A 112,904-nucleotide genomic window follows, 5' to 3' on the forward strand; every position below is an offset into this window, starting at 1 on the left:
AATATGCCAATTCAGGAGCCACAGGAAGCCGTCACCTTAATTGAGGAGGGTCTTTACCCCACTGCTGCCCAGGATATGGATAACGCATTCGGTGTTGGTATGACAGCTGGTCATGAACGCCAGAGTAATTTAATCAGGGTGCTGTCCGTTGGTGCTTTCGGCGACGCTGAGCGGATAAGGGGGCTCCATGAAGTGGTACTAAACGAGCTCCTGGAGGTCCATAAGGACGTGCAGCGGGATTATATGGATAAGCTGAGCAATGCATTATCCGCCGCCGGAGAGGAGCTAGAGCTGATTAGGCAGGATGGTCGACAGGTCAATGGATCGAAGGCCCAGATCCACCGGGAGAGAATGGAACTCCAAAAGCAGATGGCCAAGATCCAGGAGAGTGAGCTGGTGTCACTGGCCAGCCGGCAACGGCTGACATCGGAGTGGCGTTGGTTGATCAATATATTCATTGGTGTCATCGCTGGGATCTTTCTGGGGCTTTTCCTGGTTTATGCTTCAGAGTTGTGGGCGTATACAAAAAAGCAGCTCAGGGATTTCGGTTGATTGATGTGGCTGCATTTTGTGGTATTCGTTCGTTAGTTTGTTTATGCAACATTCATGTTCGAGGAAGCTTTGCTGAATGAGTCCTGATCCTCGAAGTGCCCTTGTTTATCTGAGGCTTGCCCGGCTGCCTTTGTTTTTGGCTATGTGCCTGGGGGTGATTGCCCTGTTCGCGCGTGTTCCCGGTGGTATTTGGGTTCTTGTACCATCCGTGGTTTTATTCTGTTTATTATTCTCCACGCGCGAATACTCGGTTACAGAGTGGGTTCTGGTGTGCTCACTGGCATTGCTTTCAGGATTCCGGATGGCTTCAGTCGCCTTGTATCAAGGAACGTTACTCGATGCTTTAACGCCATTGGTTATGTTGGCCGTCGCGGTTGCTGTGATATCGTCTCCATTAAGGCTGCGTAAAGCTCTCAGCGCCTCAGTGCTGGTCGGTTTTTTGTTGGTTATCTGCTTGGGTGTGTGGGAGGTCCTGGTCGGTCAGTCTTTGGCCATAACCAGGTATGGCCTCTCTGGCGTGTCGCCGCTGCTTCTTCAGGACCGGTTTGTTGTTTCGGCTCTTTTCCCAAACTATAACGATTACAGTGTCGTTCTTTTCTTTGTCTCGTCTTTTTTTCTACTTAAACTCTTTGACCGTCGTTCGTCACCACGAATTAAGTCTCTCTGTGTGGTTCTTCTGGTGCTTCTGATTACCCATGGTCTGTATATGGGGTCAAGAGGTTTTCAGTTGGCGATTGGTGTTGCGCTATTTATGATTATCCTGGCAAAGTCCAGTGGTGTATGGAGGCTACTTTTCCCGACGACCGTTTCTTTATCTGTGGTGACTTTCGTGCTGGTTTTCAGTGCGGAATTCCATCAATACTTTTTTGATGTGAGTACAGCAATAAGGTTAAGAACTATCGCTGTCTTTGGTGAGGTGTTAGTCGATAATCCGAGTGCCCTTTTCTTTGGTTTTCCTTCGCTTTCTGTTTATACGAAGGAAATGGCCATTTATTGTGATCTTTGTTTGGTTGATCCACATAATCTCATACTGGAAGTTCTGGCCCTGCATGGCGTGTTTGGGGTTGTTTTTCTGTTTGTTTTGCTGATTTCTGCGTTACGGTTCGTTTTTCTTGATAACAACTCGAAAGGTGGGATTCTGGCCCGGTATTTTTCCTTGCTTGTTGTTACATCGCCATTTTGGGGTGTGATATCTTCCTCATCTTTAAAATATTTCTATATCTATTTTTTCGCAATATTCTTTGTCGGGCTGGTGGCAATTGGTCGCCACAACCCTCAGGGAGCCGCTGCAGAACCTCACTACCACGGGGTGGTCAGCACGGAGTGACCTGGTTCGACAGGTGTAATGGCCCGCAGCCAACTTTGGCATGACTGACTTGAGCTTGATGTATGCATGTTCTCGTAATTCCATCCTGGTATCCCGATACTCCGGATGACGTAAAAGGCGTGTTTTTCCGAGACCAGGCGATGGCGTTATCGGGTCTTGGCCATAAGGTTGGTGTGGTCGCCCTGAGCTTGATGTCAGTGCGTACCCTGTTTCGCTCTCGGAAGGCCAGGAACCGTGCTTCGGTTTCCTATGAGGCCGATAATGGAGTAGCAACTTATCGAAAGTCGATTTTTGCCACTCTCCCAAGGATTCCCTACGGCAATTTCTGGCTATACCGGCACCAGCTCAGCAGGCTATTAGAGCAGTATGTAAAAGAGCACGGTCGGCCGGATGTCATTCACGCTCATTCAGCCCTGTATGCCGGCGCTGCGAGTGTATCCTTAGGCGCGGAGCTTGACATACCCGTAGTGGTGACGGAGCACAGTTCGGTCTACGCGAGAGGATACTATGCAGGTTGGCAATTGAGACTGGCCGAAACCGCGTTCAGCCACGCCTCTGGCTGCATATGTGTCAGTCCCGCCCTGGGGGCGCTGTTAGAGAATTTGATCCCGGTAACATCCGGTCGCTGGCGCTGGATTCCGAACGTGGTTGCAGAACGCTTTTGCAACATGGAAAGCCAAGCTGGCGCTGCCTCTTCCAGGATCACGTTTCTTAATCTCGCCATGATGACTGAGAATAAGGGGCAGTCGGACCTGATTGCCGCCTTTCACGATTTTCAGGCCCTGGTTCCGGAGTCTGAGTTGCTGCTTGGAGGGGATGGGCCTGCTCGTTCAGTCCTGGAAGGGCAGGTTCATGATATGGGGCTCTCTGGAAAAGTCCGTTTTCTTGGTGTGGTCCCCCCCGATGAGGTGCCCGGGCTCTTGGCTCGTGTCGATGTGATGGTGATCGCGAGTCACTATGAAACCTTCGGGGTGGTAGCCGCCGAGTCGTTGATGGCCGGTGTGCCTGTCATTGCCACCCGGTGTGGTGGGCCGGAGAGCATCGTGCTTGAAGGTGATGGGGAACTCGTGTCGGCAGGCGCACCCGATGAGTTGATGTCAGCCATGCACAAGGTGACAAGGGAGCTTGGACATTATGATCGCCATGGAATTGCTTCCAGAGCCCACAGCCGTTTCTCCGGTGTTTCTGTGGCTAACAGGCTAATCCAGGAGTATGAACGGGTGCTGACTGATTACGCAGCAGGGAAAGGGGCCTCGTGAGGGGCTTTTTGCTGCGGCTTCGTGAACAAGGCACATCCACTGTCTTGCGTCGCAACATTGGCATGACCCTTGGGCGCCAGGTATTTGCCGCCGTTGTCCAGCTTATTGTCGTGGTGTTGATTGCTCGTGAGCTGGGTCCGGAAGGCAACGGCTTTTATGCCATGTCCGTACTGGTGCCGACTTTGCTGACGGGGTTTCTGAATTTCGGTGTTGGTCCTGCAACGGTGTATTACCTGAGCCGGGGTGGCGTTTCCGCAGCCTGGGCGGTCAAGGGCAATATCCTGATTGCCCTCGCTGTTACTGGTTTGGGGCTCATTACGGCCGCACCGGTCGTATATCTCTGGGGCGAGGTGATTTTTCCAGGCGTCCCCATATCGTTGCTGTTCATCGGTTTTTGCGCGTTTCCGGTAACGTTACTGCTGGCCTATCTCAGTACGGTGCTACAGGGTATTGAGGACTTCAGGGCCTTCAATTTATCAGTGCTGATACCGCCTGTGGTGTTGTTACTGGGCGTTGTCAGTTCTTTCTATATTCTGGATCTCGGGGTTTCCGGAGCTCTGGCTTCCTACCTTTTGGCACAGACGTGCGGGTTGGTGGCTATTCTGGTGTTCCTGCGGAAGTTTCTTGTGAATAACGGTTCCAGCGCTGCCGGATTTTCGCTGAAAGCCTACTCTCGAAAGGTCATTGGTTATGGCTGGAAGGCGCAGTTGTCAAACGCCATTACGCTGATCAATTACCGGGCTGATGTGTTCCTTGTGAATTTCCTGCTATCGCCGATGTCAGCGGGGATATACGTTGTTGCGGTGCAGATATCGGAACGGCTCTGGATACCATCGCAGGCTGCCAGTACCGTCCTTTTTCCCAGGCTGTCGGCGATGCATGAGGATCCTGACGCACGGCATGCGCTCACCCAGAAAGCGTTTGTGGGGATGGTCGCGATTACTGCGCTGGCGGGCGGCGGAGTTGCGGTCCTTCTGTACTGGCTTCTGGGGCCGTTATTCGGTACAGACTACATCGCGGCTTTTCCTGTTCTGCTTTGGCTGTTGCCCGGTGTGGTGTTATGGGCAGGGGCAAGAATACAGTCCAACTGTATAGCGGCAGCGGGTAAGCCTGAGTGGAATATGTACGTGGCATTGCTGGTTGTTGTCGTGAATGTTGCTGGCAATATTCTGCTCATCCCGGAGTTTGGGTTGCCGGGCGCGGCGGCGGCAACCAGTGGGGCCTATGTTCTGGACGCAGCGATCAAGTTCTGGCTCGTTCGGCTGTTGCGTTAGTTCAAATATTCGGTGAGTAACCCGCGGGGAAGCATGCGCATTATCTTTCACTATCCTCTTCCGCTTGATCCTGAGTCCAGGTCGGCCAGCGGTATAAGGCCATTAAGAATGCTGGATGCATTTCAGTCGCTTGGGGTTCAGGTGGACCTGGTTTGTGGTTATTCAGCCGAGAGAAAGGCCAGGATTTCCGACATCAGGAATAATGTGGCGCGTGGAGTCAGGTACGATTTCGTCTACTCTGAATCCTCCACAATGCCAACCATTATGACGGATCCCGGCCATTTGCCGGTGCGGCCGCTTCTGGATTACTCGTTCTTTCGTTTCTGCAATAAACAAAAAATACCGATTGGTCTGTTTTATCGGGATATCTATTGGGTTTTTCCGGGGTATGGCTCAGGGCTCGGTTGGCTGAAAAGGTCTGCGGCCAAGCTTGCCTATTGGTATGACCTGTGGGTGTATAACCGCGTTCTGACACGCCTGTTCCTCCCGTCAAGGCAAATGGGGGACCATGTCCCGCTCGTCGATCCCGGTAAGTTTGCCGCACTGCCCCCAGGCCATATCACTCCCTCGATTCGCCCGGTCGGCGATGACTCATACGCTGACGACCGACAACTGAAGCTGTTTTACGTTGGAGGGATGTCGAGTCACTATCAACTGCATAAGCTGTTTTCGGTCGTCCGAAACATGCCGGGTGTCCAACTGACGGTTTGTACACGGGTGGATGAATGGAAGGCCGTCAGGAGTGAGTACCCTGAGTTGAGTTCGAATATCCGTGTGATCCATGAGTCTGGTGAGGCGATGCTTCGTGAGCTGAGGGCATCTGACCTGGCGGTTCTGTGGGTAAAACCATCGACCTACTGGGAGTTCGCTTCACCAGTGAAGCTGTATGAGTACCTTGGTTATGGAAAGCCAGTTTTAGCCAGTGAGGGCACGCTGGCCGGGGAGTTTGTTGCCGACCATGGGGTAGGGTGGACGATACCGTATGAGGATCAGGCGCTGAGTCAGTTGCTTTGCCACCTGACATCGACTGGTGATGCATGGAAACTGGTGCGTCAGAATCTTGATCGAGTGGCGCCAATGCACTCCTGGACGTCCAGAGCCCGGCAGGTTATCGAGGAGCTGGCGGAATGAGGGTGGTTCTGTTGGCGGCAGCGTCCTCGATCCACACGGTCCGTTGGGCGAATGGACTGAATGCGGCGGGATATGATGTCAGCGTTATCTCTCAACATCCGGTTTCAGACACGTTCGAGTCGGGAGTTCAGGTCCACCTTCTTCCTTTCAGGGGCATGGCGGGCTACTTCACAATGGTGCCTGCGGTTCGCCGGTTGCTCAGGCAGATCCAGCCTGACCTTGTCAATGCTCACTATGCCAGCGGGTATGGTACCACTGCCAGGTTGGCGAATTTTCACCCTCTGGTTTTGTCTGTCTGGGGGAGTGATGTTTACGATTTCCCGTTCAGGTCCTGGCTGCATAAACGGCTGGTAAAAGCCAATCTTCGTGCTGCCGATCTAGTTGTATCAACCTCTGTTTCCATGGCGAAACAGATTCAGTCCCTGGCACCGGAAATGGGTGAGATTCCAGTCACACCCTTTGGGGTTGAGCTGCAACCCTATGAGAGCGTTGCCCCCAGGGTTACGGATGACCATTCCGAGATCGTGGTGGGTACCGTCAAGGGGATGAAGCACTGTTATGGGATTGACTTGCTCATCAAGGCATTTGCGATTCTGGTTCAACGGCGGGAGCAAGGCGGTGTGCCAAGGTCTGGTGCAATGCGTTTGCGGCTTGTTGGTGGCGGGGAAGAAACCGCAAGGCTCCGCGACCTGGCCAATGGCCTGGGTATCGGGCACATGGTTGAGTTTGTGGGGCAGGTGCCACATGAGCATGTGCCCCGCGAACTGGAGAAGCTTGATATCTATGTTGCACTTAGCCGCCGCGAGAGTTTTGGCGTGGCAATATTGGAGGCCGGAGCAGCAGGGAAACCGGTGGTCGTCTCGGATGTTGGTGGCTTACCTGAAGTTGTGAACAATGGCGAAACCGGTCTTGTTGTACCTGGTGAAAATCCCGACGCAGCAGCTGATGCCATGGAGCGGCTGGTGATGGACAAGGACATGCGAGAGAGAATGGGGGTTGCTGCCAGGATGCATGTACGTGAGCACTATTCATGGGATGCCTCTGTACAGACAATGCAGTCTGTTTACAGACAGGCACTTGAGAACTTCAGAGGTCGTTAGCGATGCAGAGTGTTCGATTCCTGGGCAAGGGGGCTCACATCGTCAACTGGCCTTTCGGGAAGGACAGGTTGCCATTGTGCCCTTGTTCCTTAAAGGCCAGTTCATGAGCAAGACGGTCTGGATAATCAACCAGTATGCCTCCACACCCGAGAACGGTTACGCCGGGCGTCACTACTATCTGGGGAAGGAACTGGCCAGGCTGGGCTACAAGGTATATCTGATTACATCGGCTGCACATCATCTATTGCGCCAAAAGCCTGTGGTCACGTCGGCATTCACCTTCGATGAGCGCGAAGGCTTGACTGTCGTGTGGGTCAGGATGCCGGAGTATTCAGAGGCTCATAGCAAAATTCGTGCTATCAGCTGGTTTCTGTTTCCCTGGCGTATAAGGGCGCTGCGTCGACTCATCAAAGATGTGCCGGACGCCGTTGTTTGTTCATCCCCGTCCCTTATCGCCTACCTCGGGGCTCAGTGGTTGGCCAAAAAGTTTCACGCCAGACTGGTCTTTGAGGAGAGGGACGTCTGGCCAATGACCTTGACTGAAATCGGAAGCTATTCGTCGAGGCATCCTTTTATTCGTTTCATGCAATGGGTCGAGGATAGAGCTTACCGTGATTCCGATCAGGTGATTTCGAACCTGAAGAACGTTTATGAACATATGGAACAGCGTGGGGTGAGTAAAGAGAAGTTCACCTGGGTGCCGAATGGCTTTTCTCTTGAGGAAGCATCTGAACGAGCCCCTTTGGGCTCAGAGTGTGCGGCCAGATTGCCACAGGGTAAGTTCATTGTCGGTTATACCGGGACGATGGGGGTGGCCAATGCCCTGGGAACTCTAATAGAGGCGGCTGAATATCTGAGATCAATCAGTGACATCGCTTTCGTGCTGGTAGGTAGTGGCAAGGAAAAAGAGAGACTTCATAGAGAGGTGGAGGCTCGACAACTGACGAATGTTCATTTTATCGATCCTATTCCCAAGCTGGAGGTTTACTCGATGATGGAGCATTTCGACGTGTGCTTCATCGGCTGGCTTGATGATCCTCTCTATCGTTTCGGCATTGGCGCTAACAAGATTCCCGAGTACCTCTATTCCGGCAAACCTATTTTGCATGCTTATTCGGGAGCCTCCGACCCGGTCGCCCAGGCTCAGGCTGGGCTTTCTGTTCCCGCAGAGGATGCCCGGGCCCTCGCGGATGCTGTGTTGGAGCTTTATCACATGTCCCCCGACCAGAGAGAGAGATTTGGAAATAATGGCCGCAACGTGGCGCTGGAGGAGTATGAGTATCGGCAGCTTGCCCTTGAATTTCGTGATGTGATTTTCAGGGAGGCAGACTGAATGCGAGTGCTGCTGACTGGTGCGACGGGTTTTGTTGGAAAACGACTGGTTGAGGTGATTTCTGGTTCTGGTGGTCTGGCTCTTACAAACGCAGTCAGGGATAGCACATCAAATGTGCCGGGCGAGAAGGTTGTTGTTGGTTCGTTGGACAAAGCAACTGATTGGTCCCCCGCATTGGTCTCGCAGGATGTGGTTATACATGCTGCGGCAAGAGCCCATATCATGGATGAAACATCCCAGGATCCGCTTTCCGAGTATCGGCGGGTCAACGTTGATGGAACACTCGCTCTGGCACGACAGGCGGCTGAAGCGGGCGTAAAGCGCTTTATCTTTCTGAGCTCTATCAAGGTGAATGGGGAGACGACACCCTATGGCTGTCCGTATACGGCGGACGATAAGCCCACTCCGGCGGACCCGTACGGCATATCCAAAATGGAGGCGGAGCAGGGGCTGCGTGGGCTGGCAAACGAAACTGGAATGGAACTGGTCGTCATCCGGCCTCCGCTGGTTTACGGTCCGGGGGTGAAGGGGAATTTTGCCAGTATGATCGATCTGGTTGGTAAGGGGGCACCTTTGCCGCTGGGTTCCGTTCATAACAGGCGATCTTTGGTCGCTCTCGATAATCTCGTTGACTTGGTTGTTACCTGCATTGATCATCCCGCCGCAGCTAATCAGGTTTTTCTTGTGAGTGATGGGCATGATCTTTCTACCACCGAGCTACTGAGGGGCGTGGGAGATGCTATGGGTAAGCCTGCGCGCCTGGTGCCTGTGCCGGCGGGTCTGTTGATGTTCGCTGCTTCGGCGTTGGGCCGTAAAGCGGTCGCGCAAAGGCTGCTTGGCTCGTTGCAGGTTGATATTTCCAAAACGCGCGATCTTCTCGGCTGGGAGCCTCCGCTTTCTGCTGAAGCAGGACTCAGGCGTTGTTTTGTTTCGGAGAACGACTGTTGATTCGTTTGTTTGATTTGGTCTTTGCTTTTCTGGGACTGGTGTTGGGCTTTCCGGTGCTTCTTCTGCTGTTGCTTGTAGGATTGTTCGACACAGGTTCGCCTTTATTTCGCCAGGAGCGCGTAGGACGTGATAAAAAGCCGTTCACGTTGGTAAAGTTTCGCACCATGCGCAAAGATACCGCCTCCGTCGCCAGCCACCTGGCAAGTGCCGATGCGATTACGTCATTCGGTCGCCTTCTCCGCCGCACCAAGCTGGATGAACTGCCCCAGCTTTGGAATGTGCTGAAAGGTGAGATGAGCCTGGTTGGCCCCAGGCCCTGTTTGTTCAATCAGCAAGAGTTGATTGACGAACGAGAGAAGCGGGGCGTTTTATCTGCTCGGCCTGGCATTACAGGTTTGGCGCAGGTGAATGATATCGATATGTCCACCCCTGGGCTACTGGCGGAAACGGACCAGAAGATGCTGGAGAACCTGACCATGGGCGCCTATTTCCGGTATATTTTCATGACCGTTGCCGGAAAGGGGAGCGGAGACCGCGTGCCGGGGCGTGATTAATCCAGTGTTGGCTATAGATAAGCCGGATGCCCAGGGAGTGAAGCATGCATGAGCGCCAGACAATGTAATAGGTTACATAAATTCAACGGCTAACCCCGTCAGACTGATCTAGACTTTCCCCATCGACCCCTTAATGGCATAGAGATATCAATGCTCCAGGCATTCCTGAACCTCTCCCGCAATAAAAAACGCCTGATCTCCGTCCTTTCGGACACGGTTTTCCTGTCTTTTGCGCTGTGGGCGTCCTTTGCCCTTCGGCTGGAGGAAAGTACCTGGCTGCCCAGCACGGATCAGTTGCTGGTGTGTGGTCTGACGGTGGGTATGTCGCTGATCATCTTTGTGCGGCTGGGGTTGTATCGGGCGATCATCCGTTACCTCAGCGATAAGGCGTTTGTCACCATCAGTATCGGGGTGGGTGGATCTGCCCTTACGTTGATTGCCCTCGCGTATCTGCTGAATGTGTTCGTGCCCCGTTCCGTTCCCATTATCTACGGGGCCCTGGCGTTTATCTTTGTGAGCAGCACCCGCATGGGCGTACGTATGCTGGTGGGCCGGCCCAGGCAGCGCAACAAGGAGCCGGTAGCCATCGTGGGGGCCGGGGAGACGGGGATTCAGTTGGCAGAGGCCCTGCGGCAGGGAGTGCAGTATCAGCCGATGATGTTTGTCACCTATCGCCGGGCCAATCACGATACCCTGATCCACGGATTGCCGGTGTATGGCATCAAGCATATTGAGGCAGGCATCCGCAAACACGGGGTAAAAAGGTTGCTGCTGGCGCTGGACCCGGACACACGCCTGGATCGCAAGCAGTTGCTCCGGGATCTGGAGTCGCTATCGATTCCGGTGCAGACGGTACCCAGCATGTCGGAACTGGTGTCTGGCCGGGCCCGCATCAACGACATCCGTGATCTGGAGCTGGAAGACCTGCTGGGTCGTGAGCCCGTGTCACCGGACAGTGCCCTGGTGGCTTCCAGCCTCTTCGAGAAGTCGGTGATGGTGACTGGTGCCGGTGGCTCCATTGGTTCCGAACTGTGCCGTCAGATCCTGCGCCAGAGGCCGGCCCGTCTTATCCTGTTCGAGCAGACCGAATATGCTCTCTACGCCATCGAACGGGAACTGCGTTCGATCAATGCCATTGAGGACCTTGGGGTGGAGCTTCACGCGGCCCTTGGCAGTGTGATACACCGTCGCCGATGTGAAGCGATTATGCGTGCCTTCGGCGTGCACACCATCTATCACGCTGCCGCCTACAAGCATGTGCCCCTGGTTGAGCACAACATTATCGAAGGGGTGCAGAACAACACCTTTGGCACCTGGCACGTGGCGGAAGCGGCCATTGAAACCGGCGTAGAGCGCTTTGTGCTGGTGTCCACCGACAAAGCTGTGCGCCCCACCAACATCATGGGGGCCAGCAAGCGCCTGGCGGAACTGGTACTGCAGGGGTTGGCGGAGCGCCAGTCCGATACCCGCTTCACCATGGTCCGGTTTGGCAATGTGCTGGGCTCCTCGGGCTCCGTGGTGCCCCTGTTCCGGGACCAGATCCGCGATGGTGGTCCGGTAACGGTGACCCACCCCGATATTATCCGCTACTTCATGACCATCCCGGAGGCAAGCCAACTGGTCCTGCAGGCCGGCAGTATGGGGCAGGGCGGTGAGGTGTTTGTGCTGGATATGGGCGAGCCGGTGAAGATTGTCGACCTGGCCCGCAAGATGATCCATCTGATGGGGTTGTCGGAGAAGACGGAGGATAACCCGGATGGTGATATTGAAGTGCGCTTTACCGGCCTGCGCCCCGGTGAAAAGCTGTATGAGGAACTGCTCATAGGCGACGACCCGCAAGGCACCAGCCACCCCCGCATCATGATGGCCCGGGAGGCGTCCATGCCCTGGGCCGAGGTGGAATCCCTCCTCAAGAAGCTTTCCCTTGCCAGCCAGAACTTCGACTGTGCCCGCATCGCGGAACTGATCCGCGAGGCCCCCACCGGTTATGCGCCCAATGGCGAGGTGGCGGACCTGGTATGGTGTCATTCCGCCCTGCCTGAGGCGCAGCCGGAAGGTGATGTTCGTCGTTTGGGAGCATGAGAAAAAAGCAGAACGGGCCTGGCCATTGGTGATGACCTTCACTGCTATTTGCGGTACATATGACGAAAACCTATAATCTTATACCGTAATTCATTTCTGCTCAGGATTCTCCCTTGTCTTCCAATATCGTCTGGCACAACCACAAGGTCACCCGCGCTGAGCGGGCCAAAATCAAGCACCAGAAGCCCTGCCTGCTGTGGTTTACCGGGCTCAGCGGCTCCGGTAAGTCCACCATCGCCAATGCCCTGGACGTGGCCCTTCATCATCGGGGTTATCATACGTTCCTTCTGGACGGCGATAATGTGCGCCACGGCCTGAACAAGGACCTGGGCTTCTCCGATAGTGACCGGGTGGAGAATATCCGCCGCATTGGCGAGGTAAGCAAGCTGTTTACCGATTCCGGGCTGATTGTGCTCAGTGCCTTTATTTCCCCCTTCACCAGCGACCGTCGCATGGTGCGTAATCTTTTCCCCGCCGGCGAGTTCATCGAGGTATTCATGGACACGCCGCTCTCCACCTGTGAGGAGCGCGATCCCAAGGGCCTTTACCAGAAGGCCCGGGCAGGGCAGATCAAGCATTTCACGGGTATCGACTCCCCCTATGAAGCCCCGGAACGGGCCGAGGTCCGCCTGGATACCTCCGAGATGACGGTTGATGACTGTATCGACAGCCTGATTGACTATCTTCTGGAGCGGGGGCTGATCCTCCAGAACGGCCAATCCGCCTGACCTTTATTACCTTATTCAAATTCCGTATTTGGCATTCGGCCGGTTAAACGGTTTACTGTGTGCGCCCTGGTTATTAAAAGGGTTTTTGCTATTCCATTTAGTGCAAGATCACGGCTCTCGTCCAGATGAGACAGGGAGTTTTTACGCACACGGACACGGTTCGGGAGTCTCATTTCCATGGCGTGGGAAGCCATCTTTACGCTGGTTCTGCTGGTGCTGGTCCTGGGGGCATTGGTTGCCACCCGGGTGTCGGCGGACCTGATCCTGATGGGGGCGTTGATCCTCCTGGTCATTACGGGCGTGTTGACTCCCGCGTCGGCCCTGACGGGCTTTGCCAACCCGGGCGTGATCACCATCGCGACGCTGTACGTGGTGGCGGCGGGCCTGAAGGAAACCGGGGCGGTGCAGTGGATCGCCCGGCGAATGCTGGGCCATCCCAAGAGCGCCTCCGGCGCCCAGGCACGTCTGATCGGGCCCACTGGGGTGCTTAGTGCCTTCATGAATAACACCGCTGTGGTGGCGATGTTTATTCCCGCCGTCCAGGACTGGGCCCAGCGCCTGAACCTGCCTGCCTCCAAGTTGCTCCTTCCCCTCAGTTATGCCGCCATACTCGGTGGCACCTGTACCCTGATCGGCACCAGCACCAACCTGGTGGTGGACGGGCTGTTGCAGAGCCGGCTGGATATTCACCTGGGGCTCTTCGAGCTGGCCTGGGTGGGGATTCCGTTGCTGGTGGTTGGCGGCCTTTTCCTGGTGCTGTTCGCCACCAGCCTGCTGCCGGACAGGGGTGGCCTGAATGAGGAACTGGAGGCAGTCCGGGAATATGGCGTGGAAGTGGAGGTCGTCAGCCCGGGGCCGCTGGTGGGCCGCACCGTGGCCGAGGCGGGCCTGCGTTCACTGAATTATGGTTACCTGACCGAGATTGACCGCAAGGGGCGGCTGATTACCGCCGTGGAGCCGGACCGGATGCTCCAGCCCGGCGACAAGCTCTACTTTGTCGGCGCCCCGGAGTGTGCCAGCGAACTGAGGCGCATCCAGGGACTCAAGCCGGCTAACGGTGGCGTCCACAAGCTGGACCTGGCCAATCATCAGCGCTGCCTGGTGGAGGTGGTGCTGGGGCCGGAGTTTTCGGCCCTGGGGCAGACGGTCCGCGACAGTCGGTTCCGCTCCCGCTTCAATGCAGCCATCCTGTCGGTGTCCCGGGAGGGCAAGCGTGTGCCCGGCAAGCTGGGGGATATCCGCTTCAAGATGGGCGATACCCTGTTGCTGGAAGCCAGCCAGGAGTTTGCGGAGCAGTACCGGTTCCGCCGGGATTTCCTGCTGGTCAGTGCCCTGAACGATTCCACCCCCCCGGATTTCAGCAAGGCGCCCCTGGCACTGGGTATTCTGCTGGCCATGGTTGTGGTCAGTGCCTCCGGCCTGCTGAGTATCCTGGAAGCGGCGTTCCTGGCTGCGGGCGCCATGATTGCCTCCCGTTGTATTACCGCCAGTCGCGCCCGCCGGAGTGTGGATCTGCCGGTGCTGGTGGTGATCGCCTCGTCATTTGCCCTGGGTACGGCTATGTCGGAGACCGGCGCGGCCCAGTGGGTGGCCGGCAGCCTGCTGAATTTCGGAACGCTGACGCCCTGGCTGGCCCTCGCCCTTATTTATGTGCTGACCGCGGCCTTTACGGAGGTTATTACCAATAACGCGGCGGCTGTCCTTATGTTTCCAATCGCCCTGGCGGTGTCGGAACAGCTTGGCGTCAACTTCATCCCCTTTGCGGTCGCGGTCATGTTTGCGGCGTCCGCCAGTTTTATCACGCCCCTTGGTTACCAGACCAACCTTATGGTTTATGGTCCCGGTCGCTATCAGTTCACCGACTATATGCGGATTGGTGTTCCCCTGAGTCTGTTGGTGGGGACAACGGCCGTTCTGTTAATTCCCCTGGTGTGGGGATTCTGAACGCGGACGGTTTCAGTCGATACTGGCCGATCCTGATTAAAGGTTTCCGTTGGCCTATTTCCTTCCCGCTATTTGTGATCGCTGGTTTTTGTTATTTTTTCTTCATTTTCGCCCTGTGACGAATATCTTTAATCCCTGCAAGTAATGATTTATGATTATTGATGTTTCAGGGATGGAAATGGAAAACCTGCAAAATATCTCCAGTTTAAAAAAGGTTGAATTTACATGGCGAATATCAACGATTACTACCAGAAGAAACAGCTTCTGGAAAAGCTGTCTGATGAACTGAACAAGATGGAACAGGACCAGGCGCTGAAAAGTGACCTGGAGTTCGAAAACAAGATCAAGGGACTGATGGACCAGTACAAGAAGTCCCCGAAGGATGTGCTGCAGATCCTCGGCGCCATTGATCCTTCCGTGGCGACCGGCAAGGCCGACGGCGGCACCCGTGCCAAGCGCCCCCTGAAGACCTACAAGAACCCGCACACCGGTGAAGTGGTCAAGACCCGTGGCGGCAACCACAAGACGCTGAACCAGTGGCGTCAGAAGTACGGTAAGGAAGCCGTACAGGGCTGGCAACAGAACTAAGCCGGCTGTCTGTTAGCCCGGGCGATAAATCCCCGGGCTGATCCTCCCTATTGTTCCTGGTGTTTCTCCCTCGCTATCCTGCCAGTGTGTCGGGTGTCTGGATGTATTGCTTGTTTCCTTTCCGTATTGTTATACAGGTTTCAGATTTTCGGCTTTGAGATGCCAGCGGAATTCAGGGACAATTATGAAAGATCCCCATTCGACCTGATAAGGACCTGTCATGCTAGCGATCATTCTCTCTGGTGGTTCCGGAACCCGCCTGTGGCCGCTTTCCCGTGAGGCCTACCCCAAGCAGTTTATTCCTGTTGTGTCAGACGAGTCCCTGTTGTCGGATACCATTTCCAGGGGGTTGAAGCTGGGCGCTGATGTACGCGTCATGGCCATTACCAATGAAGAGCACCGGTTTGTGGTGGCGGCGAACCTGCATCAACTGGCCTCTGACCGGACCGCCGGTATCATCCTGGAACCGGTCGGGCGCAATACCGCACCGGCCATTGCACTGGCGGCACTGGCCGTGGCCGAGGAGAACCCGGATGAACTCATGCTGGTGATGCCTTCGGACCAGGTGCTGAAGGACGAGCAGGCGTTCTCCCGGGCCGTAGCCGCCGGGGCCGATGCGGCCCGTGAAGGCAAGCTGGTCACCTTCGGCATTGTGCCGTCCTCACCCCATACCGGGTATGGCTATATTCGTGCTGGCGGCAGCCGGGGTACCTGGTCCAACGTGGATGCCTTTGTGGAGAAGCCAGACGAGGAAACCGCCCAACGGTATCTGGACGAAGGTGGTTATTACTGGAACAGCGGTATGTTCCTGTTCTCGGCAGGGCGCTACCTGGAAGAACTGGAGCGTTTCCAGCCGACCATTCTGGAAGCCTGCCGGGCGGCCTATGGCGCACGTAAGGGAGATATGGACTTTACCCGGGTGGATAAGGAGGCCTTCGCCGCCTGTCCTGATGATTCCATTGACTACGCGGTTATGGAGCACACCGGGGACGCTGTCGTGGTGCCCCTGGATGCGGGCTGGAGTGATGTGGGCTCCTGGTCGACCCTGTGGGAAATCCAGCCCCAGGACGAGAACGGCAACGCCTGTCATGGCGACGTTATCCTGGAGGACGTTTCCGGTTCCTATGTGCATTCCGAAGGCCGCCTGATTGCCGCCCTGGGAGTCAGCGACCATGTGATCGTGGAAACCGACGACGTGGTGCTGGTGGCGGACCGCAATCGCGTTCAGGATGTGAAGAAGCTGGTGAATCGCCTGAAAGAGCAGGGGCGCCCGGAATACAAGCTTCACAAGAAAGTGCACCGGCCATGGGGAACCTATGAGGGCGTGGCCCAGGGGGAGCGGTTCCAGGTCAAGCGGATTACCGTCAACCCCGGTGCCTCCCTGTCATTGCAGAAGCACCACCACCGCGCGGAACACTGGGTTGTGGTGACGGGCACGGCCAAGGTCCAGCGGGGGGAGGACGAGCTTCTCCTGACCGAGGACCAGTCCACTTACATCCCCCTGGGTGTCACCCACCGGCTGACCAATCCCGGCGTTATCCCCCTGGAGTTGATTGAGGTGCAGACCGGCAGTTATCTTGGCGAAGATGATATCGTTCGCTTTGAAGATACCTACAATCGCGTCTAGACTTCACTGACATTCTTTCCGGAATGTGCCTCTTAGCCCCGTCGTATTTTTCGGGATGAAAATGTGACGGGGTTCCTGTTTTTGTAACCTGAGTTTCTATTTTTTCTGATATTTTGCCGGAAATGTGACGACGGCGAGCGACCCTGGCGATTACAAACGGTACTTTCGGGGTTTCACAGGGGCTCGGGCCGGGTTGGTGCCTGCAGTGGATTCTCTGCTTTAACGCAGGTGGATCCTGGCGTCCCCTCCGGAACTTGGAACGAGGGTGCTTTATATGCGACTGGGGCAGGTGCCTGCAACCGGGCGTACAGCTAATCCGGTGGTGATTACGGATGCCAACTGGTATCGGCTGGCCGATGACCTGGCGGTCGCCCTGGCTTCCTCGCCCCATGGCCTGATGTGGGTGACGGCGGAACGGGGAGCGGGCAAGACCGCCTGGCTGCATGCCTTGATGCCCGCTATGCGCACGGACTTCTACCTGGCGAACCTGCGCAACCCGCAGGAAACTCTGGAGATCATGGAGCAGCTCCAGGGCTACACGAACCATGTGCAGGGCACCTTGCCTACCCTCGTCCTGGACAACCTGTCCCCCGCCGACCTGATGGCCCTGATGGCGGAGCCGGATCACCCCGCCCGCCAACTGCTGTCCAACTATATCGGCCCCCTGCTGTTACTGAGCCCGGAGCGGGACGATGATGCGGTGGCTGCACGCCGTATGGAGCGCCTGATGGGGCGATCGCTGATCCGTCATGACCTGCCGGCCAGCAGCCATGCCCAGAATCACGCCATCCTGGTGGCGCATCGGCCGGTGATCGAGGCGCGCTGGCAGGTGCGGATCACCGATGCCGCCATGGGGCTGGCAACGTCGGGCCTGCATTACCGTGCAACGCCGGGCCAGGTGGTGGAGTGGATGGAGCGGGCCGCCGCCCGTGTGTCGGTCATCGCCGAGGAAGGGCCGGCGGAATGCCGCCGCCTGCTGGCGGAACTGGATACCCTGACCCAGCGTATTGAAGCCAACCATGAAACCGGTGAGCCGGTGGAAGAGCTTGAGCGGCAGTTGTCCCAGCTGTCCCTGGAACTGACGGCGGCGGAAGTGGACTGGCTGGAGCGCCAGGCCAGGGGCACCCTGCGGCAGGTTTTCCCGGACGATGTCCGTGCAGAGCTTGAATCCATAACCGGCACAAGCGATTATCCTGACTTGCATGTTCCAACCAACGTCCCCGGAGGCGCCCGCAGTGCAGGATCTGGAAATCTACGTTCGTGACCTTGACCCCGCCCGCCTGACCATCTGGCTGGAAGCCAACTTCGACCAGCTCCTTGTCCCCCTGACACCTTTCGGCAACAAGCCCGGCCTCTACAAGGGTGAGGGCCGCTACGCCGACCACCTGGTCCGCATCAGTGTCTATGCCGATGCCTTCGGCAAACGTTTCAGCTCAGTCGTGCTGGAAGGCGAAGACCTGCCCTGGACCACCGACCTGGACTGCGCCCGCAGCGCCTGGCGAACCCTGGAAACGGAAATTCGCTGCAGCCAGGGTGAATGGCAGGAGGGCGACCCGGTCCAGGAAGAGAAATGGTGGCGGCTGGATAGCCGGGGTGAGCAGTTGGTGGTGTGGAATTAGTTCATTACGAAGCGGTAATTCCTGTGGGTCTGCCCGCCCATTGATTCTGGATTGGCCTTGGGTGATCATCAAAGAAGGATGATTATTGCTCAACAACTTGATAAGGATATCAAATATGACGGATCTCCCTACCGTTAACGACCTCCCTTATTTCCTACCACGAGATATCGACGACCAATTGAGGGCGCTTGCCAGCATTCTGGAGATACCATATCCGCTAGTGGAAAACACGGGTGAAACCGGTCTGGAAGCGATGACGCTGACGATCTTGTTTCGCCATCTCGAAAAGCGTGAAAGGGACGCTGCGTTAAGAGCGATTCATGAGCTAGAGGATCGCCAGTTGATTGGACTCTTGAGAAGGAAGGCAACGGAGACTGCGTTCGTCAACGAACGTTGGGGTATTTGGTCAATGACGAATGAAGAGCTTGAGAACGACAAAGCTTTTCATGACATGCTGGTGACCATCGGCGGTGTTCTTGGTTTCACCTTTTCAGCCACGAGCGGTAAAGATCTGGCAAAGCAAGTAGTCAGAGAGCGCCGTTTACCGAAGCGTGGGATGGCAACAATTGTGATTTGGGTGTCCCTACTTTCAAGCCATAATAGCTCGGTTAAGCTTGGGGAAGAGCTTGAACGGCGTACGCAGCAAAAAAGTTCAGCTTATTACTGATGTGGTTGTCGCTCGTCATTAACGTCAGTGTCCGGGCCTTTGCTTGCATAGCGGTGGTTTATTTGTGGCACCACAGCAGTAGTGATCAGCGGGTAATCTGGTACTGGGCGACGTGGGGGACATCCTTTTTCTACGGTTTGTGGCTTTCCTACCAATATCTACGAAGGATCAAGTCATGATGTTTACGAGAACTGCGCTGAAGCTATTAGTTATGGCTCTCGTTACGCTGCCTGCTGCATCCTTTGGTCAAGGGCTATTGACATGTAGCGGTAACAGCCGGTACATGGCGGACGCGGATATTGATAGAAGCGACGAATCAGGGTATGTGAACCACGAATTTTTGTACACGCGGAAAGGCCACTTTTGGGTTGGTGTGGTTTATGAATTTCTTGATGGCAAAGAAGGCGCAGTTCTATACGAAGGGCTGTCTGAGACTGACACGGAAAAAGACTCAGTTCAGAAGCTAACAGCGAACTTTAAAAATGCGCTCTTGGAGGGTTCTTTGTACCATGACGTTGAGGAACTGGGTCTCAGCCAATCTGATGGCCGCTATTTTGCCACTTTTCTTGCCCATTTTTATGAGGATGCTGATCTATACGCGGTCCACGGTAGTTTCCGGCATGGCCGATTGACCTTCTTCAGGACTCATACGGCGTTGGAGGACGAGGACAATTCGGATGAAATAGTTCCCGTTGCAATCGAATCTCTGAATGAAATGATCAATAATTGTTCGTTCAATGAAGCTTAATCTGTTTGTACAGGCCCTCTACCTGGTCCTGATTCTGATATTCGGCACTGTGTGGCTATGGGGAGATCCTGAGTGGAGGACCCCTGTCTTTTACTTGACATTTTTCCTGGGGGTTACCTTTTTTGCCTGGATGGGCTACCTTTTGGATGTCAAGGAGGACTCTTAAGTTTCCTCTAGCCCCTGTTCAGTAGTGGGGCGGCGGCGTTTCTTGATCCTCGTTCTTGATATTTGACGGCGCGATTTCAGATAGCTGCTTCTTCAGGTGCTGTTTCGCTTCCCATAACTTGCGGATATCCAGTTCCTGCTGTGCGACCTGATCGGACAGGGTGTTGATCAGCTCATCCTGGAAAGCCAGCCGGGTTTCCAGCTCATCCATTCTTGCCATGAGTTTTTCTGTCGCGTTTGTGTCGGTGTTCGCCATAGGTGTGGAACGCTTTGGTCAGGTTTGTGGTGAATCTGCTATTATGCCCGCTTTATTCGCCGGGGTGTCGGGTTTTGGCACGTGTCCGACGGATAAAAGGTTACCTCAACAACTGTGATCCATGATCTTACGGAGTCTGTTTTATCCATGCGTAATCCAGCAAGAGCAATTCTTTCAGCGGTACTGGTTGCGATTCTCGCCCCGCTGGTTCTGGGGTTTATCCTTGTTAACACCACCCCGGAAGTCTTTTTTATCCTTTCACAATATGGCAGCAGTGAGCTGGCCGGCAGTCCTCAGTTTGTCCTGGGTAGTGCCCAGGGTATCGCCGCCTATGTCATCACGTTCGTGCTGTTTGCCATTGCCGGTGTGCTGACCGTACTGGTCAGCGAGCGCAAATCCGGGTCCGCATCCAGGCAACGCAGGAACAACCAGCCCCCTCGTCCCCAGCGTAACGACGACCAGGACGACGATGAGGACGATTTCGGTCCGGAAGGTGTCGAGGAAGGCACCGTGAAGTGGTTCAACGTCAAGAAGGGCTTTGGCTTTATTGTCCGCGAGAGCGGTGACGAAGTCTTTGTCCACTTCCGTGCCATTCGCGGCCGCGGTCGCCGTGTCCTGCGTCAGGGGCAGGCCGTGCGTTTTGATGTGGTTGAAGCCTCCAAGGGGTTGCAGGCGGATAACGTCTCTACCCTGGATTGACCGTAGTAGCCCCTCTCCCCTGGAGGGAGAGGGGCTGTTTACCGCAGTTTCTGTGCTGCCCGCCCCCTTCTATCCCAACAACTCCACCAGCACCTGTTCGTAGATCTCGGACAGGGTATCCAGGTCTTCCGCCTTCACGCATTCGTCCACCTTGTGGATGGTCGCATTCAGCGGCCCCAGTTCCACCACCTGCGCGCCCGTCGGGGCGATAAAGCGACCGTCGGAGGTGCCGCCGGAGGTGGATAGTTCCGTCTCGCGCCCGGTTACCCGGCGAATGGCGTTCTGGGTGGCGGTGACCAGGGCTCCCCGGTCCGTCAGGAAGGGGCGTCCGCTCAGGTGCCATTGCAGGTCGTATTTCAGGTTGTGCCGGTCGAGGATGGCGACCACCCGTTCTTCCAGGCTTTCCGCGGTGTTCTCCGTGCAGTAGCGGAAGTTGAAGTGCACCGTCAGTTCACCGGGGATGATGTTGCTGCCGGTGCCCGCCTCGATCTTCGTGATCTGGAAGGTGGTGGGCGGGAAGAAGTCGTTGCCGCTGTCCCAGAATTCGTTGGCCAGGGCATCCAGTGCCGGCGCGGCGGTGTGCACGGGGTTTTCCGCCATATGGGGGTAGGCCACATGTCCCTGCACGCCGTGTACCGTCAGGTAGCCGTGCAGGGAGCCGCGACGGCCATTCTTGATGATGTCCCCCACCTCATGGGTGCTGGACGGTTCTCCGATCAGGCACCAGTCGATCTTTTCGTTCCGGGCCTCCAGGGTCTCCACCACCTTGACGGTGCCGTCGTGGGCCGGGCCTTCTTCGTCGCTGGTGATCAGCAGGGCAATGGAGCCCCGGTGGTCCGGGTTCTTCTCCACGAACCGCTCGCAGGCGGTGACAAAGGCGGCCAGGCTGCCTTTCATGTCCGCCGCGCCCCGTCCGTGGAGGTAGCCATCGTGGATGTCGGCCTCGAAGGGAGGGTGGGTCCAGTTCTTCTCGGGACCGGTGGGCACCACATCGGTATGTCCGGCGAAGGCCAGCAGAGGACCGTCCGAGCCCTTACGGGCCCAGAGGTTGTCGGTCTCGCCAAAACGCAGGTTTTCGCCCGCGAAGCCCAGGGGCGCCAGGCGGGACATCATCAGTTCCTGGCAGCCGGCGTCATCGGGAGTGACCGATTGACGGCGGATCAGGTCCATGGCGAGTTCAAGGGTGGGGGAGAGGGCCATATCAGTTGTTCGCGTGCAGCTGCTCGTTCAGTTCAATGGCGGTCTTGTTGGTTTTGCACTCCACCGCACCGGTCTGGCTGTTGCGGCGGAACAGCAGGTCGGTCTTGCCGGCCAGGTCCCGGGCTTTGACCACTTCCACCAGGTTGTTCTGGTCGTCCAGCAGGGCCACCTTGGTGCCGGCGGTGATGTACAGGCCCGCTTCCACGGTGCAGCGATCGCCCAGGGGGATGCCAATACCGGCGTTGGCGCCCAGCAGGCAATTCTCGCCCACGGAGATGATGATGTTGCCGCCACCGGACAGGGTGCCCATGGTGGAGCAACTGCCGCCCAGGTCGGAGCCCTTGCCGATCATCACGCCGGCGGATACACGGCCCTCGATCATGCTGGTGCCTTCGGTGCCAGCGTTGAAGTTGATGAAGCCTTCATGCATGACCGTGGTGCCTTCGCCCACGTAGGCGCCCAGACGTACCCGGGCGGTATCGGCAATGCGCACGCCACGGGGAACCGCGTAGTCGGTCATCTGCGGGAATTTGTCCACGGACTTCACTTCCAGGATGCGGCCTGCCAGGCGTGCCTGGAGCTGTCGCTCGGGCAGTTCGTCCAGGTCGATGGCGCCCTCGTTGGTCCATGCCAGGTTGGGCAGCAGCCCGAAGATGCCGTCCAGTTTGACACCGTGGGGCTTGACCAGCCGGTGGGAGAGCAGGTGCAGCTTCAGGTACACCTCTGGCGTGCTGGTAGCGGAGTCATCCGTCTGCAGGATGGTCACGGATACCGGCTTGCGGCTGTCAGCCGCCTTGCGGGCCAGGGCGGCCTGGTCCGTCTGGGAGGTGGAGCCCAGGGCTTCGGCAAAGGCCTTGAGCTGGTCGGCGGAGGCCTCGATGGCCTGGTTGCCGCCCTGGTAGCCCAGGGTGTTGGAGGCCACCTCGATCAGCTCGTTATCCGGCATCAGGACCGGCTGCTGGTAGTAGACTTCCAGCCACTCGCTCTTCTGGTTCTGGGTGCCGATGCCAATTCCGAATGCAAAACTCATCTGGTGCTCCTCTGAAGTCAGTTCTTGAATCTCTGTTCCCACTCGTCAGCTTTAAAGCCGACGCTTACCTCGTCACCGCTCTCCACCACCGGGCGTCTGATGATGGACGGGTTGTCCAGCATGATCTCGTGGGCGGTCTGGGCGCCAATGGTATCACGAAGCTCTTCCGGCAGCTTGCGCCAGGTGGTGCCCCGCCGGTTGATCAGGGCCTCCCAGCCGATGGCCTGTTCCCAGCGGGAGAGCAGGGTTTCGTCCAGGCCGTCTTTTTTGAAATCGTGGAATTCGTGGGCGACGTTGTTCTCGTCCAGCCATTTGCGGGCCTTCTTGACGGTGTCGCAGTTTTTGATGCCGTAGAGTTTCATGGTTCAATCCTGTTTTTGCAGAAACCGCACAATCCGTTCGGCCGCCTCCACACATTCCTCCAGCGGTGCCACCAGCGCCATCCTTACCCGGTTTTCTCCCGGGTTATAGCCGTCGACGGTGCGGGACAGGTAACGGCCCGGCAGCACATGCACGTTCTGCTGTGCGGAGAGATCTCGGGCGAACGCTTCGTCACTCATGGGCGTCTCGGGCCACAGGTAGAAACCGGCGCCCGGGAAATCCACGTTCATGACCTGCTTCAGGATGGGCACCACGGCTTCGAACTTGGCGCGGTAGGCGGCGCGGTTCTCCTTCACATGGTCCTCGTCCTGCCAGGCAGCGATGCTGGCCAGCTGGTTGTGGATGGGCATGGCGCAGCCGTGGTAGGTGCGGTAGCGCAGGTACTCCTTGAGGATGCTTGCGTCACCGGCCACAAAGCCGGAGCGCAGGCCCGGCAGGTTGCTGCGCTTGGACAGGCTGTGGAACACCACGCAGCGGGCGTAGTCGTCCCGGCCCAGGGCGGCGCAGGTCTGCAGCAGGCCTTCCGGAGGGTTGGCCTCGTCCGGGTAGAGTTCGGAGTAGCACTCGTCCGACGCAATAACGAAATCGTGCCGGTCCGCCAGTTCGATCACCTGTTTTAGCGTCTCCCTCGGGATGACGGCGCCGCTGGGGTTTCCCGGTGAGCACAGGAACAGGATCTGGCAGTCTTTCCAGACCTCGTCCGGTACCGCCGCAAAATCCGGTATGAAGCCGTTACCGGCGTCGCAGGGCAGGTAGTGGGGGGTGGCGCCGGCCAGCAGGGCGGCCCCTTCGTAGATCTGGTAGAAGGGATTGGGGCTCACCACCGTTGCCGGTCGGGTGTTGTCCACGGCGGCCTGCACGAACGAGAAGATCCCCTCCCGGGTGCCGTTCACCGGCACCACGTTGCCATCCGCCTTCAGGGTGCCGGGGGTGAGGTGGAAGCGCCGGGTGGCCCAGTCCGCGATGGCCTGGCGCAGTTCCGGCATGCCCCCGGTGGTGGGGTAGTTGGCCAGGCGGTCCAGGTTGTCGGCGATGACCCGTTTGACGAACTCCGGCGACGGGTGCTTGGGCTCGCCGATGCCAAGGGAGATGGCGTCCAGGTGCTCCGGCGGCACCACATCGGCCTTGAGTCGGGCGAGCTTTTCAAACGGGTAGGGGTGTAGTCGGGACAGGTTGGGATTCATTGAGTGTTATCCAGCATGTTGCGCAGGTCGTCCTGGAGGGTCTGGCAGACCTCCGGGTCGCGGATTGGCCAGCCGTGCTCGTCGGTGACGAAGAAGGCGTCTTCCACCCTTTCACCGAGGGTGGCGATCTTGGCGTTGGTCAGGCGGACCCGGTGTTCCAGCAGCACCCGGCCAACCCGGGCCAGCAGCCCCGGCCGGTCGGGGGTGATTACCTCGATAACCGTGCGCTGGTTGAAGGTGTCGTTGGACAGGGTGACTTCCGTTGGAAACGAGAAGTGCTTCAGTTGCCGGGGCGTGCGGCGCTGGATGATGTCCGGGTAGTCGTCCGGGTCGTCCAGTTCCTCCACCAGCCGCTTGCGGACCCGCTCCTTGCGGGCCGGGTCCTTGCCCAGGGGCTGGCCCTGCTCGTCCAGCACCACGTAGGAACTGATGGACCAGGGGCCCTTGCTGGCCACGCTGATGCGGGCGTCGACGATGTTCAGATTGAGCTGCTCGAGCACCGCGGTGGTGGCGGCGAACAGGGCCACCCGGTCCTTCACGTAGATCACGATATGGGAGTAGCCATCGGTGGGGCCGCCCCGGGTGTCGCGGATCAGCACCAGCGGATCCGGATCGTCGCCGTGACGGATGATGGCGGCGGTCTGCCAGGCGATGTCGACGGTGGAGTCCTGGAGGAAGTACTCCTCGTCCAGGGTGTCCCAGATGGCATCGATCTGTTCGTCGGTCATGCCCTGGGCCTGGAGGATCTCCCGGGCTTCCGACTGGGTGGCCTTGACCCATTCCTCCCGGTTGAAGGGGGTTTCCGTGCCCCGGCGCAGGGCGCGCTTGGTTTCCACGTACAACTGGCGCAGCAGCGACGCCCGCCAGGTGTTCCACAGTTTGGGGTTGGTGGCGCTGATATCGCAGGCAGTCAGCACATACAGGTAGTCCAGGTGCACCTGGCTGGGTACGGCCCGGGCGAATTCGTTGATGATGTCCGGGTCGGAGATGTCCTTGCGCTGGGCGGTCATGGACATCAGCAGGTGGTTCTCCACCAGCCAGGCGATCAGTTGGGTATCGCGCTCGCCCAGGTGATGGCGCCGGCAGAAGGCTTCGGCGTCTTCCGCGCCCAGCTCCGAGTGGTCACCGCCGCGGCCCTTGGCCACGTCGTGGTAGAGACCGGCCAGGTAGAGCACTTCCGGTTTCGGGAGCTGGTGAACCAGGCGTGAGGCCAGTGGGAACTCCGTGCGGCTCTCCGGGTTGCCCAGCCGTACCATGTTGCGGATTACCCGCAGGGTATGGGTGTCCACGGTGTAGATGTGGAACAGGTCGTACTGCATCTGGCCGATAATCTGGCCGAATTCCGGCAGGTAGCGCCCCAGCACGCTGTATTTCTTCATGTGGGAAAGGGTTTCGTCCAGCGGGTGGGGGGTCTTCACCAGCTCCATGAACAGGGAGGTGACCGCCAGGTCGTTGCGGAACTGGTCGTCGATCAGGTGGCGGTGTGCCCGCAGGGCGCGGATGGTAGACGCCCGGATGCCCTTGATGGACGGGTGCTGGGCCATCAGCAGGAAGATTTCCATGATGGCGTAGGGGGCGTAGGCGAACACCTGGGTGTTGATGGCCTCGATATACTGGTCGCGGATCTGGAACCGGCGGTTCAGGGGCTGGATCTTCGCCTCCTGATCCCGTTGCAGGATGGCCTCGTCGTAGTACTGCAGGATCACATCGGTCAGCTCCGCCAGGGCCAGCACCGTGCGGTAGTAGGCCTGCATCATCTGCTCGACACCCAGTTTGCGGCCCTTGTCCCGGTAGCCGAGCATGTCGGCGAGGGCGCGCTGGTGGTCGAACAGCAGCCGGTTCTCGTTGCGGTCGGCGATCAGTTGCAGGCCATAGCGCAGACGCCAGAGGAAGTTTTCCCCCTCCAGCAGCACGTCGTGCTCTTCCTCGGTCAGAACGCTGAACCGGGTGAGGTCGGCAATGGTGTCGAGGCCGAAATGGCGCTTGGTGATCCAGCCGATGTTCTGGATGTCCCGCAGGCCGCCTGGCGAGGCCTTGATGTTGGGTTCCAGGTTGTACTCGGTGTCGCCGTACTTCTGGTGGCGTTTGAGCTGTTCCTCGCGCTTGGCACTAAAGTAGTTGCGGTCGCTGCTGACGTTGTCGGAATAGATCGCCCGGCTCAGTTCCGTCCTCAGCTCTTCGGGGCCGGCAATAGTGCGGGTTTCCAGCAGGTTGGTGAGGATGGTGACGTCGTCACGGGCGGCCTGTTTGGATTCCTCAAGGCTGCGCACGCTGTGACCAATATCCAGCCTCAGGTCCCACAGCAGGGTGATAAAGGCGCCCAGGTCTTCATGCCAGGCATCATCAATGCCATTGCGGGTGAGGATCAGCAGGTCGATATCCGAATGGGGATGGAGCTCGCCCCGGCCATAGCCGCCCACGGCCAGCAGGGCGATGTCACCGGAGCGGGAGAAGTCGTAGCGGCTCCAGATTTCCCGCAGTACCAGGTCGACCGTATCCGCCCGGGACTTCACCAGTTTCCGCACATCGGTGCCGTTGCGGAAAGCATCGGCGTCGGCCTCATAGGCCTCCCGCAGCAATTCCCTGGCCGCCCGCACCGGAGAGGGGGCGTTGGCGATCTGGTAGGCGAAGGCGGTCGTGTCCACTCAGAGCGACTCTTCTTGGCGTCTGGTCAGCACCTCATGGCCGTCGGCGGTCACCAGGATGGTGTGTTCCCACTGGGCGGACAGCTTGTGGTCCTTGGTGACGGCGGTCCAGCCATCGCCCAGCACCTTGGTGTGATACTTGCCCTGGTTGATCATGGGCTCGATGGTGAAGATCATGCCTTCCTTCAGTTCCATGCCGGTACCCGGACGGCCGTAGTGCATCACCTGAGGTTCCTCGTGGAAGACCTTGCCGATGCCGTGGCCGCAGAAGTCCCGGACCACCGAGTAGCGGTGCTTCTCGGCGTGCTCCTGGATGACGTGGCCGATATCCCCCAGGCGGGTGCCGGGCTTCACCAGTTCAATGCCCTTGTACATGCATTCCTGGGTGATGCGGATCAGGCGCTCGGAGCCGGGCTTGGGCTTGCCCACGATCCACATCTTGCTGGTGTCGCCGTGGTAGCCGTCCTTGATCACGGTGACGTCGATATTCATGATGTCGCCCTCCTTGAGCACCTTCTTCTCGGAGGGGATGCCATGGCACACCACATGGTTGATGGAGGTGCATATGGACTTGGGAAAACCCTTGTAGTTCAGAGGGGCAGGAATGGCCTTCTGCTCATTGACGATGTAGTTGTGGCAGATCCGGTCGAGTTCCTCGGTGGTGACGCCGGGCTTGATGTGGGCGTCGATCATTTCCAGCACTTCAGCCGCCAGGCGACCGGCCACGCGCATCTTCTCGATTTCTTCCGGGGTCTTGATGGTTACTGTCATTGGACTTCCTGGTAAATGAATGGCGTCGCCCCGGGCGTATACCGTCGTCTTGAATAAGGCTTGTGCCAGTCGGGCACCGGAAGGCGACTGCCGGGCGGATAGGCTATTTTAAGGGGCTGGCTGTACAGGTACAAGGAAGTGCGGAAAAGCTGGCGCCGGAGGTGGGTTTTATGGTATAAACGCGCCGCCGAAATGCGAACCTCGACCTGTGTCGGGGCGTCGGCATAAATCACACACGCGTCAGCACGTTGTTCCAGGGTGCCCGAACCATGGCCAGAGGCCGCTCGGGTTGGAGCAATCGGACGTGTGGAGGACTAACCCGAAGCTACAAGGTATTTATCATGGCTCAGGTAAACATGCGTGACCTGCTCAAGGCAGGTGCTCACTTCGGTCACCAGACCCGTTACTGGAACCCGAAAATGTCGAAGTTCATCTTCGGCGCCCGCAACAAGATCCATATCATCAACCTGGAACAGACTGTTCCGGCCATGAACGACGCGCTGCAGTTCATCGAGCAGCTGGCCGGTAACAAGAACAAGATCCTGTTCGTCGGCACCAAGCGCGCCGCCGCCAAGATCATCAAGGAAGAGGCCATCCGCGCCAACCAGCCGTACGTCAACCATCGCTGGCTCGGTGGCATGCTGACCAACTACAAGACCATCCGTCAGTCGATCCGCCGCTACCGTGATCTGGACACCCAGAGCCAGGACGGTACCTTCGACAAGCTGACCAAGAAAGAAGCCCTGGACCGCACCCGTGAAATGGAGCGCCTGGAGCGGTCCATCGGTGGTATCAAGGACATGGGCGGCCTGCCGGACGCCATGTTCGTGATCGACGTGGACCACGAGCGTATCGCCATCAAGGAAGCCAACAAGCTGGGCATTCCCGTTATTGGTGTGGTCGATACCAACAGTGATCCGGACGGCGTTGACTATGTGATTCCGGGTAACGATGACGCCATTCGCGCCATCCAGATCTACGTGAAGGCCGTTGCAGACACCTGCATCGAAGCTGCCCAGGCAGGCGGTGGTGCTGACGAGTTTGTTGAAGTCAGCGAAGAGCCCGCCGGCGAAGCACCCGCAGCCGAGTAACGCTGCCGGTCATACGCCTATCACGTTGACCCGTTGGAATGGGGGCGAGGACAACGTCGCCTCCTTTCGCTGGATTCAACCGCCGGGCCACCGATTCGGGCCCGGCCGGTTCTAACTGTTAAGAGGATTGAACATGGCTGCTATTACCGCTGCAATGGTCAAGGAGCTCCGTGAGCGCACCGGCCTTGGCATGATGGAGTGCAAGAAGGCACTGGTGGAAGCTGAAGGCAGTGTTGATGCCGCAATCGAAGAGCTGCGCAAGTCATCCGGCCTGAAGGCCGCCAAGAAAGCCGGCCGTACCGCCGCTGAAGGTGCCTCCCTGATTCGCATCTCCGACGACAACACCGTTGCCTACATCCTGGAAGTGAACTCCGAGACCGACTTCGTGGCTCGTGACGACAACTTCCTTGGGTTTGCCAACGACGTGCTGGATGTTGCCTTCGAGAAGGGCGAAACCGACGTGGCCAAGCTGATGGAAGGCGACCTGGAAGCCAAGCGCGAGGCGCTGGTCCAGAAGATCGGTGAGAACATCACCGTGCGTCGCATTGTCCGCGTTGAAGGCCCGGTTGTTGGTGGTTATGTCCACAGCAACAACAAGATTGCCTCTGTGGTTGCCATTACCGCCGGTGACGCGGAAGTGGCCCGTGACGTGGCTATGCACGCCGCTGCCGTTAACCCCCGCGTAGGCAAGCCGGAAGACATGCCCGCCGAGGAAGTCGAGAAAGAGAAGGACATCATCAAGGCCCAGCCGGATATGGAAGGCAAGCCCGCCGAAATCGTCGAGAAGATGATGGGTGGACGCATCAAGAAGTTCCTCAAGGAGAACAGCCTTGTGGAGCAGCCTTTCGTGAAGAACCCGGACCAGACCGTGGGCGAGCTGCTGAAGGCCAACGGTGCCGAGCTGGTCGGTTTCGTTCGTCTGGAAGTGGGCGAAGGTATCGAAAAGGAAGAAGTGGACTTCGCTGCCGAGGTGGCTGCCGCTGCCGGCACCGGCAAGGCCTGAGTCTGCTGATCCCCGGGGTGGTATTAGCCACTCCGGCGGGGTCTTCCGGGGCGTTATGCCAGCCCCGGGAAGGCTCCCTCAGTCTGCCACGCCAGTTCGGGTTCGCCCGGGCTGCCGTGGCGGGCTTGTATCTGAGATGCCCCTTTTTGAATGAGGAGCATGTCAGATACAAGTCCATCGGGAAACCACGGATATCCGACTGGTATGCGTAATCAGTAGGGTTGTTCAGGTATTTCCGTACAGGTGCCGCAACCGGTGCCTGGATCCAGGTTCACAGACGAGGGGAATAGCATGCCGACATCTTCCAAGACCCAGCCCAGATACAAGCGCGTCCTGCTCAAGCTCAGTGGCGAGGCCCTGATGGGCGAGCACGAGTTCGGCATTGATCCCAAGGTACTTGACCGCATGGCGCTGGAGATTGGCGCCCTGATTGGTATCGGCGTGCAGGTGGGGCTGGTCATTGGTGGTGGTAACCTGTTTCGGGGTGCGGCCCTGAACGAGGCAGGCATGGACCGGGTCACCGGCGACCACATGGGGATGCTGGCCACCGTCATGAACGGTCTGGCCATGCGGGATGCGCTGGAACGCTCCAACATCCGCACCCGGGTTATGTCGGCCATCCCCATGAGTGGTATCGTGGAGCATTATGACCGCCGCCGAGCGGTCCGCGACCTCAAGGACGGTGATGTGGTGATCTTCTGCGCCGGCACCGGTAACCCCTTCTTCACCACCGATTCTTCCGCCTGCCTGCGGGGCATCGAGATCGAGGCGGATGCGGTGCTGAAGGCCACCAAGGTGGATGGCGTCTATTCCGCGGACCCCATGACCGATCCCACGGCGGTGAAGTACGACCGGCTGACCTATGATGAAGTACTGGACAAGAAGCTGGGTGTCATGGACCTGACCGCCATCTGTCTGGCACGGGACCATGGCATGCCGCTGCGGGTATTCAACATGAACGAGCCCGGTGTGCTGACCCGGATCGTAACCGGCGAGCCCGAAGGCACCCTGGTGGAATAACCCGGCGGGCGACGAATTCACGTCCGTCCCGGAGCAGGGGGCGGGCAGAGACATGCAGACAAGCGAGGACGCTGAAGTGATTGACGACATCAAAGCCGATGCTGAGAAACGCATGAAAAAAAGCCTGGAGGCCCTGTCGGCTGCCTTCAACAAAATTCGTACCGGTCGGGCCCACCCGGCCATCCTGGACAGTGTGCACGTCAACTATTACGGCCAGGAGACGCCCCTGAAGCAGGTGGCCAGCGTCAATGTTGAAGACAACCGTACCCTGACCATCTCACCGTGGGAAAAGAGCCTGATTCCCACCATCGAGAAGGCCATCATGGCTTCCGACCTGGGCCTCAACCCCGCCACCAGTGGCGATCTCATTCGCGTGCCGATGCCGATGCTGACGGAGGAGACCCGCCGCGAGATGGTCAAGCAGGCCAAGGCCGACGCCGAGCATGCCCGCGTTTCCATCCGCAATGCGCGCCGTGATGCCAATAACGACCTCAAGGATCTTGAGAAGGAGAAGGAAATCACCGAAGACGACCAGCGTCGCGGTGAGGAAGAGGTCCAGAAGCTCACGGATCGTTATATCGCTGATGTCGACAAGGCGCTGAAAGGCAAGGAAGATGACCTGATGGCGATCTGATCGCCAGGCGGAACACCCTGCGGGTATTAGGGGATTGCATGACGGACAAAGTAACAGCGGATATTCCGGTGGAAGCCGGCAAGGTTCCGCGTCACGTCGCCATCATCATGGACGGCAACAACCGCTGGGCCAAGGCCCGGCGCCTGAATGGCGTTGCCGGCCACAAGGCGGGCGTGAATTCAGTCAGGTCGGTGGTGGAGACCTGTGCCAGGGAAGGGGTGGAAGTGCTCACGCTGTTTGCTTTTTCCAGTGAGAACTGGCGCCGTCCCGAAGAAGAGGTGTCTGCATTGATGAGGCTTTTCCTCTTTGCGCTGGAGCGGGAGGTGAAGAAGCTGCACAGGAACAATATCCGCCTGCGGATTATCGGTGACCGGAGTGCCTTCAGCCCCTCCTTGCAGGAGCACATGGCCAAAGCCGAGGAACTGACCCGGGACAACACCCTGATGACACTGGTGATCGCCGCCAACTACGGTGGCCACTGGGATATCACCCAGGCCACCCGGCATGTGGCTGCCCAGGTGGCCGCTGGCGAACTGACGGCATCGGATATCACCGAGGACCTTATCCAGCAGCACCTCAGCATCGGTGACCTGCCGATGCCGGACCTGATGATCCGTACGGCCGGAGAGCAGCGCATCAGCAATTTCCTGCTGTGGCACCTGGCGTATACTGAGTTCTACTTCTCCGAGGTGTACTGGCCGGATTTCCGGGCCGATGAGATGCGTAAGGCCCTGGCGGCCTATTCGCGCCGAAAACGCCGGTTTGGCCAGACGGATGATCAGGTGGATCGACGGTTGGCCGCTCAGCACTAACCGCTCGCACCAGAACAACCCAGAGCTTACACAAGAGCGAAAAGCGACGTGCTCAAAACCCGAATTCTCACGGCGCTGATTCTGGCGCCCATTGCCATCATTGGCATCTTCTTCCTGCCTCCGCTGGGGTTTGCGATCTTCACCGGGGTGGCCATCACCCTGGGCGCCTGGGAGTGGGCGAATATGGCCGGTTACACCTCCAGCCACGCCCGCCTGGGCTATGCGGCACTGGTGGCCATGGTGCTGGTGGCGGTGTTTCAGCTACCCACCCTGAACCTGCTCTGGCTGGGGGTGGCGTGGTGGATGCTGGCGCTGCTGATGGTCCGCAGCTATCCCGGTGGAACCTCGGTCTGGGGCAGTCCGCCGGTCAGGGCAATCATGGGATTGCTGGTACTGGTGCCGGCCTGGGTCGGGCTCAACCACCTGCGCAACGGCAGCCTGCTGTTCGGTGAGTTGAACAGCGGCCTGGTGGCCATCCTCTACGTGTTCCTGGTGGTGTGGGTGGCCGATATCGGCGCCTATTTCGCCGGGCGTGCCTTCGGTCGCGCCAAGCTGGCGCCCAGGGTCAGCCCCGGCAAGTCCTGGGCCGGTGTCTGGGGTGGCCTGGCGGCAGTGGCGCTGCTGGCGGTAGCAGCGGGCCTGGTGGCCGGTGCCGCTGTGGCGGATACCCTGCTACTGCTCCTGGCGAGCATGCTGGTGGCGGGGATATCCGTGGTGGGTGACCTGCTGGAAAGCATGCTCAAGCGCTTTCGTGGTATCAAGGACAGCAGTCAGCTATTGCCGGGGCATGGCGGCATCATGGACAGGATCGACAGCCTGACCGCTGCCATTCCGGTGTTCGCCTTACTGATCACACTGACTGGCTGGCTGACTTCAGGGGCAATGTTGTAATGACCATGTCACAGAAACGTCACCTGACCGTTCTCGGTGCGACCGGATCCATCGGTTTGAGTACGCTGGATGTGGTCCGGCGCCATCCGGACCGTTTCGGTGTCCATGCGCTGACCGCCGCCACCAGTGTCGCGGACATGGAGCGGCTATGCCGGGAATTCCACCCCGCCGTGGCGGTCATGGCCGACGCCGACGCCGCAGCGCAACTGGCCAAGGCCCTGCGGGACCTGCCGGAAGTGGACGTGCGTGCCGGTGAGGCGGGGCTGGCGGAGGTGGCATCCAGCCCGGCTGCGGATACTGTCATGGCGGCCATTGTCGGTGCCGCCGGTCTGGCGCCCACCCTGGCTGCGGTGGAGGCTGGCAAGCGGGTGCTACTGGCCAACAAGGAGTCGCTGGTCATGTCCGGCCGGCTGTTCATGGATGCGGTGGCCCGTTCCGGGGCCGAGCTGTTGCCCATCGATTCGGAACATAACGCCATCTTCCAGTGCCTGCCTCCGGATCGGGTTCGGGACCTGCCGGGAGCAGGGGTGCGGCGTATCCTGCTGACCGCCTCGGGCGGTCCCTTCCGGACCCATTCCCCGGAAATGTTGCGAAATGTTACTCCGGCCCAGGCCTGCAAACACCCCAACTGGTCCATGGGACAGAAAATCTCTGTGGATTCCGCCACCCTGATGAACAAGGGGCTGGAGCTGATTGAAGCCTGCTGGCTGTTCAACACCACGCCGGAGCATATCGAGGTCCATGTGCATCCGGAAAGCATCATCCACTCCATGGTGGAATACGTGGATGGCTCGGTGCTGGCGCAGCTTGGCAGTCCCGATATGCGCACCCCCATCGCCAATGGCATGGCCTGGCCTGAGCGGGTGGAATCCGGGGCCGAGCCCCTGGACCTGTTTGCCCTGGGGCGCTTTCATTTCGAGCGTCCGGACACAGGGCGCTTTCCCTGCCTGCGGCTGGCGGCCGAGGCCTTTCGGGCGGGGGGCACGGCCCCGGCAATCCTGAATGCGGCCAATGAGCAGGCGGTCAGCGCTTTCCTTGCGGGAGAGCTTTGTTTTGCCGATATCCCGGTTATCATAGAGCAGACCCTGGCGTCGGTGACTGTCCAGCCGGCGGACAGTTTTGACGGCATCATGACGGCTGACGCCCGTGCCCGTGAATGGGCCAGGGGCGAGATTGACCGCCTCGCCCGACGATCACTGGCGACCTGATGTCAGTCCAGAAGCAACAACGGCCGGATGGGATCCTGATTGCATGCTAGATTTTCTCCAGACAGTACTGGCCCTGATTGTCACCCTGGGTATCCTGGTGACCATCCACGAGTACGGGCATTTCTGGGTGGCCCGCCGTTGCGGGGTCCGCGTGCTGAGGTTTTCGGTGGGGTTTGGTAATCCGATCTTTTCCCGCTACGACCGGCATGGTACCGAGTTTGCCGTGGCGGCCATTCCCCTGGGCGGTTACGTCAAGATGCTGGACGAGCGCGAAGGTCCGGTACCGGAAGACCAGCGCCACGAAGCCTTCACCTCCAAGCCGCCCGGCCAGCGGATTGCCATTGCCGCGGCCGGCCCCGCCGCCAACTTCATCTTCGCCATTGCGGCCTACTGGCTGCTCAGCGTGGTGGGTTTCACCACGGTGGCTCCCATCACCGGTGAAATCACCGAAGGCTCCATTGCCGACAACATGGGGCTTCGCTCGGGCATGGAGATCCTCCAGGTGGACGACCGCGATGTGACCTCCTGGCGTGACATTAATATGCGCCTGCTGGAGCGTGCGGGCGAGGATAGCATGGTGTCCATTACCGTCAGTGACGGCCAGGGGCGCCGTACCCTGAGTGCCGATCTTGATGGCTGGCAGTTGCCGGACGAGAATCCGGCCCCGCTCACTCAGTTCGGCCTGACACCGATGCGGCCTGATGTACCCGCGGTGATCGGTGAAGTGGTTGCGGGCGGTCGGGCGGAAGCCGGCGGATTGCAGGAAGGGGACCGGGTAGTTGCCGTGGATGGGGAGCCGGTGTCCGACTGGTATGCCCTGGTTGAGCGCATCCAGCAGTCTCCGGGGCAGACCCAGCAGTGGCTGGTGGAGCGCAACGGTGACCAGCGGTCGCTTGACGTGACGCCCGATATTCGCCAGGTGGATGGCGAGGAGCAGGGCTATGTGGGTGCCGGCGTGGCCCCCGTGGATTGGCCGGACCATATGCTGCGGGAGGTCCGTTATGGTCCCCTGGCGGCGATTCCCAATGCGGTCTCGGAAACCTGGTCCGATACCCGGTTGACCCTGGTGGCCATACAAAAGATGATTACCGGTCTGTTGTCGCCGACCAACCTCAGCGGGCCGATCACTATCGCCCGGGTAGCGGAGGCCAGCGTCAGCTCCGGATTCGAGGACTTTGTCCGCTTCCTGGCCTACCTGAGCGTGAGCCTGGGCATCCTCAATCTGTTGCCCATCCCCGTCCTGGACGGCGGGCACATCGTTTATTACACCATCGAGGCCATTCGCCGGCGCCCATTGTCTGAACAGGTTCAGGCGCTTGGATTACGTATCGGTATGGCCATGATTCTGACATTAATGGTGTTTGCTCTTTACAACGACCTGATGCGGTTGTGAGAATTGCGAGCTCCTTACGCGCATTAAACAGGCGATTTAACTTAATGAGACGTTCTTTACTGGGTGCAGCGATTGGCCTCGTACTGGCTGGTATTGCCAGTCAACCGGCCGCAGCAGAAGAGTTTACGGTAGCTGATATCGAGGTCGAGGGCCTGCAACGGGTATCGGCCGGCAATGTTTTCTCTGCTTTTCCGGTAGGCATCGGCGAGTCCCTCAGTGAGCAGGAGCTGGCCGAGGCCATCCGCGCCCTGTTCCGAACCGGCCTGTTTACCGATATCGAGGCATACCGGGACGAGGGCACCCTGATACTGGCGGTGCAGGAACGTCCGGCCATTGCCTCCATTGAGATTGAGGGCAACAAGAACATTGAAACCGAGATGTTGATGGACGCCCTCGCCGGTGCCGGTCTGCAGGAAGGTCAGGTATTCCGCCGGGCCACCCTGGAGCGGCTGGAGCTGGAGATCCTCCGGTCCTACGTCGGTCAGGGCCGCTATAATGCGCGGGTTACTGCCACGGCCGAGGAACTGCCCCGCAATCGCGTGGCGGTGCGACTGGATATCAATGAGGGCGATGTGGCGGCGATCCGCCATATCAATATTGTTGGCAACGAGGCCTTCGACGACGAGGAACTCCTGGAGCTGTTCGAATTGCGCGAGAGCAGCTGGTGGAATTCCCTGACCAGCAAGGACAAATACGCCCGTGAGCGGCTCAGTGGTGACCTTGAGTCACTGCGATCCCATTATCTGGATCAGGGCTACCTGGATTTCAACATTGAATCCAGTCAGGTGTCCATCTCCCCGGACAAGCAGGATGTCTTCGTGGCGGTGTCCGTCAACGAAGGCAACAAGTACACCATCTCCGATATTCAGCTACGGGGCGAGCTAATCGTACCGGAAGAGGAATTGCGGGAGCTGATCGAGCTTGAGCCGGGGGACACCCTGTCACAGTCGGCCCTTACCGCCACCTCCGAGCGCCTGTCCCGACGCCTTGGTCGTGAGGGCTATACCTTCGCCAACGTGAATGCCATTCCCGAATCCGATTCCGAGGATACGGCTACCGTGACCTTTTTCGTGGAGCCGGGCAACCGCACCTACGTGCGTCGCATCAACTTCGAGGGTAACGTCACCACCAAGGACGAGGTGTTGCGCCAGGAGATGACCCAGATGGAGGGTGGGGTAGCGTCCACCGACCGGATCGAGTTCTCCAAGGCCCAGCTTGAACGGCTGGGGTTCTTCCAGTCGGTGACCGTGGACACCACACCGGTGCCCGGTTCCGACGACCTGGTGGATGTGACCTACACGGTCGAGGAGCAGCCAACGGGCAGCCTGTCCGCATCCATTGGTTTCTCCCAGGTGTCCGGCGTGATCCTGGGGGCCAATATTTCCGAGAACAACTTCTTCGGGACCGGCAAGCGCGTGTCCATCGGCGCCAACTTCAGCGACTCCATCAAGAGCGCGAATTTCTCCTACGAGGATCCCTATTACACGGTGGATGGCGTCAGCCGTGGGTTCAGCCTGTTCGCCCGGGAAACCGACTTCGAGGAGCAGGACATTTCATCCTACCTGCTGGACGAATACGGCGGTCGTCTGACGTTCGGTTACCCGATCGACAGCTACACCCGCCTCAATTTCGGGGTTGGCTATACTCTCTCCAAGATCCAGCAGGGTTCCTATACGTCGGATGAAGTCATAGATTTTATCGAGGATGAGGGTGACAAGTTTGGTAACTACTTCCTGACGGGCTCCTGGCGTCGCAGCACCCTCAACCGGGGCGTGCTGCCCACGGATGGTTACAGTAACAGCCTGTCGGCGGATATTGCTGTGCCGGGCAGTGACCTGACGTTCTACAAGCTCCGTTACCGTGGCGACAGTTTCTGGCCGCTGAATGAGGAAGAGACCTGGATTATCCGCACCCGGGGAGAAGTGGGCTACGGTGATGGCTACGGGGATCGTTCCCAGATGCCGTTCTATGAGCATTTCTATGCCGGTGGCTATGGCTCTGTCCGTGGCTACCGGGCAAACTCCCTGGGTAACCGGGTGGATAACAACAACCCGAACGACAGTGATGATGACGATCCTTTCGGTGGTAACTTTCTGACGGAGGCGAGCCTGGAGTTGATCGTGCCCACGCCGTTCGCCGGGGATACCCGCAGTATGCGGACGTCGTTCTTTCTGGATGCCGGCCAGGTGTTCGACTCGACCCGCGGTTTTGATCCGGACATCGGTGAGATCCGGACGTCTGTTGGTATCGGGTTCCAGTGGGTGACCGTGGTTGGCCCGCTTGCCTTCAGTCTGGCCCAGCCCCTCACGGATCAGAGTGGCGACGAGACCCAGGTGTTCCAGTTCTCCCTGGGGCAGAGTTTCTGAGGGGTTGGTCGAGGTGGTGAAGAGCGTCACCTCAGGGCAGGGGAGGTTTCGGCACAATGGTGCCGGAACCCAGGTGTAATCAAGGAGATAGTACGATGGTTGGTTTGAAGGAAACTGTAAAACAGATAATCAGTCTACGCGCACTGGCCATGGTATCCGCCTTGCTGGTCGCCCTTCCCGTGGTGGCTGATACCCGTATTGGTGTCGTTGATCTGCGCAAGGCGCTGTTCTCGTCGGAAGATGCCCAGGCGTTCAGCGAGCAATTACAGCGGGACTTTGCCGGCACCGAAGAAGAGGTCCGCAAGGTTCAGCAGGAGGCGCGGAACCTGCAGGAACGCCTGCAGAAGGACGGCGCCATGATGAATGAGAGCGAGCGGGAGCAGCTTACGCAAGAGTTCCAGCGCAAAGCCCAGGAATTCGCCCAGAAAAAGCAGCAGCTGGACCAGACCCTCAACAGCCGCAAGCAGACGTTTCTGGACGAGGCCCGTCCAGAGGTGGATGCGGCGGTGAAAGAGCTGATGGAAGAACACGATCTGGACATCATCCTGCCATCGGAGACCGTGGTCACTGTGAAACCGGAGCTTAACCTGACCGATGAACTCCTGGAGAAGCTGAACCAGTAACATGGCCACCAAACGCATGACACTGGCGGAGATCGCCAGCGCCCTGGGAGCGGAGCTGCGGGGCGATCCCGACCTGGAAATCACCGGTCTGGCCCCCCTGGAGGCCGCCGGCCCGGACCAGTTGAGCTTCCTGGCGAACCCTGCCTACAGCCGGCACCTGGGGGAGAGCCGGGCCGGTGCCGTGCTGATCTCGCCGGCCATGGCGGAACCAACACAGACCAATGTCCTGTTACTGGACGACCCCTACCTTGGTTATGCTCGCATCAGCCGTTATTTCGATACCTCGCCAGCACCGGCAGCAGGGGTGCACGCCACGGCGGTGATTGACCCCTCGGTGGCGGTCCCGGATAGCGCCAGCGTAGGCCCCTATGTGGTGATTGAGGCTGGAGTCACCCTGGGCGAACGGGTGGTCATTGGCGCCCATTCGGTGATCGGTGCCGACTGCTCGCTCGGGGATGACTGTGTCCTGAGGCCGAGGGTTACCCTTGCCCATGGCGTCACCATGGGGCAGCGCTGCCATATTCTCAGCGGTGCCGTCATTGGCTCCGATGGCTTTGGTTTCGCGGTACACAAGGGCGAATGGCACCGTATTGCCCAGATAGGTGGCGTTACCCTGGGGGACGATGTGGAAGTGGGTGCCAACACCGCCATAGACCGGGGGGCGCTTGAGGATACCCGCCTGGGCAATGGCGTGAAGATTGATAACCTGGTGCAGGTGGCCCATAACGTGCAAATCGGCGACCACAGTGCGCTGGCGGGTAAGGTGGGTATTGCCGGCAGTACCCATATCGGCCGCCACTGCATGTTTGGGGGTGCTTCCGGTGTCAGTGGTCACCTGACCATTGCTGACGGTGTCCAGGTGACGGGCATGACCATGGTCACCGGTGATATCCGTGAGCCGGGCGTGTATTCTTCCGGCACCGGACACATGAATAACCGCGAATGGCGCAAGAACGCTGCTCGCTTCAGACAGCTGGATGCCATGGCGCGCCGGTTGAAGGAACTGGAAAAGAAAATTGAGGGCTGAGGCCAGAACCCGATGATGAAAATTGATGAAATTATGGACTTCCTGCCACACCAATACCCCTTCCTGCTGGTGGATCGGATTATTGAGGTGGAAAAAGGACAATCGATTGTCGGTTACAAGAACGTGACGATCAATGAACCCTTCTTTACCGGGCATTTTCCCGGTAAGCCGATCATGCCCGGGGTATTGATCATTGAGGCCATGGCCCAGGTCTCCGGTATTCTGGGGTATGTGACCGCGGGTCGCTCCGCCGCTGACGGCTCCATCCACCTGCTGGCTGGCTCCAACAAAGCCCGGTTCAAGCGCCCGGTGGTGCCGGGGGATCAGCTCCGACTTGAATCCCGGCTGCTTTCCAACAAACATGGTATATGGAAGTTCGACTGTCGCGCCCTGGTGGACGGCGAGGTGGTCTGCGTTGCTGAAGTCATGTCCGCTGAGAGAGACGCTTGATGACCGATAAGAACTGGACCGGTGTCCATCCCCAGGCAATCGTCGATCCGTCCGCAAAGCTGGCGGATGGCGTGACTGTGGGGCCATGGAGCTACATCGGACCTGAGGTCGAGATCGGTGAGGGCACCGAAGTGCTCTCCCATGTGGTGATCAAGGGCCCGACGGTTATTGGTCGTAATAACCGTATCTTCCAGTTCGCCAGTGTCGGCGAGGACTGTCAGGACAAGAAGTACGCGGGCGAACCCACCACCCTGGTGATCGGCGACAACAATATCATCCGCGAGAACTGCACCATTCACCGGGGCACCATCCAGGACCGGGGCGAGACCCGCATCGGCAACCACAACCTGTTGATGGCCTATGTCCACGTGGCCCACGATTGCGTGATCGGTGACAACACCATCCTGGCCAACTGTGCCACGTTGGCGGGGCACGTCTACATCGGTGACTGGGCCATCCTGGGCGGCGGCACCATGGTGCACCAGTTCTGCCATATCGGCCCCCACAGCATGAGTGGCGGGGGCAGTATCGTTCTCAAGGACATACCCGCCTACGTCATGGCCAGTGGCCAGTCCGCGAGCCCCCACGGCATCAACGTTGAGGGGCTGCGCCGCAGGGGGTTCAGCAAGGACGTGCTGACCGCGCTTCGCCGGGCCTATAAGGTCATCTACCGCCAGGGCCTGACCACAGCCCAGGCCCTTGAGGAGCTCCGGAAGCACTGGCCGGACCTGCCGGAAATGCAGCCGCTGATGGAGTCCCTCCGGATCGCGGAACGTGGCATTGTCCGCTAGGGCTGGTGGTGAGTTCCGTCGTCCCGTCACCCGTAGAGACAGATTCCTCCGGCGTGGTCAGCCATGATCGGCTGACCTTCGCCCTGGTGGCCGGAGAGGTCTCCGGTGACATCCTCGGTTCCGGTCTGATCCGTTCCCTTCGCAAACGTTATCCCAACGCCCGTTTTGTCGGCATTGGCGGTGAGGACATGATTGCCGAGGGCTTCCATTCCCTGGTACCCATGGAGCGACTGTCGGTGATGGGACTGGTGGAGGTCCTTGGGCGCCTACGGGAGCTGTTCTCCATTCGGGCCCGCCTGATGGACTACCTGCTGACCACACCGCCGGACGTGGTCATCGGAATCGATTCCCCGGATTTCACCCTGGGTGTTGAGGAGCGATGCCGCAAGGCCGGTATACCCACGGTTCACTACGTCAGCCCTTCGGTATGGGCCTGGCGCCAGAAGCGCATCGTGGGTATAGCCCGGTCCGTGGACCTGATGCTGACCCTGTTGCCCTTCGAGGCGCAGTTCTACGAAGACCACGGGGTGCCCGTCTCATTCGTGGGACACCCGCTGGCGGACCGGATTCCCATGGTGACGGACACAGGCGGCGCCCGGGATAACCTGGGGCTGGACCGGGACCGACCGGTCCTGGCCATCCTGCCCGGAAGCCGTGGCGGCGAGGTGGAAAAGCTGGGTACCCTGTTCCTGCAAACCGCCCAGAGGCTGCAGGCGGAACACCCGGACCTGCAGCTTGTGGTGCCTTGTGTGAATCGTGATCGGGAAGCACAGGTACGGACATTGGCGGAGGCTCTGGAGGTAAAGTTGCCACTTACCCTCGTCCGTGGCCGTTCACGGGAAGTCATGGCGTCTGCAGATGTGGTCCTGCTGGCTTCCGGTACCGCTACGCTTGAGGCAATGTTGCTCAAGAAGCCCATGGTTGTGAGCTATCGGTTGAACCGGCTGACCTTTGCCCTGGTGTCGAGGCTGGTGAAGGTATCCTGGGTGTCCCTGCCCAACCTGCTGGCCGGGAAGGCGCTGGTGCCTGAATTGCTGCAGGACGACGCCACGCCCGAACGTCTCGCCGGGGCCGTGCTGGAACAACTGGATAATCCGGAGGAGCGTGATCACCTGAAGCAGGCCTTCACGGAGCTCCATGAAACGCTTCGGCGCAATGCCGACGAACGGGCGGCCGAAGCGGTTAGTGAACTCGTGCAAAGGGCAGGGCGCTGATGGCCGGCAAGACGATTCTCCCCCCCTTTGAGTGCCGCTACCAGGGCTGGAAGCTGGCCGGTGTGGATGAGGTGGGGCGCGGCCCCCTGGCCGGGCCGGTGGTGACCGCTGCCGTGATCCTGGACCCGGACCGTCCCATCGATGGGCTGGCGGATTCCAAGCGCCTGACGGAGAAGCGCCGGGAGCGATTATACGACGAGATCATCGAAAAGGCTGCGGCCTGGAGCCTGGGCCGTTGTGAGGCGGATGAGATCGACCGGCTCAATATCTATCAGGCTACGTTGCTGGCCATGGAAAGGGCAGTGGCCGGGCTGACCATTGCACCGGAGTATGTGCTGGTGGACGGCAATCGCTGCCCGCGCTGGCACTGGCCTTCGGAGCCGGTTATCAAGGGTGATGGCCGGGTCGCGGCGATCAGTGCCGCCTCCGTACTGGCCAAGGTGACCCGTGACCGGGAGATGGTGGCCCTGGAGGACACCTATCCGGGCTACGGCCTTGGCAGCCACAAGGGATACCCGACACCGGTCCATGTGGAGGCACTCAACCGCCAGGGTGTCACCCCGATCCACCGGCGTTCGTTCCGCCCGGTGCAGGAGGCACTGACCCTGGTGGGTGAGTGGCAGGGAGCGGTTGCGGAAACCCCCTATGACGATTTGCACTGGCCGGAAGATCTTTTTGAAAATACCCGTTGACAGCCCAGCAACGAATCCTTAATATACGCACCACGTTGAGCGGCGAAGCAAAGCAAAAACGCTTCCAAAACAAAAGCTTACCAGTAGCTTTTGGCTTAACAACAAGTTTGATGCGGGGTGGAGCAGTCTGGTAGCTCGTCGGGCTCATAACCCGAAGGTCGTTGGTTCGAATCCAGCCCCCGCTACCATATTGAGAAAAGCCAGCTTCTACTGGCTTTTCTCGTTTTTGGTGGGGGCTTTTTGAGTCAGCACTATTTATTCGCACTACGTGTGGTATTGCTGCTGCCGCAGGCGCTCCACCGCGCCTGCTCCCCGCTACCATATTGAAAAAGCCGATCTTTGGATCGGCTTTTTTCGTTTCTAGTGGGGGGCTTTTGAGTCGCCACTTTTTATCGGCACTACGTGCCGTATGATTGGCGCCGCGGAAGCTCAACCGCTTCCGCTCCCCGCTACCAATAGGAGAAAACCAGCTCTGTGGTTATGGCTCTACTGCTGTGAGCGAGTGTCCATTAGCCAGATGAAGAGAGTATCCGTCCCATCCATGAATGAATGATGGATCAGAAACAGCTTCAGGAATGCCATCTGGTCCCGAATATTCCATGAGACCGTCATACTCAATGTCACCGGTAGAATCGTTGTAGATTTCAGCACTTACTGCGTTTGGGTCGGTGCTGTCCACAGTGATTTTTATGAAGTTACCACCATCAATTCCCCCGGCCCAGAAAGTATCTGCCGGGACCGAGGCGGGTTTGTTTGGAGTTTCAACTTTGGTCTCCTCGACTTGAATGGCCGAAGGTGTGAAATAAAAATATGAAAAGACGATTGCTACTAATACGATGATTGATACTAGGATTTTTTTCATGTTTACTGCCCAACCGCATTTTCGTTTCGACCGATCGTAAACCTATTGGTTTTGGGGGAATACTCCAGAGGAGGGTAGTCATCCTGGATCTCAAGAATATAGGATACAGGCCTTGGGTCGAGCATCCAGGGAGTATCTAGGCCTGCTGACTTCAATGCGCCTTCCATGAAATGAACGCAACTATATGACACTAGGTTATAGGGCTCTCGATCAGCGGCACTGTTAAGCGCCATTCTGCCTTGGGCGAATTCAAGCACTGCATCAAATTCGTCGCCCATTTCAATGTAAGCGCCACTTATGCGACCATCTTTCCCTGATTTCCCAGATATTGTCCGGAGAACGTTGGTAAGTGACGGCGAACTTATAGAGCCACCTTGCCCGATAGTGACATCAGGAAGATTCCTGATTTTCTTGACCCAGCCCTTGCCGTTCGGATCGTACCTTCCATACTCATAGTATTTTGTTAAACCCGAGCGGCCATTGATGAATAGAATCCCCGCATGCCCGAGATTGTCTAGTTTGTTTTCTGTATGTGGAACTCTGACTTCGTTTGGAAATATGTCCACAAAGGGGAGCAGGTCTGGTACACCAATTTTGACAGGGGGAGTGTTAACGGTGATTTTATAGTCCGGAAAAACGATAGGTATGATTACGTCAGGCATTATGTTTTATACTCTCCATGTATTATTACGAGATCTCTGTCAAAAGATCACTCGATAGTGATGGAACAAAGCGTATGCGTGCTGCAACGGACATGGGAAACTGCAGGATACACAAAGTAGGTAGTTCCAAATTGGGTGAATCCTTTCCGCCAATCCGTTCAGACTCTATCAAAACCCGGTGATCAGTGCCATATGCAGTATTCGGTTGATCTGGAACCTGTATCACACCCTGACCCGGTGTCGAATTCGGAAGTTCCAAATTAAGTGACCTTTGGGTGTGGCACGCGATTACCCTGCTGTACCCGGAACTAGTCCCCAGGGAAAAACGGCGGGCAACCGTGGCACTTTCCCCTTAAAACCCCGGCGGCTGCTGAAACCCCGCCAGACCTCCATCCTCCAGCAGTCGTGCAAAGGCCAGGGTGGTCAGGTCCCGCCCCGGGGCGCCGATGATCTGCAGGTTGTAAGGCAGGCCTTCACGGGTGACGCCGATGGGCACCGAGGTGGCTGGCAGGCCCAGCAGGGTGGCCAGGGCAATCCAGCAGAACTGGTCGTGGTAGGGCCGGGTTTCGCCGTTGACCCGGATCTGGCGGCGATACTGGGGGTCGCGCTGGTCATGGGGGATGGCAGTGACCGGGTTGACCGGTGCGAGGATCACGTCCACATCCCGGAAGACCTCTTCCACCTGTTCCCGCATCTTCTCCCGGGTTTCGTTCCACTGCATCCAGCGGCCATGGCCCTGGCTGGTGCCCCGGGCGAACTCCGCCATGCCGTGGGTCATGGGGCCCATCTTACGCAGGGGTTTCTCGGCCAGGGCAAACAGCTTCAGCCGGCGTTTCTGCTGGCTGGTCATATCGACGCTCAGCAGGCTGCCCAGCAGGTTGAAGTAGACTGGCATGATCCGCTTGAGGGAGAGCAGGGGATGGTGCAGCGGGGTGACGAGGGCGCCCCGTTCCGCCAGGTTGTCCGACAGTCGCCGGTAGCCATTGCTCAGTTCATGATCCACCGGGCATACCGGGTCTTCGAACCAGAGGCCGACCCGGGCCTGCTCCAGGGATTCCAGGGTGGCCGGCTCCATGGCCAGTTGCCAGCTCCGGGCCTGGTGGGGGCGTGGGCCGGCAATCACTGTCAGCAGGGTTTCCAGGTCCCGGGCCGACCGGGCCATGGGGCCACCTTCCGCCAGGTCGGGCTGGCTTACCGTGCCGGGAGGACCGGGGACATGGCCCCGGAAGGATACCAGCGTCCGGCTGGGCTTGTGGCCGAATACCCCGCAGAAGTGGGTTGGAGTGCGGATGGAGCCGGCCAGGTCACTGCCTACCTCCAGGGGTGTCATACCCGCCGCCAGGGCCGCTGCGGCGCCGCCGGAGGATCCCCCTGGCGTGCGTTCCCGGTTCCAGGGGTTGTTGGTGGTGCCGTATACCTCGTTGTAGGTCTGGATGTCGGAGGTGAAGAACGGCACGTTGGTCTTGCCGATTACGATGGCGCCTGCGTCCAGCAGCCGCTGTACGATATCCGCCGGGTGATCCGGGTAGTGGCCGGCCAGCACGGGGGCGCCGGAGGTGCAGGTCATGCCCGGTACCTGCCAGCTATCCTTGAGGGTCAGCGGCACGCCCAGCAGGGCACCGCCCGGGCTGCCGGACTGGCGCAGGCGGTCGGCTTCCCGGGCTTCGGCCAGGGCCTGCTCCTCGTTCAGGGCGACCACGGCGTTCAGGGATGGGTTATGGGTCTTGATGCGGTCCAGCAGCGCCCGGGTCAGGTCTTCGCTGGTCAGCTTGCCAGCGTCCATCATCCGTACCAGCTCCTGGGCAGTACAGTAGTGCAATGGGTGATCCATGAGCGTCCCTCAGCCGATCCTATAACTGCTCGCGCCAGCGCTTGTGGTGTACCTGCTCCTTTATAGCGTCAATGATCTCCAGCGTCAGGTTGATCAATACCTCATTCCCCTGGCGCTGGCCCAATTCTGTATCCACGGTACCTTGTTGTGTCGTCAGTTGGGATGGATCCGGCAGCAGGGCGTCCACCAGGTCGTTGATAAAGTCATGGTTGCGGCTACTGGAGAGGTCTTCCATCACCTGGTTGAGGACATGGGCGGTAATGTCACCGACCACTTCTTCCAGGGTGCCCCGCACCTGGTTGCCAAAAATCGGCAGCAGCTTCAGGCGGGCCATCTCCGGGTTCTGGCGAATGGCCTCGTTGATACAGCTCTCCAGATACTGGCGCAGAGCGTCGCGATTGGGGATATAACCCTGGGAGGCCAGGTCCGCCACCCGGTCGGAAATCCATCCGATCAGCACGTCCTTGCGTGGATAGATGATGTCGCTCTGAACCTTCTCCATTAGCGGAGAGCCCCGGCGCACTTCGTCCTGAACTCCGCTCAGTACCTTGAGCACGATGCGATCGGACAGCTCTTCCATGAACGCCTCGTAATAAAAGGCAAGAAACTGGAACAGGCGGGTACGGGTAAAATCAATAATGCCGTAGCGGTGCAAACGATAGACAATACTGATGATACGAAGCACCCTCAGGAACCTCATGCCACTGGTGGGTATGCAGCCGAGGAGGTCATACCAGTGGATGAATGGATAGAAGTACCATCGCTGGTAGATCCCGCGCCATACCGCATAAAGCCAGCGTACGAAAAACTCTGTCAGGAAAATGCTGACGAAAATAAGGTCATAGAAGATGAAATTGCGGTGAACCGGCTGATAGACGTTGTAGAATGCTGGCAGGGATTCCCGGAAGAAATCCTGAATGGCTTCAAAGTGGTAGATGGAATCAAAGATGATCAGCGCCAGGTTGAGAACAAGCAGTCCGAGCATCAGGAAGTCGATGACAAACCAGATGGTCTGGTGGCTTTTCTTGAGATTCTCCCGATTGATGGTGAACATCCGCAGGTGGTAACTCCCGTAACGGCCTGGTCGTTTGACTGCAGTGTGCAGGTGTATTCAGAAAGCTTCTACATCACTGGGCCGGGGCCTTTGTATCCTGTTGTCAGAAGCTCCGCAACAGACTAGCGTATTTGGACGTTCACGACGAACCTGTAATACAGCCGAAGTTGTCCCCATACCGGACCCCATTCAACACCACAGGCCGTCGGCGACCGGAGTGGAATTTGCTAATCAGACAATTATCAGGAAGATACCGGACCGGTAAAGGCCTCCTCAAGTTACTTTTTCGGGTAGCCCTGGCGCTGATGCCGGTGGTTGGTTCCGCCAGCCAGGTGGATATTCGTATGGAGGGCGATTACCCGGATCTGCTGCAGAACGCCCGGGCGTTCGTCGGCGAGGTGGAGGGCCATGACCGGTCTTCCCTGCGTCGTTATGGGGACACCGTGGAGGAGCGCATCCAGCAGGCACTGCGTGCCCTCGGCTATTATGCCCCCGCCATTTCCCGGGAGCTCCAGGACGGCGACCCGCCGATGCTGGTGATGACCGTCACCCCCGGTGAACCGGTGCGGGTGATCTCCCGGGAGGTGACGATCACTGGTCCCGCCAGCGATGATCCCGAGTTCAGTGCCCCCTTTCCCCAGCAGCCTGCGGTGGGGGATGTGCTGAATCACGGTCAGTACGAATCACTTCGCCAGGCCATCAGCAGCCGTGCTTCCCGTCTGGGGTATTTCGATGGCCAGTTCGAGGAGCGCAGGCTGGCAGTGAACCCGCAAACCCGGGAGGCGGAAATCCGGCTGCGGTTTGCCAGTGGTGAGCGCTATCGCCTGGGGGAGGTCACCTTCAACGAGGACCACGTATTCGAACCCTCGTTCCTGCGGCGGTTTGTCCAGTTTGAACCCGGCACCCTGTACCATGCCGACAAGGTGGCTGACCTCAGCTCCAGCCTGTCCAACAGTGGTTATTTCTCCCAGTCCCTGGTGACGGCGCCGCCCAACGAGGCGGTTGACCGCGTGATTCCGGTATCCGCCAGGGTGAGTGAGCGGAAACCCCGCTCCCTTGGTGCCGGTGTGGGCTACTCCACGGACGTAGGCCCCCGTTTCCGGGGCAACTGGGAAGAACATTGGATCAATGCCCTGGGCCACCGGCGTGGTGCGGATATGGAACTGTCGGCGCCACGACAGAACCTCACCGGGTGGTATGAGATCCCCCTGGATCCGCCGATGACGGATTCCCTGCGGTTCGGCGTTGGGTACCAGCGTGAGGATATCGAGGATGTGGAATCCGACCGTTTCAGCATCGGCACCCAGTGGAAGCACGAGATGGAAAACGACTGGACGCGGGTGCTGTCCCTGCGTTGGGAGCGGGAGCGGTTCAACATCGGCAATTCCGAATCCGGCACCACCCGTCTGTTGCTGCCGGGCATTTCCCTGTCCAGACTGGAATCCGACTCACCCATCGACCCCTCCCGGGGGTACCGGTTGGGGGTTGATGTTACCGGGGGGCTGCGGGACTTGTTCTCTACGGTCGACGTGCTACAGGTCACCACCCAGGCCAAGGGGTTGATTACCCTGGCTGATAACCATCGTTTCCTTGGCCGGATTGACGTTGGCGCCGTTGCCACCAATGATTACTCCGCGATACCGCCGTCCCTGCGTTTCTTTACCGGTGGCGACCAGAGTGTCCGGGGGTACGGCTACGAGACCCTGACACCGGAGGATTCGGACGGCGCTGGCGTTGGTGGGCGCTACAAGCTGGTGGGCAGTGTGGAGTACCAGTACGAAGTGGCCGACAGGTGGCGGATCGCCACTTTCGTGGACAAGGGTAACGCTATCGATAATCTGGCCGATCCGTTGGCCACCGGTGTCGGTGTGGGCGTGCGCTGGATCAGTCCGGTGGGTCCCCTGCGGTTCGACATCGCCAGGGGGCTGGATGAAGAATTCGGCGGTGGCTGGCGATTCCACTTTTCCATGGGGCCGGAGCTATGAGCAGGGTGACATCGGTGCTGAAAACCGGGCTGAAATGGCTGCTGATCACCCTGTTGGTCATCCTGCTGCTGGTGGCACTGCTGATCGGAGCAATCCTGGTGGCATTGAGCTCCGATGCCGGCACCGCCTGGGTGCTCGAACAGGTTCCCGGGCTGGAGACCACGGACGCCCGTGGTTCCATCCTGGGGGAGTGGCAGGCTGGCCAACTCACCTGGCAGGGCTACGGCGTGCGGGTGGAGGCCGAATCTCCGCTGATCCGCTGGCGACCGGCCTGCCTGTTACGCCAGCGGGTCTGCCTGGAGCAATTGGAGGCGGACGCCCTCGACGTCACCCTGTCCGATACGGGGGCGGAGGAGGCGGACGGCGGTCTTATCGAATTGCCGGACATCGCCCTGCCGGTGAACCTCGATATTGGTTCTATTGAACTGGGCCCCTTCCACCTGAACGATACCCTGGTCTGGGATCGCCTGAGCCTGGGTGCGGGGGGCGGTGGTTCCGACTTTCACGTCCGGGAACTCACCCTGGTGCGGGAAGACATCACAGTGGCGCTGGATGGCCGCATTGAAACCCGTGGTGACTGGCCCCTGGCGGTGAACCTGGACCTGCAACTGCCACCACCCTCCGGGGACCAGTGGCGAGTAACCGGCGAACTCCGGGGCAGTGTACGGGACCTGCGCACCAGCCTGGTCTCGTCCGGCTACCTGGATGGTCGCGTGGAGGGCGAGCTGTCCCCCCTTGACCCATCGCTGCCGGCCTCCCTGGAGTTCCGGTCGGATCGTTTCCATGCACTGGAGACCCTGCCGGAAACCCTCGTGCTCAAGGACTGGACCCTGACCGCCCGGGGGAACCTGGAGAACGGCTATCGTCTCAATACCCGGGCCAACCTGCCAGGCCAGCAGGGAGATATCGGTCTCGATATCTCCGGTCGGGTGACTCAGTCGGAGGCGGATCGGTTGCAGCTGACCCTGAGCGGCCCCTCGGTGACCGGGGAGGGCCAGGCCGAACTGTCGGTGGATGGGCAGGTGTCATGGCAGGACCAACTGACGGCGGAGGCCCGGGTGGCGATGGGGGCCTTCCCCTGGTATTCGCTGTTGCCCGGGGTGCAGCCGCCACCGGTCACCATCCAGTCCCTGGAGGTCAGTGCAGAGTATGCCAACGAGCAGTACCAGGCCACCCTGAACCTGGCCGCCACGGGGCCCATGGGCGATTCCACCCTGGACACCCGGGTTGATGGTGATCTCCAGTCGGTGAAGTTGACCGAACTGGTCATGACCACCGGTGCCGGGCGCCTGGAGGGTGAGGCCGAGGTGGGTTTCGCCGACCGTCTGAACTGGCAGGCGGACCTGACCCTGCAGGGTTTCAACCCCGGGTTCTGGGTGCCCCAGGCCACCGCAAGCATCAGTGGTTCCGTCGCCTCCCGGGGACAGCTTGATGAGGAAGGCCGGCCGGATTTCACCGCCAACTGGGACCTGGACGGGCAGTGGCAGGAGGCACCTCTGGCCAGCCACGGGCAGGTGGAAGCCGCTGCCGGGCAGTGGCGGATTCCTGAGGTGCTGGCGAGCATCGGCGAGAACCGTGTCACCGCCTCGGGGCAGCTACAGGACCCGATGGAGCCGTCGGGGGAGTTGTCGGTTGAGGGCGCCGTGGAGCTGCCGGAGCCAGGCCTGATTGTGCCTGGCCTGGCAGGCACCCTGAACGGAACCGTCTCCCTGTCCGGGCCAATCCGGTTGCCCCAAGGCAATCTGGATCTCTCCGCCAGCCGTCTGGCCTGGCAGGATCAGGTCAGTATCGGGAGCCTGGACCTGCAGGCCCGGCTTGATGAGTCACAGTCACTGGATGCTGATTTGGCGGTGTCCTCCCTGCAGGCGGGCGGACAGACCGTGGAGCAGGCCGAGGCCGACCTTCAGGGTACCCTGGACGACCACCGCCTGACGCTGTCGGTACGGCATCCGGCGGCGGTGGTGGAAGCCGCCCTGTCCGGCGCCTGGCAGTCTGCGGGCGGCGGCCAGTGGCGGGGGCAACTGGCCAGCGGCGAAGTGGAGCTGAGCGGGCCTGATCAGACCTGGCGGCTGGAGGAGCCGGCCCCCATCGACTTTATCGACCAGACACTGACCCTGGGTGCCCACTGCTGGCGCTGGCAGGACAGCACCCTCTGTGCCGGCGAGCAAACGCTGTTTCCGGATACCGCACTGGCACTGGAGATCAATGATTTCCCCACGGCCACCCTGGCGCCACTGCTGCCGGAAACGGTGAGCTGGAACGCCATGATCAACGGTTCCCTGGATGTCGAACTGGAGGAGGATGGCCCCCGTGGAACCGTCCAGTTGGGGGCGGGCCCCGGCGAAGTCGTGGTGACCCTGGGGGGGGACCAGGAGACCCTGGCCTACCAGACCCTGGATGTGACTCTGGATATGGAGCCCCAGGTGGCCAGGGTGACACTGCGGTTCGATGGCGAGGATGTGGGCAGGCTGTCGGTGGACCTGTCGGTGGATCCCACCGCAGAGGAACTGCCGTCCACCGGCTCCTATGACATTGATGGGGTTGACCTGGAGATGCTGGGAACCTTTGTTGACCTGAAGGACATCGGCGGTCAGATCGCCGGCTCCGGTCGCCTGGAAGGTCCGCTGATGGCCCCCCAGGTATACGGGCAGGTTTCCCTCACCGGTGGCCGGGTGATCGACGAGAAGGTGCCCATCCCGGTGGAAGACCTTAATCTCCAGGCCAACTTCAACGGTAGCCAGGCGGACCTGGATGGTAGCTGGCAGAGCAATGGCACCGGGCGTGGCGAGATTGGCGGTAATGTGGACTGGTCCCGCGAGCTCCGGTTCACCATGACCCTGAAAGGCGAGAGGCTGCCCCTGCACTACGAGCCCTATGCGGACCTGGAGGTCTCCCCGGATCTGGAGATCCGTATGGCCGACGGCGGACTGAGTGTTGCCGGCAGGATTGCCATCCCCAAGGGGCGCATCGAAGTCCGGAAGTTGCCAGAGCAGGCGGTTGCAGTATCCGATGATGAGGTGATCCTGGGTGATGAGAAGGAATCCGAAGGCGGTCTGTCGCTGGATATGAACGTGACCGTGGTCGTGGGCGAGGAAAAGGTCAGCTTCGAGGGCTTCGGTGTTACCGGGGACCTGGAAGGGGAACTGAACATCGGTAACAACATGGACACCCGGGGCTCCCTGCAACTGGTGGGCGGGCAATACGAGGCCTTCGGCCAGGAGCTGGAGATACGGCGGGCGCGCCTGGTATTCCTGGGGCCGGTGAGCGAACCCTACCTGGATATCGAGGCCATTCGCGAGGTGGACGACGTGGTGGCCGGCATCCGCCTGTCCGGTCCGGCCAGGGAGCCGGAGACCGAGGTGTTCTCGGAACCGGCCATGTCCCAGAACGAGGCCCTGTCGTACCTGATCCTGGGGCGCCCCCTGCAGAGCCAGGGGGACCAGAACCAGGTCAGCCGCATGGCGCTGGCTCTGGGCCTGAACCGTGCCAGCGGGATTACCCGGGGTCTCGGTGAGGCGTTCGGCATCCAGGACCTGACCCTGGAGGCAGAAGGGTCAGGCGAGGATTCGGCGGTGGTAGCCAGTGGCTACCTGACCGAGGACCTCAGTATCCGCTACGGGGTGGGCCTGTTCGAGCCGGTGACTACCGTGGCCTTACGCTATGACCTCGGGCGCTATTTCTACATCGAGGCCGCCAGCGGACTGGCGGCCTCACTGGACATCTTCTACAACCGGGACTTCTGAGCCAGATATTATTCCGGCTCATTCCATGGTGAAGGTGGCCTGGACCGTGGCACTGATATCCCGGGGCCCGACTTCGCTGACCGTATCCGCCGTTGCCGAGGCCTCCTGCATGCGCATCATGATGGGACCACCGCCTGACGATTGCAGGTTCAGGGACTTGACCTCTCCGCAGTCCATGCCGAGCTGTTCCGCCGCAAACTGGCAGCGGTCCCGGGCGTTGCTGATCGCCTTGGCCAGGGCATCCTGCTGGAGTTGCTCCTCGGCGGAGTGGAAGAACTGGTGCTGGCCCAGGTTGTAGTTCATGCCCAGGTCCTGTGCCCTGGTGAGTACCGGGTTCAGCAGGGTCAGGTCATGGATTTCAAAGCTCACGGTCTGACTGGCGACGGCGATGATCTTCGGTTCCTCCGATTTGCCATTCCGGGGGTGGTGCTGCCGCTGGTAGAGGTGGGCCGAGGCGTCGCTGTAGTCCACCAGCTGGTCGCGGATATCGGTAATGCTCTCACGCCAGCGTTCCATCACGGCCCGAACCTCGCTGATGGCTTTGTCGGAATCTTCGTGCTCCGCCGTGACGGTGAAACTCAGACGGGCGCTGTCGGGTACGTACCTTACCTTTCCCTCGCCGGTCAGGCTGACCTCGGCGGGAGCGGCCAGGGCCGGTGCTATCGGCAGGACAAACAGGGCGGCCAGGGCTGGGGTGCCAATCAGGCGGGCGATACTACGGGTCATCGGTTTCTCCTTAATGATGTCGACAATCAGTCCGTTGGTTCGGGAAAATCCTCCCGGACCAGGCGGGCAAGTTTGAGTTGTTCGGCGGTATGCACGAAATCCGCAAAAATGCGCCGATGGGGGCCATGGTAGAGCAGGTATTCCGGGTGCCATTGCACCCCCATCAGCCATTGCCCGTGGGTGTTCTCGAATGCCTGTACAAACAGGTCGTCGTCCAGGGCACTGACCCTGAGCCCACGGCCAAGCCACTGGATGGCCTGGCTGTGGATGCGGTTGGCGCCGATACTTCGCGTCCTTATGATCCCGCCAAGCCGGGTTGGTTCCACAACGCGGATCCTTTGTAAGGGTAGCAGCAGTGGTCGATGGCGGGTATGAACCCTGAGCGGGGTCACGTCCTGGCACAGGGAGCCGCCCCGGTATACGTTGATCAATTGTGCGCCACGGCAGATCCCCAACACCGGCAGGTGCAGCCGCTCCGCTTCCCGCAGCAGCATCTGGTCGGTGCGGTCCCGCTTGCGGTCGTAACGGGCCTCCACCTGGGGCTGCTGGCCATACAGGTCAGGGTGGATATGCGTCCCGCCGGACAGCACGATGCCATCCAGTAGGGACACGTCGATGGGGCGTCCCGGGCGGATGAAATGGGTATGGGCCCCGTACAGCCGCAGCCCCAGGCTGATCAGCCGATCCGAGGTACGCCGGCGGGCGGGGCCGCTGATACCGATGGTCAGCCCCGGAACCTCCCAGTCGTCGTCGGTATGAGGGTCAGACATAACCTCGGTTCTCCAGCCATTGCTGGCACCGGCTGCGCCAGGTACTGGTCAGGTTTCTGAAGGACAGGGTCCGGCCCTCACGGAACAGGTCGTTCAGTTCCTTCTGCTGTTTGGGGTGTGACACGATCTGCTCCAGCACCACCCAGTCGTTCCAGACCGTGGAGAAATGCCAGGCGGGGTTGTCGATATCACAGTCCGGCAGCCGGTAATGCAGCGTTGGCCTGGACTTGATCCGGGGGTCATCCACGTACTCCGCAAGCAGGTCCGCGTCCAGGTGGGCGAACAGCGGCAGCAGGTCCAGGGCCCGGTTGCGGGTGGGGTTGTCTTCCAGGTAGTCACGCATCAGGCCCTCGAGGTCCGGGGCGTAGTCCTCCGCAATCAGGCGGTCCACATAACTGCCGGCCCAGGGTTCGATATAGTTGGTGAGCTTGCGGCTGAAATCCAGTTGGTGGCGGCCCTTGAGCCAGTCGTAGAGGGCGGCGAATGTCTGCAGGTAGCGGCGCAGGGTATCCGCATCCAGGTTCGGCAGCTCGGGGTTGAGCTGGAGACCGAAGGCGTAGAGTATGGCCTCCCGGCTGCCGACAGCGCCGGCTTCCCGCAACCGGTCCGACAGCCTCTCAATGGTATCGAGCTGGTCAAAGGGCACCGGCGGCGAGACAATTTCCAGGGGTACCAGGCGCTCAGCCGCGTAGTCGATCATTTCCATGGCATGGCCGCCGAGCTCCCGCAGGGATTCCGGCACCCGCTCATCCCGCAGGTCCAGCTCCTTGATGGGGTCGGAATCCAGTTCAACGGTGAACTCCCCCAGGGGGGTGTCCACCTTGCTTACATACCGGCCACTGTTGCTGGCGGTTCCGTCCAGGATTTCCGCGGCCAGGGCTACCAGTTTCTCGTAGCCCAGGCCCGAGATTTCGATCTCCACTCCCACACTTCTTGGCTTTCCGTCCCGCGTGGTCATCACGTCGGGCATCCTGCAGCGACTGGCCATGGGCGTTGCTCCCCGGTTCGGGTTGACTGTGGTGTGCCTGTCCATCCCGGTGGCCGGGATGGACTGTTGCGTTGAAAGACGTCTCGCCGTGACGGACATGCCGACTTCGAGCATACAGGGGTTTACACTGGATAAAATACTGTATAAAGTCTGAGTTACTGTATATAACCCCAGCATCGGCGGACAGCAGTCCAGCCATTGTGCCGGAGGAAGGCCGGGGCAGGAAACTGCCACAGGAGAGAAAACGCCATGAAACTGACTGCAAGACAGAGCCAGGTACTGGACATCATTCGCCGCTACGTGGATGAGACCGGCTATCCGCCGACCCGGGCGGAAATTGCCCTGGAACTGGGTTTCCGTTCCGCCAACGCCGCCGAGGAACATTTGCGGGCGCTGGCCCGCAAGGGCGCGATCGAGATGGTGCCCGGCACCAGCCGTGGTATCCGCCTGCCCGAGGAGGAGGAAGACCCCGGCCTGCCGGTGGTCGGCCAGGTGGCGGCGGGTAATCCGATCCTTGCCCAGGAGAACATCGAGGACTACTGCACCCTGCAGCCGGAGTTCTTCCATCCGTCAGCGGACTACCTGCTGCGGGTCAGGGGCATGAGCATGAAGGATATCGGCATCCTGGACGGCGACCTGCTGGCGGTACATCGCACCCAGGATGTCCACAACGGCCAGGTGGTGGTCGCCCGGGTGGGGGAAGAGGTGACGGTCAAGCGCTTCCGCCGCGAAGGTGCCCAGGTGCTGCTCATCGCCGAAAACGATGAATTCGAACCGATAGTGGTGGACCTGCGTGAGCAGGAGTTGGTGATTGAAGGGCTCGGGGTCGGCGTCATCCGCCGTTCCGACCTGCACTAGAAGTTTATCAAGTGGTCCCGGGCAGGGGCTGCAACGAATCCGGGAGGATCTCATGGAACAGTTGGGTTTGAGCATGAATACGGCTGCTATACCTGTTACCGGCGCAGTAGCGCCGCAGGCGGCGGCGCGGCCCCGGCGGTTGCATGCCGGGGCATCACCGGTGCCCTCCGATCCGGTCCGGGCCGGAGGGGCCGGCGAGGTGCCGGAAACCGGTGCGTCCCGGGCGAATGTGACGGAGGTCATCCTGCCACCGGGGCAGGTGGAGAATTTCCAGTTGCTGCTGCCGATGTTGACGCAACTGAACCAGGAGCGCCGGTGGCTGGCCTGGATCGATCCGCCTCAGGAGCTGGTCAGCAAGTGGCAGACCATGCATGGCATTGTCGCCAGTGAGTTGCTGGTTCTGAGGTCCACCCGTGACTATTCAGCCTTTGAGCTGGCGGAGCGGGCTCTGGGCGCCGGCACCTGCCATGCCGTGGTGATGTGGACCAGCCGATTGTCCAGCCGTGATTTCGGCGCCCTGGAGCGAGCGTCAGCGCAGGGGCAGAGCCATGGAGTCATCCTCCGGACCCGGTAGCCGTTGCGTTGCGGGAAGCAGCTTGGCTCGGGGTGTCAGGGGTTAGCCCGACAGTGCCCGGGCGCCTGCCATTCAGTGAAGGGTGTGGTGAGCGTGAGGCTCGAAATCTTCCGGATCGGCATCCTCCCACTCGACGGCGTCGTTGATCTGCCCCACCGCCTGGATGCCGGCGTCGATCATGGCGCGGGCCACGGTCATATCCCGGTTTTCCATCAACTCACGGGCCTCCTGGGAGAAGGATATCCTGACCAGGGGTGCTGAGTCGTCATCCACGCGCTTGAGGGCGTAGTCGCCGTTACTCAGTTGTACGATTTCAAAGAATGAAGGTGACATAGAATCCTTACTTCAGGCTTGGATGGCGGTTACCACTCGGCGTGCCGCTCACCCAGGTCGTTAACAAATGTTTTCATCGCCGCCAGGGTGTCCAGCAACCCATCTGCAGAACGATCCGGGCCGGGGGCCGCGGATACCGCGATGACGTTGTCCTCCGATACGTTCTTCTGCTGTTTTGGCGGCTGGCTCTGGGACAATTCCAGTTGATCCAGATGGTGCCACCAGCTATCGGGGGTGCGGGACAGTTCACCCAGAATCTCGGCGTCCGGCGTATCCGCGATCAGGGTGGACAGTTCTGCCAGGGAGGCCGGCATGGCATGCTTGTCCTGGTGATAGCGGGCTACCAGGGCAAGCAGCAACTGCCGTGCACGTAGGGACAGTTCGATCGCGCCCTGGATACAGGCTTCCCGCTCTGTGGTGGAAACCTGACTCCGGGCGGACCGGGCCAACTGGGTGGCCAGGTAGATTTTCTGGGATACCAGGGACTGCCACTGTGATGACATGGCGTACCAACCCTCGTGCAGATGCTGAATAAACGTCCAAGTTTACCAGAATGTGAAGGGGATTTCTTCAGGCAATACCGGGTTATCCGGTGTTATGTACTGTCGAAAGGTCAGGACTTTTGCGGACTTTGGCTTGTATACTCGCGGATATAACGGGATTCCAGAACCAGCAAGGGGAGAATGTCATGTCCGACCAAGCCAATCAGGCGCTGGCGCGCCTTGATCAGCATATTGCCGGCCTCAGGCAGGCGTTGGAGGCCAGCGACTGGGACCGGCTGGCGGATCTGAACCGCGATGTCCGCAACCTTGTTGACCCGGTGATGAAGGCCCTGGAGCAGCAACAGCTGCCGCTGGAAGCAGTTCAGAAACGGCTCTCCGAACTGGATGGCTTTGTCCGGGAAGCCGACGCGGCCGCCCGGGAGGCCCGGGACGAAGCCCGGGACGCGCTGGAGCAGGCGGGCCAGAACCGCAAGGCGGCCAACGCCTATGCCAGGGTGTCGAGTCGTAACCGGTGATCTGGGGCTATTGGAGAGGCCGGGTGCCCCGTCGGAATGATAACGCTGACAGATCCGTACCATTCCTCTGCGTCATAAAATTGACTCTCTCTCTTTTAACGTCTTAAATACCGCACAAATAATCAGGACTCCGGAGGCTCCCTGGGCGCCGGAAGGAGAGCGTGCGGAAACTGCCGTCCCCGACAGGTATATCCGCACGGAACCACAACGCTGCGCTGACCAAGAGATTTCATCTGCATGTCGATGACCGATACTGTGCTGGTATTGAGCAAGGACGCGTCACGAGCTAGAGATCTGAAGACCATTCTTGAATTCGTGGGAGAGGAAACCGTCCTGGATGACGGGCCTTCCCGCGAGATACTGACTACCGACGATGAGCAGGCCCGGGCCGACCTCGGGGTGGCAATTGTCGCCAGCGAGGGGCCAGCGGATGTCGTTGACGACATCAGTATGGTGTGCAGTGCGGAACCCGGCCTGCCGATACTGGTGGTGGGTAATCCGGACCTCGAAGCCCTGGATGACGATTGCCGGGAACGGGTCATTGCACGCCTCGAGTGGCCGCCGAACTACACTAAGTTCGTGGATTCCCTCTACCGGGCCCAGATCTTCCGTGACCAGTACCTGCGCAGCCGTGGGCGCGGTCCCGGGCAGCAACGGGGCATCATGTTGTTCCGCAGCCTGGTGGGGACCTCCCGGAGCGTCAAGGGCGTGCGGGAACTGATGGCCCAGGTCGCGGACAAGGATGTCAGTGTGCTGATCACCGGCGAATCCGGTACCGGCAAGGAGGTGGTGGCCCGTAACCTGCACTACCATTCCCCCCGTCGTGACAAGCCCTTTGTCCCGGTCAATTGCGGCGCGATACCGGCGGAACTGCTGGAAAGCGAGCTGTTTGGTCACGAGAAAGGGGCGTTCACCGGCGCCATCACCGCCCGGGTCGGCCGTTTCGAGCTGGCGGAAGGGGGAACCCTGTTCCTGGATGAAATCGGTGACATGCCCCTGAACATGCAGGTGAAGATCCTCCGCGTCCTGCAGGAGCGCACTTTCGAGAAGGTAGGCAGCAACCGTACCCAGAGTGCGGACGTGCGGATCGTCGCCGCTACCCACAAGAACCTTGAGGACATGATTGAGAAGGGGGATTTCCGGGAGGACCTCTACTACCGGCTCAATGTCTTTCCCATCGAGATGCCAGCGTTGCGGGAACGGGCGGAGGATATTCCGCTACTGATCAATGAACTGATCGCACGCATGGAAAAGGAAAAGCGGGGCTCCCTGCGGCTCAACTCCGCCGCCATCCTGAGCCTGTGTCGCCATGACTGGCCCGGCAATGTGCGGGAACTGGCCAACCTGGTGGAGCGACTTGCCATCATGCATCCCTTTGGCGTGATCGGTGTGCAGGAACTGCCGAAGAAGTTTCGTTACGTGGATGACTATGACGAGACGCTGGCCATGGAGGATAACACCATGCCATCGGGTGTGCCGGGCCTGGTGGGCCTGGATGCCCCGGCATTACTGCCGGTCAACGGCATTGACCTGAAGGACTACCTGTCGAACCTGGAAAAGCAGCTGATCCAGCAGGCCCTGGACGAGACCAACGGGGTTGTTGCCCGTGCCGCGGAGAAGCTGCGTATCCGCCGGACTACCCTGGTGGAAAAGGTTCGAAAATACGGTCTCCGGGAGGAGGAAGAGGGCTGACGGAATTTTGTCAGCTTCTTCCCCTTATCCGGCTACGCTTTTTTTCTGTTCTTCCTACCCCTTGTAAATAAAGAAGAAATCCTACCTGGCACGGCTCCTGCTATCCCGACCCTGAATCATTACATTATGGTCAGGGGGAAGCATGAGACAGTTCCAGACGGCAATACCTGCCTCCCGTTCCGGGGAGCCCGGCCCGGCGGCCGAAGCCAATGACAAGGTAACCGCGCTGTTTCCATCACAGGATGAGGACGCCGCCGTCGATACGGCACTGGACCTGTTCAACCAGATGTCACGGCAGATTACCGACTCCTACCGTACTCTGGAGTCCCGGGTGAACCAGCTTTCCGGTGAACTGACCGCAGAAACCCGCCAGCGCCAGCACGAACTGGAAGAGAAGGAGCGGCTGGCGGATCGCCTGTCGACCCTGCTTTCCGCGTTGCCCGCCGGTGTGATTGTGCTGGACAGCCAGGGCGCCGTGGCCCAGTGCAATCCAGCGGCGGTGGCCCTGTTGGGGGAGCCGCTGGAAGGCGAACGCTGGGTGAGCGTTATCCAGCGCTGCTTTGCTCCCCGGCGTGACGATGGTCATGAGGTTTCCCTCAAGGACGGTCGTCGCGTCAGCATTGAGATCCGGACCATGGAGAATGAGCCGGGCCAGTTGATCCTGCTTACTGACCTGACCGAGACCCGCCAGCTGCAGGCCCAGCTTGCCCATGCCCAGCGACTGTCAGCCATGGGCCGTATGGTGGCCTCCCTGGCCCACCAGATCCGCACTCCGCTGTCGGCGGCGATCCTCTACGGTGGGCACCTGTCCCAGCCGGATCTGGACGAGGAATTGCGCCAGCGTTGTGCCGACCGCCTGATGTCCCGACTCACCCACCTGGAGTCCCAGGTGCGGGATATGCTGACCTTTGCCCGGGGCGAGACCCGTCTCGCGGAGGCGTTGTCCTCCGGCCAGGTGGCGGAAGGCCTGCAGGCCGGGGTAGATGGACTGAAACTGGCCGATGATCAACAGGTCATGGTCAGCGCCGACGGTCCGGAGGTTCCCCTGATGTGCAATCGTGAAGCCCTGGTGGGGGCCTGCATGAACCTGGTGAACAACAGCCTTGAAGCTGGCGCGAAGCAGGTGGCACTGACCCTGGTGGGCACCCGGGACGAACTGGAGATTGCCGTGGTGGACGACGGTCCGGGCTTTCCCGGGGACAAGGCCAACGAACTGATGGAGGCCTTCTACACCACCAAGTCCCACGGTACCGGCCTGGGGCTGGCAGTGGTACAGGCGGTGGTCAAGGCCCACAACGGGCAGTTCAGCCTGGCCGCCATGCCCCGGGGAGGCGCCTGTGCGTCGATCCGGCTTCCGGCGGCCCGTACCACCACCGTGCCCCATAACCAGAACACACATTCCTGACAGAAAGGACAGTCGGAGGACGTCATGGCCCGACCCCAGATTCTTATCGTTGAAGACGACCACGACCTGCGTGAAGCGCTGGTCACCACCCTTGAACTGGCCCGTTTCCGGGTGCGGGAAGCCGCTACCGGTGAAAAGGCCCTGGAAGAGCTGGCCCGCGGACCAGTGGACATGGTGGTCAGCGACGTGAACATGCCGGGCATGTCCGGCCATGACCTGCTGGCGGAAGTGCTGCGACACTATCCCGGCCTGCCGATGATGCTGATCACCGCCTACGGTCAGATCAGCGACGCCGTCAACGCCATGCAGACCGGTGCCATTGATTACCTGGTAAAGCCGTTCGAACCCCAGGTGCTGGTGGACGCGGTGGAGAAAGTGATCGGCGCCGGTGCCCGGCGTAACCGGCGGAGCGATGAGCCGGTAGCGGAAGATCCTATCAGCAAGCGCCTGTTCCAGTTGGCGAAGAAGGTGGCCGCCAGCGATTCCACGGTAATGATCTCCGGGGAGAGCGGCACCGGCAAGGAGGTGCTGGCGCGGTTTATCCACCAGAATTCCAGCCGTGATGACCAACCGTTCGTGGCCATCAACTGTGCGGCCATTCCGGAGAACATGCTGGAGGCCATCCTGTTTGGTCACGAGAAGGGGGCCTTTACCGGTGCCCACGCCTCGTCACCGGGCAAGTTCGAACAGGCCAACGGTGGCACCATCCTGCTGGACGAGATTTCGGAAATGGATCTGGGCCTGCAGTCGAAACTGTTGCGGGTGCTGCAGGAGCGGGAAGTGGAGCGGGTCGGCGGACGCCGTACCATCAGCCTGGATGTCCGTGTCCTGGCCACTACCAACCGTGACCTGGCGGAGTATGTTCGCGAGGGCAAGTTCCGGGAGGACCTCTACTATCGGCTAAGCGTTCTGCCAATGCACTGGCACCCGCTGCGGGACCGCCCAAGGGATATCCTGCCCCTGGCGGAACACCTGCTGCGCCAGCACAGCCGCAAGATGAAGCTCACCGGCGTGAGTCTGGGAGCGGATGCGCGCCAGGCACTGCAGCAGCATTCCTGGCCCGGTAATGTGCGGGAACTGGATAACGCCATCCAGCGCGCCCTGGTACTGCACCAGGGCGCGGAGATCCAGGCGGAGGACCTGTGCCTGGAGATGGGCATTACCGGCCTTGGGGGCTCGCCCCGGCCTTCGGCGGCCATGTCGCCATCACAACCGGTCCATGCCGGAACCGGTGTTGCCGACACAGGCTCTGTGGTGCCGGCGGAGGCGGTCGCCGCAACACCGCCGGAACCGGAGGACGATGGTGGATCCCTGGGGGATGAAATCCGTCGCCGGGAGTTCCGAATTATCATCGACACCCTCAAGCGGGAACGGGGCCGCCGCAACCGGGCTGCCGAGCAGTTGGGGATCAGCCCCAGGACGCTGCGCTATAAGCTCGCCCAGATGCGGGACTTCGGTATCGATCTGGATGCCGAGCTGGCCATGGCCGGTTAATCAATGCCCGCCGGGCAAGTGTTTCTCCTTCCTTCGGCGCCTTCGGGCGCCGTTTATCTTTCTGGCGCCCACAGCGCTGCCCTTGCCTCAGGCTATGATTTGGTAGCCCCTTATTCTCCTCCAGGCCCCGTCAAAAACCCGGCATGGCCTTTATGGGTTTCCATGGATGTTTTCTTAATCTGCTGTAATTAAAGGATAAAAAGAACCTGGCCGGAAATTTGCAAATTCTGCCCCAGACAGACTTTCAGCCATGCCGCCCCCAGCGGCGGCAGGTACAGGAACCGTTTTCGGGAGCGGAGAGACAACCATGGTCCAGCGAGCCGATATCAACAACGTTCTCTCAGAGATGCGTAACCTGCGTGCCCAGATGCAGCAGAACCAGCGCATGGAAAACGACCTTGCCGTCAGGGGGCAGGTGGACAAGCCGGCAGGTCCGGAGAAGGTGCAGGAGACCTCGGGGTTTGGCGACATGCTGAACCAGGCGGTGGACAAGGTTAACGACCTTCAGTCGACAACGGGAGAACTGCGCACGGCCTACGAACAGGGTGACCCCAACGTCGATATCACCCGGGTGATGGTGGCCTCCCAGAAGTCATCGGTTGCCTTCGATGCCCTGAGCCAGGTGCGTAACAAGGTCGTGCAGGCCTACGAAGACATCATGAACATGCCGATCTGACGGCGGTTTAGACGAGTTATCAACGGAGCAACGTCATGGCCACTGCAGCCTCAGAAGCCACTTCCACCAATCTGGCCACCACCGGCACGGATGAGGAGAACGAAAGCAGCAGCCCTCTGCTGTTCGGTTTCAACCGCCTGAACCTGCTGCGCCAGATCGGCCTGATGGTTGGCCTGGCCGCCAGCGTGGCCCTGGGTGTGGCGGTGGTGTTGTGGGCCCAGGAACCCAACTACCAGCCGGTGCTGGGTGACCTGTCCAGTTACAACCCTCAGGACGTCTCCAGCATCCTCGACCAGAGTGGAATCCAGTACCGTATGGATCCGCGCAGCGGTGCGCTGCTGGTGGCTTCCGACGATGTCTACAATGCCCGCCTGAAACTCGCTGCCGAAGGCGTCACCGATAAGGAAACCATTGGATATGAGCTGTTGGACCAGGACCAGGGGCTGGGCACCTCCCAGTTCATGGAGACCGTCAGCTTCCGCCGTGGCCTGGAAGGGGAACTGGCCCGCACCATCAGCAGCATGCGAAGCGTCAAGTCGGCCCGGGTGCACCTGGCCATCCCGGAACGGTCGGTGTTTGTCCGTGATGCCCGGGAACCCAGCGCCTCGGTATTCCTGAATGTTTTCGCGGGCCGCCGTGTTGAGCAGGAACAGATCAACGCCATCGTCAACCTGGTGGCTGGCAGTGTGCCGGAAATGAACCGTGAGAGCGTGACCGTCGTTGACCAGAACGGCAACCTGCTGACCGGTCGTGATGAGGATGCCGAACGTCAGGACATGCAGGAGCAATACGAGTACACCGAGCGGGTGGAGGAGCGTCTGACCAAGCGGGTGGCGTCCATGATCAGCCCCATTGTCGGTGACAGCCGCTTCCGGGCGGAGGTCAGCGCCGACCTGGACTTCTCGTCGGTGGAACAGGCGGAAGAGCTGTTCAATCCCGAGCAACAGGCGGTACGCAGTGAACGGGAGATGTCGGAGCAGCGTGCCTCCGGTGCTCAGGGGGGCATCCCCGGTGCCCTGTCCAACCAACCGCCGGGTGAAGCCGCCGTGCCGGAACAGGCGGGTGCGGGCCAGGCTGAAGAAGGGGAAGACGGCGAGGAGCAGGCGCAACCGGTGGACATCCGCCGTGAGAGCACCCGCAACTACGAGATCGATCGTACGGTCAGCTATATCCGCCAGGCCCAGGGCGATGTCAAGCGCCTGACCGTGGCGGTGGCGGTGGACGACAAGCGCGTGGTCAACCCCGATACCGGTGAGGTCACCTACGAGCCCTGGCAGGAGCAGGAGCTGCAGCGCCTGAACATGCTGGTGCGGGACGCAGTGGGTTACTCCGCGGCCCGGGGTGACAGCGTCACGGTCATGAACACCGCCTTCGCGCCGGAAGAGGAGGTACAGTACGAGGCCCCGGGCTTCTGGGAACAGCCCTGGTTCTGGAACCTGATGAAACAGGTGCTGGCCGGTATCGTTATCCTGGCACTGGTGCTGGGCCTGTTGCGCCCGGTACTCAAGACGATCTCCGGTGGTGGCCGCCGCGAATCCGGTATGGATGAGGATGGCATCCGGGGCTCCTACGACGACCTTGGCGAGGTTGGCAGTGACCGGGCCCTGGCGGATGCCATGAGTGGCCAGGACGAGCTGCTTTTGCCCGGCGCCACTGACAGCTATGATAGACACCTGAACGCATTGAAAGGGCTGATTGCCGAAGACCCCGCCCGGGTTGCTCAGGTAATGCGCCAGTGGGTGAACGTCGATGAGTGAAGAAAACCGCCAGGAAGCTGACAGCAAACAGCTTCGCCGCAAGATTCCCCGGGTCGAGCAGGCCGCTATCCTGCTGATGTCACTGGGTGAGTCGGATGCGGCGGAAATCCTCAAGCACATGGGGCCGAAGGAAGTCCAGCGGGTGGGCGTGGCCATGGCCCAGATGAAGGACGTCAGCAAGGACGAGGTGTCCTACGTGATGAATGAGTTTGTCGACGCCGTGGGCGGCCAGACCGGCCTGGGTGTGGGCAACGACGATTACATCCGCACTATGCTGACCCAGGCCCTGGGGGACGACAAGGCGGCCAGCCTGATCGACCGTATCCTTATTGGCGGCAACACCACCGGCCTGGATACCCTTAAATGGATGGAACCGCGGGCGGTGGGGGATATCATCCGTTACGAACACCCCCAGATCCAGGCCATTGTCATCTCCTACCTGGATCCGGACCAGGCCGCCGAGATCCTGGCGACCCTGGATGACAAGGTGCGGCTCGATGTCATGATGCGGGTGGCGTCGCTGGAGAGCATCCAGCCCCAGGCCCTGCAGGAGCTCAACGATATCCTCGAGAAGCAGTTCTCCGGCGGTTCCGCGGCGCAGACCAGTCGCATTGGCGGCATCAAACGGGCGGCGGATATCATGAACTTCATGGACCGTTCGATCGAGGGCGGCCTGATGGATTCCATCAAGGATATGGATCCGGATCTCGCTTCCACCATTGAGGACCTGATGTTCGTCTTCGACAACCTGGCGGATATCGACGACCGGGGTATCCAGTCGCTGCTGCGGGAAGTGTCCTCGGAGGTCCTCGTTGTGGCCCTCAAGGGGGCCGACGACGGGGTCAAGGACAAGATCTTCCGCAACATGTCCAAGCGTGCGGCCGAGCTGCTGCAGGATGACCTGGAAGCCAAGGGGCCGGTCCGGGTGAGCGAAGTGGAATCCGCCCAGAAGGATATTATCACCATCGCCCGTCGCATGGCGGAAGCTGGTGAGATCACCCTGGGTGGTTCCGGCGAAGAAATGATGTGATGAGCGATTCCCGCCGACGCACACGCATTCCTCCCGAAGAACTCAGCGCCTGGGAGCGCTGGGAACTGCCCCTGCTGGACGAACGGGGCAACGAGGTGTCCCGGGACGAGGAAGTGGACGTCAAGCCGCTGACCGCAGCGGATATCGAGGCCATCCGCCAGTCCGCCTGGGAGGAAGGTCGGCAGGAGGGTCGGCAGGCGGGCCACGAGGAAGGTCTGTCCCAGGGGCTGGAAGAGGGGCGCGAACGGGGCTATCAGGAAGGTCGGGAGACCGGCGAACAGGAGGGCCGTGAGCAGGCGGCCGCCGATGCCCGCGCCGAGGTGGACGAGAAACTGGCGCGGCTGGAGTCCGTCATGGGCGAACTGCTGGCCCCCATCGAACGGCACCGGGATGAGCTGGAATCGGCACTGGTCAACCTGGCCACGGTACTGGCCAGATCGGTGATCCACCGTGAACTGTCCCTGGACTCCTCCCAGATTCGCCAGGTGGTGATGGACGCGGTGAGCAGTCTGCCGTCCACCCGGGAGAATGTCCGTATCCGCATCCATCCTACCGATATGGAATGGGTGCGGGAGGCCGCCGATCGTCTCGACGCGGAGGTGTCCATCAGTGGGGACGACAGTATCCTGCCAGGGGGCTGTACTGTGGAAACCCGTCATTCCCTGGTGGACTACACCGTTGAGAAGCGCTTCCAGAAGGCGGTGCAGGCGATGCTGGACCAGCAACTGGGAACCGCCTCCCAGGGCGAGAGTGACGAGCTCGAATCGGTGATGGGCGACCTGTCCGATTTCCACCGGGATGTGCTGGAAGAACCGGGAGAGTCCGACGATGACCAGCAGCCTGACTGAACGCCTCCAGCGACTGGCTTCCAACGTTCCCCAACGACCCCGCCCGGAATTGTCCGGCCGCCTGACCCGTATGGTGGGCCTGACACTGGAATGCGTCGGCTGCCCGATGGTGGTGGGCGACCGCTGCATGATCCTCGGCCACGACACCAGCACCGTGGAAGCGGAGGTGGTCGGGTTCGAGGATGACCGCGTCTACCTTATGCCCCTGACCGCCATCGAAGGTCTGCGACCGGGGGCACGGGTTATTCCCCTGTCGGCGGCGAGCCGGGTGCCGGTGGGGCACGGCCTGCTGGGCCGGGTCGTCAACGGCAACGGCGAGCCCCTGGACGACCGGGGCCCGCTGGAGGTGGAAGCCCGTGTGCCCCTGGCCGGGGAGATCATCAATCCCCTCAACCGGGCGCCGGTGCGGACTTCCATGGACGTGGGCATTCGCGCCATCAACGCCCTGCTGACCGTGGGCCAGGGCCAACGCCTGGGCCTTTTTGCCGGCAGTGGTGTGGGCAAGAGCATGCTGCTGGGCATGATGACCCGCTTTACCGATGCGGATATCACCGTGGTGGGCCTGATTGGCGAGCGGGGTCGGGAGGTGAAGGAGTTCATCGACGATATCCTGGGGGAAGAGGGCCTGTCCCGTTCCGTAGTGGTTGCCTCCCCGGCGGACGACTCTCCGCTGATGCGCCTGCGGGCCGCCATGCTCACCACCCGCATCGCCGAATACTATCGCGACCAGGGCAAAAGGGTGCTGCTGCTGATGGATTCCCTGACCCGCTATGCCCAGGCCCAGCGGGAAATTGCCCTGGCGGTGGGCGAGCCGCCCGCCACCAAGGGGTATCCGCCGTCGGTGTTCGCCAAGCTGCCGCAACTGGTGGAACGCACCGGTAATGGCAAGCCCGGGGGCGGTTCCATCACCGCGTTCTACACGGTACTGACCGAAGGTGACGACCAGCAGGATCCGGTGGCGGATTCCGCCCGCGCCATCCTGGATGGCCATATCGTGCTGTCCCGACGACTGGCGGAGGAGGGCCATTACCCGGCCATCGACGTGGAGGCATCGGTCAGTCGGGTCATGCCCCATGTTACCGAACAGGATCATTTTGCCCGGGCGCAGCGGTTCAAGCAGGTCTATTCCCGCTACCAGCAGGCCCGCGACCTGATCAGTGTTGGTGCCTATGTGAAGGGCTCGGACCAGGAAACCGATTTCGCCATTCGCTATATCGACCGTATGGGGGATTTCCTGCAGCAGGGGCTGAATGAGGCCGCCCCCTTCGGCGAGTCCGTGGACCAGTTGCTGTCGCTGTTGCCGGAAAAACCGGCCAGATCGCAGACGGCGGATAGTGGCCAGCCCGGGGGTGGTGAATGACCACTCGCTCGCAACGCCTGCAGGTGGTGCTGACGCTGGAGGAACGCAAGGAACAGGAAGCCCTGGATCGCATGAACGGAGTTCGCAACCAGTGGCAGGTGGAGAAAGACCGCCTGGACGAACTGGGCCGCTACCAGCGGGAATACCACCAGCAGATGCGTGCCCAGCAACAGGGGACCGTGCCGGTAAGCCGGCTCCAGGGCTGGCAGAACTTCATCGCCCGCCTGGACCTGCTTATTGGCGATCAGCAGAAGCGTGTGGCACAGGCCGCCGAACGCCTGGAGCAGGCCCGGCAGAACTGGCAACAGGCCTGGGAACGCCGCCGGGGCATGGAAAAGTACATCGACACCTGCCGCGCCCAGGAACAGCGTGCCCGGGACCTGACGGAACAGAAACAGGCCGACGAAGCCGCCGCCCGGCAGTTCTCCCGGCGCCGCCAGTAGGCCCTTCCTCCTTCCGCTGCGTTGCGATGGCGATGTCTTTCTACTGCAATACAAATCCCTTTCCATTGTCTATCCTGAAGGGGCACAGAATGTGCCTGGGCCTTGAATGGAGGAAACCTATGCCGGTTAACACCCGACGCAGTGAGGATGGTGAAACGCGGATCATCGCCATCGAAGGTCGTTTTGACTTCAGTACCCACCAGGCTTTCCGTGATGCCTATGAGAAGGATTCCGAGGGCGTACTGCATTGGGTCGTGGACATGTCCGACACCAGCTACCTGGACAGCTCAGCCCTGGGCATGCTGCTGTTACTGCGGGACTTTGCCGGAGGCGACAAGGCCAGTATCCGGATAGAGAACTGCAACAGCGACGTGCGCCGTATACTGACCATCTCCAATTTTGAGCAGCTGTTTTCCATACGCTGACTATTTGCAACAGCGGCCAACCGTGGTGAGAGGATGCGCCCGTGACGGATTCCGCACACCCCCGACCCCTGCGTCTGCTGATCGCCGATGACAGCAATACCGATCGCCTGATTCTGGAGGCCATCCTGTCCCGTCAGGGCCACGACGTGCGGGCCGCGAAGGATGGTCAGGCGGCCTTGGAGCTCTACGAGTCCTGGTCCCCGGACATGGTGCTGCTGGATGTGATGATGCCGCGGCTGGATGGCACCGAGGCGGCCCGTCGCATCAAGGCGCTGGCGGGGGAGCGGCTGGTGCCGGTGATCTTCCTCACCTCCCTGTCGGACGCCGGCTCCCTGGCCCAGTGTCTGGATTCCGGCGGTGACGATTTCCTGCCCAAACCCTATAACCCCGTCATCATCCAGGCCAAGCTGGGGGCCTTTGACCGCATGCGGCGCATGCATGAGACCCTGACCCGCCAGCGGGACCTGATCCGGGAGCGCAACGATCAGTTGCTGGAAGAGCAGGTGACGGCCCGCCGGGTGTTTGACAATATCGCCCATACCGGGTGCCTGGACGTGTCCACTATCCGCTATCACGCCTCGCCGTTGTCCGTCTTCAATGGTGACATCCTGTTTGCCTGTCCCAGGCCTGCCGGGGGCATGCACCTGCTGGTGGGTGATTTTACCGGCCACGGCCTGCCGGCGGCGATCGGCGCCCTGCCGGTGGCGGAGATCTTCTACGGCATGACCAGCAAGGGTTTCGCCGGAGATGATGTGCTCAGGGAACTCAACCAGAAGCTGGTACGCATCCTGCCCACGGGGATGTTCTGTTGTGCCTTCTTTGCCGAGGTAGACTTCCGCGACCGCTACCTCCGGGTCTGGAACGGCGGACTACCCGACGGATTTATCCTGCGCGGGGATGGCTCCCGGGAATCCCTGGTCTCAACCAGCCTTCCCCTGGGGGTGCTGGCGCCGGAACGGTTTGCTGCGCCCATGTCCGAGTATACCGTCTGCCCCGGTGACCAACTGCTGCTGATGACGGACGGCGTGCTGGAGACTACCAACCCCGATGGTGACTGGTTCGGGGATGAGGGGCTGGCCCGGGTGCTGGATGACCGGTCACGGGAGCAGTCACCGGTGGACCTCCTGCTGGAGGACATCAGGCGGTTCAGTGGCCGGAGCGAGGATACCGATGACCTGACCATCCTGGCCCTGCGGATCACTGAGCATGATCCGGTGGCCAGCCAGACACTGGCGGCCACCCAGTCGGCGCTGACCGGCCCCGCCGCCTGGAGCTGCAGTTACCAGGTGGATGGCGAAACCCTGGCCCGGTTCAGTCCGTTGCCGCTGCTGCTGCATGTGTGTATGTCGGTAGCGGGGCTGCGCCAGCATAGCGGGTCGATCTATACCATACTGTCGGAACTCTACAACAATGCCCTGGAGCATGGCGTGCTGGAGCTACCATCGTCGTGGAAGGATGGCCCGGAAGGCTTCAGTCGATATTATGCTGAGCGGGAGAAGCGTCTGGGCGACGTGGGGGAGGGGCACTACATACGTTTCGAGCTTGAACACCGGCTGGGTTCGTCCGGTGGTCGCCTGGTGATCCGCTGCCAGGACTCCGGCGAGGGTTTTGACCGGGCACAGGCTCTGGCAGGGGGTGACGGTCCGGGGTATGCTGGTCGAGGCATTCCTTTGATAAAGAGGTTGTCCAGTGATCTGACATACAATACGCAAGGAAATTGTGCCGAAGTAGTATATGATTGGGAGTTGGCTGATGTCGGGAGGTCGCAGGATCAGTAGCGATGCTGGTACCTTTGTGATGGCGTCCCGTGCAGGTTTCCTCAGTGTCGGGTTGTATTTTGTCGATACGCCCAGACTATAGGTATGCAAACACATCAAGAGCCTGATGTACCTTTGGCTCCCAAGAGGTTGGTTATGAACGATAAGCCACACCTTGATGAAGAGGCTCTGGCCGAACTGCGGGACGTGATGGAGGATGAGTTCGACATCCTTATCCAGACCTACATCAACGATTCCAGCGAACGTATTGAAGCGCTTCATCAGGCCCTGTCAGGCGACGACCAGGCGTCGTTCGCCAAAACCGCCCACAGTTTCAAGGGCAGCAGCATCAATATCGGCGCCTCCCGCCTTGGAGACCTTTGCCTGAGCGCCGAAAAAGCCGGACGTGAAGGGCGCATGGATGACGCCAGGCAACTGTTACCGGAACTGGAAGCCGAGTTCGTCACGGTTCGTCAACTCATGGAAGAATCCCTCCACGTCTGATCCTCGTCTAGTGTGCCGGACTGGCACCGGTTTTGCACAATAGCTGATAAACCAGCCCCTCTGGGGCGCCCCCAGTGAATCAGCGGCAAGAGGTTGCCATGTCCGGAATGGTTCTGAACCAGTTACTCACTCCTGAATCGGGTATCGACCGCCCCGGTGCCGACAAGGCCCTGGATGGGGCTGTCCAGGGTCGGCCCGAGAGCGGGCCCAGTCGTTACGACGAGGTGGTCCGGCAACAGGAAAAACGCCTGGAACAACGGCGTGCCGAAGAGCGCTCTGCGCAGCGCAAGCGGGACCAGGAAGACCTGCGGCAGAAGCAGGACGCTGCCAAGGCAGAGACCGCAAAGGCAGAGAACGCAAAGGAGGAGCGCGCCAACCGGTCAGCGGAAGAGAACACCCAGGCGGCAAGGGACAGCCGCCCGGAGTCTGACCGGGACAGCCGGACCAGCAGGGAATCCCGTTCCGACGGGGACGGCCCCGACACCGCCAATGCGAATGCCTCAGAGGCTAAACCGGACAAGGTTGTCGATGACGTCGAGTCGGCAGGTATCGGGCTGCTGCAGTACCTCCGGGATGGCGATGAAACCGGCATGACCGGCCTGATGATGCAGGGGCAGCCAGTTGAGGGAGCCGGTGTCTCCCAGGGCAAGTCGGCCCGTACCACCGCCCAGATGATCGCGTCATTGACCGGTACCGGACAGCAGCCGGGCGGCCTGCCGAAGGCCGGCGCCCTGTTTGCCGCCATGCTCGAGGCAGGTCAGGACAAGGGCGGCAAGCAGGGGCGTGAGCTTCTTGCCGGGCTCCAGGCCGGCGGTGTCCAGGCCCTGACGGACAGCGCCACCAGGTCCCCCGATACGTTGACGGCCCAGGTTGCCTCACGACTGACCGCACCGGAACTGACGCAGTCACTGAACCAGCCCGCCACCCTGCGGGGGCAGGAGGCCCAGGCTCTGATGCGAAACTACAGCACCAGTGTCGATGTGCCGGTGGGGGCCGATGAGTGGGGCGAGAAGGTGATGGGCAAGCTGGCCTGGCTTACCGCCAGCCAGATGTCGGTAGCGGAGATCCATGTGACGCCGCCGGACCTGGGACCCCTTGAGGTCCGGGTCCAGGTACAGAATGACCAGGCCACGGTGACCGTTCACACCTCCACGCCGGCGGTACGGGAGCAACTGGAACTCCACGGCCATCGCCTTCGGGACATGCTGAATGAACAGGGGCTGAGCCTGGACGGATTTGACGTGTCCGATTCCGCCGACCGTGACCGTTCGGAACAGAACGACGACGGTGATGAGTCCGCTAACAGCGGACCCGGGCAGGGGCTGGCCTCCGGTGATGCCGACACCGATGCCACCGAAATGACGGAGCTGGACCTGTCCTGGAAGGGAGAGCTCGACGTATACGCCTGACGGGTGGATTAGCCAGAGCTTGATCGAGCAGTTACACTTTTGTCAGCAATCGGAGGCCAGCCTCAGGGCTGGCCTTTTTGATGATGCGAATCCACCGCCAGGTGATTCCGGGGCGCGATCCAGGGGCACAATGACAGGTTGGCTCGGCCTTTGCTTCTATCCTATTAAGGTGAATCCCTGGCGAATATCGGCAAAATATTGACGGATTTCTGAATGGCGCAGAACAATGAGGTGGCGGCACCACCGAAGAAAGGCCGGTTGAAGACGATGCTGCTCCTGGTCATCGTACTGGGGCTGGCCATTGGTCTCTCCATTGCCGGAACCCTCTGGTTCCTGGGCAAAGGCGACAGCAACACCGCCGACGTGGAGGAAGGGGGCAGCGTGGCGGAAGAGGCCTTCGTGCCATCCGGTTACCTGGTGATGGACAAAGCGCTGGTTGCCACGGTTCAGCACCCGGGCCGGCCCCGCTACATCCAGGTGCACCTGGCCCTGGAGTCCAGCCAGGAGGCAGCGTTACTGGCCGCCGAGAAGCACATGCCGCTGTTGCGGAACACCCTGATTTCGGAGCTTGGGGGCCTGGAATTCATGGCACTGCAGACCAGTGAAGGGCGAGCGGCCCTGCCGGAGCAGTTGCTGGTGGCGGTCAACGAGACCCTGGAAGCGGAGGGGGAGCCCGCCGTCGACCGGGTCCTGTTAAGGAACTTCGTGATTCAGTGAAATCCGTTCAGGGGCAGGCAACGACCACATGACCATGGTGCCGTCCCGCTGAACTGCAGGCAGTCAGAGGCTGAAACTATGCAGGACCTACTCTCACAGGATGAAATCGATGCGCTGCTCCACGGGGTGGACGACGGCGATATCGATACCTATGACGAGACCGACGAAGAAGGCGTCAAGCAGTACGACCTGGCCAGTCAGGACCGGATCGTCCGTGGCCGGATGCCGACCCTCGAGATGATCAACGAGCGTTTTGCACGCTATACCCGCATCAGTCTGTTCAATCTCCTGCGTCGCAACGCCGATGTTTCCACCGGCGGCATCCAGATCATGAAATTTGGTGAGTACATCCACACCCTGTATGTGCCCACCAGTCTCAACCTGGTCAAGGTGCGCCCATTGCGGGGCACCGGCCTGTTCATCATGGACGCGAAGCTGGTGTTCAAGCTGGTGGACAATTTCTTCGGGGGAGAGGGGCGCCACGCCAAGATCGAGGGGCGGGAATTTACCCCCACCGAAACCCGCATCGTGCAGATGGTGCTGGATCAGGTCTTCGTAGACATGCGGGAGGCCTGGCAGGCGGTTCTCAAGGTGGACTTCGAGTACCTCAGTTCCGAGGTCAATCCGGCCATGGCGAACATCGTCAGCCCCAGTGAGGTGGTGGTGATCAGCACCTTCCATGTGGAACTGGACGGTGGCGGTGGGGAACTGCACCTGGCACTGCCTTATTCCATGATCGAGCCCATCCGGGAAGTACTGGACGCCGGTGTCCAGAGTGACATTGATGATGTGGACGAACGCTGGGTCAACGCCCTGCAGGAAGACATCCAGGATGTCCTGGTGCCGGTGAACGCGATGGTCTGCCGACGACGCATTTCCCTGCGGGAAGTGGCCAAGTTCAAGGCCGGCGACGTGATCCCGGTGGAGATGCCCAATAGCCTGGAGATGACGGCCAATGGTATTCCCATCTACAAGGCCACCATGGGCACACGGGACGGCAAGCTGGCACTCAGAATCAAGGAGCGCACCAAGCTTCCGGTGGTGAAAAAACAACTGAAGGTAGGTAAACATGGCTGACGAAGACAACAAAGACGACCGCGAGCTCAGCGAGGATGAAAAGCTGGCTGCCGAGTGGGAAGCAGCCATGGATGAATCCGGCGACAGTGAGGGCGAGCCTGAGCCCGCTGGCGGCGACCACGAAGACGAGTGGGCGGCGGCCATGGCCGAGGCCGAAGGGGCCGAACAGGCTGAAGAAACGAAAGGCAAGCAGGTAAAGGCCGCTCCCATGGAGGATTTTGGCGACCAGCCGGAACCTGGCGGAGTGGCCGGTACAGAACCTGACCTGGACGTGATCCTGGACATACCGGTGACCATTTCCATGGAGGTGGGTAACACCCAGATTCCCATCCGCAACCTGCTACAACTCAACCAGGGGTCGGTGATCGAGCTGGACCGGCTCGCCGGTGAACCCCTGGACGTGCTGGTGAACGGCACCCTGATCGCCCACGGGGAAGTGGTGATGGTGAACGAGAAGTTCGGTATCCGCCTGACCGACGTGATCAGCCCGGGCGAGCGCATCAAGCGCCTGCAGAAGTGACCATGGCCCGGCCCGTTTCCGTGCCCGCGGCGGCACTCGTCACCCTGTTGCCCGTACTGGCCCTGGCCCAGGATGCCGCTGTACCCGCAGCCCCGGAGCAGTCCGGTTCCGGGCAGGGGGATGCCCTGACCTCCCTGGCCACCCTGGGCATCGGCCTGCTGGTGGTGGTGGGGCTGATCTTCGGCTGTGCCTGGCTGGTCCGCCGCATGAGCGGCCTCACGGGTATGAACACCGGTGCCATGAAGGTGATTTCGGTGATGGCCCTGGGGGCCCGGGAACGGATTGCCCTGATCGATGTGGCCGGCACCCAGATTCTGGTCGGAATAACGCCCACTGCCATCCGCACCCTGCATGTGTTCGAGGAGCCCGTGGTGGCGCCGGGACAGGATGTAGGCGGTGATTTTGCGAAAAAACTCCAGGGCCTCATCGGTCGTAAATGGAAGCCGGACAGCACCGACCGGCAGGGAGGCGCGGACTGATGCGCTGGTGGTTGATCCTGGCGGGGTTGCTGCTGGCCCCGGATGTACTGGCCCAGGACGGTGGCAGCGGCATTCCCGGCATACCGGCGGTGACGGTTACCCCGGGGGAGCAGGGCGAGGAATACTCGGTAACCCTGCAGATCCTCGCCTTCATGACCGCGCTCACCTTCCTGCCGGCCATGCTGATGATGATGACGTCCTTTACCCGCATCATCGTGGTGTTCGCCATCCTGCGCCAGGCCCTGGGGCTGCAATCCACACCATCGAACCAGATCCTGCTGGGGCTGGCCCTGTTTCTGAGCATCTTCATCATGAAACCGGTGTTCGAGGAAGCCAACCAGGTCGGCCTGCAGCCCTACCTGGCGGAGGAAATGACCTCCATGGAAGCGGTGGAGGCCGCCAGCGTGCCGTTCCGGGAGTTCATGCTGGCCCAGACCCGCGAAAGCGACCTGGGCCTGTTCATGCGTATCGCCGACGAACAGTACGACACCCCGGAGGATGTCTCCTTCTGGGTACTGATGCCGGCCTTCGTGACCAGCGAACTGAAGACCGCGTTCCAGATCGGCTTCATCCTGTTCATACCTTTCCTGATCATCGACATGGTGGTGGCCAGTGTATTGATGGCCATGGGGATGATGATGCTGTCGCCGATCATTATTTCGCTGCCGTTCAAGATCATGCTGTTCGTGCTGGTGGACGGCTGGGCGCTGATCATGGGTACACTGGCCGCCAGCTACGGCATATAGGGGGATCGCCATGACACCGGAAACCGTGATCGACATCATGCGCGAGGCACTGTGGATGATCGTGCTCCTGGCCAGCATGATCATCGTCCCCGGGCTGATGATCGGGTTGGTGGTCAGCACCTTCCAGGCGGCCACCCAGATCAACGAGCAGACCCTGAGCTTCCTGCCGCGCCTGCTGGTCACGCTGCTGGTGATTATCTTTGCCGGCCCCTGGATGCTGACGCAGCTGATTGATCATGCCGAAGGGCTGATCGGCAGCATTCCCTACCTGATCGGATGAGGCGGGCATGATCCCCGCCGATCTGAGCGCGGACCTTATCAGCCAGTGGGTAGGGCAGCACCTCTGGCCGCTGTTCCGGATCGCCAGCTTTTTCATGGTGATTCCGTTCATCGGAACGCAACTGGTACCCGCCCGGATCCGGCTTGGGCTGGCACTGCTGACCACCATCCTGATCGTTCCCATGCTGCCGCCGGTGCCACAGGTAGAGGCCCTCAGCGGTGAGGCGGTGATCATTACCCTGCAGCAGATCCTCATCGGCGTGGGGATGGGCTTCGCGTTGACGGCCCTGTTTCAGCTGTTTGTGATTGCCGGGCAGATGATCGCCATGCAGATGGGGCTTGGTTTCGCCTCCATGAACGACCCCTCCCACGGGGTTAACGTGACCATCCTGTCGCAGATCTACACCATCACCATTACCCTGCTGTACCTGGCCATGAACGGGCACCTGGTGGCAATCGAGGTGTTCCTGGAAAGCTTCCGGACCATTCCCATCGGCATGGAGGGATTGGGCCAGGAGGGCGTCTGGCAACTGGCTCACCGTATAAGCTGGATGTTCGTATCCGCCATGTTACTGGCATTGCCGGCGGTAACCGCGGTGCTGATCGTCAACATTTCCTTCGGTGTCATGACCCGGGCGGCGCCGCAGATGAACATTTTCGCCCTGGGTTTCCCGATTGGCCTGGTTTTTGGATTGTTCTCCATATGGGTGCTGCACGCCAATTTTCTGCCACATTTCGAGCAGTACTCCCGCGAGACATTCCAATTCATGCGACAGCTCCAGGGGCAACCCTGACGTAGTAGCGACAGGTCATGGCTGAAGAGAACGACAACAGTCAGGAAAAAACGGAAGAGCCGACGCCCCGACGCCTCGAAAAGGCCCGGGAGGACGGTCAGACCGCCCGTTCCAAGGAACTGGCCACCATGGCCGTGTTGCTGGCGGGTGCCGGCGGTCTGCTGGTCTTCGGCAGTACCCTGGCCATGGCGCTCGAGGACATCATGCGTGGCGCGTTTGCCCTGGAGCGTAGTGAGATCTTCGACACGCGGTTCATGAGCACGCAACTGATCGCGTCCGCCTGGAAAGTGACGGTCGCCGTCAGCCCGATATTGCTGTTGCTTCTGGTTGCTGCCATCGCCGGCCCCATCGGTATCGGGGGGCTGCTGTTCAGCGGCAAGGCCATTGCCCCCAAGCTTAATCGCATGGACCCGATCAAGGGCCTGAAGCGGATGTTCTCCCTGCGTTCGCTGATTGAGCTGGTGAAGGCGGTGCTGAAGGTGGGACTGGTTCTCGTGGTGGCGATCCTGATCCTGAATTTCCGGACCGATGACCTGCTGAGCATTTCCGAGGAACCTGCGGTGCCGGCCATGGCCCATGTGGTCTGGACGCTGGCCTGGAGCTTTTTCTTCCTGTCCTGCGCCACCATCATCATTGCGGTGATCGATGTACCGTTCCAGCTCTACGACCACCAGAAGAAACTGCGGATGACCAAGCAGGAGGTGAAGGACGAGTACAAGGACACGGAAGGCAAGCCCGAGGTGAAGGGCAAGATCCGTCAGCTACAGCGGGAGATGGCCCAGCGGCGGATGATGCAGGACGTGCCCACCGCCGATGTGGTCATTACCAACCCGACCCACTATGCGGTGGCGCTGAAGTACGACCAGAAGCGGATGGGCGCACCGGTGGTGGTCGCCAAGGGCAACGACGAGGTGGCCTTCAAGATCATGGAAATCGCCCGGGAGCACAAGGTGGAGCTGCTGCGAACACCGCCGCTGACCCGGGCGGTCTACCACAACACCAAAGTGGGGGAGGAGATTCCCGACGGCCTGTACATGGCCGTGGCCCAGGTGCTGGCCTACATCTTCCAGCTCAGGCAGTTCCGCAAGGGGCATGCGACCAAACCGACCATGCCCGACTTCCCGATTCCCAGGGATATGCGGCGGGATATTTGAGTTGGTTGTAGCCTGCTGTTCCGGGGCTCTAATCTGTCCTGCAGTCTTGACTCAGTTCCGGGAACAAGGTTTTATACCCATACTGGCGATTCAGGATGTCCGTCGGTAAGAAGGATTCAATCTCACAAGGACGACAGGGATGTTTCATCGGGACCCGATTCTGATCAAGGCCCCTCTGGGCCGTATCTATGCCTTCACCCGGTACTACCGGGGAAACAACATTTTCGATGGCCCCCACCTGGCCTTTCCCCATGACCGTGGCTTCGCCCGGGAACGCCTTCTCGCCCTGACCCGGCACTTCGGGGATGATCCGTTCAATGACCGGCTGCACGACGTCTGGCAGATGGTATTCCAGAAACCCTGGACCCGCCCGAAACGTCTCCATGAGCTGGTCATGGACCTGACCGACAAGATCACCCGTGGCGAACTGTTTGTCTATGAGGAACGAGACCCGGATCGGGCCCATCGAATCCCGGTGCCGGATGGGCCGCCGGAGGGTGGGGCGGAGTTTGTTGATATCGGCGTTCCGGAATCCGATTCGCCCGCTGATACCCCCCGGACAAAGGGCCCTGCTGTCATTTCCAGCAATGATCAAGAGCCTCGCGATGTTCCCTTGCAAACGACGATTCCCGAGAGCGAGCCCGAACCGGTCGAGAGTACATTGGACCGAGGCCATCTGTACCACACCGTAGGCCTTGATACCGTTACAGCCAGGGGAGCGGGTGGCGATACGATCGGCGGCATGTATGACAAGGTGTACGATAGCGATGGCAACCAACGACCAGGCATCGACAACGACACTGCGAATGCGTTCGACGAAGCCTACCTTCAGGCCCAGGATATCAGTGATATGCGGGCTGAAGGTTATCGGATGGTGGCTGAGGATACGGCTATTGGCGCCGCAGTGGGGCCTTTAGGACTTGGCGCATCCAAACTGGGGGCAATCTGTATCGAAGGGTACTTGCACGGTTATCATCAAAGGGTTCACCATTTCCTGCAGACCCTCATGAGATGACTCGAATATTGGGTGTTGAACCTAAACGAGTCTCCATGACTCCCGATGGTACCCGGCGAATACTTTGGGAACCGAATTCCAGCACTAGGATCCGCTTTGAAAGCCATCCCCACGGACTCAACCCGTCCGACCCGGGTTTTAATCCACGGCATCATGGCGAACACTATCATGTAGAAATCAAACCTGAGGAACTTTCTTGGAATAAAGCAAAGAAACAGAACCTCATAATGAAAGTAAGGCCTGAAGGCTATGAACCAGGATCCGGCACCGGCTTCTTACCAGGTGAAACGTTCCCCGGAACATAAGGATAATCTCATGAATCTTAACGAAATAAACCTTTCCGACTCAACGATCGAAACAATGCGAGTTGAGAGCGATAGCATTATCATAAACATTGAGGATTGGCAGGCTATACAGCACACATTAACGTTCAATGATGTAGTAGGATTACAATGCTTTAGCCCTGAGGGGCAAGAAATTAGCCACGGGTTAAGCAATAACCAAGACTCGTTTATTTCCATTGCTTGCGAAGCTGCACAAGAAGATGACGCACAAGCCTTTCAGTGTTATAGGCTTATATCTCCCTGGACAGAAAAGAGCATCCTCACCGTGGTTGCCAGATCTTTCACGTTTCAGTAGTGTCTAAGGAATCGATCCAAGGAGGCATGAGCTCAACAACTAAGTACCAAACCCCGCGCGCTCAACAACTAAGTGCAAAACCCTCTGATCGAGTATTGTGTTGCCATGGGAAATCACTATCGCCACCTCAGTAATACAGACCGTGTCACGCTCATTTTGATGATGAGTCAGGGAGCCAATTTAGATGTACGAAGAATACGAGAATCTCCTAGATAGAAATTACTCACCTGATTTATGGTCTGATGAGGGAATTGGCTTGGCGGTGAGTTTACTTAACGAGTTCTCCGTGGCTGACTGGGACGCCCTGTCAGTCAGCGTTAGCAAAAAAGATGTGAGCTGGAAGACGAAATGTGCCGAGACTTTATCTGAGGCCAATCCTGAATACGCTACCCCCATACTCAAAGACATGATGTTAACTCAGAATAATATTGCTCTGGAAGCCGTAGTTGATTCACTGAACAGCTTCAATCAAGATGGACTCAATCTACAGCTCAATGAACATGAAAAAGACATACTGCTCAGACTTTCAAAAAGCTCTGGCTTAGCATCGCTGATAGCCAAGAATCTTCTGAAGATATCATGATAAAAGCGTAGCCAGCCCGGATTGTTCATGGATTACTGTCAATCCTATCAGGCTGGGTGGACTGCCTTCATGGGTAATACCCCGAGTTAAACGGAAAAGAGGAAAACGCCTACTATGGAATACCTATTGGATGCCAAAAGCAAGATGCTGATTTCTTTAAATGTGTTTCTAGTATTAGGTGTTTCAGGGGCTGGTGCGTTTAATGTGTTCTTTGTTCAGGTTGACGAGAAGGGCGTTATGCAGAAGATGGCAATGTTGCTACTCATTACACTCCTGTTCTTTCTTCCAAATATTCTGACACTACGCTTCCTTAAGACTAATAGAGGCCGCAAAGCGACTATTATCGCTTTGGCCGTTTGGGCGATATTCTGTGTAATAGGTTTGGTTTCAGTAAAGCAAACTGCCTTTGTGACAGTAATTTGTTCTTTGCTGATTTTCGTCAACACGGTGAGCCTAATCGGTGTATCCGCTTCCAAACAGTCTGATGAGGCGCTTTACTCATAGAAAGGCCAGCCAGTGTTAAGCTAAAGCCACCGCTTCGCTCTGGTTTTGTCTCACATGCTGGCAGCGCCCTCATCCCGGGCTAAGGGGGAGGACGACATCTCGGATGAGCAACTGGTTGCCGCCTTCCCCCTCGACCCGCAGGCTTGGGTAGGGGGCGGCCAGGAGCAAAGCCCGAGAGGCGACAAGAGCTAGGGGAGCAATTCAGTGCTCGTGATGGGCCCGTTCACCCCAGGCTGAATCCGATCCCGGCAGTACCAGGTTCAGCAGGATGGCAACGATGCCACAAAGGGCGATGCCCTCCATGCCGAAGATCTTCATGCCACCAATACCGAACACCAGGGTAACCCCCACAATCACCAGGTTGCGGGCCTGGGACAGGTCCACCTGGTTGCGGATCAGGCTGTTCAGGCCCACCACCGCAATGGAGCCGAATAGCAGGCACAGGATGCCACCCATCACCGGTACCGGAATGGTCTGCAGGGCCGCGCCGAACTTGCCGACAAAGGCCAGCACAATGGCTACGCCTGCCGCCCACAGCATTACTCTCGGGTTGAAGTTCTTGGTCAGCATCACTGCCCCGGTTACCTCGGAGTAGGTGGTATTGGGCGGGCCGCCCAGGAGGGCGGCGGAGCTGGTGGCAAGGCCGTCGCCCAGCAGGGTGCGGTGCAGCCCCGGCTTCTTCAGGAAGTTCTTGCCGGTGACGCTGCTGATGGCCAGTACATCGCCGATGTGCTCAATAGCCGGGGCGATGGCCACCGGAATCATGAACAGGATCGCGCCCCAGCTAAAGGACGGGGCCTGGAAGGCTGGCATGGAGAACCAGGCGGCCTCGCTGATCGGCGTGAAGTCCACGATAACCGGCGTAATGCCGATCTTGCCGGCGATAAAGGAAAGCAGGTAACCCACGACAATGCCGAACATGATCGGAATCAGCCGGAAGATACCCTTCGCCCAGACCGACACCACAATGGTGACCAGCAGGGAAATCATCGCAATGACGATGGCCGGGGTGTAGGGCACCAGCTCGGCGGAACCGTCGCCGGTGTGGCCGGTGGCCATGTTCACCGCCACCGGTGCCAGGCCCAGGCCGATTACCATGATCACCGGACCGATCACCACCGGCGGTAGCAGGCGATTGATAAACCCGGTGCCCCGCAGTCGCACCGCACCGCTGAGCAGGATATAGAGGATACCGGCGGCGACCAGCCCGCCTAGGATCTCCGGAATGGAGAACTGGTTCTTCGCCGCCATGATCGGGGCAATAAAGGCAAAGGAAGACGCCAGGAAAACTGGCACCTTGCCCCCCGTCACGATATGGAAAATCAGCGTGCCCAGGCCGGCGGTGAACAGCGCCACGCTGGGATCCAGCCCGGTGAGAAGCGGCATCAACACCAGGGCACCAAATGCCACCAGCAGCATCTGGGAGCCGGCAAGTGCCTGGCGCCAGACGGGTTCGCCGGCGTAGTCCTCCCGCAGGGAGGTGGTGTTATCCGTATCCTGCATGTCAGACATCCTTTTGCTTGGTGCCAAAGATCTTGTCGCCGGCGTCGCCGAGCCCGGGCAGGATATACCCCTTCTCATTCAGCCGCTCGTCGATGGAAGCCGTGTAGATGGACACGTCCGGGTGTGCCTCCAGGACTTTTTCGATACCTTCCGGGGCCGCCACCAGTACCAGCGCGCGAATTTCCGTGCTGCCCGCCTTCTTCAGCAGGTCGATGGTGGAAATCAGCGAGCCGCCGGTGGCCAGCATCGGGTCCACGATCAGGGCCATGCGCTGATCCAGCTCGCCCACCAGTTTTTCCAGGTAAGTGGACGCCTCCAGGGTTTCCTCGTTGCGGATCTGGCCCACCACGCTGACGCGGGCGACGGGGATGAGGCTGAGTACGCCATCGAGCATGCCCAGACCGGCACGCAGGATCGGCACGATGGTCACTTTCTTGCCGCCGATCTGCTCGACTTCCACGGGACCCGCCCAGCCTTCGATAGTTTCCTTGCTCAGGGTGAAATCCTGGGTGGCTTCGTAGGTCAGCAGGGAGGCCACTTCCTGTGCCAGTTCCCGGAAATTCTTGGTGCTGATATCGGCCCGGCGCATGATGCCGAGCTTGTGCTGGATCAGCGGGTGTTTGACTTCGTGAATGGGCATGGTTCACCTGTCATCTGGTCGGGTGGGATTTGCGCAAGGATACCGTATCCCGGTAGTCCAGTCAGGGGGAATCTGACCATTCTGTAAGAAATGGTACGGATATTGCCGCTACTCCTGTTAAGCAGGCCCGGGTGTCAAAAAACCGACCCGGGCGAAAGCAGAACAACCTCAGCCGTGGAGAGTTCCCTCAAGATGGACCGGGCCCTTGTCCTGAATAACGTCAAATCCCTGACACGGGGGAACCTGGGTATTCCCGTGATGCTCATGGCCCTGCTGGGCATGATGATCCTGCCCATGCCGGCGTTCATGCTGGACGTGTTGTTCACCTTCAACATCGCGCTCTCCATTACCATCCTGCTGGTGTGCGTGTATGCCCTGCGGCCCATGGAATTTGCCGCCTTTCCCACGGTACTGCTGGTGGCGACCCTGCTGCGCCTGGCCCTGAACGTCGCCTCTACCCGCATCGTGTTGCTCAACGGCCACGAGGGTGGCGATGCCGCCGGTAAGGTGATCGAGTCCTTCGGTGCCGTGCTGATCGGCGGCAACTACGCGGTTGGCCTGGTGGTATTCGCCATCCTCATGATTATCAATTTCCTGGTGGTCACCAAGGGCGCCGGCCGGGTATCCGAGGTGAGCGCCCGTTTCACCCTGGATGCCATGCCCGGCAAGCAGATGGCCATCGATGCTGACCTCAACGCGGGCCTGATCAACCAGGAAGAGGCCAAGCACCGCCGCGAGGAAATTGCCCAGGAGGCGGATTTCTATGGTTCCATGGACGGTGCCAGCAAATTCGTGAAAGGCGATGCCGTTGCCGGTCTGCTGATCCTCTTTATCAACCTGATCGGCGGGATTGGCATCGGCATGATCCAGCATGGCCTGGCGTTCCAGACCGCGACCCAGAACTACGCCCTGCTGACCATTGGTGATGGTCTGGTGGCGCAGATTCCGTCACTGCTGCTGTCCAGCTCCGCTGCCATCATGGTGACGCGGGTCACTACCAGCCAGAACATGGGCGGGCAGATCCTGCAGCAGATGTTCGATGCCCCCAGGGCCCTGGCCATTGCCGCCACCATCCTGATTATCCTGGGCCTGATTCCCGGCATGCCCCACGTGGCCTTTCTCGGACTCGGTCTGCTGGCGGCGGGTGCCGCGTACTGGATATGGAAGCAGCGGCATCAGACCGTGGAAGAGGAGGGCGGTGGCTGGCCGGCCACGACCCGTGACAGCGGTGGCCGACCGGCTCCGGTTGGTGGGACAGGTGGTGCTGCCGAGCAAGCCGAGCAGGGTTTGCCGGCGCCACCGGAAACCCGGGAGCTGGGCTGGGACGATGTGGCCACTGTGGATATTGTCGGCCTGGAGGTGGGCTACCGGCTGATTCCGCTGGTGGACAAATCCCAGGGCGGTCAGTTGCTCAGCCGCATCAAGGGGGTCCGCAAAAAGCTGTCCCAGGACCTCGGTTTCCTGATGCCATCGGTGCATATCCGCGACAACCTGGACCTGATGCCCAATGTCTATCGCATCACCCTGATGGGGGTGACCATCGCCGAGGCGGAGATCCATCCGGAGCGGGAGCTTGCCATCGACCCCGGCCAGGTGTTCGGCAAGGTGGAAGGGATCGCCGGCAAGGATCCGGCCTTTGGCCTGGACGCCATCTGGATCGAGTCGGACCAGAAGGACAATGCCCAGACCCTCGGTTATACCGTGGTGGACGCCAGCACCGTGGTGGCCACCCACCTCAACCAGATCCTGCAGAGCCATGCCCATGAGTTGCTGGGCCATGAGGAAGTGCAGAAGTGGCTGGACCAGTTGGAGAAGATCTCGCCCAAGCTGTCCGAGGAGCTGGTGCCCACCACCGTCTCCATCTCCATCCTGCTGAAGGTCCTGCAGAGCCTGTTGCAGGAGGAAGTGCCGATCCGCGATATGCGCTCCATTGCCGAGGCCATTGTCAACGTCCATCCCAAGAGCCAGGACCCGAAGGTGCTGACCACGGCGGCCCGACAGGCCCTGCGTCGGATGATCGTGCAAAGCATCTGCGGGAACGAGAAAGAGATACCGGTGATCACCCTGGACCCGGAACTGGAACAGTTATTGCTGAAGAGTCAGCAACAGAGTCAACAATCCGGCGGTGGTGACGACATCGGCCTGGTGCTGGAACCGGGCATGGTGGAGAAGCTGCAGCGGTCGTTGCAGGAAAGCGCCCAGCGGCAGGAAATGATGGGCAAGCCCGCGATCCTGCTGGTGTCGGCGCCGCTGAGGCCGGTGCTGGCGAAGTTTGCCAGCTACGGGGTGGATCGCCTGCACGTACTGTCGTACCAGGAAGTGCCGGACAACAAGCAGATTACCATTGTGGCGTCGGTCGGCCAGTAACGGCCCACTTGGGAGGTAGAGTCAGATGAAAGTCAAACGGTTCTTTGCGGCAACCATGTCCACGGCCCTGAAACAGGTTCGTGAATCCATGGGCGACGACGCGGTGATCCTGTCCAGCCGCCGGATTGATGGCGGCGTGGAGATTGTCACCGCCCTGGACTATGACGAAAACATGGCGCGCCAGAAACTGGGTGAGGTGGCCGCCGAGGCCACCAGTGGTGGCCGGCTGGCGGAGCTGCAGGCGGAACAGCATCGCCGTCTGCAGGAAGAACTTGACCGCTCCCGCAGCCGTATTCGTGAGCTTCGCAATCATCGTAGCGGCCATGATCCTCAGCAGCGGTTCCACAGGGAAGAGCCCCGACTGGATATGGATGATCTGCCGCCGGTGCCGGAAACCCGTCAGGAATCCGACGCCGGTCCGGCGGCGGCTGTTACGGCGGACGCGACCGATGAGCTTACCGGCATGCGCCGTGAGCTGGATTCCCTGCGGGCAATGATCAGTGACAAAGTGCCTGCCGGTGGTCAGCATGGCCCAGCGCCGGAGAAGCCGGCCGAAGAGGTTATGGATGCTGTACGCAGACGTCTGGGCGAACGCCTGGAAGAGTTTGGTGTCAGTGCCCAGCTGGCGACCAGCCTGGCGCGGCAGAGTGGTCGCGGCAAGCTTGAAGACAACTGGAAGCGCTCCCTGAGAACCCTGGCCGCAGGCCTGAAAACCGGTGGTGGCGACTGGGCTTCCCGGGGAGGTATCTACGCCCTGGTGGGTCCCACCGGCTCCGGCAAGACCACCACCATCGGCAAGATTGCGGCACAGTACGTACTGGAGCATGGTGCCGATTCCCTGGCGCTGGTCACCACCGACCGCTACCGGGTAGCCGCCCACGAGCAACTGTTTGTGTTCGGCCGCATTCTTAATGTGCCGGTACGGGTCGTCGACGACACCCACAGCCTGGACGCGGTGCTGGATGAGCTGGAGGGGCGCCACCTGGTGCTGATCGACACCGCCGGCCTGTCCGGCGCCGACCCCGGCTGCCAGGAGCAGTTGCAGGAACTGGCGCAAAGCCGCCACCCGGTACGCTCACACCTGGTGGTTCCCGCCACCAGCCAGCCCCGGATCATGAAATCCATGTGGCATTGCTATAAGATGGCGAATCTTGCAGGTTGTATCATGACCAAGCTGGATGAGGCCCTGACCCTGGGCGAAGTGCTTGGGTTCGCCCTGGAGACGGCATTGCCGGTGGCCTGGGTGACGGATGGCCAGAAGATACCCCAGGACCTGCACCCGGCCAACGCCGCATCGCTGGTTCGCCTGGGTGTTGAACGCTTGCGTGATGCCCGTAAACAGCAGACCATGGCGGCAGGTGCCTGACCGCCTTCACCCGGCGCTGGCCGGTGTGGTTTCAGGCACGGCATGACAGAATACTGAACGACAAGAACCTTGGCGGGACACTAGAACCTCTATGAGCAGACCACATCCGGTTCAGGTTATTGCAGTCACCGGTGGCAAGGGTGGCGTGGGTAAGAGCAACGTCTCCGTAAACCTTGGCATTGCCCTCTCGCAGATGGGCCGGCGTGTCGTCCTGCTGGATGCAGACCTGGGACTCGCCAACATTGACGTCCTGCTGGGGATTACCGCCAGTCGAAACCTTTCCGACGTACTGGCCGGCGAGTGTGATCTCCGGGATGTGCTGGTTAATGGCCCCGGGGGTATCAAGATCGTTCCCGCGTCCTCCGGCACCCAGCGCATGACCCAGCTTTCCCCCATGGAGCACGCTGGCCTGATTAACGCCTTCAGTGAACTGGGCGATCAGGTGGACGTGCTCATTGTCGATACCGCGGCCGGTATCTCCGAGAGCGTGGTCAGCTTCCTGCGTGCGTCCCAGGAACTGCTGCTGGTGGTCTGCGACGAACCCACCTCGATCACCGATGCCTATGCCCTGATCAAATTGATGAACCGGGATTACGGCGTTAACCGCTTCCGCATCCTGGCCAACCAGGTCCGTAACGAGCAGGAAGGCAAACACCTGTTCGGCAAACTGACCCGGGTCACCGAGCGCTTCCTGGATGTTGCACTACAATATGTAGGCATGGTTCCTTACGATGAGGCGGTACGCAAGGCAGTCCAGAGGCAGCGGGCGGTGCTCGATGCCTACCCCAGGGCGAAGGCCTCACTGGCCATCAAGGCCCTGGCCGAGAAGGTGGACAGCTGGCCGCTACCATCGTCCCCCCGGGGGCATCTGGAATTCTTCGTGGAGCGCCTGGTAAGCACCAACGCCTGATCCAATCCTGATGTATGGGTTAACCGGATACATGACATTGGCCAGAAGTCTCGGAATCTACCATCAGACCGGCCGGCGTGATGCCCACCACCTGGTGGAGCAGCATGCGCCGCTGGTCAAGAAAATCGCCCTGCATCTCATGGCCCGACTGCCGGATTCCGTGCAACTCGAGGACCTGATGCAGGCCGGTATGGTGGGGTTGCTGGAAGCCGCCGCGAAATACCAGTCGGACCGTGGTGCTTCCTTTGAAACCTACGCCGGCATCCGTATCCGTGGCGCCATCGTTGACGAGATCCGCAAGGGGGACTGGGTGCCACGCTCAGTTCACCGCAATGCCCGCCGCGTGTCCGCCGCCATCAAGGCCGTGGAGGATCGTGAAGGGCGGGAAGCCCAGGATCACGAAGTGGCGGAAGAACTCGGCATGACCCTGCCGGAGTACCACGCCTGCCTCAGTGACACTAATTCCGGTCGACTTTTTTCCCTGGATGAACTCAATGAATCCGGGGAGCTGCCGATACAGGAACAGGAGGCTTCGGACAATCCCCTGGATGATGTGTCAGGCGCCGCCTTCCGCCAGAACCTGGCGGCGGCCATTGAGGATCTGCCGGAGCGTGAGAAGCTGGTACTCAGTCTCTACTACCAGGAAGAACTGAACCTGAAGGAAATCGGCGCCGTGCTCGGGGTAAGTGAGAGCCGGGTCAGCCAGATCCATAGCCAGGCCGCTCTGAGGTTGCGGGGGCGACTGTCCGAATGGCAGGCGTCTGATGCCGGCACGTCCTGATTCCGGGAGCGGATGCAGAGCGCGTCGAGGCGACAGGAATCCAGCACGCCCTGCTGGGCGATAACACATTGAAACGGTAAGCAACGCCAGGGCTGCTAGAATAACGCCAACCGCCCGGAAACAGGCGGAAGCGGAACAGCCTGATCAAACGTTGCCCGGGCCCATAACTGCCAGGCCCAGGTCATTATTCCGGCGACGACCAACTGGAGGTCCCATTGGACAAGAACATGAAGATTCTCATTGTGGACGACTTCTCCACAATGCGACGGATTATCAAGAACCTGCTGCGTGATCTCGGGTTTACCAATACCGATGAGGCAGACGACGGCAACACCGCGCTGCCCATGCTTCGTTCCGGCAAGTATGACTTTCTGGTCACCGACTGGAACATGCCGGGCATGTCCGGTTTCGACCTGCTCAAGGAAGTTCGCGCCGATGAGCAGATCAAGGACCTGCCTGTCCTGATGGTCACCGCAGAAGCCAAGCGTGACCAGATCGTGGCGGCCGCCCAGGCCGGCGTTAACGGCTACGTCGTCAAACCGTTCACGGCCGCCGTACTCAAGGAGAAGATCGAGAAGATCTTCGAGCGTATTGAGTAAAGCGTCGGGTACGCTTTGAAACCAGAACCGACAGTCCGGATGTGCTCCCATGAGCGAAGATAAAAACAGTGGCCCCAACCTTGACCCGGAGATCACCAGCCAGCTCAAGGAGCAGGCCAACGAGTTGGTGAAACAGGTCAATGCCGGTGACTACGCCAAGGCCATGACCCTGATCAATGAGCTGAGTGAAGTAAGGGACCAGAGCCTTTACCGGGAAGTCGGTCGCCTGACCCGCAGCCTTCACGAGGCCATCCGCAATTTCCAGATCCAGCCACAGAACGCCGAACAGCAGGAAGCCCTGTCGAAGATGACCGACGCGTCGGACCGGCTCCAGTACGTGGTGGAAATGACCAGCAACGCGGCCAACCGGACCATGGACCTGGTGGAAGTGGCCATGCCGCGGGCCAGTGCCATGTGCGAGGAGGCCAAGTCCCTGCGTGATGACTGGCAGCGCCTGCGCCGACGGGAGATGGCACCGGCCGAGTTCCGCGAGCTCTACGGTCGTATAGACCGCTTCTTCGAGAGTCTGTCGGACGATGCCGAAAAAATGTACACGGACCTCTCGGAGATCCTGCTGGCCCAGGATTTCCAGGACCTGACCGGGCAGGTTATCCAGAAGGTGACCTCGCTGGTGAAGGAAGTGGAAGAGAACCTGCTGAGCCTGGTGGTCATGGCAAGTCATGTGGACCAGCTCACCGGAACCGTCCATGAATTGAAGGAAAAGGAAGCCTCCATCAAGGGGGAAGGCCCCCAGATGCGCGCCGCAGAGCGGTCTGACGTGGTGTCCGGACAGGACGACGTTGACGACCTGCTGTCCAGTCTCGGCTTTTAATTGAGGTGAATGCATGGCATTAGATGCAGATGAAGAGATTCTCCAGGATTTCCTGATCGAGGCTGGCGAGATACTCGAGCAGCTCTCGGAGCAATTGGTGGACCTGGAGCAGCACCCGGATGACAGTGATCTGCTCAATGCCATCTTCCGTGGCTTCCATACTGTCAAGGGCGGCGCGGGCTTCCTGCAACTGGACGCACTGGTCAGTTGTTGCCACTCCGCCGAAAACGTGTTTGACACCCTGCGGAACCACAAACGTACGGTGACCTCGGATCTGATGGATGTGGTGCTGGAAACCCTGGACCACGTCAATTCCATGTTTGACCAGGTCCGGAATCGTGACGAGCCTACCCCCGCGCCCCAGTCGCTGATCGATACCCTGGATGAGTACGCGTTGCCCGAGGGGCAGGCACCGGCAAGGGCGTCCGGGAAGAAAGCAGACGAAAAGCCGGCGATGTCAGGTTCGAACCAGGGCGCGCCGGACGGTGGCGACCCGGGGGATATTACCGACGAGGAGTTCGAGCAGCTTCTCGATGCCCTCGACGACGGCAAGCAGGCCGACAGCAAGTCCTCGTCGGACAAGGGCGCCGCCGACACCGGCAGCCAGGACAGCGACGACATCAGCGATGATGAGTTCGAGGCACTGCTGGACCAGCTCCATGGCAAGGGGCGGTTCTCCGGCGAGGTGGCCTCGTCGGAGGTTGAGGACCCGGATCAGGATGAGGAAGACACCGCCAAGGCGGATGACAGGCCTGCCGGTGATGACGGCAAGTCCTCCGGCGACAGTGACCTGATCACCGATGACGAGTTCGAGCGTCTGCTGGACGACCTGCATGGCAAGGGCAAGAGCCCGGCAGCCACCGCAAAGGAAGCCGGGGGCGACAAGCCGGCGTCGACATCCGGGGCCGGAAAGGCGGAACCGAAACCACCGGAATCCGGGAAATCCGACTCGAAAGGCTCCGAACCCGCACCGAAGAAACCGGAACAGCCGGCCAAGGCACCGGCGGCCGGAGGCAAGGCCGACGACGGCAAATCACCGGCGCGGGAAAACCAGGCCCCCGCCGAAACCTCGGTAAGGGTGGATACCAAACGCCTGGATGACATCATGAACATGGTGGGCGAGCTGGTGCTGGTGCGTAATCGTCTGCAGCGCCTCGGCAACGAGAGCGAAGACAGTGAGATGCACAAGGCCGTGTCCAACCTCGATGTGGTCACCACCGACCTGCAGTCCGCGGTCATGGCCACCCGGATGCAGCCCATCAAGAAGGTGTTCGGGCGCTTCCCCCGCGTGGTACGGGACCTGGCCCGGAGCCTGAAAAAGGAAATCCGCCTGGTCATGCACGGCGAGGACACGGACCTGGACAAGAACCTGGTGGAGGCCCTGGCCGATCCGCTGGTGCACCTGGTGCGTAACTCCGTGGACCATGGCATTGAAGCGCCGGATGTGCGGGAGAAGGCGGGCAAGCCCCGTCAGGGCACTGTCAACCTGTCGGCGGAGCAGGAGGGCGACCATATCCTGCTGTCCATCGAGGACGATGGCGGCGGCATGGACCCGGACAAGCTACGGCAGAAGGCCGTGGACAAGGGCATCTACGACCAGGATGCCGCCGACCGCCTGACCGAGAGCGAGTGCTACAACCTGATCTTCGCCGCCGGTTTCTCCACCAAGGACCAGATTTCCGATGTGTCCGGCCGGGGCGTGGGCATGGACGTGGTCAAGACCAAGATCAGCCAGCTCAACGGCCAGATCGAGGTGCGCTCGAAACTGGGCGAGGGCACCGCGATCCGTATCAAGGTGCCGCTGACCCTGGCGATCATGCCAACGCTGATGATCATGCTGGGCGAGCAATCCTTCGCGCTGCCGCTGGTGAACGTGGTGGAGATCTTCCATCTGGATCTCAGCAAGAAGAACATTGTCGACGGTCGCGAGTGCATCGTGGTCCGGGACAAGGTGTTCCCGCTGTTCCATATCAAGCGCTGGCTGGTACCGTCCGATACCGGCTCCGCCGAGCCCGACAATGCCCATGTGGTGATTGTCGCCATGGGCACCAAGCAGGTGGGCTTCGTGGTGGACCAGTTGATTGGTCAGGAGGAAGTGGTCATCAAGCCCCTCGGACGTGCCCTGCAGGGTACACCGGGCATGGCGGGTGCCACCATTACCGGCGATGGTCGTATCGCCTTGATAATTGACGTGCCCAGCCTGTTGCAACATTACGGCTGATGGCGGGTTTTACCGATAGGGGGAATGGATGACGGTTTCTGTCCTGGTCGTTGATGATTCGGGTTTCTTCCGCAAGCGACTGACGGAAATCCTCAACGCATCCGGCAACATCCGTGTTGTGGGTGCCGCCAGCAATGGCAAAGAAGGGGTGGAACTGGCGGAAAAGCTGCGCCCCGATGTCATCACCATGGATTACGAAATGCCGGTGATGAACGGCATTGCCGCGGTGAAGGAGATCATGCAGCGCTGCCCGGCGCCGGTACTGATGTTCTCCTCTCTCACCTACGAAGGGGCCCGGGTCACCCTGGACGCCCTGGAAGCCGGGGCGGTGGACTTCCTGCCGAAGAACTTCGAGGACATCGCCCGGGATGGTTCCGAGCTCCAGCGCATCCTGCGGGAGCGCATCCTCGATGTGGCACGGAGCCAGCCCCGGGCGGAGCGTGGTGCGGCGGCGCCCACTGTTGGCCGAAAGCCGTCCCCGGGTACTACCGACCGACCGGTCCCGGCCCGGGACACCCGCCCGTCACAGCCTGACAGTCGTTCGCCCCGGCCCGAGCCGCCGGCCAGGCCCGCCCGTCGTCGCACCCCCAGCCGGCATTACAATGTGGTGGGCATCGGCACCTCCACCGGCGGCCCCATCGCCCTGCAGAAGGTGCTGGTGGACTTGCCCGCCAATTTCCCGGCACCCCTGGTGCTGGTCCAGCACATGCCGGGCAGCTTTACCCCGGCGTTTGCCGAGCGCCTCAACAAGCTGTGCCGCATCCAGGTCCGGCAGGCGGAGGATGGCGATATGCTGCGCCCCGGCGTGGCCCTGCTGGCCCCCGGCGGCAAGCAGATGATGATTGAGAACCGGGGCGGCCAGGGGCGGGTGCGCATCCTTCCCGGGGATGAACGGCTGAACTACAAGCCCAGCGTTGACGTCACCTTTGGCTCCCTGGCGCGCAGTTTTCCCGGCAAGACCCTGGGTATCATCCTCACCGGCATGGGCGCCGACGGCAAGGAAGGCTGCCGCATGATGAAACAGTCCGGCTCCGTGATCTGGTCACAGGATGAAAAAACCTCGGTAATCTACGGCATGCCCATGGCCGTGGCCAAGGCCGGCCTGAGTGACGAAGTGCTCCCCCTGGATGAAATCGGACCGCGCCTGGTTGAAGGGGTGAGTTAATGGATATCCTCAGCCTGCTGGGTATCATCCTGGCGTTTGCGGCCCTGTTGGGCGGCAACATGCTGGAGGGCGGTACCCTGGCATCGCTGTTCAACCTGCCGGCGGCCCTGATCGTGGTAGGCGGCACTCTGGCTGCGACCATCCTGCAGACCTCCGCCGGCCTGCTCAGGCGGGCCTTCAGCCAGTCCCGCTGGGTTTTCTTCCCGCCCTATATCGGACTGGATGAAGGCATTGGCAAGATCATGGACTGGAGCGTCAAGGCCCGCAAGCAGGGGCTGCTGGGCCTGGAAGCAGTGGCGGAGAAAGAGCCGGAGAATTTCGCCCGCAAGGGCCTGCAACTGCTGGTGGACGGTGCCGAAACTGAAACCATCCGCGGTGTGCTGGAGGTGGACCTGGAATCCCGGGAACAGCGGGACCTGGAAGCGGCCCAGGTCTTCGAGGCGATGGGGGGCTACTCGCCGACCATCGGTATTATCGGCGCGGTGATGGGGCTGATCCAGGTGATGACCAACCTGACCGATCCGTCCACCCTGGGAACCGGCATCGCCACCGCCTTTGTGGCCACCATCTACGGAGTGGCGCTGGCGAACCTGCTGTTTTTCCCCATGGCCAACAAGATGCGGGAGATCGTCCGCCGTCGCAGCCGTTACGAGGACATGATGATTGATGGCATCATCGCGATTGCGGAAGGAGAAAATCCACGGTCCATCGAGATGCGTCTGCGGGGCTTCGTACAGTCCTGAGCAGGCCACCATCCGGATAGGGGATCACTATGAGGCGTCGATCAAGACGGGCTGAAGCCGCCAATAACCAGGAACGCTGGCTGATCTCCTACGCGGATTTCATCACCCTTCTGTTCGGCTTCTTCGTGGTGATGTACTCCGTATCGTCAGTGAACGAGGGCAAGTACAAGGTGCTCTCGGAGACCCTGACCGGTGTGTTCAATGCCCCCCAGCGATCCATCCAGCCAGTGCCAGTGGGCGAGGAGCCCGGCGCCGCATTGCCGTCGGAAGAGTCGGTGATTCCTCCCCCGGTTGCCCCCGCTCCCGAGCCGGAGCCGTCCACCACGGTCCGGGAGCAGGCGCAGCGTAGCGAGGCACTGCGCAGCATGGCCAACCAGTTTGCCACGGAATTCGACAGTCTGATGAACCAGGGGGTGGTGAACCTCCAGGTCAGCGACCAGTGGATCGAGCTGAGCATGCGGGACAGCCTGTTGTTCGGCAGTGGCGACGCGGAACCCCATTATGACGCCTTCCCGGTAATGGAAAGCATCGCTGACATTATCCGGGATACCGACAACGCCATCCGGGTCGAAGGATTTACCGATGACCGGCCCATCCGGACCGGCCGCTTCCCCTCCAACTGGGAGCTGTCGGCGGCCCGGGCTTCCGCCGTGGTGCGGATGCTGGCGGCGGAGAAGGTGAACCCGTCCCGCATGGCTGCGGTGGGTTACGGCGCCTATCAGCCGGTGGCCCGCAATGACACGGAAGAAGGACGGCGTCGTAACCGCCGGGTGGTGTTGCTGATTTCCCGGGACGCGGCCATCCGGGGGGCCGTCCGGGACCGCTGACGCAGGCTGGCACGATATCTGAATAACCCTGATGCAGAAGATGACCAGGGGACCATGGTGGCAATCGTTTGCCGGCTCCGGCGCTGGCAGTGTGTTCCTCAAGTTCCGGTCAGGGCCGCCGATATGCAGGGCGGCAAGTACGGCCCCATAGGGGCATTCACGGGAGAGTTGTTTGTGCGGATCTGGGCAGTAGCGAATCAGAAAGGCGGGGTGGGCAAGACCACCTCCGTGGTTACCCTTGGTGGCCTGCTGGCTGAGCAGGGTTACCGTGTACTCCTGGTGGACCTGGACCCCCACGGGTCCCTCACCAGCTGGTTTGGCCATGACCCGGACACCATCCCCCACAGCGTTTTTGACCTGTTCCAGCACCAGGGCAAGGTACCTGACGGCCTGCCGGCGCAACTGGTGACGGACACCGGCTGCGAGGGGCTGTCCCTGTTGCCGGCCAGTACCGCCCTGGCCACCCTGGAACGCAAGATGGTGGGTGTCGAGGGCATGGGACTGATCGTCTCCCGGGCCCTGGCCCAGCTCTGGGATGATTTCGACTATGTCCTGCTGGACAACACGCCGTCCCTGGGGGTGCTGATGGTCAATGCACTGGCGGCCTCACAGCACCTGATTGTCCCGGTGCAGACGGAATTCCTGGCATTGAAGGGGCTGGAGCGCATGCTCCACACCCTGCAGATGATCATGCGTTCTCAGAAGAACCGGCTGGACTACACCATCGTGCCCACACTGTATGACAAGCGTACCCAGGCCTCGGTCAGCAGCCTCAACCAGCTTCGCAAGACCTACCCGGAGGAGCTCTGGCGCTTCATGATCCCGGTGGACACCCGGTTCAGGGACGCCAGCCAGGCGGGCCGGGTACCGTCGAAGCTGGACGCGGACACCCATGGCGTGCGGGCCTACCGGCGTCTGTTGCAGGACCTGATGGAGGGGACCACCTCATGGGCTTCCAACTGACCGACCTGGTTGCCGCTGACGGATTTCTGACAGGCGACGGAAAACGGTCGCGGAGGTCCTATGGCGCCTGACCGGAAATCCTCCACCGATCTGGCGGACCCGTCCGCGGCACTGGTCAGCTACCTGGACGACCTGCTGCACACGGCTACGGCCACCGCGACGGAAACCGTTGAGGAACAGGAGACGGTGACACCAGCGCCGGAGGAACCCGAAACCCGGGCCGACACCCTGGTTGACGAGGCCGTGGCGCCGGATCTGCCGGTTGAGGATGAGCCGGAGACAGCGTTGGTCACACCGGAGCCTGATATTGCCCCGGCCCCCGTTGCGGAAGCCGTGCCCGTCGAGACAGCGGTGGCGGTGCCCGCCGAGGAGCCACCCGCACCCGCGGAACCCGAGGCCAATCCCGACTGGGCCGATCGGCCGTTCGAATGCCTGATCTTCAAGGTGGCTGGCCTGCAACTGGCGGTGCCGCTGGTGATGCTGGGGGCGATCCATCGCATAGAGGACCGCATCAAGCCGATTCCGGGGCGCCCTCCCTGGTACATGGGGATGCTGCTGGACCGGGACCAGAAGCTCAAGGTGGTGGACTCGGCGCAGTGGATCATGGCCGGGCGGGTACCGGAAGGCGCCCGGGAGGGCTATCGCTTCGTGATCCGGCTGGATGACAGCGACTGGGCCCTGGCCTGTGACGAAGTGGCGGAATCCTTCACCCTCGACCCGGACCAGGTGCGCTGGCGCACCTCCCGCAGCAAGCGGCCCTGGCTGTCGGGCACCGTGGTCAAGCACATGTGTGCCCTGATCGACGTGGGCGCCATGGCCGGATTGCTGGCACGGGCGGAGCGGGAGCACCACCTGGAGCTAGACTGACGGGTGTTTTGAAAGCTGTCGCATAACTATACATACTTAACGGGCGGGTATTCTTCCCTCAAGTTCACCCCCGGTCTGGCCGATACCTTCTGGGAGGCCGGCGGAAGCGCGGACCGGCGGTTACCAAATTAAACCGATCCACTCTGGCACGGTTTGTGCCCCTGACTATAGTATGGGGCACTGACGATGATTTTTTGACATCAGGCTGTCCCGTTAGACGGATGGCCTGCGAGGAGACAAGGCATTATGGCATCCGATAACGGACAACAGGGTCAGGCCCAAAACGACAAGGTCCTTCAGTACGTCACCTTCCGTCTGGATGACGAGACCTACGGTATCGATGTGATGCAGATCCAGGAAGTGCTGCGTCACACCGAGATTGCTCCGGTACCCGGTGCGCCAGATTATGTCCTGGGCATCATCAACCTGCGGGGCAACGTGGTCACGGTGATCGACACCCGCCGCCGGTTCGGTCTGGCGGATGCGGAGATCACGGACGCCACCCGTATCGTGGTGATGGAGTCCGAAAGCCAGGTGATGGGTATCCTGGTGGACTCCGTGGCAGAGGTGGTGTACCTGAAGGCCAGTGAAATCGAAACCGCACCCAACGTGGGGAACGAGGAAAGCGCCAAGTTCATCCAGGGGGTGTGCAACAAGAATGGCGAACTGATCATTCTTGTGGAGTTCGACAAGATGCTGTCTGATCACGAGTGGGCGGAGATTGCCGCGCTCTGACCTGACCACCTGCAGGGCCTGACCACTCGTCGCCCCGGCAAGTGGCAGGTCCGGGGTCCATCGCCACCCGGTCGTGATCACCACCAACCGAGGACCGAGTGATGATGACCACCGACTGGACCCAACTGGCCCCCTGGGCCCTTACCCTTGTTGCCTTTGTCCTGCTGGCCGTTCAGGGGCTGGTTAACAGCCGCCGGATCGATCGCGTACGCCGGCAGTTGCGGGACAACACCGAAAACCTGGTGCGTGAACTACACGCCACCAGCAGTGGCAGTGCCGGTGTCGGTAACCGGGTGATCGCCTGCGAGCGCCAGCTCCACGAGCTGCGCTCGCTGTTCGATGAAATGCGCCAGAACGACCCGCTGCGGGTCTCCTATGATGAAGCCTCCCGCCTGGTGGACCTGGGGGCCGATGTGGATGACCTGATGAATACCTGTGGTATCTCCCGTCCCGAGGCGGAACTGGTTTCCGCGCTGCGCCGTCGTCAGCAGCGGGTGGCCTGAACCGGTTGTCGGGCATTCCGCCTCATGGGGATTCCGGTTTGTCCTGGCCGGCATCCTGCGGCGTCCGGCCCTGCAGATGGAAGGCAAAGGCCAGTATCTCCGCGATGACCCGGTAGAGGGTTTCGGGAATCTCCTCGTCCAGATCCAGTCGCGCCAGTATGCCCGCCAGTTCGGCATTCTCGTAGAGGGGCACCTCGTGTTCCCGGGCAATACGGATGATCTCCTCCGCCACCTCGTCCATTCCGCTGGCGGCGACGGTGGGAGCCCTCTGGCCGTCATACTTGAGGGCGACAGCGGTGTCACGACTGCTGCTCCGTTGTTCCGTCATCGTTGTTCCTCCTTCATGCCCGGGTGTCCAGCAGCCGGTGTTCCAGGCGGGTGGCCGCCGCGGGTGGCTGCCCTCTGCGGCATTCCAGTTCCGTCACCTCCAGCCCCAGGTCCGTCAGCCGGGTGCGCAGATCCCCCAGTTCCTGGTTGACCTGGCGGGCAGTGGCCTGGCGTTCTGCCCAGACCCGGGCGGACAGGGCCTGCTGTCGCAGGGCGATATCGAAGAACACCTTGCCGGCCTCGTCCAGGTCCATGGCCAGGTTCAGCCGCCATTCGGCAACGCCGGCGCGCCGGCTTCCCTGTTTTTCCTGCTGCTCCGGCTGGTTATAGTCGATCCGTAACTGGGCGGTCTTCACCTCTCCACCGGGAGCCATCCAGGGAAGGTCGGTGACCAGTGTATTGATCTGTGGGGCGCCCTCGGCGCCACTGCGGGTGGTCAGCAACTGGCTGTGGAGCTGGTTGACCGTGATCCGGTTCAGCATGCCCGCCAGCAGGCGTAGCATCTGACCGGGGGAGGCCGGTTCCCGGCTGTCGCCAGTAGCCAGGGGCGTCGTGGTCGGTGCCGGAAACTGGAGTGGCGAGGTCACCAGTTCATGGCTTGGCAGCGGCGTGAAACGGGTGAACTGGTCGCTGCCCAGGTTCTGGTGTTGCAGCAGGGTCAGGGCCAGCCGCCCCAGGGCCAGCTTCAGGTCTGTGGGAGCAGCATCCAGGGTGCCCCGGGCCAGGCGGGCTTCGGTCATCACGCCGCTGTTGATCAGCCATTGTTTTACTCCTTCGGCGTCCAGTCCCGGCGTGCCTGGGGATGCCAGGCTCGTGAGGGGGGCAAGGGGTGCCTGGGAGATTGACGATGTCGCCGGCAGTGGCCGGAACGTCAGTCCCGTGGTTTCTGTGGAGGCCCGGGGCAGTAGCCTGGCGATGGCCTGCAGGGCCTCCCGGACGGTGGTGGGTACGGGTTGGCTGGCGCCGGGTTGGGTGCTGGTGCCCGGGGCTGCCCTGAGACCTGCGGACAGGGTGGCCAGTAGCTGGCTCAGGCCGCTGTCCAGGTGTTGCTGCCAGGGCAGGTGGCGGATCAGGGCCTGCCCCAGGCGGGTTTCCGCTGTGGCAGGCAGCTTGTCCAGCAGGGTTAGCGATGAACCTTCCCGCATCAGCCGCAGGAGATCCCCCACCTTCAGTTCCGGCCGGTCCCCGGGCAGGTTGACCGTCAGTTTCTGGCCGCGTACTTCCAGTATGGCCTGATCCATGCCCCGCTGGGACAGGAGTTCGGCCACCCTTGCGACCACCGCCTGGCGGTTTTCCAGTTGCAGGCTCTGCAGTTGACGCAGGGGATCGGGCTGCCCCGTCCCGGCGTTGCCGGCGGGCGGTTTGGGGGGCTGGGTATTGATCGGGTTACCGTCGGGTAATTTCATGGGTTTTGTGCAACACGACTCGTCGTTTTGATGTCAGGCAAGAGTAATCAACGGCCCGTTTCGTTATAATAGCGCCCGCTTCGGGAATTCTCCCGGAAGTACCGGTGATACCGGTTTATGTATTTCCCGGGGTGGCCGATGCCGCCCCCTGGCAACCCGGGGCCCTGATGACTGAGCCGCTGCCACAGGCTGATCATTTGCTCAAGGCTGAGCGTCTGGAATGTGAACGGGACGGTCGTACGCTGTTCCGTGACCTGAGTTTTTCCATAGTGCCGGGTACGCTCACCCGTGTCGAGGGTCCTAACGGTTCGGGCAAGACCACGCTGCTGCGCATACTGGCCGGTCTGAATGACAACTGGAGCGGGCAGATCCTCTGGTGCGGGCAGCCACGGCACCGGCATTGGGACGCGGTGCGCCGCAATGTTCTCTACCTGGGGCACCGGCCCGGCATCAAGGGAGTGCTGACGCCAATGGAAAACCTGCAGGCGCTGGTGGCGGGGCGGCAGGCCGTGAGCCGGGATACCCTGGCCCAGGCGCTGGCCCAGGTCGGGCTCGGTCCCTGGACCCATGTGCCCTGTGAGCACCTGTCCGCCGGCCAGAAACGGCGGGTCGCGCTGGCGCGCCTGCTGTTCGCGGATGAACCGGTGTGGTTGCTGGACGAGACCTTTACGGCCCTGGATGTGGATGCCGTGGCCGCCGTGGAGCGGCTGCTGGCCGACCGGGTACGGGATGGTGGCGCGGTGGTCATAACCACCCACCATCAGCCGGCCCTGGAAGACATGGCCCGGATCCGTCTGGGGCAGGCCGCGGAGGGCGACCGGGCCGGGGCGCCGGCCAATGACCGTACGGAGGTGCCAGGTGGGTAGTCGGCAGCCACTGGGGGCCCTGGTACAGGACCCGGTGACGTCATCGCCGGGGGTGGGGCAGGCCATGGCGGCCCTGATCCGTCGTGACCTGCGGCTCAGCATCCGTCAGAAGCAGGATCTGCTGAATCCGCTGCTGTTCTTTATCATGGTGGTGGCCCTGTTTCCCCTGGGGGTGAGCCCCGAGGCGTCGTTCCTCAGTGAGGCCGGCGCCGGCATCCTCTGGGTGGGTGCGCTGCTGGCCACCATGCTGTCACTGGACCACCTGTTCCGCTTCGATTTCGAGGACGGAACCCTGGAGCAGATTGCCCTGCAGCCGCAGCCGCTGTTCCTGCTGGTACTGGCGAAGACCCTGGCCCACTGGCTGGTGACCGGGCTGCCGCTGGTGCTGCTGACACCGCTTTTGGGGATGATGTTGTTCCTGGACGGGAACTCTGTTGCGGTTTTGTGTCTAACGCTGCTGATCGGCACACCCGTACTGAGTCTGATCGGCTCGGTGGGGGCGGCTTTGACCGTTGGTTTGCGGGCCGGGGGCGTGCTCTTGTCCCTGCTGGTGATCCCTCTGTATATTCCGGTGCTCATCTTCGGTACCGGTACGGTAATGGCGGCAGGCAGCGGGGCCGACGTGTCCGGGCACCTCGCATTGATGGCGGCAATGCTGGTGCTGGCGGCCATGCTGGCACCACTGGCCGCGGCAGCGGCCCTGAAGATCAGTTTATCGACGTCCTAGGGCGTCAACAGGTTTCGAGTCAGGGGATACACCCGATGTGGCAATTCTTTCACAAACTGGGCTCGCCGAAGTGGTTCTACGGCATTGCCGGCCGGTTCATGCCCTGGCTGCTGGCCTTCGGGCTGCTCCTGACCCTGGCCGGCATCATCTGGGGGCTGGGGTTCGCTCCTGCGGAGCGTTACCAGGAAAACAGCTATCGCATCATCTATATCCATGTGCCCACGGCGTTCCTCGCCCAGTCTGTCTACATGATGATCGCGGTTGCCGGCGTGGTTACCCTGGTCTGGAAGATGAAGCTGGCGGATGTGTTCGTGCGTGCGGCGGCCCCGGTGGGCGTGGTGCTGACGCTGCTGGCGCTGTTTACCGGCGCGGTCTGGGGCAAACCGACCTGGGGCGCCTACTGGGTCTGGGATGCGCGGCTGACCTCCATGCTGATTCTGCTGTTCCTGTACATCGGCATTATCGGTCTCGGTTTTGCCTATGCGGACGAGAAGGCGGCCGCGAAGGCGGTGGCGGTGTTATCCATCGTCGGTGTGGTGAACATTCCCATCATCAAGTATTCGGTGGAGTGGTGGAACACGCTGCACCAGCCCGCCACCTTCAAACTGACGGAAAAGCCCGCCATGGTGCCCGAGATGTGGGTGCCGCTGCTGATGGTGGTGCTGGGCACTTATCTGCTGTTTGGCTGGATAGCCTTCTATCGCATGCAGACGGAAATCCTGCGGCGGGAGTACCGCACCCGCTGGGTGCGTGAGCTGGTTCAGGCCGTTGGCCAGTCGCAACTGAAATCGGGAGGAGCCTGACGCCATGGCCTTCGAATCCTTCAGTGACTTTATTGCCATGGGTGACCATGGGCTCTATGTCTGGACATGCTACGGTGTGTTTTTTCTGCTATGCGGATTGCTGGCATGGCTGTCTGTGTTCGAACGCCGTCAGGTGGTCCGCGCCCAGCGTTTCCAGCAGCAGTTCCAGTCCTCGCCGCAGGGTGCGGCAGGCTCCGGAAACCCGGCAGGCGAAGCCAGCTTCCAGCGAATCCAAACGTCCCACAATGAGCCAGCCAGCAAGCCATGAATCCTGCACGTAAACGAAAGCTCAGCATCATCCTGTTCCTGTTGGCCGGCGTATCGGTGGCCGTTGGCCTGACCACCTACGCCTTCCGCCAGAACATCAACCTGTTCTATGACCCGACCCAGATTTCCGAGGGCGAAGCCCCGGTGGATGTGAGGATTCGCGCCGGTGGCATGGTGGAGGAGGGCTCGGTGGTCCGTGACCCCGACAGCCTTAAGGTGGAGTTCCGGGTGACCGACTACAGCTCCACGGTGACGGTGAGGTATGAAGGCATCCTGCCGGACCTGTTCCGTGAGGGGCAGGGCGTGGTGGCCACCGGGCAACTGAATCAGGACCGGATCTTTGTGGCGGAGCAGGTCCTTGCCAAGCACGATGAACAGTACATGCCGCCCGAGGTCAGCAAGGCCCTGGAGCGATCTTCCGCCCGGGCCGAAAAAGAGGGCCGGGAGATGCCCGAGTACTGATCCGCTGCAACACCCATAAGAACGCCTGAAGAGAGACCGACATGTTTCCGGAACTTGGACAAGTCACCCTGATCATCGCGCTGTTGCTTTCAGTCCTGCTGGCGGTGATTCCCCTGTATGGCTCGCTGACCGCCCGGGACAGCTTGCAGGCTTTTGCCAGACCCCTGGCGGCGGGGCAGTTCGTATTCATCGCCATTGCCTTCGGCATTCTCACCCGTGCGTTCATGCAGGACGATTTTTCGGTGGCCTACGTGGCCAACCACAGCAACAGCCTGATGCCCTGGTACTACAAGTTCAGTGCGGTCTGGGGTGGCCACGAGGGTTCGCTGCTGCTATGGATCCTGATGCTCAGTGGCTGGACCCTGGCGGTGGCCACCTTCAGCCGCCGGCTGCCTTCGGTGATGGTGTCCCAGGTGCTGTCGGTGATGGGCATGGTGGCCATCGGTTTCCTGCTGTTCATCCTGATGACCTCCAACCCGTTTGACCGGATCCTGCCGAATGTGCCGGCGGACGGCGCGGATCTGAACCCGCTGCTGCAGGACTTCGGCCTGATCGTCCATCCGCCCATGCTGTACATGGGCTACGTGGGCTTCTCGGTAGCCTTTGCCTTCGCCATCGCGGCGCTGATCAACGGTCGCCTGGATGCTGCCTGGGCCCGCTGGTCCCGGCCCTGGACCTCCGTCGCCTGGGGATTCCTGACCATTGGTATTGCTCTGGGCAGCTGGTGGGCCTACTACGAACTGGGCTGGGGCGGCTGGTGGTTCTGGGACCCGGTGGAGAACGCCTCCCTGCTGCCCTGGATTTCCGGTACCGCGCTGATGCATTCCCTGGCGGTGACCGAGAAACGCGGGGTGTTCAAGAGCTGGACTGTGCTGCTGGCCATCCTCACCTTCGCCCTGAGCCTGCTGGGGGCCTTCCTGGTGCGGTCCGGGGTGATTACCTCGGTGCACTCATTTGCGTCGGACCCGACCCGGGGGGCATTCCTGCTGGGTCTGCTGGCAGTCACCGTGATTGCCAGCCTGACTCTCTATGCGTTCCGGGCGCCGGTGGTGCACACCCGGGCGAAGTTCGGTCCCCTGTCACGGGAAGTATTCCTGCTGATGAACAACGTGCTGCTGATGGCCGCCATGCTGCTGGTGCTGGTGGGCACCATCTTCCCGCTGATTGCCGACTACTTCGAGCTGGGTAATATTTCCATCGGCGAGCCTTTCTTCAACCTGACCTTCAGTCCCATTGCCGTGGCGGTGGGCATCCTGCTGGGTATCGGCATCTTCTCCCGCTGGAAGAAGACCGACGACCAGTACCTGGCCCGCAAGCTGATCCTGCCCTCAATGGGCGGGCTGGCCATTGCGGTGGCGGTGGTGCTGTCCATGGGGACCTACGATTCCCCCGGCATCACCGGGTTCTGGGGCGATCTCAGTTTATGGGCTTTCTTTGGCATCTTCTCCGCCGCCTGGTGTGCCGTGGCCACGGTGCAGGACCTGTGGACCAAGTCGTCGTCCCGGCACGGTCGCCTGCACGGGCTGCGCCGCCAGTCCCGCAGCTTCTATGGCATGGTGTTCGGCCACCTGGGCCTGGCCATGGTGATTGCCGGTGCCACCGTGGTGAACAATTTCGGCATTGAGCGCAATGTCCGCATGAGTCCCGGCGATATCGCCGAGGTCGGCGACTACCAGTTCAGGTTCGCATCCGTTGGCGAACGGGAAGGGGCCAACTTTACGGCCCTGGTGTCGCGATTCGATATCAGCCGCAATGGCGAGCCGGTGGCCACCCTATATCCGGAACGGCGCCGCTACGTGGTCCAGCGCAACGTGATGACTGAGGCGGGAATCGACGGCGGCTTCCTGAGGGACATCTTTGTGGCTCTGGCGGAGCCCGTGTCCAGCAATGCCTGGGCGGTTCGGTTGCAGTACAAGCCGCTGGTCCGCTGGACCTGGCTGGGGGCCCTGGTGATGGCCATTGGTGGCTTCCTGGCGATTTCCGATAAGCGTTACCGCATCAAGGATACCGCCACCGAGCGCAGGAAGGCGTCCACGGGGCAGGAGCCCCAGGGCAAGCCAGCGGAGGCCGGCGCATGAAACGGGCGTTGATGTTCCTGCCGGTACTGGTGGCGGTGGCGTTTGGTCTTTTCCTCTATTCGGGGCTGGGCAAGGACCCCCAGGAGCTGGACTCCGCGCTGATTGGCAAGCCGGTACCGGCGTTTGAGTTGCAGGACCTGGAGAACCCGGACCGTACCCTGACGCCATCGGTGTTCCAGGGACAGGTGTCGTTGCTGAATGTCTGGGGCACCTGGTGTCCCGCCTGCCGCGATGAACACGAGGACCTTGTGTGGCTGGCGGAGGACAAGGGCATTCCCATCATCGGTCTGAACTACAAGGATAACCGCGATGCTGCCGTGCGCTGGCTGCGGGACCTGGGCAATCCCTATCAGCTCACGCTGTTCGATCCCCAGGGCCGTTTCGGTTTTGACCTCGGGGTATACGGTGCTCCGGAAACCTACATCATCGACAAGCAGGGTATTGTCCGGTATCGCCATGTGGGGGTGGTTAATCCCCAGGTGTGGGAAGAGGAACTGGAACCCGTTGTCCGCCGGTACCAGGAGGAGGGATCATGAAACCGCTGCTGGCGTGGCTGTTGCTGGCGCTGATGGCGCCGATGGCCCTGGCTCAGTCCGATGGTGAGTCGGCTGGCGGGCAGGACATGTACCCGCTGGAGACGTCGGATCAGCAGGAGCAGTTCCAGCAGTTGCTGAATGAGCTCCGCTGCCCCAAGTGCCAGAACCAGAACATTGCTGACTCCGATGCGCCCATCGCCGAGGACATGCGCAACGAGGTCTATCGCATGGTGAAGGAGGGCGCGGATGAACAGACGGTCGTGGATGCCATGATCGAACGCTTCGGCGAGTTCGTCCACTACAAGCCCGCCTTCGATGCCCGCACCGCGTTACTGTGGCTGTTGCCGGCCATCGTGGTGGCCGTAGGCCTGATCGTGATCGTACTGATCGTGCGACGTTCCGGCCGTCAGGGTGCTAACAATGGGCCCGGGCTCACCGACGAGGAACGCCGGCAGGCGGATGACCTGCTGCGGCGGGATTCATGACCATACACGCACGCCATTCCGCACCCAACTGAACGACTGTTTCTATGACCCAAACCTTCTGGATTACCACGGCGGTACTTGTCGGCCTGGCCTTCCTGTTTATCCTTTATCCACTGGTGTTCGGCCGCCCCGGGCGCCGTATTAACGCCGACATCCGTAATCAGAACCTGCTGGCCTACCGGACCCGGCTGACGGAGCTGGAGGAGGAGTACCAGCAGGGCATCATCGATGAGGAAAATTTCCGCATGCTCCGGGACGAGCTGGCCGGGGCCATGCTGGATGACGTTGGCGACGGCCAGTCTCCGAAGGACGTCAGCGCCCCGAAGGAAGTCCGGGCAGAAGACCTGCGCATGGATTATCGCCGTCGCAGCACCTGGGCGGTGGTGGTGCTGGCGGTGGTGCTGTTGCCGGCCGGTGTCGTGCTGCTCTACGGGGAATGGGGCGCCCTGGGCAAGGTGGAACAGTACCAGGCCATGAAAGAGCTCCAGGAAACTACCGGGGGCGACCGCATGGCCCAGATGGACCAGCTCACAAGGCAGCTTTCCGAACGCCTGGAGCAGGAACCGGATAATCCCGATGGCTGGGCCATGCTGGGCCGCAGCTACATGCGCATGGAACGCTACCCGGAGGCCGCCCGGGCGTTCGAACGCCTGGCGGAAGTGGTGCCGGACGACAACGCCAGGGCAACGGCCTGGGGCCTGTCGGCCCAGGCCTGGTTCTTTGACAGCCAGGGGGCGCTCACCGATGAGGTGAACCGCGCCATGGACCGGGCCCGGGAATTCAACCCCAATGAGGTGAACACCCTGGGCCTGCTGGGTATCCATTCCTTTGAGCGGGAAGACTACGAGGCGGCTATCGAACACTGGGAGACAATCATTGACGTGGCCCCCGACCACCCGCAGATTGCCTCCATCCGCGAGGGCGTGAGTCGCGCCTACCAGCGGCTCGGTATGGATGTGCCGGACCGTGTGCAGGCGGAGCAGCCAGCCAGTGACGGGCTATCCGACCGGGGAGTGAACGTCAGGGTGGAACTGGACGAGGCGTTTGCCGGTGAGATATCACCGGACACCACGCTGTTTGTCTACGCCCGCACGCCGGACATGCGCTCCGCGCCCCTGGCGGTTGCCCGGCTGCGGGCCGGTGAACTGCCCCTTAACCTGCGCCTGGACGACCGGCTGGCCATGGCGCCCCAGTTCCGGATCTCGGGAGCCGATGAGGTGGTGGTCGCGGCCCGTATCAGCCCATCGGGTGCCGCCAAGCCCCAGCCCGGTGACTACCAGGGTATCCGCGAGGAACCGGTACCCGTGGTCAGCGGCGACAGCGAGCCGGTGCTGCTGACCATCGACGAACAGCTTCACTGACGTTCGTCCCCGGTCAGGGATTCAGCCCATCCGGGTAGAGGTCCGGCAGTACCTGCCGGGTGCCATGGCTTCTGCTGGACGGTCTGTTCTGCCAGTTTGTGCGCGCCGCCTTCAGGGCGCTGACCAGTGCCTGGCCGTCAGGCATTTCGCCGCCACCGTCGCGGAACAGTGACTCCCGCCACCGGTTCACCAAGGCCGACAGTTGAGGGTCGGACAGGATGGCCAGGGCGGCGTCGCTGGTGTGGCAGTCCCGGCCCGCCAGGGCACTTACCCACGCCGGAAGTCCGTTAAAGAACCGTGAATCCTGCTCTCGGGCCTGATCACAGAGCTCTCGGAAGCGCTCCTTCTCCCCCTGTTCCACGACCGGAGTGACCACCGGGGCGGCCTGCCGGCGGCGATGGTGCAGCCACCACGCGGCCACGGTAGTGGCCCACCCCAATGCCAGCAGGGCGACCAGTAGCGGCCAGAACCAGTGGCCGGTCAGCGGTGCGGACTCCGGCGCCGACTGCGGCGGAGTCGCCTCCTCCGACACCGGCTCGGCAGGGCCATCTCGGGTTTCCTGGCCGAATCCCGGCGTCGCCGCCAGCTCGATGGTACGGGCAGGCAATACCGCAACCCTCTCCCGGTCCTCGTTGACATCCCACCAGGGAATACGGACTTCCGGCAGGGTGATGTCACCGCCTTCAGCGGATACGGGAACCAGAGCCACCGTCTGTTGCAGTTCACCGAGAACGCCATCGGCGGTGGCGGAGGATTCCCGCTGCTCGGGCTCCGGGTAACTTCTCAATGCATCGGGATACCGGATATCCAGTGACGGCAGGGTGGTGGCGGGCAGCCCCCGGGCTGTCAGGGTCAGGGTGCGTGTCAGGTTATCGCCGGGCGTCACCGGCCCCGTTCGTTCGAGCCCCCTGTCGCTGATGGACAGATCGGTGGCCGGCAGCCAGGTGCCGCCACTGAACTCCGCCGGCACATCCTTGACGTTCACGGGGAACAGTACGGCGGAATCCGATATCCGGTAGTGGTGTCCCCGGGAATGGCGGGCGGTGCCCTGGAAATCCAGCGGCGGTAGCTGCAGGCGCCCCGGTTTCTGGGGGAAGATGACATAGTTCCGTTCCACCACCCGGTAACTTTCGCCGTCCACCCGTTCCCGGTACTGCTTCTGTTCTCCCAGCTTTTCAATCACCGCATCCGGGTGTTCCGGGTCGGTCAGTTGCCCCTGGATCACCTGGTTGGTGTAGTAGAGCTTGACGGTGAGGCGCAGCTCCTGCTGGGCATAGACTTCATCCGCACTGGCGGACAGCTCTATATAGGCTTCTTCCCGGGGCTGCTGGGCCAGCGCCTGCAAGGGCAGCAGCGCCAGCAGGACCAGCAGGAATCGCCATGACCGGTGGGATGCAATTACCATGGTGTGTCGTTCTCGTCCGGTTGAATGTTGCGGCTACGGGACTGTTGCATGAATTTACGGCGCAGCAGGCCACCCGGGTTGTCTGGAATCCGGCGCAGCCATTGCTGCTGGGACTGGGTCAGCGTATCGGCGTCACCCTGTTCCGCCGGCTCTGTCTGGCCCTCGGCCATCCCGGCCTGTTCGCGGCGACCGTTTTCGGCCTCTCCCGGCTGTTGACCGGCCTCGGAGGCCTCCTCCCGATCCTGCTGCGGGTCGGAACGGCCGTCCATGGGCTCCTGACCGGCCTGCTGTCCCTGCTGGCTTCCGGAGCCCTGTCCGCCAGGCTGATCCTGTGAGCCGTCCTGCTGACCAGCCTGCTCACCGGGCGGTGGCTGGTCCTGGTTGCCGGGTTGGGAATCCTGGCCCTGTTGCTGCCGATCGGACTGGTCGGATTGTTGTTGTCCCTGTTGCTGCTGCTCCTGCTGTTTCAGGTACTGGCGAACGACGTCCCGGTTGTGTCGGGCGGCGTCATGGTCCGGGTTCCGGGCCAGGGCCTCCTCCCAGGCCGAGAGGGCGGCTTCCGGCTTGCCGGCCCGGGCCAGGGCGTTGCCCCGGTTGTAGTGGGCATCGGCGGATTGGCCGTTGGCGAAGGCATCGGCCGCACTCTCATACTGACGGTCCCGGTACAGGGCGGTACCACGCCACTGGGGATCGTCCAGCCGCAGGGCAGCGCTGGCGGGATCTTCCTCGATAAGCTGGGGCGCTCGCTGTTCCGGCGTCTGCCAGAGATCGTTCCACTCCAGTGCCCGGGCCGGTCCGGACGGTACCCAGGTCAGGCCCAGGGCGACCATCACCAGCGCCCCGCGTCGCCAGCCCACCAGGGCCAGGGGCAGGGCCAGCCACAGCAGCCAGTAACCGTCGTCCTGGCGGCGGGTGGTGCTGCGCTCTTCCCGCGCCTCCTGCCATTCGTCGTGGTCCTGAGCCCGCAACCGCAGCCGGGAGATGTCCCGGTCCGAGGTGGTCATGTGCAGTGCCCCACCACCGCTGGCCCGGGCCGTGGATGCCAGTTCCGGCAGGGTGGCCCTGGCGATCACCACCTGTTCGCCGTCACGGAGGAACCCCCGCTCCGGCACGGGAACGGGGGCGCCGCTTTCCGTGCCCACCAGCAGTCCGTCCAGTTCCCAGCCGGTGGTGTTCAAACGGTCCCGAATGGCCGCGCCATAGCGGGGGTTGAGACCGTCGGTAATCAGCAGGATGCGGCCCCGCCCGGGTGCCCCCTGATCCAGCAGTTCTATTGCCCGGGCCACCCCCAGGTCGGCCCGGTTCCCCGGGGCCGGCATGATGATCGGGTCCACGGCGGACAGCAGGCCCTCCACGGTACGGCGATCGTCGGTCAGGGGGGTGACCACATGGCCGTCGGCGGCGTAGACCACCAGGCCTGTGTAGGCGCCTTCCCGGGCCGCCAGCAGGTCACGGATCTTGCGTTTGGCCCGGGTCAGCCGGTCCGGTTTGACGTCGGTGGCCAGCATGGACAGTGACAGGTCCAGCACCACCACCAGGGAGTCATCCTGTTGTTGCAGGGGCGACGGGGCGGTACGAAAGGAAGGCCCCGCCAGTGCGATGGCCGCCACGGCGAGCAGCAGTGGCGCCAGCAGCCGTTGCCCCCTGCCGGGCCCTGTGGCGCCGCTTCCGCCGGGTAACAACGGTTTCAGCAGGGCAGGGGGGATGACCTGGTGCCAGCGGGTATGGCCCTGTCCCAGTGAGCGAAGCAGGTAGTACAGCAGGGGCACCGCCAGCAACAGCAGGAGCCACAGGGGGCGAAGGAACTGGAAATCGATCATACCGTGCGCCCTCCGCCCCGGTTGAACAGTGACAGCAAGGCGCGTCCCCTGGCCAGGCCCAGCCCGCCCAGCCAAAGGGCCAGGGCGGCACTCGCCGGCCAGGCATAGAGTTCGGTGACCGGCCGCCAGGATTTGCCTTCCAGTTCCAGGGGCTCCAGCCGGTCGATTTCCTGGTAGATGCCCTGCAATTCCTCGAGGTTACGCGCCCGGAAGTAGTGGCCGCCGGTGCGCCCGGCAATGTCCCGCAACAGTTCCTCGTCCAGGTTGCTGGAGGGGTTGACCCGGCGGCTGCCGAAAAGCCCTCGCTGGATGGTTGATTCCGAACCGATACCGATGGTGTGGATGCGGACGTCACTGTCGGCGGCAATCTCGGTGGCTTTTTCCGGCGTCAGGTTGCCGGCGGTGTTGGCGCCGTCGGTCAGCAGGACCAGCACCCGGTGTTCCTGGGGACGGTCCCGCAGCCGTTTTACCGCCAGCCCGATGGCATCACCGATGGCGGTGGCCCGTCCGGCCATGCCGAGGCCGGCTTCGGACAGCAGGGTGAGCAGGGTGCCATGGTCAAAGGTGAGCGGGGCCTGGATATAGGGTTCCGATCCGAACAGCAGCAGACCCAGCCGGTCGCCCTCCCGCTGGCGGATAAAGTCGTCCAGCACCAGCTTCAGCGCCTCCAGCCGGTTCAGGGGGCGGCCCTGGAGGATCATGTCACGTTCCTCCATGCTGGGTGAGATATCCACCGCCAGCATCAGGTCGCGCCCGGTCATGGGCACATGGGTGGCCTCGCCCACATGCTGGGGGCGGGCCAGGGCAATGACCAGCAGCGCCCAGGCCAGGGCCAGTACCACCGTGAGCCAGGGGCGCCGGCCGGCACCCTGTGGGCTGACGCCGGGCAGGCCCCGCAGCCGGGACTGGATGGGCAGGATCGGGGCCGCCACCGTGTCTGTGGTGGTGGTCCGGGAACTCCACGCCAGCCGCTTCAGCAGCCAGGGAAGTGGCAGAAGTGCCAGTAGCCAGGGCCAGACCAGGTTCACCATGACTGCCTCCGGATCCAGTATTCCGCCAGTTGTCGGGCGTCGCCGGGCACAAGGTCGCTGGCGGGCCGGTAGCTGGCCACCACCAGTTGTTGCCAGGGCCGCTCCGGGTCACCGGAGGTCAGTGCCAGGAAACGGCTCCAGTCATCGCCGCTGAGGCTGGCGGGATTGTCATGGGGGTAACGGGCCAGGGCGGTTTCCTTGAGCAGGCGGTTGAGGCCGGCATACCAGTCGGGGCCCGGCTGCTCCGGGGTGCTGTAGTTCGCCAGCCGGGCCAGGGCGGCCCGTTTCGGGGCCTGGCGGCGGTGACGTCGCCAGGCCAGGAAGGCTACCACCGCGATGCTTGCCAGCAGCAGGGCTGCCAGCATCCACCAGCCCGGCGCCGGTGGCCAGAAGCCGGCGGGAGGGGGCGTGTGGATATCCTTGAGCTGTTCCAGGACATTGTCGGGTATCACAACAGGCGTCCTCCTGATGAGGTCAGCCCGTGCATCAGGGTCACCGGATCCTCCTCGGTGGCCAGGGTCAGCAGATTGGTGCCGGTCTGCCGGAACAGGCTCTCCAGGGCGCTGCGCC

At 60.8% G+C, this 112,904-nt stretch carries 112 protein-coding genes and 1 tRNA gene (2 of these 113 cut by a window edge); 88 read left to right on the top strand and 25 right to left on the bottom strand.

Annotation, left to right across the window (positions count from 1 at the left end; translation table 11 throughout):
• The 18 genes from ACJO2E_RS12520 to ACJO2E_RS12605 form a co-directional block, all read left to right on the top strand.
• Positions 1-552, top strand: partial view of a hypothetical protein gene (locus tag ACJO2E_RS12520; RefSeq protein ID WP_406964244.1) — the 3' portion only. Its footprint begins 201 nt before the window's first position; the window shows 552 of its 753 coding nt (coding positions 202-753); its start codon lies beyond the left edge, outside the window; it ends in the stop codon at positions 550-552.
• 76 nt (positions 553-628) lie between these two features.
• On the top strand, positions 629-1,879 hold the full coding sequence (locus ACJO2E_RS12525) for a hypothetical protein (RefSeq protein WP_406964245.1): 1,251 nt from the start codon (positions 629-631) through the stop codon (positions 1,877-1,879).
• A 62-nt stretch (positions 1,880-1,941) separates the two neighbouring features.
• Positions 1,942-3,138, top strand: coding sequence for a glycosyltransferase (locus ACJO2E_RS12530; protein WP_406964246.1), 1,197 nt, complete (start codon positions 1,942-1,944; stop codon positions 3,136-3,138).
• A 44-nt stretch (positions 3,139-3,182) separates the two neighbouring features.
• Positions 3,183-4,412: an oligosaccharide flippase family protein gene (locus tag ACJO2E_RS12535; protein WP_406964248.1), complete on the top strand. Its 1,230-nt coding sequence runs from the start codon at positions 3,183-3,185 to the stop codon at positions 4,410-4,412.
• 108 nt (positions 4,413-4,520) lie between these two features.
• On the top strand, positions 4,521-5,543 hold the full coding sequence (locus ACJO2E_RS12540) for a glycosyltransferase family protein (protein WP_406964250.1): 1,023 nt from the start codon (positions 4,521-4,523) through the stop codon (positions 5,541-5,543).
• A complete protein-coding gene (locus ACJO2E_RS12545; protein ID WP_406964251.1) occupies positions 5,540-6,643 on the top strand; it encodes a glycosyltransferase in 1,104 nt (367 codons plus the stop codon). Before ACJO2E_RS12540 ends, ACJO2E_RS12545 begins: the two co-directional genes overlap by 4 nt.
• A gap of 103 nt (positions 6,644-6,746) precedes the next feature.
• Positions 6,747-7,976: a glycosyltransferase family 4 protein gene (locus ACJO2E_RS12550; RefSeq protein WP_406964252.1), complete on the top strand. Its 1,230-nt coding sequence runs from the start codon at positions 6,747-6,749 to the stop codon at positions 7,974-7,976.
• Positions 7,977-8,924 carry a UDP-glucose 4-epimerase family protein gene (locus ACJO2E_RS12555; protein WP_406964253.1) on the top strand — a complete coding sequence of 316 codons (948 nt, stop codon included), beginning with the start codon at positions 7,977-7,979 and terminating at the stop codon, positions 8,922-8,924.
• Positions 8,921-9,478: a sugar transferase gene (locus ACJO2E_RS12560; protein ID WP_406964255.1), complete on the top strand. Its 558-nt coding sequence runs from the start codon at positions 8,921-8,923 to the stop codon at positions 9,476-9,478. The genes ACJO2E_RS12555 and ACJO2E_RS12560 overlap by 4 nt, the downstream gene beginning before the upstream one ends.
• Before the next feature lie 150 nt (positions 9,479-9,628).
• Positions 9,629-11,560 carry a polysaccharide biosynthesis protein gene (locus ACJO2E_RS12565; RefSeq protein ID WP_406964257.1) on the top strand — a complete coding sequence of 644 codons (1,932 nt, stop codon included), beginning with the start codon at positions 9,629-9,631 and terminating at the stop codon, positions 11,558-11,560.
• A gap of 113 nt (positions 11,561-11,673) precedes the next feature.
• Positions 11,674-12,288, top strand: coding sequence for an adenylyl-sulfate kinase (gene cysC / locus ACJO2E_RS12570; protein WP_406964258.1), 615 nt, complete (start codon positions 11,674-11,676; stop codon positions 12,286-12,288).
• Between the two features lie 177 nt (positions 12,289-12,465).
• Positions 12,466-14,232 (top strand): SLC13 family permease, encoded by a 1,767-nt coding sequence (locus ACJO2E_RS12575; protein ID WP_406964259.1) that lies wholly within the window; start codon positions 12,466-12,468, stop codon positions 14,230-14,232.
• A gap of 225 nt (positions 14,233-14,457) precedes the next feature.
• A complete protein-coding gene (locus ACJO2E_RS12580; RefSeq protein WP_406964261.1) occupies positions 14,458-14,820 on the top strand; it encodes a histone-like nucleoid-structuring protein, MvaT/MvaU family in 363 nt (120 codons plus the stop codon).
• A 220-nt stretch (positions 14,821-15,040) separates the two neighbouring features.
• On the top strand, positions 15,041-16,447 hold the full coding sequence (locus tag ACJO2E_RS12585) for a mannose-1-phosphate guanylyltransferase/mannose-6-phosphate isomerase (protein ID WP_406964262.1): 1,407 nt from the start codon (positions 15,041-15,043) through the stop codon (positions 16,445-16,447).
• Positions 16,448-16,721: 274 nt separating this feature from the next.
• Positions 16,722-17,711, top strand: a complete 990-nt coding sequence (locus tag ACJO2E_RS12590; protein WP_406964263.1) for a hypothetical protein — start codon at positions 16,722-16,724, stop codon at positions 17,709-17,711.
• Complete coding sequence (locus tag ACJO2E_RS12595) at positions 17,683-18,066, top strand: hypothetical protein (RefSeq protein ID WP_406964264.1); 384 nt, start codon at positions 17,683-17,685, stop codon at positions 18,064-18,066. The genes ACJO2E_RS12590 and ACJO2E_RS12595 overlap by 29 nt, the downstream gene beginning before the upstream one ends.
• A 115-nt stretch (positions 18,067-18,181) precedes the next feature.
• Positions 18,182-18,733 (top strand): hypothetical protein, encoded by a 552-nt coding sequence (locus ACJO2E_RS12600; RefSeq protein WP_406964265.1) that lies wholly within the window; start codon positions 18,182-18,184, stop codon positions 18,731-18,733.
• 175 nt (positions 18,734-18,908) lie between these two features.
• A complete protein-coding gene (locus ACJO2E_RS12605; RefSeq protein ID WP_406964266.1) occupies positions 18,909-19,481 on the top strand; it encodes a hypothetical protein in 573 nt (190 codons plus the stop codon).
• A 184-nt stretch (positions 19,482-19,665) separates the two neighbouring features.
• On the opposite strand, the gene ACJO2E_RS12610 is transcribed toward ACJO2E_RS12605, so the two are convergent.
• Positions 19,666-19,866 carry a SlyX family protein gene (locus ACJO2E_RS12610; protein ID WP_406964267.1) on the bottom strand — a complete coding sequence of 67 codons (201 nt, stop codon included), beginning with the start codon at positions 19,864-19,866 and terminating at the stop codon, positions 19,666-19,668.
• A gap of 183 nt (positions 19,867-20,049) precedes the next feature.
• On the opposite strand from ACJO2E_RS12610, the gene ACJO2E_RS12615 reads away from it, so the two are divergent.
• Positions 20,050-20,601, top strand: a complete 552-nt coding sequence (locus ACJO2E_RS12615) for a cold-shock protein (protein WP_406964268.1) — start codon at positions 20,050-20,052, stop codon at positions 20,599-20,601.
• A gap of 69 nt (positions 20,602-20,670) precedes the next feature.
• Here the strand turns inward: ACJO2E_RS12615 and dapE are convergent, their stop codons facing one another.
• From dapE to map, 6 genes are read right to left on the bottom strand one after another with little or no spacing between them, the layout of a single operon-like run.
• On the bottom strand, positions 20,671-21,801 hold the full coding sequence (gene dapE / locus ACJO2E_RS12620) for a succinyl-diaminopimelate desuccinylase (protein ID WP_406964270.1): 1,131 nt from the start codon (positions 21,799-21,801) through the stop codon (positions 20,671-20,673).
• A gap of 1 nt (position 21,802) precedes the next feature.
• Complete coding sequence (dapD, locus tag ACJO2E_RS12625; RefSeq protein WP_406964272.1) at positions 21,803-22,831, bottom strand: 2,3,4,5-tetrahydropyridine-2,6-dicarboxylate N-succinyltransferase; 1,029 nt, start codon at positions 22,829-22,831, stop codon at positions 21,803-21,805.
• Positions 22,832-22,848: 17 nt separating this feature from the next.
• Positions 22,849-23,193 (bottom strand): ArsC family reductase, encoded by a 345-nt coding sequence (locus ACJO2E_RS12630; RefSeq protein ID WP_406964273.1) that lies wholly within the window; start codon positions 23,191-23,193, stop codon positions 22,849-22,851.
• Positions 23,194-23,196: 3 nt separating this feature from the next.
• Entirely contained in the window at positions 23,197-24,396 is a 1,200-nt protein-coding gene (dapC, locus tag ACJO2E_RS12635) for a succinyldiaminopimelate transaminase (protein ID WP_406964274.1), read from the bottom strand.
• Entirely contained in the window at positions 24,393-27,041 is a 2,649-nt protein-coding gene (locus ACJO2E_RS12640) for a [protein-PII] uridylyltransferase (RefSeq protein WP_406964276.1), read from the bottom strand. The genes dapC and ACJO2E_RS12640 overlap by 4 nt, the downstream gene beginning before the upstream one ends.
• Positions 27,042-27,812 (bottom strand): type I methionyl aminopeptidase, encoded by a 771-nt coding sequence (gene map, locus ACJO2E_RS12645; protein WP_406964277.1) that lies wholly within the window; start codon positions 27,810-27,812, stop codon positions 27,042-27,044.
• Between the two features lie 341 nt (positions 27,813-28,153).
• On the opposite strand from map, the gene rpsB reads away from it, so the two are divergent.
• From rpsB to ACJO2E_RS12725, 16 genes are all read left to right on the top strand, one after another.
• Positions 28,154-28,903 (top strand): 30S ribosomal protein S2, encoded by a 750-nt coding sequence (gene rpsB / locus ACJO2E_RS12650; RefSeq protein ID WP_406964278.1) that lies wholly within the window; start codon positions 28,154-28,156, stop codon positions 28,901-28,903.
• 133 nt (positions 28,904-29,036) lie between these two features.
• Positions 29,037-29,906 (top strand): translation elongation factor Ts, encoded by an 870-nt coding sequence (tsf, locus tag ACJO2E_RS12655; RefSeq protein ID WP_406964279.1) that lies wholly within the window; start codon positions 29,037-29,039, stop codon positions 29,904-29,906.
• A gap of 291 nt (positions 29,907-30,197) precedes the next feature.
• Entirely contained in the window at positions 30,198-30,926 is a 729-nt protein-coding gene (pyrH, locus tag ACJO2E_RS12660; RefSeq protein ID WP_328187735.1) for a UMP kinase, read from the top strand.
• Positions 30,927-31,002: 76 nt separating this feature from the next.
• Positions 31,003-31,560 (top strand): ribosome recycling factor, encoded by a 558-nt coding sequence (frr, locus tag ACJO2E_RS12665; RefSeq protein WP_406964770.1) that lies wholly within the window; start codon positions 31,003-31,005, stop codon positions 31,558-31,560.
• A gap of 38 nt (positions 31,561-31,598) precedes the next feature.
• Positions 31,599-32,372: a polyprenyl diphosphate synthase gene (uppS, locus tag ACJO2E_RS12670; protein WP_406964280.1), complete on the top strand. Its 774-nt coding sequence runs from the start codon at positions 31,599-31,601 to the stop codon at positions 32,370-32,372.
• A 48-nt stretch (positions 32,373-32,420) separates the two neighbouring features.
• The gene (locus ACJO2E_RS12675) at positions 32,421-33,263 is read left to right on the top strand and encodes a phosphatidate cytidylyltransferase (protein ID WP_406964281.1); all 843 of its coding nucleotides are present in this window, start codon (positions 32,421-32,423) and stop codon (positions 33,261-33,263) included.
• A gap of 5 nt (positions 33,264-33,268) precedes the next feature.
• Positions 33,269-34,471, top strand: coding sequence for a 1-deoxy-D-xylulose-5-phosphate reductoisomerase (gene ispC, locus ACJO2E_RS12680; RefSeq protein ID WP_406964772.1), 1,203 nt, complete (start codon positions 33,269-33,271; stop codon positions 34,469-34,471).
• Positions 34,472-34,514: 43 nt separating this feature from the next.
• Positions 34,515-35,864, top strand: coding sequence for an RIP metalloprotease RseP (gene rseP, locus ACJO2E_RS12685; protein ID WP_406964282.1), 1,350 nt, complete (start codon positions 34,515-34,517; stop codon positions 35,862-35,864).
• Positions 35,865-35,908: 44 nt separating this feature from the next.
• Positions 35,909-38,230, top strand: coding sequence for an outer membrane protein assembly factor BamA (bamA, locus tag ACJO2E_RS12690; protein ID WP_406964284.1), 2,322 nt, complete (start codon positions 35,909-35,911; stop codon positions 38,228-38,230).
• 95 nt (positions 38,231-38,325) lie between these two features.
• Entirely contained in the window at positions 38,326-38,853 is a 528-nt protein-coding gene (locus ACJO2E_RS12695) for an OmpH/Skp family outer membrane protein (protein ID WP_406964286.1), read from the top strand.
• Position 38,854: 1 nt separating this feature from the next.
• Positions 38,855-39,880 carry a UDP-3-O-(3-hydroxymyristoyl)glucosamine N-acyltransferase gene (lpxD, locus tag ACJO2E_RS12700; RefSeq protein WP_406964288.1) on the top strand — a complete coding sequence of 342 codons (1,026 nt, stop codon included), beginning with the start codon at positions 38,855-38,857 and terminating at the stop codon, positions 39,878-39,880.
• A gap of 12 nt (positions 39,881-39,892) precedes the next feature.
• The gene (gene fabZ / locus ACJO2E_RS12705) at positions 39,893-40,330 is read left to right on the top strand and encodes a 3-hydroxyacyl-ACP dehydratase FabZ (protein WP_406964290.1); all 438 of its coding nucleotides are present in this window, start codon (positions 39,893-39,895) and stop codon (positions 40,328-40,330) included.
• Positions 40,330-41,121 carry an acyl-ACP--UDP-N-acetylglucosamine O-acyltransferase gene (gene lpxA / locus ACJO2E_RS12710; protein WP_406964292.1) on the top strand — a complete coding sequence of 264 codons (792 nt, stop codon included), beginning with the start codon at positions 40,330-40,332 and terminating at the stop codon, positions 41,119-41,121. Before fabZ ends, lpxA begins: the two co-directional genes overlap by 1 nt.
• Before the next feature lie 53 nt (positions 41,122-41,174).
• Positions 41,175-42,335 carry a lipid-A-disaccharide synthase gene (lpxB, locus tag ACJO2E_RS12715; protein ID WP_406964774.1) on the top strand — a complete coding sequence of 387 codons (1,161 nt, stop codon included), beginning with the start codon at positions 41,175-41,177 and terminating at the stop codon, positions 42,333-42,335.
• Positions 42,335-43,027: a ribonuclease HII gene (gene rnhB / locus ACJO2E_RS12720; protein WP_406964294.1), complete on the top strand. Its 693-nt coding sequence runs from the start codon at positions 42,335-42,337 to the stop codon at positions 43,025-43,027. Before lpxB ends, rnhB begins: the two co-directional genes overlap by 1 nt.
• A 111-nt stretch (positions 43,028-43,138) precedes the next feature.
• Positions 43,139-43,215: transfer RNA gene (locus ACJO2E_RS12725), tRNA-Met, on the top strand.
• A 290-nt stretch (positions 43,216-43,505) separates the two neighbouring features.
• Here the strand turns inward: ACJO2E_RS12725 and ACJO2E_RS12730 are convergent.
• From ACJO2E_RS12730 to ACJO2E_RS12745, 4 genes are all read right to left on the bottom strand, one after another.
• Complete coding sequence (locus tag ACJO2E_RS12730; protein ID WP_406964295.1) at positions 43,506-43,889, bottom strand: hypothetical protein; 384 nt, start codon at positions 43,887-43,889, stop codon at positions 43,506-43,508.
• A 2-nt stretch (positions 43,890-43,891) separates the two neighbouring features.
• Entirely contained in the window at positions 43,892-44,551 is a 660-nt protein-coding gene (locus ACJO2E_RS12735) for a hypothetical protein (protein WP_406964297.1), read from the bottom strand.
• A 352-nt stretch (positions 44,552-44,903) separates the two neighbouring features.
• Positions 44,904-46,382: an amidase gene (locus ACJO2E_RS12740; RefSeq protein WP_406964299.1), complete on the bottom strand. Its 1,479-nt coding sequence runs from the start codon at positions 46,380-46,382 to the stop codon at positions 44,904-44,906.
• A gap of 19 nt (positions 46,383-46,401) precedes the next feature.
• Entirely contained in the window at positions 46,402-47,436 is a 1,035-nt protein-coding gene (locus ACJO2E_RS12745) for a hypothetical protein (protein ID WP_406964300.1), read from the bottom strand.
• A 224-nt stretch (positions 47,437-47,660) separates the two neighbouring features.
• Between ACJO2E_RS12745 and ACJO2E_RS12750 the strand changes: the two genes are divergently transcribed.
• Together ACJO2E_RS12750 and ACJO2E_RS12755 are read left to right on the top strand one after the other, a co-directional pair.
• A complete protein-coding gene (locus ACJO2E_RS12750) occupies positions 47,661-49,421 on the top strand; it encodes an autotransporter assembly complex protein TamA (RefSeq protein WP_406964301.1) in 1,761 nt (586 codons plus the stop codon).
• The gene (locus ACJO2E_RS12755) at positions 49,418-53,164 is read left to right on the top strand and encodes a translocation/assembly module TamB domain-containing protein (RefSeq protein ID WP_406964302.1); all 3,747 of its coding nucleotides are present in this window, start codon (positions 49,418-49,420) and stop codon (positions 53,162-53,164) included. Before ACJO2E_RS12750 ends, ACJO2E_RS12755 begins: the two co-directional genes overlap by 4 nt.
• Positions 53,165-53,182: 18 nt before the next feature.
• Here the strand turns inward: ACJO2E_RS12755 and ACJO2E_RS12760 are convergent, their stop codons facing one another.
• From ACJO2E_RS12760 to ACJO2E_RS12770, 3 genes are read right to left on the bottom strand one after another with little or no spacing between them, the layout of a single operon-like run.
• Positions 53,183-53,890: an SIMPL domain-containing protein gene (locus ACJO2E_RS12760; protein WP_406964303.1), complete on the bottom strand. Its 708-nt coding sequence runs from the start codon at positions 53,888-53,890 to the stop codon at positions 53,183-53,185.
• Positions 53,891-53,916: 26 nt separating this feature from the next.
• Positions 53,917-54,660, bottom strand: coding sequence for a gamma-glutamyl-gamma-aminobutyrate hydrolase family protein (locus ACJO2E_RS12765; RefSeq protein WP_406964304.1), 744 nt, complete (start codon positions 54,658-54,660; stop codon positions 53,917-53,919).
• Entirely contained in the window at positions 54,653-55,648 is a 996-nt protein-coding gene (locus ACJO2E_RS12770) for an amidoligase family protein (RefSeq protein ID WP_406964305.1), read from the bottom strand. Before ACJO2E_RS12770 ends, ACJO2E_RS12765 begins: the two co-directional genes overlap by 8 nt.
• A 249-nt stretch (positions 55,649-55,897) precedes the next feature.
• Here ACJO2E_RS12770 and lexA point away from each other — a divergent pair, with 249 nt between their 5' ends.
• Positions 55,898-56,506, top strand: coding sequence for a transcriptional repressor LexA (gene lexA, locus ACJO2E_RS12775; RefSeq protein WP_406964307.1), 609 nt, complete (start codon positions 55,898-55,900; stop codon positions 56,504-56,506).
• 52 nt (positions 56,507-56,558) lie between these two features.
• Positions 56,559-57,080 (top strand): cell division inhibitor SulA, encoded by a 522-nt coding sequence (locus tag ACJO2E_RS12780; RefSeq protein ID WP_406964308.1) that lies wholly within the window; start codon positions 56,559-56,561, stop codon positions 57,078-57,080.
• A gap of 72 nt (positions 57,081-57,152) precedes the next feature.
• Here the strand turns inward: ACJO2E_RS12780 and ACJO2E_RS12785 are convergent, their stop codons facing one another.
• Together ACJO2E_RS12785 and ACJO2E_RS12790 are read right to left on the bottom strand one after the other, a co-directional pair.
• Complete coding sequence (locus tag ACJO2E_RS12785; protein ID WP_406964309.1) at positions 57,153-57,413, bottom strand: hypothetical protein; 261 nt, start codon at positions 57,411-57,413, stop codon at positions 57,153-57,155.
• Between the two features lie 29 nt (positions 57,414-57,442).
• On the bottom strand, positions 57,443-57,916 hold the full coding sequence (locus tag ACJO2E_RS12790; protein ID WP_406964310.1) for a DUF6586 family protein: 474 nt from the start codon (positions 57,914-57,916) through the stop codon (positions 57,443-57,445).
• Positions 57,917-58,101: 185 nt separating this feature from the next.
• Between ACJO2E_RS12790 and ACJO2E_RS12795 the strand changes: the two genes are divergently transcribed.
• From ACJO2E_RS12795 to ACJO2E_RS12920, 26 genes are all read left to right on the top strand, one after another.
• On the top strand, positions 58,102-58,431 hold the full coding sequence (locus tag ACJO2E_RS12795; RefSeq protein ID WP_406964312.1) for an SOS cell division inhibitor: 330 nt from the start codon (positions 58,102-58,104) through the stop codon (positions 58,429-58,431).
• Between the two features lie 237 nt (positions 58,432-58,668).
• Positions 58,669-60,123: a sigma-54 dependent transcriptional regulator gene (locus tag ACJO2E_RS12800; protein ID WP_406964313.1), complete on the top strand. Its 1,455-nt coding sequence runs from the start codon at positions 58,669-58,671 to the stop codon at positions 60,121-60,123.
• Positions 60,124-60,265: 142 nt separating this feature from the next.
• On the top strand, positions 60,266-61,528 hold the full coding sequence (locus ACJO2E_RS12805; RefSeq protein WP_406964315.1) for a sensor histidine kinase: 1,263 nt from the start codon (positions 60,266-60,268) through the stop codon (positions 61,526-61,528).
• A gap of 24 nt (positions 61,529-61,552) precedes the next feature.
• Positions 61,553-63,022, top strand: coding sequence for a sigma-54-dependent transcriptional regulator (locus ACJO2E_RS12810; protein ID WP_406964317.1), 1,470 nt, complete (start codon positions 61,553-61,555; stop codon positions 63,020-63,022).
• A gap of 307 nt (positions 63,023-63,329) precedes the next feature.
• The gene (gene fliE / locus ACJO2E_RS12815; RefSeq protein WP_406964319.1) at positions 63,330-63,698 is read left to right on the top strand and encodes a flagellar hook-basal body complex protein FliE; all 369 of its coding nucleotides are present in this window, start codon (positions 63,330-63,332) and stop codon (positions 63,696-63,698) included.
• A 35-nt stretch (positions 63,699-63,733) separates the two neighbouring features.
• On the top strand, positions 63,734-65,455 hold the full coding sequence (gene fliF / locus ACJO2E_RS12820; RefSeq protein ID WP_406964320.1) for a flagellar basal-body MS-ring/collar protein FliF: 1,722 nt from the start codon (positions 63,734-63,736) through the stop codon (positions 65,453-65,455).
• The gene (fliG, locus tag ACJO2E_RS12825; RefSeq protein ID WP_406964321.1) at positions 65,448-66,485 is read left to right on the top strand and encodes a flagellar motor switch protein FliG; all 1,038 of its coding nucleotides are present in this window, start codon (positions 65,448-65,450) and stop codon (positions 66,483-66,485) included. The genes fliF and fliG overlap by 8 nt, the downstream gene beginning before the upstream one ends.
• On the top strand, positions 66,485-67,333 hold the full coding sequence (locus tag ACJO2E_RS12830) for a flagellar assembly protein FliH (protein ID WP_406964323.1): 849 nt from the start codon (positions 66,485-66,487) through the stop codon (positions 67,331-67,333). Before fliG ends, ACJO2E_RS12830 begins: the two co-directional genes overlap by 1 nt.
• A complete protein-coding gene (gene fliI, locus ACJO2E_RS12835; protein WP_406964325.1) occupies positions 67,314-68,693 on the top strand; it encodes a flagellar protein export ATPase FliI in 1,380 nt (459 codons plus the stop codon). The genes ACJO2E_RS12830 and fliI overlap by 20 nt, the downstream gene beginning before the upstream one ends.
• Positions 68,690-69,136 (top strand): flagellar export protein FliJ, encoded by a 447-nt coding sequence (gene fliJ / locus ACJO2E_RS12840; protein ID WP_406964326.1) that lies wholly within the window; start codon positions 68,690-68,692, stop codon positions 69,134-69,136. The genes fliI and fliJ overlap by 4 nt, the downstream gene beginning before the upstream one ends.
• 119 nt (positions 69,137-69,255) lie before the next feature.
• Positions 69,256-69,561, top strand: coding sequence for an STAS domain-containing protein (locus ACJO2E_RS12845; RefSeq protein WP_406964327.1), 306 nt, complete (start codon positions 69,256-69,258; stop codon positions 69,559-69,561).
• Between the two features lie 41 nt (positions 69,562-69,602).
• Positions 69,603-71,339 (top strand): ATP-binding SpoIIE family protein phosphatase, encoded by a 1,737-nt coding sequence (locus tag ACJO2E_RS12850; protein ID WP_406964329.1) that lies wholly within the window; start codon positions 69,603-69,605, stop codon positions 71,337-71,339.
• A 135-nt stretch (positions 71,340-71,474) separates the two neighbouring features.
• Positions 71,475-71,822, top strand: a complete 348-nt coding sequence (locus ACJO2E_RS12855; RefSeq protein WP_406964331.1) for an Hpt domain-containing protein — start codon at positions 71,475-71,477, stop codon at positions 71,820-71,822.
• A gap of 98 nt (positions 71,823-71,920) precedes the next feature.
• On the top strand, positions 71,921-73,231 hold the full coding sequence (locus ACJO2E_RS12860) for a flagellar hook-length control protein FliK (RefSeq protein WP_406964332.1): 1,311 nt from the start codon (positions 71,921-71,923) through the stop codon (positions 73,229-73,231).
• Between the two features lie 213 nt (positions 73,232-73,444).
• Positions 73,445-73,948 carry a flagellar basal body-associated FliL family protein gene (locus tag ACJO2E_RS12865; protein WP_406964334.1) on the top strand — a complete coding sequence of 168 codons (504 nt, stop codon included), beginning with the start codon at positions 73,445-73,447 and terminating at the stop codon, positions 73,946-73,948.
• A gap of 78 nt (positions 73,949-74,026) precedes the next feature.
• Positions 74,027-75,025, top strand: coding sequence for a flagellar motor switch protein FliM (gene fliM / locus ACJO2E_RS12870; protein WP_406964335.1), 999 nt, complete (start codon positions 74,027-74,029; stop codon positions 75,023-75,025).
• Positions 75,018-75,545, top strand: coding sequence for a flagellar motor switch protein FliN (gene fliN / locus ACJO2E_RS12875; RefSeq protein ID WP_406964337.1), 528 nt, complete (start codon positions 75,018-75,020; stop codon positions 75,543-75,545). The genes fliM and fliN overlap by 8 nt, the downstream gene beginning before the upstream one ends.
• A 2-nt stretch (positions 75,546-75,547) precedes the next feature.
• Positions 75,548-76,024 (top strand): flagellar biosynthetic protein FliO, encoded by a 477-nt coding sequence (fliO, locus tag ACJO2E_RS12880; protein ID WP_406964338.1) that lies wholly within the window; start codon positions 75,548-75,550, stop codon positions 76,022-76,024.
• A complete protein-coding gene (gene fliP / locus ACJO2E_RS12885) occupies positions 76,024-76,770 on the top strand; it encodes a flagellar type III secretion system pore protein FliP (RefSeq protein ID WP_406964340.1) in 747 nt (248 codons plus the stop codon). The genes fliO and fliP overlap by 1 nt, the downstream gene beginning before the upstream one ends.
• 10 nt (positions 76,771-76,780) lie before the next feature.
• Positions 76,781-77,050, top strand: a complete 270-nt coding sequence (gene fliQ, locus ACJO2E_RS12890) for a flagellar biosynthesis protein FliQ (protein WP_406964342.1) — start codon at positions 76,781-76,783, stop codon at positions 77,048-77,050.
• Between the two features lie 7 nt (positions 77,051-77,057).
• Entirely contained in the window at positions 77,058-77,843 is a 786-nt protein-coding gene (gene fliR, locus ACJO2E_RS12895; RefSeq protein ID WP_328185054.1) for a flagellar biosynthetic protein FliR, read from the top strand.
• Between the two features lie 17 nt (positions 77,844-77,860).
• A complete protein-coding gene (flhB, locus tag ACJO2E_RS12900; RefSeq protein ID WP_406964343.1) occupies positions 77,861-78,997 on the top strand; it encodes a flagellar biosynthesis protein FlhB in 1,137 nt (378 codons plus the stop codon).
• Between the two features lie 139 nt (positions 78,998-79,136).
• Complete coding sequence (locus ACJO2E_RS12905; protein ID WP_406964344.1) at positions 79,137-80,012, top strand: hypothetical protein; 876 nt, start codon at positions 79,137-79,139, stop codon at positions 80,010-80,012.
• A 315-nt stretch (positions 80,013-80,327) separates the two neighbouring features.
• Positions 80,328-80,651 carry a hypothetical protein gene (locus ACJO2E_RS12910; protein WP_406964346.1) on the top strand — a complete coding sequence of 108 codons (324 nt, stop codon included), beginning with the start codon at positions 80,328-80,330 and terminating at the stop codon, positions 80,649-80,651.
• A gap of 184 nt (positions 80,652-80,835) precedes the next feature.
• Complete coding sequence (locus tag ACJO2E_RS12915; protein WP_406964347.1) at positions 80,836-81,234, top strand: hypothetical protein; 399 nt, start codon at positions 80,836-80,838, stop codon at positions 81,232-81,234.
• Between the two features lie 114 nt (positions 81,235-81,348).
• Positions 81,349-81,738 carry a hypothetical protein gene (locus ACJO2E_RS12920; RefSeq protein WP_406964348.1) on the top strand — a complete coding sequence of 130 codons (390 nt, stop codon included), beginning with the start codon at positions 81,349-81,351 and terminating at the stop codon, positions 81,736-81,738.
• 201 nt (positions 81,739-81,939) lie between these two features.
• Here the strand turns inward: ACJO2E_RS12920 and ACJO2E_RS12925 are convergent, their stop codons facing one another.
• Together ACJO2E_RS12925 and upp are read right to left on the bottom strand one after the other, a co-directional pair.
• The gene (locus tag ACJO2E_RS12925; RefSeq protein WP_406964349.1) at positions 81,940-83,241 is read right to left on the bottom strand and encodes a uracil-xanthine permease family protein; all 1,302 of its coding nucleotides are present in this window, start codon (positions 83,239-83,241) and stop codon (positions 81,940-81,942) included.
• 1 nt (position 83,242) lies between these two features.
• Positions 83,243-83,881, bottom strand: coding sequence for a uracil phosphoribosyltransferase (gene upp / locus ACJO2E_RS12930; RefSeq protein ID WP_328185039.1), 639 nt, complete (start codon positions 83,879-83,881; stop codon positions 83,243-83,245).
• 192 nt (positions 83,882-84,073) lie between these two features.
• Between upp and flhA the strand changes: the two genes are divergently transcribed.
• The 14 genes from flhA to ACJO2E_RS13000 all read left to right on the top strand — a co-directional run bounded on the left by flhA (position 84,074) and on the right by ACJO2E_RS13000 (position 98,760).
• Positions 84,074-86,248, top strand: a complete 2,175-nt coding sequence (flhA, locus tag ACJO2E_RS12935) for a flagellar biosynthesis protein FlhA (protein WP_406964350.1) — start codon at positions 84,074-84,076, stop codon at positions 86,246-86,248.
• A 25-nt stretch (positions 86,249-86,273) separates the two neighbouring features.
• The gene (flhF, locus tag ACJO2E_RS12940) at positions 86,274-87,614 is read left to right on the top strand and encodes a flagellar biosynthesis GTPase FlhF (RefSeq protein WP_406964352.1); all 1,341 of its coding nucleotides are present in this window, start codon (positions 86,274-86,276) and stop codon (positions 87,612-87,614) included.
• Between the two features lie 91 nt (positions 87,615-87,705).
• Entirely contained in the window at positions 87,706-88,524 is an 819-nt protein-coding gene (locus tag ACJO2E_RS12945; protein WP_406964354.1) for a MinD/ParA family protein, read from the top strand.
• 31 nt (positions 88,525-88,555) lie between these two features.
• Complete coding sequence (locus ACJO2E_RS12950) at positions 88,556-89,305, top strand: RNA polymerase sigma factor FliA (RefSeq protein WP_406964356.1); 750 nt, start codon at positions 88,556-88,558, stop codon at positions 89,303-89,305.
• 215 nt (positions 89,306-89,520) lie between these two features.
• Positions 89,521-89,904 (top strand): chemotaxis response regulator CheY, encoded by a 384-nt coding sequence (cheY, locus tag ACJO2E_RS12955; RefSeq protein ID WP_406964358.1) that lies wholly within the window; start codon positions 89,521-89,523, stop codon positions 89,902-89,904.
• A 49-nt stretch (positions 89,905-89,953) separates the two neighbouring features.
• Positions 89,954-90,736, top strand: a complete 783-nt coding sequence (locus tag ACJO2E_RS12960; protein WP_406964359.1) for a protein phosphatase CheZ — start codon at positions 89,954-89,956, stop codon at positions 90,734-90,736.
• A gap of 13 nt (positions 90,737-90,749) precedes the next feature.
• Positions 90,750-92,957 carry a chemotaxis protein CheW gene (locus ACJO2E_RS12965; protein WP_406964360.1) on the top strand — a complete coding sequence of 736 codons (2,208 nt, stop codon included), beginning with the start codon at positions 90,750-90,752 and terminating at the stop codon, positions 92,955-92,957.
• A 28-nt stretch (positions 92,958-92,985) separates the two neighbouring features.
• Complete coding sequence (locus tag ACJO2E_RS12970; RefSeq protein WP_406964362.1) at positions 92,986-94,122, top strand: protein-glutamate methylesterase/protein-glutamine glutaminase; 1,137 nt, start codon at positions 92,986-92,988, stop codon at positions 94,120-94,122.
• Positions 94,122-94,865 carry a flagellar motor protein gene (locus ACJO2E_RS12975; RefSeq protein WP_406964364.1) on the top strand — a complete coding sequence of 248 codons (744 nt, stop codon included), beginning with the start codon at positions 94,122-94,124 and terminating at the stop codon, positions 94,863-94,865. The genes ACJO2E_RS12970 and ACJO2E_RS12975 overlap by 1 nt, the downstream gene beginning before the upstream one ends.
• A 29-nt stretch (positions 94,866-94,894) precedes the next feature.
• Positions 94,895-95,692, top strand: coding sequence for a flagellar motor protein MotD (gene motD, locus ACJO2E_RS12980; RefSeq protein WP_406964365.1), 798 nt, complete (start codon positions 94,895-94,897; stop codon positions 95,690-95,692).
• Positions 95,693-95,866: 174 nt separating this feature from the next.
• Positions 95,867-96,655: a ParA family protein gene (locus ACJO2E_RS12985; RefSeq protein ID WP_406964366.1), complete on the top strand. Its 789-nt coding sequence runs from the start codon at positions 95,867-95,869 to the stop codon at positions 96,653-96,655.
• A 60-nt stretch (positions 96,656-96,715) separates the two neighbouring features.
• On the top strand, positions 96,716-97,522 hold the full coding sequence (locus tag ACJO2E_RS12990; RefSeq protein WP_406964368.1) for a chemotaxis protein CheW: 807 nt from the start codon (positions 96,716-96,718) through the stop codon (positions 97,520-97,522).
• 246 nt (positions 97,523-97,768) lie between these two features.
• Positions 97,769-98,257: a chemotaxis protein CheW gene (locus ACJO2E_RS12995; protein WP_406964370.1), complete on the top strand. Its 489-nt coding sequence runs from the start codon at positions 97,769-97,771 to the stop codon at positions 98,255-98,257.
• Between the two features lie 104 nt (positions 98,258-98,361).
• The gene (locus ACJO2E_RS13000) at positions 98,362-98,760 is read left to right on the top strand and encodes a DUF2802 domain-containing protein (RefSeq protein ID WP_406964775.1); all 399 of its coding nucleotides are present in this window, start codon (positions 98,362-98,364) and stop codon (positions 98,758-98,760) included.
• A gap of 22 nt (positions 98,761-98,782) precedes the next feature.
• Here the strand turns inward: ACJO2E_RS13000 and ACJO2E_RS13005 are convergent, their stop codons facing one another.
• Both ACJO2E_RS13005 and fliK read right to left on the bottom strand, forming a co-directional pair.
• Positions 98,783-99,088: an EscU/YscU/HrcU family type III secretion system export apparatus switch protein gene (locus ACJO2E_RS13005; RefSeq protein ID WP_406964372.1), complete on the bottom strand. Its 306-nt coding sequence runs from the start codon at positions 99,086-99,088 to the stop codon at positions 98,783-98,785.
• A 13-nt stretch (positions 99,089-99,101) separates the two neighbouring features.
• Entirely contained in the window at positions 99,102-100,493 is a 1,392-nt protein-coding gene (fliK, locus tag ACJO2E_RS13010; RefSeq protein WP_406964374.1) for a flagellar hook-length control protein FliK, read from the bottom strand.
• A gap of 167 nt (positions 100,494-100,660) precedes the next feature.
• Here fliK and ccmA point away from each other — a divergent pair, with 167 nt between their 5' ends.
• The 9 genes from ccmA to ccmI all read left to right on the top strand — a co-directional run bounded on the left by ccmA (position 100,661) and on the right by ccmI (position 108,078).
• On the top strand, positions 100,661-101,359 hold the full coding sequence (gene ccmA / locus ACJO2E_RS13015; RefSeq protein WP_406964777.1) for a cytochrome c biogenesis heme-transporting ATPase CcmA: 699 nt from the start codon (positions 100,661-100,663) through the stop codon (positions 101,357-101,359).
• Positions 101,360-101,423: 64 nt separating this feature from the next.
• Positions 101,424-102,086 carry a heme exporter protein CcmB gene (ccmB, locus tag ACJO2E_RS13020; protein WP_406964778.1) on the top strand — a complete coding sequence of 221 codons (663 nt, stop codon included), beginning with the start codon at positions 101,424-101,426 and terminating at the stop codon, positions 102,084-102,086.
• Between the two features lie 35 nt (positions 102,087-102,121).
• Complete coding sequence (ccmC, locus tag ACJO2E_RS13025) at positions 102,122-102,889, top strand: heme ABC transporter permease CcmC (protein WP_406964376.1); 768 nt, start codon at positions 102,122-102,124, stop codon at positions 102,887-102,889.
• 4 nt (positions 102,890-102,893) lie between these two features.
• Positions 102,894-103,157, top strand: coding sequence for a heme exporter protein CcmD (gene ccmD / locus ACJO2E_RS13030; RefSeq protein WP_406964377.1), 264 nt, complete (start codon positions 102,894-102,896; stop codon positions 103,155-103,157).
• Positions 103,154-103,618, top strand: a complete 465-nt coding sequence (ccmE, locus tag ACJO2E_RS13035; protein WP_406964379.1) for a cytochrome c maturation protein CcmE — start codon at positions 103,154-103,156, stop codon at positions 103,616-103,618. Before ccmD ends, ccmE begins: the two co-directional genes overlap by 4 nt.
• Positions 103,619-103,659: 41 nt before the next feature.
• Positions 103,660-105,696, top strand: coding sequence for a heme lyase CcmF/NrfE family subunit (locus ACJO2E_RS13040; protein ID WP_406964380.1), 2,037 nt, complete (start codon positions 103,660-103,662; stop codon positions 105,694-105,696).
• On the top strand, positions 105,693-106,232 hold the full coding sequence (locus ACJO2E_RS13045; protein WP_406964381.1) for a DsbE family thiol:disulfide interchange protein: 540 nt from the start codon (positions 105,693-105,695) through the stop codon (positions 106,230-106,232). Before ACJO2E_RS13040 ends, ACJO2E_RS13045 begins: the two co-directional genes overlap by 4 nt.
• Positions 106,229-106,717 carry a cytochrome c-type biogenesis protein gene (locus ACJO2E_RS13050; protein WP_406964383.1) on the top strand — a complete coding sequence of 163 codons (489 nt, stop codon included), beginning with the start codon at positions 106,229-106,231 and terminating at the stop codon, positions 106,715-106,717. The genes ACJO2E_RS13045 and ACJO2E_RS13050 overlap by 4 nt, the downstream gene beginning before the upstream one ends.
• A gap of 44 nt (positions 106,718-106,761) precedes the next feature.
• Positions 106,762-108,078 carry a c-type cytochrome biogenesis protein CcmI gene (gene ccmI, locus ACJO2E_RS13055; protein WP_406964385.1) on the top strand — a complete coding sequence of 439 codons (1,317 nt, stop codon included), beginning with the start codon at positions 106,762-106,764 and terminating at the stop codon, positions 108,076-108,078.
• Positions 108,079-108,091: 13 nt separating this feature from the next.
• On the opposite strand, the gene ACJO2E_RS13060 is transcribed toward ccmI, so the two are convergent.
• The 5 genes in view from ACJO2E_RS13060 to ACJO2E_RS13080 are tightly spaced (each overlapping or abutting the next) and all read right to left on the bottom strand, a layout consistent with a single transcriptional unit that may run on beyond the window.
• Positions 108,092-109,483: a protein BatD gene (locus tag ACJO2E_RS13060; protein WP_406964387.1), complete on the bottom strand. Its 1,392-nt coding sequence runs from the start codon at positions 109,481-109,483 to the stop codon at positions 108,092-108,094.
• A complete protein-coding gene (locus tag ACJO2E_RS13065) occupies positions 109,477-111,303 on the bottom strand; it encodes a VWA domain-containing protein (RefSeq protein WP_406964388.1) in 1,827 nt (608 codons plus the stop codon). The genes ACJO2E_RS13060 and ACJO2E_RS13065 overlap by 7 nt, the downstream gene beginning before the upstream one ends.
• Positions 111,300-112,334: a vWA domain-containing protein gene (locus tag ACJO2E_RS13070; RefSeq protein WP_406964390.1), complete on the bottom strand. Its 1,035-nt coding sequence runs from the start codon at positions 112,332-112,334 to the stop codon at positions 111,300-111,302. The genes ACJO2E_RS13065 and ACJO2E_RS13070 overlap by 4 nt, the downstream gene beginning before the upstream one ends.
• The gene (locus ACJO2E_RS13075; RefSeq protein WP_406964391.1) at positions 112,328-112,786 is read right to left on the bottom strand and encodes a DUF4381 domain-containing protein; all 459 of its coding nucleotides are present in this window, start codon (positions 112,784-112,786) and stop codon (positions 112,328-112,330) included. Before ACJO2E_RS13075 ends, ACJO2E_RS13070 begins: the two co-directional genes overlap by 7 nt.
• Positions 112,783-112,904: the end of a DUF58 domain-containing protein gene (locus ACJO2E_RS13080; RefSeq protein ID WP_406964392.1), read on the bottom strand. It continues 826 nt past the right edge of the window; 122 of the gene's 948 nt are visible here — the last part of the coding sequence; the start codon falls outside the window, past its right edge; it ends in the stop codon at positions 112,783-112,785. Before ACJO2E_RS13080 ends, ACJO2E_RS13075 begins: the two co-directional genes overlap by 4 nt.

The sequence above is a fragment of the Marinobacter shunpengi genome (assembly GCF_045449695.1).
Classification (GTDB): Bacteria; Pseudomonadota; Gammaproteobacteria; order Pseudomonadales; family Oleiphilaceae; genus Marinobacter.

What these genes read in the sequence shown, in the direction of transcription:
- ACJO2E_RS12525 (WP_406964245.1), top strand. Translation starts at nt 629, where the DNA reads ATGAGTCCTGATCCTCGAAGTGCCCTTGTTTATCTGAGGCTTGCCCGG.
- ACJO2E_RS12530 (WP_406964246.1), top strand. Translation starts at nt 1,942, where the DNA reads ATGCATGTTCTCGTAATTCCATCCTGGTATCCCGATACTCCGGATGAC.
- ACJO2E_RS12540 (WP_406964250.1), top strand. Translation starts at nt 4,521, where the DNA reads ATGCTGGATGCATTTCAGTCGCTTGGGGTTCAGGTGGACCTGGTTTGT.
- ACJO2E_RS12545 (WP_406964251.1), top strand. Translation starts at nt 5,540, where the DNA reads ATGAGGGTGGTTCTGTTGGCGGCAGCGTCCTCGATCCACACGGTCCGT.
- ACJO2E_RS12550 (WP_406964252.1), top strand. Translation starts at nt 6,747, where the DNA reads ATGAGCAAGACGGTCTGGATAATCAACCAGTATGCCTCCACACCCGAG.
- ACJO2E_RS12555 (WP_406964253.1), top strand. Translation starts at nt 7,977, where the DNA reads ATGCGAGTGCTGCTGACTGGTGCGACGGGTTTTGTTGGAAAACGACTG.
- ACJO2E_RS12565 (WP_406964257.1), top strand. Translation starts at nt 9,629, where the DNA reads ATGCTCCAGGCATTCCTGAACCTCTCCCGCAATAAAAAACGCCTGATC.
- ACJO2E_RS12575 (WP_406964259.1), top strand. Translation starts at nt 12,466, where the DNA reads ATGGCGTGGGAAGCCATCTTTACGCTGGTTCTGCTGGTGCTGGTCCTG.
- ACJO2E_RS12580 (WP_406964261.1), top strand. Translation starts at nt 14,458, where the DNA reads ATGGCGAATATCAACGATTACTACCAGAAGAAACAGCTTCTGGAAAAG.
- ACJO2E_RS12585 (WP_406964262.1), top strand. Translation starts at nt 15,041, where the DNA reads ATGCTAGCGATCATTCTCTCTGGTGGTTCCGGAACCCGCCTGTGGCCG.
- ACJO2E_RS12590 (WP_406964263.1), top strand. Translation starts at nt 16,722, where the DNA reads ATGCGACTGGGGCAGGTGCCTGCAACCGGGCGTACAGCTAATCCGGTG.
- ACJO2E_RS12600 (WP_406964265.1), top strand. Translation starts at nt 18,182, where the DNA reads ATGACGGATCTCCCTACCGTTAACGACCTCCCTTATTTCCTACCACGA.
- ACJO2E_RS12605 (WP_406964266.1), top strand. Translation starts at nt 18,909, where the DNA reads ATGATGTTTACGAGAACTGCGCTGAAGCTATTAGTTATGGCTCTCGTT.
- ACJO2E_RS12610 (WP_406964267.1), bottom strand. Translation starts at nt 19,866, where the DNA reads ATGGCAAGAATGGATGAGCTGGAAACCCGGCTGGCTTTCCAGGATGAG.
- ACJO2E_RS12615 (WP_406964268.1), top strand. Translation starts at nt 20,050, where the DNA reads ATGCGTAATCCAGCAAGAGCAATTCTTTCAGCGGTACTGGTTGCGATT.
- dapE (WP_406964270.1), bottom strand. Translation starts at nt 21,801, where the DNA reads ATGGCCCTCTCCCCCACCCTTGAACTCGCCATGGACCTGATCCGCCGT.
- dapD (WP_406964272.1), bottom strand. Translation starts at nt 22,831, where the DNA reads ATGAGTTTTGCATTCGGAATTGGCATCGGCACCCAGAACCAGAAGAGC.
- ACJO2E_RS12630 (WP_406964273.1), bottom strand. Translation starts at nt 23,193, where the DNA reads ATGAAACTCTACGGCATCAAAAACTGCGACACCGTCAAGAAGGCCCGC.
- dapC (WP_406964274.1), bottom strand. Translation starts at nt 24,396, where the DNA reads ATGAATCCCAACCTGTCCCGACTACACCCCTACCCGTTTGAAAAGCTC.
- map (WP_406964277.1), bottom strand. Translation starts at nt 27,812, where the DNA reads ATGACAGTAACCATCAAGACCCCGGAAGAAATCGAGAAGATGCGCGTG.
- rpsB (WP_406964278.1), top strand. Translation starts at nt 28,154, where the DNA reads ATGGCTCAGGTAAACATGCGTGACCTGCTCAAGGCAGGTGCTCACTTC.
- tsf (WP_406964279.1), top strand. Translation starts at nt 29,037, where the DNA reads ATGGCTGCTATTACCGCTGCAATGGTCAAGGAGCTCCGTGAGCGCACC.
- pyrH (WP_328187735.1), top strand. Translation starts at nt 30,198, where the DNA reads ATGCCGACATCTTCCAAGACCCAGCCCAGATACAAGCGCGTCCTGCTC.
- uppS (WP_406964280.1), top strand. Translation starts at nt 31,599, where the DNA reads ATGACGGACAAAGTAACAGCGGATATTCCGGTGGAAGCCGGCAAGGTT.
- ispC (WP_406964772.1), top strand. Translation starts at nt 33,269, where the DNA reads ATGTCACAGAAACGTCACCTGACCGTTCTCGGTGCGACCGGATCCATC.
- rseP (WP_406964282.1), top strand. Translation starts at nt 34,515, where the DNA reads ATGCTAGATTTTCTCCAGACAGTACTGGCCCTGATTGTCACCCTGGGT.
- bamA (WP_406964284.1), top strand. Translation starts at nt 35,909, where the DNA reads ATGAGACGTTCTTTACTGGGTGCAGCGATTGGCCTCGTACTGGCTGGT.
- ACJO2E_RS12695 (WP_406964286.1), top strand. Translation starts at nt 38,326, where the DNA reads ATGGTTGGTTTGAAGGAAACTGTAAAACAGATAATCAGTCTACGCGCA.
- lpxD (WP_406964288.1), top strand. Translation starts at nt 38,855, where the DNA reads ATGGCCACCAAACGCATGACACTGGCGGAGATCGCCAGCGCCCTGGGA.
- fabZ (WP_406964290.1), top strand. Translation starts at nt 39,893, where the DNA reads ATGATGAAAATTGATGAAATTATGGACTTCCTGCCACACCAATACCCC.
- lpxA (WP_406964292.1), top strand. Translation starts at nt 40,330, where the DNA reads ATGACCGATAAGAACTGGACCGGTGTCCATCCCCAGGCAATCGTCGAT.
- rnhB (WP_406964294.1), top strand. Translation starts at nt 42,335, where the DNA reads ATGGCCGGCAAGACGATTCTCCCCCCCTTTGAGTGCCGCTACCAGGGC.
- ACJO2E_RS12730 (WP_406964295.1), bottom strand. Translation starts at nt 43,889, where the DNA reads ATGAAAAAAATCCTAGTATCAATCATCGTATTAGTAGCAATCGTCTTT.
- ACJO2E_RS12735 (WP_406964297.1), bottom strand. Translation starts at nt 44,551, where the DNA reads ATGCCTGACGTAATCATACCTATCGTTTTTCCGGACTATAAAATCACC.
- ACJO2E_RS12740 (WP_406964299.1), bottom strand. Translation starts at nt 46,382, where the DNA reads ATGGATCACCCATTGCACTACTGTACTGCCCAGGAGCTGGTACGGATG.
- ACJO2E_RS12745 (WP_406964300.1), bottom strand. Translation starts at nt 47,436, where the DNA reads ATGTTCACCATCAATCGGGAGAATCTCAAGAAAAGCCACCAGACCATC.
- ACJO2E_RS12755 (WP_406964302.1), top strand. Translation starts at nt 49,418, where the DNA reads ATGAGCAGGGTGACATCGGTGCTGAAAACCGGGCTGAAATGGCTGCTG.
- ACJO2E_RS12760 (WP_406964303.1), bottom strand. Translation starts at nt 53,890, where the DNA reads ATGACCCGTAGTATCGCCCGCCTGATTGGCACCCCAGCCCTGGCCGCC.
- ACJO2E_RS12765 (WP_406964304.1), bottom strand. Translation starts at nt 54,660, where the DNA reads ATGTCTGACCCTCATACCGACGACGACTGGGAGGTTCCGGGGCTGACC.
- ACJO2E_RS12770 (WP_406964305.1), bottom strand. Translation starts at nt 55,648, where the DNA reads ATGGCCAGTCGCTGCAGGATGCCCGACGTGATGACCACGCGGGACGGA.
- lexA (WP_406964307.1), top strand. Translation starts at nt 55,898, where the DNA reads ATGAAACTGACTGCAAGACAGAGCCAGGTACTGGACATCATTCGCCGC.
- ACJO2E_RS12780 (WP_406964308.1), top strand. Translation starts at nt 56,559, where the DNA reads ATGGAACAGTTGGGTTTGAGCATGAATACGGCTGCTATACCTGTTACC.
- ACJO2E_RS12785 (WP_406964309.1), bottom strand. Translation starts at nt 57,413, where the DNA reads ATGTCACCTTCATTCTTTGAAATCGTACAACTGAGTAACGGCGACTAC.
- ACJO2E_RS12790 (WP_406964310.1), bottom strand. Translation starts at nt 57,916, where the DNA reads ATGTCATCACAGTGGCAGTCCCTGGTATCCCAGAAAATCTACCTGGCC.
- ACJO2E_RS12795 (WP_406964312.1), top strand. Translation starts at nt 58,102, where the DNA reads ATGTCCGACCAAGCCAATCAGGCGCTGGCGCGCCTTGATCAGCATATT.
- ACJO2E_RS12800 (WP_406964313.1), top strand. Translation starts at nt 58,669, where the DNA reads ATGTCGATGACCGATACTGTGCTGGTATTGAGCAAGGACGCGTCACGA.
- ACJO2E_RS12805 (WP_406964315.1), top strand. Translation starts at nt 60,266, where the DNA reads ATGAGACAGTTCCAGACGGCAATACCTGCCTCCCGTTCCGGGGAGCCC.
- ACJO2E_RS12810 (WP_406964317.1), top strand. Translation starts at nt 61,553, where the DNA reads ATGGCCCGACCCCAGATTCTTATCGTTGAAGACGACCACGACCTGCGT.
- fliE (WP_406964319.1), top strand. Translation starts at nt 63,330, where the DNA reads ATGGTCCAGCGAGCCGATATCAACAACGTTCTCTCAGAGATGCGTAAC.
- fliF (WP_406964320.1), top strand. Translation starts at nt 63,734, where the DNA reads ATGGCCACTGCAGCCTCAGAAGCCACTTCCACCAATCTGGCCACCACC.
- fliG (WP_406964321.1), top strand. Translation starts at nt 65,448, where the DNA reads ATGAGTGAAGAAAACCGCCAGGAAGCTGACAGCAAACAGCTTCGCCGC.
- ACJO2E_RS12830 (WP_406964323.1), top strand. Translation starts at nt 66,485, where the DNA reads ATGAGCGATTCCCGCCGACGCACACGCATTCCTCCCGAAGAACTCAGC.
- fliI (WP_406964325.1), top strand. Translation starts at nt 67,314, where the DNA reads ATGACCAGCAGCCTGACTGAACGCCTCCAGCGACTGGCTTCCAACGTT.
- fliJ (WP_406964326.1), top strand. Translation starts at nt 68,690, where the DNA reads ATGACCACTCGCTCGCAACGCCTGCAGGTGGTGCTGACGCTGGAGGAA.
- ACJO2E_RS12845 (WP_406964327.1), top strand. Translation starts at nt 69,256, where the DNA reads ATGCCGGTTAACACCCGACGCAGTGAGGATGGTGAAACGCGGATCATC.
- ACJO2E_RS12855 (WP_406964331.1), top strand. Translation starts at nt 71,475, where the DNA reads ATGAACGATAAGCCACACCTTGATGAAGAGGCTCTGGCCGAACTGCGG.
- ACJO2E_RS12860 (WP_406964332.1), top strand. Translation starts at nt 71,921, where the DNA reads ATGTCCGGAATGGTTCTGAACCAGTTACTCACTCCTGAATCGGGTATC.
- ACJO2E_RS12865 (WP_406964334.1), top strand. Translation starts at nt 73,445, where the DNA reads ATGGCGCAGAACAATGAGGTGGCGGCACCACCGAAGAAAGGCCGGTTG.
- fliM (WP_406964335.1), top strand. Translation starts at nt 74,027, where the DNA reads ATGCAGGACCTACTCTCACAGGATGAAATCGATGCGCTGCTCCACGGG.
- fliN (WP_406964337.1), top strand. Translation starts at nt 75,018, where the DNA reads ATGGCTGACGAAGACAACAAAGACGACCGCGAGCTCAGCGAGGATGAA.
- fliO (WP_406964338.1), top strand. Translation starts at nt 75,548, where the DNA reads ATGGCCCGGCCCGTTTCCGTGCCCGCGGCGGCACTCGTCACCCTGTTG.
- fliP (WP_406964340.1), top strand. Translation starts at nt 76,024, where the DNA reads ATGCGCTGGTGGTTGATCCTGGCGGGGTTGCTGCTGGCCCCGGATGTA.
- fliQ (WP_406964342.1), top strand. Translation starts at nt 76,781, where the DNA reads ATGACACCGGAAACCGTGATCGACATCATGCGCGAGGCACTGTGGATG.
- fliR (WP_328185054.1), top strand. Translation starts at nt 77,058, where the DNA reads ATGATCCCCGCCGATCTGAGCGCGGACCTTATCAGCCAGTGGGTAGGG.
- flhB (WP_406964343.1), top strand. Translation starts at nt 77,861, where the DNA reads ATGGCTGAAGAGAACGACAACAGTCAGGAAAAAACGGAAGAGCCGACG.
- ACJO2E_RS12905 (WP_406964344.1), top strand. Translation starts at nt 79,137, where the DNA reads ATGTTTCATCGGGACCCGATTCTGATCAAGGCCCCTCTGGGCCGTATC.
- ACJO2E_RS12910 (WP_406964346.1), top strand. Translation starts at nt 80,328, where the DNA reads ATGAATCTTAACGAAATAAACCTTTCCGACTCAACGATCGAAACAATG.
- ACJO2E_RS12915 (WP_406964347.1), top strand. Translation starts at nt 80,836, where the DNA reads ATGTACGAAGAATACGAGAATCTCCTAGATAGAAATTACTCACCTGAT.
- ACJO2E_RS12920 (WP_406964348.1), top strand. Translation starts at nt 81,349, where the DNA reads ATGGAATACCTATTGGATGCCAAAAGCAAGATGCTGATTTCTTTAAAT.
- ACJO2E_RS12925 (WP_406964349.1), bottom strand. Translation starts at nt 83,241, where the DNA reads ATGCAGGATACGGATAACACCACCTCCCTGCGGGAGGACTACGCCGGC.
- upp (WP_328185039.1), bottom strand. Translation starts at nt 83,881, where the DNA reads ATGCCCATTCACGAAGTCAAACACCCGCTGATCCAGCACAAGCTCGGC.
- flhA (WP_406964350.1), top strand. Translation starts at nt 84,074, where the DNA reads ATGGACCGGGCCCTTGTCCTGAATAACGTCAAATCCCTGACACGGGGG.
- flhF (WP_406964352.1), top strand. Translation starts at nt 86,274, where the DNA reads ATGAAAGTCAAACGGTTCTTTGCGGCAACCATGTCCACGGCCCTGAAA.
- ACJO2E_RS12945 (WP_406964354.1), top strand. Translation starts at nt 87,706, where the DNA reads ATGAGCAGACCACATCCGGTTCAGGTTATTGCAGTCACCGGTGGCAAG.
- ACJO2E_RS12950 (WP_406964356.1), top strand. Translation starts at nt 88,556, where the DNA reads ATGACATTGGCCAGAAGTCTCGGAATCTACCATCAGACCGGCCGGCGT.
- ACJO2E_RS12960 (WP_406964359.1), top strand. Translation starts at nt 89,954, where the DNA reads ATGAGCGAAGATAAAAACAGTGGCCCCAACCTTGACCCGGAGATCACC.
- ACJO2E_RS12965 (WP_406964360.1), top strand. Translation starts at nt 90,750, where the DNA reads ATGGCATTAGATGCAGATGAAGAGATTCTCCAGGATTTCCTGATCGAG.
- ACJO2E_RS12970 (WP_406964362.1), top strand. Translation starts at nt 92,986, where the DNA reads ATGACGGTTTCTGTCCTGGTCGTTGATGATTCGGGTTTCTTCCGCAAG.
- ACJO2E_RS12975 (WP_406964364.1), top strand. Translation starts at nt 94,122, where the DNA reads ATGGATATCCTCAGCCTGCTGGGTATCATCCTGGCGTTTGCGGCCCTG.
- motD (WP_406964365.1), top strand. Translation starts at nt 94,895, where the DNA reads ATGAGGCGTCGATCAAGACGGGCTGAAGCCGCCAATAACCAGGAACGC.
- ACJO2E_RS12990 (WP_406964368.1), top strand. Translation starts at nt 96,716, where the DNA reads ATGGCGCCTGACCGGAAATCCTCCACCGATCTGGCGGACCCGTCCGCG.
- ACJO2E_RS12995 (WP_406964370.1), top strand. Translation starts at nt 97,769, where the DNA reads ATGGCATCCGATAACGGACAACAGGGTCAGGCCCAAAACGACAAGGTC.
- ACJO2E_RS13000 (WP_406964775.1), top strand. Translation starts at nt 98,362, where the DNA reads ATGACCACCGACTGGACCCAACTGGCCCCCTGGGCCCTTACCCTTGTT.
- ACJO2E_RS13005 (WP_406964372.1), bottom strand. Translation starts at nt 99,088, where the DNA reads ATGACGGAACAACGGAGCAGCAGTCGTGACACCGCTGTCGCCCTCAAG.
- fliK (WP_406964374.1), bottom strand. Translation starts at nt 100,493, where the DNA reads ATGAAATTACCCGACGGTAACCCGATCAATACCCAGCCCCCCAAACCG.
- ccmA (WP_406964777.1), top strand. Translation starts at nt 100,661, where the DNA reads ATGACTGAGCCGCTGCCACAGGCTGATCATTTGCTCAAGGCTGAGCGT.
- ccmB (WP_406964778.1), top strand. Translation starts at nt 101,424, where the DNA reads ATGGCGGCCCTGATCCGTCGTGACCTGCGGCTCAGCATCCGTCAGAAG.
- ccmC (WP_406964376.1), top strand. Translation starts at nt 102,122, where the DNA reads ATGTGGCAATTCTTTCACAAACTGGGCTCGCCGAAGTGGTTCTACGGC.
- ccmD (WP_406964377.1), top strand. Translation starts at nt 102,894, where the DNA reads ATGGCCTTCGAATCCTTCAGTGACTTTATTGCCATGGGTGACCATGGG.
- ccmE (WP_406964379.1), top strand. Translation starts at nt 103,154, where the DNA reads ATGAATCCTGCACGTAAACGAAAGCTCAGCATCATCCTGTTCCTGTTG.
- ACJO2E_RS13040 (WP_406964380.1), top strand. Translation starts at nt 103,660, where the DNA reads ATGTTTCCGGAACTTGGACAAGTCACCCTGATCATCGCGCTGTTGCTT.
- ACJO2E_RS13045 (WP_406964381.1), top strand. Translation starts at nt 105,693, where the DNA reads ATGAAACGGGCGTTGATGTTCCTGCCGGTACTGGTGGCGGTGGCGTTT.
- ACJO2E_RS13050 (WP_406964383.1), top strand. Translation starts at nt 106,229, where the DNA reads ATGAAACCGCTGCTGGCGTGGCTGTTGCTGGCGCTGATGGCGCCGATG.
- ccmI (WP_406964385.1), top strand. Translation starts at nt 106,762, where the DNA reads ATGACCCAAACCTTCTGGATTACCACGGCGGTACTTGTCGGCCTGGCC.
- ACJO2E_RS13060 (WP_406964387.1), bottom strand. Translation starts at nt 109,483, where the DNA reads ATGGTAATTGCATCCCACCGGTCATGGCGATTCCTGCTGGTCCTGCTG.
- ACJO2E_RS13065 (WP_406964388.1), bottom strand. Translation starts at nt 111,303, where the DNA reads ATGATCGATTTCCAGTTCCTTCGCCCCCTGTGGCTCCTGCTGTTGCTG.
- ACJO2E_RS13070 (WP_406964390.1), bottom strand. Translation starts at nt 112,334, where the DNA reads ATGGTGAACCTGGTCTGGCCCTGGCTACTGGCACTTCTGCCACTTCCC.